The 91,241-nt window shown below is 71.3% G+C and carries 81 protein-coding genes, 3 tRNA genes and 1 pseudogene; 60 read left to right on the top strand and 25 right to left on the bottom strand.

Going from position 1 to position 91,241, the window contains the following annotated elements; all coding sequences use genetic code 11:
- Positions 1–270: 270 nt before the first annotated feature.
- Positions 271–2,142: an alkaline phosphatase family protein gene (locus tag RH864_RS16485; protein ID WP_310518663.1), complete on the top strand. Its 1,872-nt coding sequence runs from the start codon at positions 271–273 to the stop codon at positions 2,140–2,142.
- A 73-nt stretch (positions 2,143–2,215) separates the two neighbouring features.
- On the opposite strand, the gene RH864_RS16480 is transcribed toward RH864_RS16485, so the two are convergent.
- Positions 2,216–2,731: a gluconokinase gene (locus RH864_RS16480; RefSeq protein WP_310518662.1), complete on the bottom strand. Its 516-nt coding sequence runs from the start codon at positions 2,729–2,731 to the stop codon at positions 2,216–2,218.
- Between the two features lie 66 nt (positions 2,732–2,797).
- Between RH864_RS16480 and RH864_RS16475 the strand changes: the two genes are divergently transcribed.
- Positions 2,798–3,199 carry a hypothetical protein gene (locus RH864_RS16475; protein ID WP_310518661.1) on the top strand — a complete coding sequence of 134 codons (402 nt, stop codon included), beginning with the start codon at positions 2,798–2,800 and terminating at the stop codon, positions 3,197–3,199.
- A gap of 19 nt (positions 3,200–3,218) precedes the next feature.
- Here the strand turns inward: RH864_RS16475 and RH864_RS16470 are convergent, their stop codons facing one another.
- The 4 genes from RH864_RS16470 to RH864_RS16455 form a co-directional block, all read right to left on the bottom strand.
- Positions 3,219–4,841: an ABC transporter permease gene (locus RH864_RS16470; RefSeq protein WP_310518660.1), complete on the bottom strand. Its 1,623-nt coding sequence runs from the start codon at positions 4,839–4,841 to the stop codon at positions 3,219–3,221.
- A complete protein-coding gene (locus RH864_RS16465; RefSeq protein ID WP_310518659.1) occupies positions 4,838–5,866 on the bottom strand; it encodes an ABC transporter ATP-binding protein in 1,029 nt (342 codons plus the stop codon). The genes RH864_RS16470 and RH864_RS16465 overlap by 4 nt, the downstream gene beginning before the upstream one ends.
- Positions 5,867–5,987: 121 nt before the next feature.
- Entirely contained in the window at positions 5,988–6,656 is a 669-nt protein-coding gene (locus RH864_RS16460) for a potassium channel family protein (protein ID WP_310518658.1), read from the bottom strand.
- Complete coding sequence (locus RH864_RS16455; RefSeq protein ID WP_310518657.1) at positions 6,649–8,094, bottom strand: TrkH family potassium uptake protein; 1,446 nt, start codon at positions 8,092–8,094, stop codon at positions 6,649–6,651. Before RH864_RS16455 ends, RH864_RS16460 begins: the two co-directional genes overlap by 8 nt.
- Positions 8,095–8,164: 70 nt before the next feature.
- Here RH864_RS16455 and RH864_RS16450 point away from each other — a divergent pair, with 70 nt between their 5' ends.
- The gene (locus RH864_RS16450) at positions 8,165–8,602 is read left to right on the top strand and encodes an ArsR/SmtB family transcription factor (protein ID WP_310518656.1); all 438 of its coding nucleotides are present in this window, start codon (positions 8,165–8,167) and stop codon (positions 8,600–8,602) included.
- Here RH864_RS16450 and RH864_RS16445 read toward each other — a convergent pair.
- On the bottom strand, positions 8,565–9,104 hold the full coding sequence (locus RH864_RS16445) for a GNAT family N-acetyltransferase (RefSeq protein WP_310518655.1): 540 nt from the start codon (positions 9,102–9,104) through the stop codon (positions 8,565–8,567). The genes RH864_RS16450 and RH864_RS16445 overlap by 38 nt on opposite strands.
- 126 nt (positions 9,105–9,230) lie before the next feature.
- Between RH864_RS16445 and RH864_RS16440 the strand changes: the two genes are divergently transcribed.
- The 4 genes from RH864_RS16440 to RH864_RS16425 all read left to right on the top strand — a co-directional run bounded on the left by RH864_RS16440 (position 9,231) and on the right by RH864_RS16425 (position 11,734).
- Positions 9,231–9,329 carry a 30S ribosomal protein bS22 gene (locus RH864_RS16440; RefSeq protein ID WP_003792170.1) on the top strand — a complete coding sequence of 33 codons (99 nt, stop codon included), beginning with the start codon at positions 9,231–9,233 and terminating at the stop codon, positions 9,327–9,329.
- Between the two features lie 162 nt (positions 9,330–9,491).
- A complete protein-coding gene (locus RH864_RS16435) occupies positions 9,492–9,755 on the top strand; it encodes a glutaredoxin family protein (RefSeq protein ID WP_310518654.1) in 264 nt (87 codons plus the stop codon).
- 118 nt (positions 9,756–9,873) lie between these two features.
- Positions 9,874–11,415, top strand: coding sequence for an FAD-dependent oxidoreductase (locus tag RH864_RS16430; protein ID WP_310518653.1), 1,542 nt, complete (start codon positions 9,874–9,876; stop codon positions 11,413–11,415).
- A 100-nt stretch (positions 11,416–11,515) separates the two neighbouring features.
- Positions 11,516–11,734 carry a hypothetical protein gene (locus RH864_RS16425; protein WP_310518652.1) on the top strand — a complete coding sequence of 73 codons (219 nt, stop codon included), beginning with the start codon at positions 11,516–11,518 and terminating at the stop codon, positions 11,732–11,734.
- A gap of 25 nt (positions 11,735–11,759) precedes the next feature.
- On the opposite strand, the gene aspS is transcribed toward RH864_RS16425, so the two are convergent.
- Positions 11,760–13,103, bottom strand: coding sequence for an aspartate--tRNA(Asn) ligase (aspS, locus tag RH864_RS16420; protein ID WP_310518651.1), 1,344 nt, complete (start codon positions 13,101–13,103; stop codon positions 11,760–11,762).
- 73 nt (positions 13,104–13,176) lie between these two features.
- On the opposite strand from aspS, the gene RH864_RS16415 reads away from it, so the two are divergent.
- Genes RH864_RS16415 through ccsB form a run of 5 tightly spaced genes read left to right on the top strand, consistent with a single transcriptional unit; the run spans position 13,177 to position 18,268 of the window.
- Entirely contained in the window at positions 13,177–13,821 is a 645-nt protein-coding gene (locus RH864_RS16415; protein ID WP_310518650.1) for a histidine phosphatase family protein, read from the top strand.
- A complete protein-coding gene (locus RH864_RS16410; RefSeq protein ID WP_310518649.1) occupies positions 13,821–14,513 on the top strand; it encodes a TlpA family protein disulfide reductase in 693 nt (230 codons plus the stop codon). Before RH864_RS16415 ends, RH864_RS16410 begins: the two co-directional genes overlap by 1 nt.
- A gap of 1 nt (position 14,514) precedes the next feature.
- Positions 14,515–15,267 (top strand): cytochrome c biogenesis CcdA family protein, encoded by a 753-nt coding sequence (locus RH864_RS16405; protein ID WP_310518648.1) that lies wholly within the window; start codon positions 14,515–14,517, stop codon positions 15,265–15,267.
- Entirely contained in the window at positions 15,245–17,167 is a 1,923-nt protein-coding gene (gene resB, locus RH864_RS16400; protein ID WP_396129997.1) for a cytochrome c biogenesis protein ResB, read from the top strand. Before RH864_RS16405 ends, resB begins: the two co-directional genes overlap by 23 nt.
- 9 nt (positions 17,168–17,176) lie before the next feature.
- A complete protein-coding gene (gene ccsB / locus RH864_RS16395) occupies positions 17,177–18,268 on the top strand; it encodes a c-type cytochrome biogenesis protein CcsB (protein WP_396129996.1) in 1,092 nt (363 codons plus the stop codon).
- A 410-nt stretch (positions 18,269–18,678) separates the two neighbouring features.
- Here ccsB and RH864_RS16390 read toward each other — a convergent pair whose 3' ends face one another.
- Positions 18,679–19,668 carry an o-succinylbenzoate synthase gene (locus RH864_RS16390; RefSeq protein ID WP_310518664.1) on the bottom strand — a complete coding sequence of 330 codons (990 nt, stop codon included), beginning with the start codon at positions 19,666–19,668 and terminating at the stop codon, positions 18,679–18,681.
- A gap of 363 nt (positions 19,669–20,031) precedes the next feature.
- Here RH864_RS16390 and RH864_RS16385 point away from each other — a divergent pair, with 363 nt between their 5' ends.
- The 3 genes from RH864_RS16385 to RH864_RS16375 all read left to right on the top strand — a co-directional run bounded on the left by RH864_RS16385 (position 20,032) and on the right by RH864_RS16375 (position 23,331).
- Positions 20,032–20,961 carry a 1,4-dihydroxy-2-naphthoyl-CoA synthase gene (locus RH864_RS16385; RefSeq protein WP_310518647.1) on the top strand — a complete coding sequence of 310 codons (930 nt, stop codon included), beginning with the start codon at positions 20,032–20,034 and terminating at the stop codon, positions 20,959–20,961.
- Between the two features lie 12 nt (positions 20,962–20,973).
- Positions 20,974–22,200, top strand: coding sequence for an AMP-binding protein (locus tag RH864_RS16380; RefSeq protein WP_310518646.1), 1,227 nt, complete (start codon positions 20,974–20,976; stop codon positions 22,198–22,200).
- Positions 22,201–22,329: 129 nt separating this feature from the next.
- A complete protein-coding gene (locus tag RH864_RS16375; protein ID WP_310518645.1) occupies positions 22,330–23,331 on the top strand; it encodes a 1,4-dihydroxy-2-naphthoate polyprenyltransferase in 1,002 nt (333 codons plus the stop codon).
- Between the two features lie 39 nt (positions 23,332–23,370).
- Here the strand turns inward: RH864_RS16375 and RH864_RS16370 are convergent, their stop codons facing one another.
- Entirely contained in the window at positions 23,371–23,649 is a 279-nt protein-coding gene (locus RH864_RS16370) for a DUF4229 domain-containing protein (protein WP_310518644.1), read from the bottom strand.
- Between the two features lie 146 nt (positions 23,650–23,795).
- On the opposite strand from RH864_RS16370, the gene RH864_RS16365 reads away from it, so the two are divergent.
- From RH864_RS16365 to RH864_RS16355, 3 genes are all read left to right on the top strand, one after another.
- Positions 23,796–24,293: a PLDc N-terminal domain-containing protein gene (locus RH864_RS16365; RefSeq protein WP_310518643.1), complete on the top strand. Its 498-nt coding sequence runs from the start codon at positions 23,796–23,798 to the stop codon at positions 24,291–24,293.
- A gap of 52 nt (positions 24,294–24,345) precedes the next feature.
- Positions 24,346–26,448, top strand: a complete 2,103-nt coding sequence (locus RH864_RS16360; RefSeq protein WP_310518642.1) for a thiamine pyrophosphate-binding protein — start codon at positions 24,346–24,348, stop codon at positions 26,446–26,448.
- Between the two features lie 432 nt (positions 26,449–26,880).
- Positions 26,881–27,738, top strand: coding sequence for a polyphosphate kinase 2 family protein (locus RH864_RS16355; RefSeq protein ID WP_310518641.1), 858 nt, complete (start codon positions 26,881–26,883; stop codon positions 27,736–27,738).
- 127 nt (positions 27,739–27,865) lie between these two features.
- On the opposite strand, the gene RH864_RS16350 is transcribed toward RH864_RS16355, so the two are convergent.
- A complete protein-coding gene (locus tag RH864_RS16350) occupies positions 27,866–29,215 on the bottom strand; it encodes an isochorismate synthase (RefSeq protein WP_310518640.1) in 1,350 nt (449 codons plus the stop codon).
- Between the two features lie 51 nt (positions 29,216–29,266).
- On the bottom strand, positions 29,267–29,548 hold the full coding sequence (locus RH864_RS16345; protein ID WP_310518639.1) for a DUF427 domain-containing protein: 282 nt from the start codon (positions 29,546–29,548) through the stop codon (positions 29,267–29,269).
- 106 nt (positions 29,549–29,654) lie between these two features.
- On the opposite strand from RH864_RS16345, the gene RH864_RS16340 reads away from it, so the two are divergent.
- From RH864_RS16340 to RH864_RS16325, 4 genes are all read left to right on the top strand, one after another.
- Positions 29,655–30,356, top strand: a complete 702-nt coding sequence (locus RH864_RS16340) for a demethylmenaquinone methyltransferase (protein WP_310518638.1) — start codon at positions 29,655–29,657, stop codon at positions 30,354–30,356.
- Between the two features lie 81 nt (positions 30,357–30,437).
- Positions 30,438–31,559: a polyprenyl synthetase family protein gene (locus RH864_RS16335; RefSeq protein ID WP_310518637.1), complete on the top strand. Its 1,122-nt coding sequence runs from the start codon at positions 30,438–30,440 to the stop codon at positions 31,557–31,559.
- Positions 31,559–32,938 carry an FAD-dependent oxidoreductase gene (locus RH864_RS16330; protein ID WP_310518636.1) on the top strand — a complete coding sequence of 460 codons (1,380 nt, stop codon included), beginning with the start codon at positions 31,559–31,561 and terminating at the stop codon, positions 32,936–32,938. Before RH864_RS16335 ends, RH864_RS16330 begins: the two co-directional genes overlap by 1 nt.
- A gap of 90 nt (positions 32,939–33,028) precedes the next feature.
- Complete coding sequence (locus RH864_RS16325; RefSeq protein WP_310518635.1) at positions 33,029–33,739, top strand: A24 family peptidase; 711 nt, start codon at positions 33,029–33,031, stop codon at positions 33,737–33,739.
- A gap of 7 nt (positions 33,740–33,746) precedes the next feature.
- On the opposite strand, the gene RH864_RS16320 is transcribed toward RH864_RS16325, so the two are convergent.
- Together RH864_RS16320 and RH864_RS16315 are read right to left on the bottom strand one after the other, a co-directional pair.
- Positions 33,747–34,073, bottom strand: a complete 327-nt coding sequence (locus RH864_RS16320; RefSeq protein WP_310518634.1) for a type II toxin-antitoxin system PemK/MazF family toxin — start codon at positions 34,071–34,073, stop codon at positions 33,747–33,749.
- Positions 34,070–34,312, bottom strand: coding sequence for an antitoxin MazE-like protein (locus RH864_RS16315; RefSeq protein ID WP_310518633.1), 243 nt, complete (start codon positions 34,310–34,312; stop codon positions 34,070–34,072). The genes RH864_RS16320 and RH864_RS16315 overlap by 4 nt, the downstream gene beginning before the upstream one ends.
- A gap of 96 nt (positions 34,313–34,408) precedes the next feature.
- Between RH864_RS16315 and RH864_RS16310 the strand changes: the two genes are divergently transcribed.
- Positions 34,409–35,413, top strand: a complete 1,005-nt coding sequence (locus RH864_RS16310) for an alpha/beta hydrolase (protein WP_310518632.1) — start codon at positions 34,409–34,411, stop codon at positions 35,411–35,413.
- Between the two features lie 393 nt (positions 35,414–35,806).
- Positions 35,807–36,769, top strand: a complete 963-nt coding sequence (locus tag RH864_RS16305; RefSeq protein WP_310518631.1) for a type IV toxin-antitoxin system AbiEi family antitoxin domain-containing protein — start codon at positions 35,807–35,809, stop codon at positions 36,767–36,769.
- Positions 36,770–37,018: 249 nt separating this feature from the next.
- Here RH864_RS16305 and RH864_RS16300 read toward each other — a convergent pair whose 3' ends face one another.
- The 3 genes from RH864_RS16300 to RH864_RS16290 all read right to left on the bottom strand — a co-directional run bounded on the left by RH864_RS16300 (position 37,019) and on the right by RH864_RS16290 (position 40,170).
- A complete protein-coding gene (locus RH864_RS16300; RefSeq protein ID WP_310518630.1) occupies positions 37,019–37,690 on the bottom strand; it encodes an NUDIX domain-containing protein in 672 nt (223 codons plus the stop codon).
- A 16-nt stretch (positions 37,691–37,706) separates the two neighbouring features.
- Positions 37,707–38,195, bottom strand: coding sequence for a YajQ family cyclic di-GMP-binding protein (locus RH864_RS16295; RefSeq protein WP_310518629.1), 489 nt, complete (start codon positions 38,193–38,195; stop codon positions 37,707–37,709).
- Positions 38,196–38,475: 280 nt separating this feature from the next.
- Entirely contained in the window at positions 38,476–40,170 is a 1,695-nt protein-coding gene (locus RH864_RS16290) for a glycoside hydrolase family 13 protein (RefSeq protein WP_310518628.1), read from the bottom strand.
- 124 nt (positions 40,171–40,294) lie between these two features.
- On the opposite strand from RH864_RS16290, the gene RH864_RS16285 reads away from it, so the two are divergent.
- Positions 40,295–40,379, top strand: a tRNA-Tyr gene (locus RH864_RS16285).
- Positions 40,380–40,438: 59 nt separating this feature from the next.
- Here the strand turns inward: RH864_RS16285 and RH864_RS16280 are convergent.
- Positions 40,439–41,683, bottom strand: coding sequence for a PucR family transcriptional regulator (locus RH864_RS16280; protein WP_310518627.1), 1,245 nt, complete (start codon positions 41,681–41,683; stop codon positions 40,439–40,441).
- A 264-nt stretch (positions 41,684–41,947) separates the two neighbouring features.
- Between RH864_RS16280 and RH864_RS16275 the strand changes: the two genes are divergently transcribed.
- The 8 genes from RH864_RS16275 to RH864_RS16240 all read left to right on the top strand — a co-directional run bounded on the left by RH864_RS16275 (position 41,948) and on the right by RH864_RS16240 (position 52,021).
- Entirely contained in the window at positions 41,948–43,147 is a 1,200-nt protein-coding gene (locus RH864_RS16275; RefSeq protein WP_310518626.1) for a four-carbon acid sugar kinase family protein, read from the top strand.
- 32 nt (positions 43,148–43,179) lie between these two features.
- Positions 43,180–43,770 (top strand): isochorismatase family protein, encoded by a 591-nt coding sequence (locus RH864_RS16270; RefSeq protein ID WP_310518625.1) that lies wholly within the window; start codon positions 43,180–43,182, stop codon positions 43,768–43,770.
- Positions 43,771–43,788: 18 nt separating this feature from the next.
- Positions 43,789–44,901, top strand: a complete 1,113-nt coding sequence (locus RH864_RS16265) for an alpha-hydroxy acid oxidase (RefSeq protein ID WP_310518624.1) — start codon at positions 43,789–43,791, stop codon at positions 44,899–44,901.
- A gap of 118 nt (positions 44,902–45,019) precedes the next feature.
- On the top strand, positions 45,020–46,747 hold the full coding sequence (locus tag RH864_RS16260; protein ID WP_310518623.1) for an ABC transporter family substrate-binding protein: 1,728 nt from the start codon (positions 45,020–45,022) through the stop codon (positions 46,745–46,747).
- Positions 46,748–46,809: 62 nt separating this feature from the next.
- The gene (locus tag RH864_RS16255; protein ID WP_310518622.1) at positions 46,810–47,772 is read left to right on the top strand and encodes an ABC transporter permease; all 963 of its coding nucleotides are present in this window, start codon (positions 46,810–46,812) and stop codon (positions 47,770–47,772) included.
- A 27-nt stretch (positions 47,773–47,799) separates the two neighbouring features.
- The gene (locus tag RH864_RS16250) at positions 47,800–48,744 is read left to right on the top strand and encodes an ABC transporter permease (RefSeq protein WP_310518621.1); all 945 of its coding nucleotides are present in this window, start codon (positions 47,800–47,802) and stop codon (positions 48,742–48,744) included.
- Positions 48,741–50,870: an ABC transporter ATP-binding protein gene (locus RH864_RS16245; protein WP_310518620.1), complete on the top strand. Its 2,130-nt coding sequence runs from the start codon at positions 48,741–48,743 to the stop codon at positions 50,868–50,870. Before RH864_RS16250 ends, RH864_RS16245 begins: the two co-directional genes overlap by 4 nt.
- On the top strand, positions 50,867–52,021 hold the full coding sequence (locus RH864_RS16240; protein WP_310518619.1) for an NAD(P)/FAD-dependent oxidoreductase: 1,155 nt from the start codon (positions 50,867–50,869) through the stop codon (positions 52,019–52,021). Before RH864_RS16245 ends, RH864_RS16240 begins: the two co-directional genes overlap by 4 nt.
- 89 nt (positions 52,022–52,110) lie before the next feature.
- Here the strand turns inward: RH864_RS16240 and RH864_RS16235 are convergent, their stop codons facing one another.
- The 3 genes from RH864_RS16235 to RH864_RS16225 form a co-directional block, all read right to left on the bottom strand.
- Positions 52,111–53,064 (bottom strand): NAD(P)-dependent oxidoreductase, encoded by a 954-nt coding sequence (locus RH864_RS16235; RefSeq protein ID WP_310518618.1) that lies wholly within the window; start codon positions 53,062–53,064, stop codon positions 52,111–52,113.
- 166 nt (positions 53,065–53,230) lie between these two features.
- A complete protein-coding gene (locus RH864_RS16230; protein ID WP_310518617.1) occupies positions 53,231–53,998 on the bottom strand; it encodes an SDR family NAD(P)-dependent oxidoreductase in 768 nt (255 codons plus the stop codon).
- Positions 53,995–55,026, bottom strand: coding sequence for a sugar phosphate isomerase/epimerase family protein (locus RH864_RS16225; protein WP_310518616.1), 1,032 nt, complete (start codon positions 55,024–55,026; stop codon positions 53,995–53,997). The genes RH864_RS16230 and RH864_RS16225 overlap by 4 nt, the downstream gene beginning before the upstream one ends.
- Positions 55,027–55,090: 64 nt before the next feature.
- On the opposite strand from RH864_RS16225, the gene RH864_RS16220 reads away from it, so the two are divergent.
- From RH864_RS16220 to RH864_RS16205, 4 genes are all read left to right on the top strand, one after another.
- Entirely contained in the window at positions 55,091–56,038 is a 948-nt protein-coding gene (locus RH864_RS16220) for an NAD(P)-dependent oxidoreductase (protein WP_310518615.1), read from the top strand.
- Positions 56,039–56,101: 63 nt separating this feature from the next.
- Entirely contained in the window at positions 56,102–56,815 is a 714-nt protein-coding gene (locus RH864_RS16215) for a GntR family transcriptional regulator (RefSeq protein WP_310518614.1), read from the top strand.
- A gap of 297 nt (positions 56,816–57,112) precedes the next feature.
- Positions 57,113–57,943 carry an inositol monophosphatase family protein gene (locus tag RH864_RS16210; RefSeq protein WP_310518613.1) on the top strand — a complete coding sequence of 277 codons (831 nt, stop codon included), beginning with the start codon at positions 57,113–57,115 and terminating at the stop codon, positions 57,941–57,943.
- 200 nt (positions 57,944–58,143) lie between these two features.
- Complete coding sequence (locus RH864_RS16205; protein WP_310518612.1) at positions 58,144–59,352, top strand: M23 family metallopeptidase; 1,209 nt, start codon at positions 58,144–58,146, stop codon at positions 59,350–59,352.
- Between the two features lie 6 nt (positions 59,353–59,358).
- Here the strand turns inward: RH864_RS16205 and RH864_RS16200 are convergent, their stop codons facing one another.
- The gene (locus RH864_RS16200; RefSeq protein WP_310518611.1) at positions 59,359–61,068 is read right to left on the bottom strand and encodes a glycoside hydrolase family 13 protein; all 1,710 of its coding nucleotides are present in this window, start codon (positions 61,066–61,068) and stop codon (positions 59,359–59,361) included.
- A gap of 135 nt (positions 61,069–61,203) precedes the next feature.
- Between RH864_RS16200 and RH864_RS16195 the strand changes: the two genes are divergently transcribed.
- From RH864_RS16195 to RH864_RS16185, 3 genes are all read left to right on the top strand, one after another.
- Positions 61,204–61,275 (top strand) — tRNA-Thr (locus RH864_RS16195).
- A 32-nt stretch (positions 61,276–61,307) separates the two neighbouring features.
- Positions 61,308–61,381: transfer RNA gene (locus tag RH864_RS16190), tRNA-Met, on the top strand.
- A 175-nt stretch (positions 61,382–61,556) separates the two neighbouring features.
- Positions 61,557–64,058, top strand: a complete 2,502-nt coding sequence (locus RH864_RS16185; RefSeq protein ID WP_310518610.1) for an RHS repeat-associated core domain-containing protein — start codon at positions 61,557–61,559, stop codon at positions 64,056–64,058.
- A 49-nt stretch (positions 64,059–64,107) separates the two neighbouring features.
- Here RH864_RS16185 and RH864_RS16180 read toward each other — a convergent pair whose 3' ends face one another.
- Complete coding sequence (locus RH864_RS16180) at positions 64,108–64,731, bottom strand: flavodoxin family protein (protein WP_310518609.1); 624 nt, start codon at positions 64,729–64,731, stop codon at positions 64,108–64,110.
- 190 nt (positions 64,732–64,921) lie between these two features.
- On the opposite strand from RH864_RS16180, the gene RH864_RS16175 reads away from it, so the two are divergent.
- On the top strand, positions 64,922–66,676 hold the full coding sequence (locus RH864_RS16175; RefSeq protein WP_310518608.1) for an RHS repeat-associated core domain-containing protein: 1,755 nt from the start codon (positions 64,922–64,924) through the stop codon (positions 66,674–66,676).
- Between the two features lie 21 nt (positions 66,677–66,697).
- Here RH864_RS16175 and ligD read toward each other — a convergent pair whose 3' ends face one another.
- Positions 66,698–67,897 carry a non-homologous end-joining DNA ligase gene (ligD, locus tag RH864_RS16170; RefSeq protein WP_310518607.1) on the bottom strand — a complete coding sequence of 400 codons (1,200 nt, stop codon included), beginning with the start codon at positions 67,895–67,897 and terminating at the stop codon, positions 66,698–66,700.
- Positions 67,898–67,906: 9 nt separating this feature from the next.
- Positions 67,907–68,407: a GIY-YIG nuclease family protein gene (locus RH864_RS16165; RefSeq protein WP_310518606.1), complete on the bottom strand. Its 501-nt coding sequence runs from the start codon at positions 68,405–68,407 to the stop codon at positions 67,907–67,909.
- Positions 68,408–68,606: 199 nt separating this feature from the next.
- On the opposite strand from RH864_RS16165, the gene RH864_RS16160 reads away from it, so the two are divergent.
- Complete coding sequence (locus tag RH864_RS16160; protein WP_310518605.1) at positions 68,607–71,420, top strand: RHS repeat-associated core domain-containing protein; 2,814 nt, start codon at positions 68,607–68,609, stop codon at positions 71,418–71,420.
- A gap of 140 nt (positions 71,421–71,560) precedes the next feature.
- Positions 71,561–72,952: an NtaA/DmoA family FMN-dependent monooxygenase gene (locus RH864_RS16155; protein ID WP_310518604.1), complete on the top strand. Its 1,392-nt coding sequence runs from the start codon at positions 71,561–71,563 to the stop codon at positions 72,950–72,952.
- Between the two features lie 60 nt (positions 72,953–73,012).
- Here RH864_RS16155 and RH864_RS16150 read toward each other — a convergent pair whose 3' ends face one another.
- Positions 73,013–73,777, bottom strand: coding sequence for a DeoR/GlpR family DNA-binding transcription regulator (locus tag RH864_RS16150; protein ID WP_310518603.1), 765 nt, complete (start codon positions 73,775–73,777; stop codon positions 73,013–73,015).
- A gap of 189 nt (positions 73,778–73,966) precedes the next feature.
- On the opposite strand from RH864_RS16150, the gene RH864_RS16145 reads away from it, so the two are divergent.
- From RH864_RS16145 to RH864_RS16070, 17 genes and pseudogenes are all read left to right on the top strand, one after another.
- The gene (locus RH864_RS16145) at positions 73,967–74,803 is read left to right on the top strand and encodes a BtpA/SgcQ family protein (RefSeq protein ID WP_310518602.1); all 837 of its coding nucleotides are present in this window, start codon (positions 73,967–73,969) and stop codon (positions 74,801–74,803) included.
- A 54-nt stretch (positions 74,804–74,857) separates the two neighbouring features.
- Entirely contained in the window at positions 74,858–76,147 is a 1,290-nt protein-coding gene (locus RH864_RS16140) for an extracellular solute-binding protein (protein WP_310518601.1), read from the top strand.
- Between the two features lie 92 nt (positions 76,148–76,239).
- The gene (locus RH864_RS16135; protein WP_310518600.1) at positions 76,240–77,085 is read left to right on the top strand and encodes a carbohydrate ABC transporter permease; all 846 of its coding nucleotides are present in this window, start codon (positions 76,240–76,242) and stop codon (positions 77,083–77,085) included.
- Positions 77,082–77,921: a carbohydrate ABC transporter permease gene (locus RH864_RS16130; RefSeq protein ID WP_310518599.1), complete on the top strand. Its 840-nt coding sequence runs from the start codon at positions 77,082–77,084 to the stop codon at positions 77,919–77,921. The genes RH864_RS16135 and RH864_RS16130 overlap by 4 nt, the downstream gene beginning before the upstream one ends.
- Positions 77,918–78,898: an acetylxylan esterase gene (locus tag RH864_RS16125; protein ID WP_310518598.1), complete on the top strand. Its 981-nt coding sequence runs from the start codon at positions 77,918–77,920 to the stop codon at positions 78,896–78,898. The genes RH864_RS16130 and RH864_RS16125 overlap by 4 nt, the downstream gene beginning before the upstream one ends.
- Positions 78,899–78,932: 34 nt before the next feature.
- A pseudogene (locus tag RH864_RS19230) lies at positions 78,933–79,094 on the top strand (helix-turn-helix domain-containing protein); the annotation flags it as partial.
- 36 nt (positions 79,095–79,130) lie between these two features.
- Entirely contained in the window at positions 79,131–79,640 is a 510-nt protein-coding gene (locus RH864_RS16120) for an IclR family transcriptional regulator domain-containing protein (RefSeq protein ID WP_310518597.1), read from the top strand.
- Complete coding sequence (locus RH864_RS16115; RefSeq protein WP_310518596.1) at positions 79,637–81,331, top strand: hypothetical protein; 1,695 nt, start codon at positions 79,637–79,639, stop codon at positions 81,329–81,331. The genes RH864_RS16120 and RH864_RS16115 overlap by 4 nt, the downstream gene beginning before the upstream one ends.
- Entirely contained in the window at positions 81,328–82,098 is a 771-nt protein-coding gene (locus tag RH864_RS16110) for a hypothetical protein (RefSeq protein WP_310518595.1), read from the top strand. Before RH864_RS16115 ends, RH864_RS16110 begins: the two co-directional genes overlap by 4 nt.
- Complete coding sequence (locus tag RH864_RS16105; protein WP_310518594.1) at positions 82,095–83,108, top strand: dipeptidase; 1,014 nt, start codon at positions 82,095–82,097, stop codon at positions 83,106–83,108. The genes RH864_RS16110 and RH864_RS16105 overlap by 4 nt, the downstream gene beginning before the upstream one ends.
- Positions 83,109–83,148: 40 nt before the next feature.
- Positions 83,149–84,312: a Gfo/Idh/MocA family protein gene (locus RH864_RS16100; protein ID WP_310518593.1), complete on the top strand. Its 1,164-nt coding sequence runs from the start codon at positions 83,149–83,151 to the stop codon at positions 84,310–84,312.
- Positions 84,309–85,373 carry a Gfo/Idh/MocA family protein gene (locus RH864_RS16095; protein ID WP_310518592.1) on the top strand — a complete coding sequence of 355 codons (1,065 nt, stop codon included), beginning with the start codon at positions 84,309–84,311 and terminating at the stop codon, positions 85,371–85,373. Before RH864_RS16100 ends, RH864_RS16095 begins: the two co-directional genes overlap by 4 nt.
- A 7-nt stretch (positions 85,374–85,380) precedes the next feature.
- The gene (locus RH864_RS16090) at positions 85,381–86,850 is read left to right on the top strand and encodes an FGGY-family carbohydrate kinase (RefSeq protein ID WP_310518591.1); all 1,470 of its coding nucleotides are present in this window, start codon (positions 85,381–85,383) and stop codon (positions 86,848–86,850) included.
- Entirely contained in the window at positions 86,847–87,758 is a 912-nt protein-coding gene (locus RH864_RS16085; protein ID WP_310518590.1) for a dihydrodipicolinate synthase family protein, read from the top strand. Before RH864_RS16090 ends, RH864_RS16085 begins: the two co-directional genes overlap by 4 nt.
- An 81-nt stretch (positions 87,759–87,839) precedes the next feature.
- Positions 87,840–89,375 (top strand): fibronectin type III domain-containing protein, encoded by a 1,536-nt coding sequence (locus RH864_RS16080; RefSeq protein WP_310518589.1) that lies wholly within the window; start codon positions 87,840–87,842, stop codon positions 89,373–89,375.
- A gap of 101 nt (positions 89,376–89,476) precedes the next feature.
- Entirely contained in the window at positions 89,477–90,547 is a 1,071-nt protein-coding gene (pstS, locus tag RH864_RS16075) for a phosphate ABC transporter substrate-binding protein PstS (RefSeq protein ID WP_310518588.1), read from the top strand.
- Between the two features lie 84 nt (positions 90,548–90,631).
- On the top strand, positions 90,632–91,123 hold the full coding sequence (locus RH864_RS16070) for an FBP domain-containing protein (RefSeq protein ID WP_310518587.1): 492 nt from the start codon (positions 90,632–90,634) through the stop codon (positions 91,121–91,123).
- The last annotated feature ends 118 nt before the right edge of the window (positions 91,124–91,241 follow it).

Here is a 91,241-nt window from a genome sequence, read left to right as displayed (position 1 = left end):
GCGACGGGGGCCCCCGCCCCCGGCCCCCGGGGCCGGCCCGCCAGGCCGGACGCGCCACCCACCCCCGACCCGCTGCCGCCGAAAGTGGGTCGGAGACCGGATTATGTATTGGAAGGAGGTTCTGCACGACCTCCAACACACAATCTGGCTTCCATCACGCAATCCGGTCTCGAACGCACATTCCGGTCTCGAACACACATTCCGGCCTCCATCACACTTTCGGTGGCGCGCGCGAGAGACTGAGCGAGGGCACGGCGAAAGGCGATTGATGTGGCGGATGGGTCGGACGGGGCCGAGGGGGTCCGTGGCGAGCGGGGCGAGCGTCCGGAGCACGGGCAGCCAGCTACCGAGCGCGCCGACCGCGCCGACCGCGCCGACCGCCCCGAGCCCGCCGACCGCGCGGAGCGCGCGCACTCGCGGCGGGACTTTCTGAAGTTCGGCGGGGTCGCCGCGGGCGGCGCGGTCGTCGGCGGGGCGGCCGGGTTCGCGGCGGGCCGCGCGGCCGGATCAGGGGGCGGCGCCGGCCCCGGGGAATCCGCCCGGCCTGGCCACACCGTGGCGGCGACGCCGCCCGGGACGATCCCGCCGCGGGCCGGCGGACCCGGCTGGGACCACCTCGTGGTCGTCATGTTCGAGAACCGCTCGTTCGACAACCTGCTCGGCCACCTGTACGCCGCCGACGAGCTCCCGGCGGGCCAGACCTTCGCGGGCCTGCAGGGCGACCCGATCCGGATGGACGGACCGCACGGGCGCAGCTACGAGACCCACGCCTACACGGGCACGACCGACGAGATCATGTCGAGTCCGCGCCCCGACCCGGGCGAGGACTACCCGCACGTGAACACTCAGCTGTTCGGCACGGTCGATCCGAAGCGGAACGCCGAGCGGCAGGTCGCGCAGATGGAGAAGCCGTACAACGCGCCGGCACCCGGCAGCGAGCCGACCATGCGCGGCTTCGTGCACGACTACCACAACGCGTTCCACATGGAGCTCGGCCGCGTGCCCACGGCCGACGAGCTCGAGATGGCGCTCGGCGGCTTCACGCCCGACATGATGCCCGTGCTGTCGACGCTCGCGAAGGGCTTCGCGGTGTTCGACGGATGGCACTGCGCGGTGCCCGGGCCGACGTTCTGCAACCGGTCGTTCTTCCACGCGTCGACCTCGCACGGCTACGTCACGAACCACGACAACGGCGGTACCGAGAAGTGGTACCGCACGAGCGCCGCATCGCCCACCGTCTTCAACCGGCTCGACGAGGCCGGCATCTCCTGGGCCGTGTACTACGACGACTCGCAGCACGTGTCGATGACGGGGCTCATCCACAAGCCCGTGCTCGAACGCTTCTGGCACACGAACTTCTTCCCGATGAGCGACTTCTACCGCGCGGTCGCCGACGGCGCGCTGCCGGCCTACGCGTTCGTCGAGCCGCGGATGCTGTACGACCACAACGACATGCATCCGCCCGTGGGCACAGTGGACGCGACGGTCGTCGACGGTGCGAACGTCACCGGCGGCGCGATCTCGGACGTGCGCGCGGGCGAGGCGCTGCTGCACGAGATCTACACGTCGGTGCGGACGAGTGCGAGCGCGACGGGGTCGAACGCGTCCAACACCATGCTGCTCGTCGTCTTCGACGAGCACGGCGGCACGTTCGACCACGTCCCGCCCCCGGCGGCGACCCCGCCGGGCGACGGTGCGCCCGGCGAGATGGACTTCACGTTCGACCGGCTGGGGCTGCGCGTGCCCGCGATCGCGGTCTCGGCCTACACCGCCGCGGGCACGATCGTGCACGATGCCGTGCACCACGGGTCGCTCATCAGCACGCTGACCGGCAAGTACGATCTGGAACCGCTCACGAAGCGCGACGACGGCGCGCCGACCATCGCGGGGGCCGTGACGCTCGACACGCCGCGCCCGGCCACCGACTGGCCGCACACGCACCCGCAGTACACGCCACGGAACCCCGAGGCCGCCGACCCGGTGCCCGAGGGGCACGACGACCAGCCGCTGACGCCGCCCGGCCGCAACCTCATGGGACTCCTCAAAGCCCACGCGGGCACCGACGATGCACTGCCGAAGACCTGGCGTGAGGCGCACGCGTTCGTCGAGCGGCACGGCATCGGGCTGTTCGGCCCGCAGTGAGCTGAGCTGAGCTGAGCTGGGCCGCGCTGAGCTGGGCTGAGCTGAGCTGAGCTGGGCAGCGCGGCGCCGCGCCCTACGGCGTGAGCGCCCCGAGCGCGGCGACGACGTCCGCGACGACGGCATCGACCGGCTGCACCGCGTCGACGGTGACGCCGCGCTCGCCGGAGTCGAGCGGCTGCAGCGTCGCGAGCTGGGACGCGAGCAACGACGGCGGCATGAAGTGCCCGGTGCGCTGCGCGGCGCGCTCCTGGATGTGCACGGGATCGGCGTCGAGGTGCACGAACACGGCATCGGATGCCTCGTCGCGAAGCTCATCCCGATACGCCCGCGTGAGGGCGGAGCAGGCGATGACCGCGCCGCCCTCGGCGGCGGTGAGCGCGCGTCCGCACTCGCGGAGCCACGGCAGCCGGTCGGCGTCGGTGAGCGGGACCCCCGACGACATCTTCTCGATCGCGGCGGGCACGTGCAGATCGTCGGCGTCGATGAAGGGCAGGTCCAGGGCCTCGGCGAGGCGGCGGCCGATGGTCGACTTGCCGACGGCCGACACGCCCATGACGACGATGCGGGGCGGCGGCTGGCGGGTGTCCATGGGCAGGTCGAGCCTATCCGATCGACGGTGCGTCGCCGGAGGGCGACCAGCGAGTACGCTCTGCTCGTGAGCTTCCTCGACGTCCTGGCGATCATCGTCGAGGTGCTGTCGTGGGTCGGCCTGGGTGTGGGCATCCCGCTGTTGATCGCCGCGCTGATCGTGCGCGCCGCCGACGTGCGCTGGCACGAGGTCGATCTCGGGATCGTGGAACCGACGCCGCCGGGCTCGATCGCGATCGCACGCTGGTTCGCCTCCGACGAGCTGCACGAGCGCGAGCTCACCGACGAGGAGCTCGCCGGTCTCGGCGATCCCGACTCGGCGACCGCGTACGCCGATCACAGCGGGCGTCTGCGGTTCGAGCGCCACAGCGCGCCGTCGCGCGTGCTCTGGGTGCTCTCGCTCGCGCTGCTCGCGGTGGGCGTCGTCGCGCTCGCCGGCGCGATCGTGCTCATGTTCGTCATGGGCTGACCCCGCCGCGAGGCATCCGTCACCCGCCGGGCGCGAGCTCGCGGGCGCGCATCGACCACACGGCGGCACCGCCGAGGACGACGCCGACGGCGACCATCACGATGCCGCCCGTCCAGTCGGCGTCATCGCTGCCCGGCACGGGCGAGTGCGTGAACGGCGAGAGGTCGGTCACCCAGTCGGGCAGCTGCAGGATGGGGCCGAAGATGCCGACGATCGCCGCGAGCCCGACGAGCGTCCAGCCGAGCGGGATGGTCCCCTGCGGGAGCAGGACGAAGACGAGGAGCGTCACGCCCAGGAAGACCAGGCAGGCGGGCAGCTGCGCCGCGGCCGCCTCGAGCACGTTCGGGACGAGCGACGCGGGATCGTCAGTGCGCAGGGCGCCGAGGACGCCCGTCGCACCCGCTGCCGCGAGCACCACGACGATGACGATCGTGCCGACGATCCAGTATTCGGCGAGCCAGCGCACGCGCGGCACTGGCGTGCCGAGCACCAGCTCGGCGGTGCCGTGCGCCTCCTCCTGACGGGCGCGCATCCCCACTTGCACCGCGCAGCACGCCGCGAGCACCCCGACGAGCCCGTAGAACGTCGCGATGAACGCCTGCTCGATCGTCGCGTCGTCGCCGATCGCCTCGCGCAACCGGTCGATCAACTGCGGTGCGGCCCCGCCGACCTGGCCGACGATCGACGAGAGAGTCGTCGCGAGCAGGCCTGCGGCTGCGCCGCCGACCGCCCAGGCGACGAGCGTCGGCACCGTGAGTCGCCACACGAGGCCGAACGAGCTCGACAGCGTCCACCGCGCCGCGGCGCGGCCCTGGCGTTCGGGCAGGAGGCTCGCACCCTGGTCTCGGATGGCCTGGAGCACGAAGACGCCGGCGATCACGAGGGCGGCGAACCCGAGCGGGACGATCAGCGGTCGCAGGTCGTCGTCGACGAACGCACCGGTGAACTGGCCGTACCCGATCGGGGAGACCCAGCTGGGCCAGGCCGGCGTGACGTGTATGAGATCGGACGACGGCGTGCCCGCGGCGTCCCCGATCCCGCGCAACAGGTATGCGGCGAGCACGATCGCGACGCCGGCGCCGTTCGCCCCGCGCGAGGTGCGGAACAGCTGCGCGACCACCAAGCCGAGCGCGAGGAACACGATCCCTGACGCGGCGATCGCCGCGCCGGCCACGAACGCACCGCGGGCGTCGAGTCCGGCGAGGATCCATCCCACCGCGACGAACAGGCCGAGGACGACGTTCGCGAGCGCGCCGTGCACGACGGTCGCGACCGTCGGGAGCGCGCGGCCGGCCGGGGTCGAGGCGACGAACTCCGCCCGCCCCTGCTCCTCCTCCATGCGGGTGTGGCGCACCGCGAGGAACGTGCTCATCAGCCCGCCCATGAGCGCGAGCCAGGCGAACAGCAGGAAGAACACGAACGCGCCCTCATCGACCCCGTTCGGGAGCCCTCGGAAGACCAGGATCGTGCGGCTCGCGATCGCGACTCCGAGGATCTGCCGCCGCTCCTCCACGTCGCCGAACGCATCGAGCGCGGCGTTGGCCGCGGCGAACGCGAGCACGCCGACCCCCACGCACCACAGGGTGAGCTGCAGGCGATCGCGGCGGAGACGCTGTGCGAGCAGCACGAGGAGCCGGCTCACGTCCGCGCCTCCTCCGAGGCATCCGAATCGTCTCGGGCCGGCGCGACGTGCCGGCCGTGGCGCTCGGCGACCTCGGCGACCTCGCCTGGCTCGGCGACCTCGCCTGGCTCGCCCGCCTCGGTGACCTCGTCGCCGTAGTGCCGCAGGAACAGCTCTTCGAGCGACGGCGGCGCGACCGTCAGACCCTGGACGCCGAGCGCGGCGAGCGCGGGCAGCACGCCCGCCACACGATCGCTGTCTACCGTGAAGCTCACCTGCCCGTGCTCGATGACGAGGTCGTGGGCCCCGTCGATCGCCTCGACCGAGGTCTCCTGGCCCGGCACGTGCGCGAACGTCACCTGGGTGCGCGTGAGGTGTCTGAGCTCGGCGAGCGTGCCGGATTCCACGGTGCGACCGGCGCGGATGATGCTGACCCGGTCGCACAGCACCTCGACCTCGGAGAGGATGTGGCTTGACAGCAGCACGGTCGCGCCCTGGCCGGAGATGCGCGCGATCTCGCGGTTGAACACCTGTTCCATGAGCGGATCGAGGCCGCTCGTCGGCTCGTCGAGCAGGTACAGCTCGCACGGGGTCGCGAACGCCGCGACGAGCGCGACCTTCTGCCGGTTGCCCTTGGAGTAGGCGCGGCCCTTCTTGCGCGGGTCGAGCTGGAAGGCCTCGATGAGCCGCTCCTTCTGCGCCCGGTAGGCCTCGCGATCCGCGGTCCCGCCGCGTAACCGGCTGAGCAGGTCGATCGCCTCACCACCCGAGAGGTTCGGCCAGAGGCTCACATCGCCGGGGACGTAGGCGAGTCGGTGGTGCAGGCTCGCGGCCTCACGCCACGGGTCGCGGCCGAACAGCTCGGCCTCGCCGCCCGAGGCGCGCGCGAGCCCGAGCAGGACGCGGAGCGTGGTCGACTTACCCGCCCCGTTCGGGCCGAGGAACCCGTGCACCTCGCCCGCGGCGACCGTGAGGTCGAGACCGTCCAATGCGGTGGTGCGCCCGAAGCGTTTGAGGAGCCCCCGGGTGCGGATCACATCCGTCATGATCGGACGCTACGCCGGTTCGCGGCGATTGTGAAGATTCCTCGCCGGTCGAGTGGGCTACGCGTATCGAGACCGTCGCACCGGGTCTCGATACGCTGCGCTGCTCGACCGGCGGCCCCGCCTACTCGAGCGCTGCGAACCGCTCGATGTCGCCCTCGGTGCCCGACACGATGATCAGGTCGTGGTTCGACACCACGGTCTGCTCGGTCGCGTACGTGAACGGCTTGCCCGGGCTCTTGACGCCGACGACGGTCACCCGATACTTCGACCGCACGCCCGACTCGACCAGGTTCTTGCCGCGGATCGGCTTCGGCGGGTACATCTTCACGAGCGCGAAGTCGTCGTCGAACTCGATGAAGTCGAGCATGCGGCCGCTCACGAGGTGCGCGGTGCGCTCGCCGGCCTCCGCCTCGGGGTAGATGACATGGTTCGCGCCGATGCGCTGCAGGATCTTGCCGTGCGAGGACGAGATGGCCTTCGCCCAGATCTGCGGGATGTGCAGGTCGACGAGGTTGGCGGTGATCAAGACGGATGCCTCGACGGAGGAGCCGACCGCGCACACCGCGATCGAGAAGTCCTGCGCACCGATCTGCCTGAGCGCGTCGATCGACTTGGCGTCGGCGACGACCGCGTGCGTGACGCGCTCCGACCACTTCTGCACGAGCCCGTCGTCGGTGTCGACGGCGAGCACCTCGCGGCCGAGACGGTCGAGCTGGCCCGCGGTGGCGGCGCCGAAGCGGCCGAGGCCGATGACAAGCACTGGGGCATCGTGTTTGATCCGGTCAACCAACGATGGGCCTCTCTTCCGGTCGTTTGTACAGCTGGCGTCGCTGGCTCGCGGCGAGCGCCGCGGCGAGGGTCACGGTGCCGACGCGCCCCATGAACATGGTCGCGGCCATGACGTAGACGCCCTCGGGTGGCAGGTCGGCGGTGAGCCCGGTCGACAGGCCGCACGTGGCGAACGCCGAGATCACGTCGAACAGGACGTAGTCGAACGGCTCCTTGGTGATCTGGAGGATCGCGATCGAGGCCACCGCGACGATGGTCGCACCCCAGAGGACGACGCTCACCGCGAGCCGCAGGATGTCCACCGGGATGCGGCGACCGAACGCCTCCATGCCGGGAGCGCCGCGCGCCTCGGCGAACGCGGCGAGGAAGAGCACGGCGAGCGTCGTGACCTTGATGCCGCCCGCGGTCGAGGCCGAGCCGCCGCCGATGAACATGAGCATGTCCGAGACGAGCAGGCTCGACCCGTTGAGGTCGTGCATGTTGATCGTCGAGAACCCGCCCGACCTGGTCATCATCGACATGAAGAACGACTGATAGATCGTCGGCCCCGCATCGAGCGAGCCGTATGTCTTCGGGTTGTCGTACTCGAGCAGCAGGAACATGATCGCGCCCGCGACGAACAGGATGAGCGTGGTCGCGAGCGTGAGCTTGACGTGCACGCTCCACTTGCGGGGCCGCCGCCAGAGCCGCGCGAGCGCGAAGATCACCGGGAAGCCGAGGCTGCCGAGGAAGACGCCGACCATGAGCAGCGACTGGAACCAGTAGTCGTCCTCGAACGGCGCGAGCCCGCCCGGATTCGGGCTGAACCCCGTGTTCGTGAAGGCCATCGCCGAGTAGTAGAAGCTGTACCAGAGCGAGTGGAACGCGTCATATCCCGCGGCGAGCATGCTCGGGATCATCCCGATCGCGACGGTCACCTCGATCACGAGGGCGCTGACCGCGACCGTCGCGAGCAGGCTGCCGACCTCGCCAAGGCGTACCGCCTGCCGCTCCGACACCGGTCCGGCGTGCACGCGCGACGGGTTCGTGTCGCTCGCGGCGATGAGCTTGGCGCGCAGGCCGAGCCGGCGCGAGATCACGAGCCCGAGCGTCGTCGCGAGCGTCAGCACGCCGACGCCGCCGATGTTGACACCGACGAACACGAGCGCGTTCCCGAACGGCGACCAGTGCGTCGCCATGTCGACGGTCGAGAGCCCGGTCACGCAGATCACAGACACGGCCGTGAACAGGGCGTCGTGGAGTGGGGTGCCCGATCCTTCGCCCGCCCGGGCGATCGGCAGCGAGAAGAGCAGCGTGAAGATCAGGATCAGCCCGCTGAAGATGATGATCGCGAACCGCGACGGCGACTTCTTCGTGAGATCGTCGACGAGGTTGCGAGCGCGGCCGAACCAGGAGCGGGGGTCGGCGGGGCCGGGGAGCCGCGACGCCTGTGTGACCATGCGTCCCCCTCCGCGTATCGCCGACGCGAGTGTCATGGTACTCCCCGGCGGGAATGACTAGCCTGGTGCCATGGCGGACATCTTCGACGTGGTTGCGGACTCGACCCGGCGCGACATCCTCGGAGTGTTGCTCGAACGCGAGCACTCCGCTCCCCAGTCCGGCGGTGAGATCAGCGTCTCCGAGATCGTGACCGCGCTCGGCACGAGTCAGCCCACGGTGTCGAAGCACCTCAAGGTGCTCCGCGAAGCGGGCCTCGTCGCCGTCCGCGAAGAGGGCCAGCACCGGTATTACCGGCTGGATCGCGAGCCGCTCGAGCAGCTCGAGGACTGGCTGATCCCGTTCCTCTCCGACGGCGTCGCCGCTGACGCGGCCGCGCTCGCCTCGATCGAGAGCGACGGGACCCTCAGCGACGACCAGCGCGCGTTCGCGTCGGCCATCGGGAAGGCGTTCGCCGAGACGGCGCAGAAGGTCAGCGCCGTCGTCGGGCAGAAGCCACGCTCGCGCTGAGCGGCTTGATCATCTCGAGCTCGAGCCCGCCGGGTTCGAGCGGGTACGTGGTCGTGCGCCCGGTGAGCACGAATCCGAGCTTCTCGTAGAAGGCGCGTGCCCGCGGATTGTCCTCATGCACCTCGAGCCGCAGCGTCGACCCGTGCGCCGACGCCCATCGCTCGACCTCGTCGAGCAGCGCACGTGTGACGCCCGCGGCATCTCCCCGGCGGTCGGGTGCGACGTAGACGCCGACGAGCATGGGACCGGTTGCGGCATCCGGAATATACCCGCCCATGTGCCCGACCCAGCGCCCGTCCTCGATGGCGACCACCGAGGTCTGGCCCGCGGTCTCGCCGCGGCGGGCCCGGGCGCGCCACACCGGCTCGTCGACCGAGAGCGCGTGGTCGAGCGTCTCGAGATACGCGAGCGGGGTGTCGCGCAGCATCTCGAGCCGAAGCGCCCGCACCTCGCGCCAGTCCGCCTCGCGCGTGGTGCGGATCACGAGCTTCGGAGCGACCATCTCCCGACGGTAGCGCAGGGCGGCGGCCCCGAGCGGAGGGTACGGCCTGATCGGCTAGACTGTCCCGAGGCTTTTCCGCCCCCGGCAGCGGCACGCGCCGCCGGTTCGACGTTCAGTGAGGTTCTGATGGGTTCCGTCATCAAGAAGCGCCGCAAGCGCATGGCGAAGAAGAAGCACCGCAAGCTGCTTCGCAAGACTCGCCACCAGCGTCGCAACAAGAAGTAGTCGTCTCGCACGACTTCGGCTGAGCGTCGGGCCTTCGCGGCTCGGCGCTTTTCGCTGTGCCCGGCCACCTCGCTGGTCGAGGAGCGAAGCGTATCGAGACCCGGCCACCTCGCTGGTCGAGGAGCGAAGCGTATCGAGACCCGGAAACGTAGGCTGGTTCGCGTGACGACCCGAGACCTCACCCTGATCGGCAAGCCCGGATGCCACCTCTGCGACGATGCCCGTGACGTGGTCACGGCCGTGCGCGACGAGGTCGGCGCGACCCCGGGCGCTCCCGAGATCCGCTTCGAGGAGCGGTCGATCCTCGAAGACGCGGCGCTCGCCGAGCGCTACGCCGAGGAGATCCCCGTCGTGCTCATCGACGGCGAGGTGCACAACTACTGGCGCATCGACCCCGTGAAGCTCAAGGCCGCGCTCCTCGCCTGAGCGGGCTGTGCCGTGGGCCGGCGCCGCGCGCCGCTGGCGCGCTCGTCGGCCTCGTACGCCGGGGCCGGGTAGCCGTCAAGGGGTGGCCCGGTGCACTCGGCGGGCGTTGACTTGCCGCATGGACGCCCAGCACCTCGACCCAGCCGACCGCGACGCCCGGCACGCCGAGGTCGTGATCATCGGCGCGGGGCTCACCGGCCTCTGCACCGCGATCATGCTCCGTGAGGCCGGCGTGAGCGTGACGCTGCTCGAGCAGGGCGAGCCCGGCGCGCTCGCGAGCGGGCACAACACCGGAAAGGCGACGCTGCTGCAGGGCAGCCGGCTTTCCACCATCCGGAAGCACCACTCGGCGCGGCTGGTCCGCGCCTACGTCGACGCCAACCGGGCCGGCCTGCGTTTCCTCGGCACGGTCGCGGACCGCGTCGGCATTCCCGTGCGGGAGGCGACCGCGTACAGCTATGCGCAATCGCCCGAGGGGCTCGAGACCGTCGACGCCGAGATCGCCGCCGGGCGCGAGGCCGGCCTCATGCTCGAACGGGTCGACCGGTTGGACGTGCCGTTCCCGGTGCTCGGCGCCGCGGGGCTGCCGGGGCAGCTCGCCTTCGACCCGATGCTGCTCGTGACCGGGCTCGCGGCCGAGGCGCGGTCGCTGGGCGCGCAGATCGTCACCGGCGTCCGCGCGCTCGGGGTTCGCGCGAGCGATCCGGCGATCATCCGCACGAGCGCTGGCCAGTTCACGGCGGACCGGGTCGTCATCGCGACGGGCGCGCCGATCCTCGACCGCGGGCTGTACTTCGCCAAGGTCAAGCCCATGCGCTCGCAGATCGCCTCGTTCCGGCTGCCGGAGGCGTTCCTGCCCGAGGGGCTGCTGATCTCGGTCGACGCACCCACGCGCAGCATCCGCCGCGCCACGGTGGGCGGCGAGCCGCAGCTCTGGGTCGGCGGCGGGTCGGCCATGGTCGGCGACGGCGAGAAGCTCGCGGTCGAGCGACAGCGACTCATCGACTGGACGGCGGCCTGGTATCCGGATGCCTCTGACCCGGTCGTGTGGGCCGCGCAGGACTACCTGTCGCTCAACGAGGTGCCGTTCGTCGGCCGCATGCCGCGCGGTCGAGGCCGGGTGTTCATGGCGACGGGGTACGCCAAGTGGGGGCTCACGAACGCGGCGGGAGCCGCGGTGCGGCTCAGCACCGAGCTGCTCGCCGAGCGCGGTGCACGGCGGCCCGGCTGGGCGACCGTCATCGGCACGCGCATCACGGTACCGGCCGACCTCGCACAGGGGGCGAGGGCCGGGCTGCAGGTCGGCGTCCGCGCGGTCACCGGATGGGCGCGCGCGCTGACGAACCCGTCGGCGGGGGAGGTGCCGGCGGAGGGCCACGGCATCGTCGAGCGTCGAGGCATCCGCCCGACCGCCGTCTCGACCGTCGAGGGGACGACGTGTGCGGTGAGCGCGGTCTGCCCCCACCTCGGCGGCATCGTGAACTGGAACCCCGCCGAGCGGACCTGGGACTGCCCGCTGCACGCCTCACGCTTCGACGCACAGGGCCGCCGCATCGAGGGCCCGGCCGTGCACGACCTCGCGCCCGCCGACGACGCGACGCGCATCGCGGCCGCCGCGCCGCACACGACCGCAACCTCCGAGCCCTCGCTCGTCGAGTAGCGAGCGAGGAACGAGCACACGTATCGAGACCCTCGTGAGCCGGTCTCGCCTGCTACGCGTGATATATCAGGATCCAGAGTTGGGGCCGAGCGTGGCCGCCATGGCACTGGGCCCGACACCGGTCCCCGGTGCATCCGCGGCTTCGATCCAGTCGACGCCCGAGCCGGTCGACGACTGCGTCGCGAAGGTGTCCGTCCTCCAGGTGGGACCGCAGCGCTACGACGTGCAGGTGTCGGCGATGTGCTCGTCGCTGGCCCCCGCCACCCCGGTCGACGTCAGAGATTGCGGGTGCCGAGCCGCCGGCACCCGCGAATTGTGACGGTGACCGCCCGCGGCCAGCGAGGTCAGGGCAGCAGGCGCGTGGGCCCGCGGAAGAGGTAGGTCGTCTCGCGGATCGAGCTCTCGCCGAGCATGAGCATGAGCACGCGCGCGAGGCCCATGCCGAAGCCGCCGTGCGGCGGCACGCCGTACTTGAAGAACTCGAGGTAGGTGCCGAGCTCCTCGGGGTCGAGGCCCATCGCCTTCGCCTGCTCGACGAGCACGTCGACGCGGTGCTCGCGCTGCGCGCCCGTCGAGATCTCGGTGCCGTTGTAGATGACGTCGTACGACTTCGTGAGCGACGGGTCGTCCTCGTGGCGCATGTGGTAGAACGGCCGGATGCTCGACGCGTAGTCCGTCAGGAACACGAAGTCGTGCCCGTACGTCTCCTTGACGTACTGCGAGATGCGGCGCTCGCCCTCGGGGTCCATGTCGGCGTCGGCGCGCGGCACGACGTAGCCGTGCTCGGCGACGATCTGCTTGGCCTCGGCGAGCGGGATGCGTGGGAACGGCGTGGTCGGCACGGTCAGCTCGATGCCGAACTGCTCGGCGACCTCGGCGCCGTGCTTCTCGACCACGGCGGTGAGGCCAGCGACGAGCAGCTCTTCATGCAGCTGCATGACGTCCTCGTGCGAGTCGATCCAGCTGATCTCGATGTCGACCGACGTGAACTCGGTCGCGTGCCGCGACGTGAACGACGGGTCGGCGCGGAACGCGGGCCCGACCTCGAAGATCTTGCCGAACCCGGCGGACTGCGCCATCTGCTTGAAGTGCTGCGGGCTCTGCGCGAGGTACGCGGTCGTCTCGAAGTAGTCGAGCTGGAACAGCTCGGCACGCGACTCCGACGGCGAGGCCATGAGCTTCGGGGTGTGCACCTCGATGAACTCGTGCTCGACCCAGTAGGTGCGCAGCGCGTGCAGGAACGTCGTCTGGATGCGGAAGATGAGGTTCTGCTTGGGGTGACGGAGGTCGAGGAAGCGCCAGTCCATGCGCTTGTCGAGCGACGAGTCGGCCGCGATCGGCGTCTCGAGCGCCTCGGTGATCACCTCGAGCGAGCCGATCTTCACCTCGAGGCCGCCGAGCTTCACCCGCTCGTCGTGCTTGAGCTCACCCGTGACCCGGATGAATGACCCGTGCGACAGCGCCGAGATGGCCTCGGTGGTCGCGAGCGCCTCGGCCGCGCCGACCGACACGCCCTCGGGGTCGAGCTCGCGCACGGCCGGATTCACGAGCTGCGCGGAACCCGACTCGTCGCGCAGGATGATGAACTGCACCTTCTTCTGATCTCGGACGGTCTCGACCCATCCGGCGACGGTGACGGGGCCGTCGGGCAGCGCGGCAAGGTCCTTGATCAGGGTGCGTGAAGTCACGGAGACTCATCCTACCGGCGCCCTCGCCGACGCTCGGCGGATTCAAAGGATGCCGCTCCGTAGACTGGAACCCGTGCCGGCCGATCAGATCCATCTCGTGCGCCACGGCGAGGTGTTCAACCCGCAGCGTGTGCTGTACGGGCGGCTCGACGGCTTCGGTCTCTCCGACCTCGGCCGCGACATGGCGCAGGCGGCGGCCGACGAGCTCGTCTCGGCGGGCCGGCCGGTGAGTGCGCTGGTCGCCTCCCCACTGCAACGCACGCGGCAGTCGGCCGAGCCGATCGCGGCCGCCTTCGGCGTCGAGCCGACCATCGACGGCCGCGTCATCGAGCCCGAGAACCGGTTCGAGGGCATGAAGATGCACGGCCGCGAGTCTGCGCTCCGCGACGTGCGCAACTGGCCCTTCCTCGTGAACCCGTGGGAACCGAGCTGGGGCGAGCCGTTCCGCGACATCGCGACCCGCATGCTGCACGCGATGGACGACGCCTGGGAGTCCGCCGGCGGCGGCGACGTGGTCGTCGTGAGCCACCAGCTGCCGATCTGGATGGCGCACCGCCGGGTCACGGGCCGCCAGCTCGCACACGACCCGCGCCGGCGCCGCTGCGCGCTCTCGAGCATCACGAGCTTCGAGCGCCGCGGCGACCGATTCGTCGAGGTCGGCTACCGCGACCCCGCCGCCGGGCTCTCCGAGCAGGCCACCGACGTGGGGGCGGTCTGATGTTCCGTTGGTCGAGTAGGCGCGCCAGCGCCGTATCGAGACCCGGCGACCAGTCTCGAGATCGGGTCGCGGGGTCTCGATACGCTCGCTGGCGCTCGCTGATCGACCAGCGGAGAGCCGGGATCGCGATCGTCGCGGCCGGCGCCCTGCTGCTCGCCGGCTGCAGCTCGGACCCGCTCGCCGAGCAGTACCGCGAGGGCAGCGGCAAGAACTACATCGCGGGTGACGGCACGGTCGCCGAGTTCGCACCCGACCAGCGCGGCGAGCCGGTCGAGTTCGCCGGCGAGACCGTCGACGGCGGCGAGTTCGACTCGGCCGACGCGCTCGGCAAGGTCGCGGTCGTGAACTTCTGGTACGCAGGCTGCGCGCCGTGCCGTGTCGAGGCGCCGATCCTGCAGGCCGTGCATGAGGCCTACCCCGACGACGCCGTGTTCGTGGGCGTCAACGTGCGCGACCAGGCGGGCACCGCCCGCCCGTTCGAGGAGGACTACGGCATCACCTACCCCTCGATCCTCGACGTCGACGAGGGGCGCGTGCAGTTCGCGTTCGCGGGCAAGGTGCCGGCCGCGGCCGTGCCGACGACGCTCGTGCTCGACCGGGACGGCCGCGTCGCGGCGCGCATCCTCGGGCAGATCGAGAGCGAGTCGATCCTCGACACGATCGTGCGCGACGTCGCCGCCGAGGGCACCTGACGTGGGACCCGGCGAACTGGTCTTCAGCGGGCAGCTCCTCGTCGCGATCCCGATCGCGCTCGCCGCAGGCCTCATCTCCTTCCTGTCGCCGTGCGTCCTGCCGCTCGTGCCCGGCTACCTGGGCTATATCGGCGGGTTCGCGGATGCCTCGGCCGAGGCATCCGTCGAGCGCCGCAACCGACGCCGGCTGTTGCTGGGCGTTGCGCTGTTCGTGGCGGGCTTCACCGCCGTGTTCCTCGTGTACACCTCGCTGGCCGGCGCAGCCGGCGCGTGGCTCAGACTCTGGCAGGACCCGATCACGCGCGTGCTCGGCGTCGTGCTCATCGTGATGGGCCTGGTGTTCATCGGGCAGTTCACGTTCCTCCAGCGGCAGCTGAAGCCCGCGTGGCGGCCCGCGACCGGGCTCGCGGGAGCCCCGCTGCTCGGGGTCGTGTTCGGACTGGGCTGGACGCCGTGCATCGGGCCGGCGCTCGCCGCGGTGCTGAGCCTCAGCCTCAACGCCGAGTCGGTCTGGCGTGGTGCCCTGCTCGGGCTCGCGTACTGCGTCGGGCTCGGCATCCCGTTCCTGCTCGTCGCGCTCGGCTTCGGCTGGGTGACGGGCTCGCTGGCGTTCCTGCGCCGGCACATCCGAACGATCAACCTCATCGGCGGGGGACTGCTGATCATCACGGGCATCGTGATGGTCAGCGGGCTCTGGACCGCGTGGATGAGCGAACTCCAGGTGGTGATGAGTGGCATCGACCTCGTCCTCTGACCCGCTGCGGCCGGCCGACTACGACGACGGCTCAGCGCCCGAGCCCGACACGGGCGGGCCGGGCGGCGCGGCAGGCGCGCCGGGCGGAACCCCGGGCGGTCCGGGCGGTGGCGTGAACCAGCCCAAGCTCGGCTTCGTCGGCTGGCTGCGCTTCGCGTGGCGCCAGCTCACGAGCATGCGCACGGCACTGCTGCTCCTGCTGCTGCTCGCGATCGCGGCGGTGCCCGGCTCGCTCGTACCGCAGCGCTCGAGCGACCCGAACGGCGTCACCCAGTACTTCCAGGACAATCCCGACCTGGCGCCGGTGCTCGACTCGTTCCAGATGTTCGACGTGTACACGTCGGCCTGGTTCTCGGCGGTCTACCTGCTGCTGTTCGTCTCGCTCATCGGCTGCATCATCCCGCGCACGAAGCACCACTTCGAGGCGCTGCGTGCACGCCCCCCGCGCACGCCCGTGCGGCTGTCGCGGCTGGCCGCGTACACCGAGCGCGAGCTGCCCGCAGGCTTCGACGACGCCGATGCCAGGGCGGCGATCGCCGACGCCGCGAAGCGGCTGAAACAGTCCGGGTACCGGGTCGAGCGGTACGAGCTGCGGGGCGAGGCATCCGTCTCGGCGGAGCGCGGCTACCTGCGCGAGACCGGCAACCTGGTGTTCCATACGGCGCTGCTCGGCGTGCTGGTCACGGTGGGCATCGGCGGCGGGTTCGGGTTCGCCGGTCAGCGCGTGATCGTCGAGGGGCAGTCGTTCGTGAACACGCTCGCGGCGTTCGACTCCTTCAACCCGGGGCGGTTCTTCGTCGACTCGGAGCTCACGCCGTACCGGCTGTCGCTCGAGGGCCTCGACGTGGTCTACGAGACGCAGAACAGCGACGCGATCGGGCAGCCGACCGACTTCACCGCGCACGTCACCGTCGAGGGCGAGGACGGCGAGCCGATCGACGGCACCGTCAAGGTCAACGAACCGCTGCGCGTGTTCGGCACCGACGTGTTCCTGCTCGGCAATGGCTACGCCCCGACGATCACGGTGCGGAACGCCGACGGCGACGTCGTGTTCACCGACTCGGTGCCGTTCTTGCCCGAAGACGCGAACCTCACCTCGATCGGCGTCGTCAAGGTCACCGACGGGCTCGACGAGCAGCTCGGCATGATCGGGTTCCTGTACCCGACGCAGGACGTGATGTCGACGGGCGCCTACACCTCGACCTACCCCGACCTCATCTACCCCGTGCTCACGCTCAACGTCTACGAGGGCGACCTCGGCATCGACGACGGCACCCCGACGTCGGTCTACACGCTCGACCCGACCGACATGGAGCAGCTCACCGGCGGCGAGACCGGCGTCGACTCGCTCGAGCTCATGCCCGGCGAGACGGCCGACCTGCCCGGCGGACGCGGCACGGTCACGTTCGAGGACGCGTCCCCCGACGCGGCCGCGGGCGACTACTCGACGAGCGTGAAGCGCTTCGCATCGTTCGACGTGCACCACGACCCGACGCAGGGCTGGGTGCTGGTGTTCGCGATCCTCATCCTCGCGGGGCTCATGACCTCGCTGTTCGTGCCGCGCCGCCGCATCTGGGTGAAGGCGGTGACCCGGCGCGACGGCCGGATCGTGCTCGAGTACGCCGGGCTCGCGCGCGGCGAGGACCCGAACCTCGACGACGCCGTGCGGTCGTTCGCGGACGCGCACGGCGCCGCGATCGCCGCGACGGCGGATGACGGGCCGGCGGGCGGGTCGGCGGGCGGGCCGGCCGACGGGGCGGCCGACGGCTCGGCCGACGGCGAGGGTGGGCCCCGCGCCGCTGCTGTCGACGAGACGGTGCCCGGCGCCGCTGCTGCCGGTGAGGCATCCGCCGGCGCCCGCTCTGATGATTCCTCCGATTCCTCGAAACCCGCGACGTAAGGTTGATACGTGACGTTCACGCTCGATGAGATCTCGATCCTCTGCGTGTACTCGGCGATGGCCGTGTACGCGATCGCGTTCATCGCGTACGCGATCGACCTCGCCAAGCGCGGTGGTGCTGCGGCACGGGCGGCGGATGCCTCGGCCGAGGCCGCGCTCGCGGCCGACGCCGAACCCGAGCGCGTTGGTGCGCTGCAGGCCGCGACGGCGGCGCGCAGCGCGCGTGACGCCGCAGGTGTCGCCCGGTCGGGCGCGGTCGACGGCGTGGACGCCGGCTCGTCGCGGCCCTCGCGCTGGCAGCGGGCGACCGACCACGGCGCGACCGTCGACTACGGGCGCTCGCCGGTGCTGCGGGTCGCGGTCGCCATGACGGTCGTGGCATGGCTGCTGCACCTCGCCGGCGCGATCCTGCGCGGCATCGCCGCCGAGCGCGTGCCGTGGGCGAACATGTACGAGTTCGCGCTCACGGGCACACTGCTTGTGACCACGGTGTTCCTCGTCGTGCTGATCCTCTCGAAGCAGGACCTGCGCTTCCTCGGCACGTTCGTGTCGGGGCTCGTGCTCGTGCTGCTCGGCGTCGCCACCGTGAACTTCTATGTAAGCGTCATCCCGCTGCCACCGGCCCTGCAGTCGGCCTGGCTGATCATCCACGTGTTCGTGGCGACCGCGTCGGTCGGGTTCTTCGCGCTCGGGTTCGCGCTGTCGGTCGTGCAGCTCATGCAGGCCCGGCGCGAGTCGCTCGCCGCGTCGGCTGAAGCGGTGAAGCGCTCGTTCCTCGCGACGCTGCCGAGCGCGAAGTCGCTCGAGAACCTCGCCTACCGGCTGAACATCATCGGCTTCATCATGTGGACATTCACGCTCATCGCCGGCGCCATCTGGGCCGAGAAGGCCTGGGGCCGCTATTGGGGCTGGGACACCAAAGAGGTGTGGACGTTCATCATCTGGGTCGTCTACGCCGGGTACATCCACGCGCGTGCGACGCGCGGCTGGCGCGGGTCGCGTTCGGCGTGGCTCGCCATCATCGGCTTCTCGACGGTGCTGTTCAACTTCACCGTGGTCAACCTGTTCTTCAAGGGCCTGCACGCCTACTCGGGCCTGTAGGCTGTCAGGCCGCGTGGCTGCGCGTTCCGCGGGTTCACCGCTGGCGTGCGCGCGCAGCGCCAGGTTCGGTCGGCCGCGCCACCGGCGACGGATAGCGCCCGGCGCGACGGTTGGCGCTGGCGCAGTACGTCGGGGCTGGCGTGGTGGGGTCGGGCTGGCGCAGTCCTTCGCGGCTGGCCCGCACTGCTGGCTCGCGCGCTGAGCGCGCCACGTTCGGTTCGCCGCGCCACCGGCGACGGATAGCGCCCGGCGCGACCGTCGGGGCTGGCGCAGTACGTCGGGGTTGGTGCGGTTGGTCGGGGTGGCGCGGTTGGGTGGGGTTGGCGCAGTACGTCCGGGCTGGCGCAGTACGTCGGGGCTGGCGCGGTGCGCCGGGCCGGCGCGGTGCGCCCGGGGCCGCGCGGCGGTCGTCAGGGGCGCGCGGCGAGGAGGGCGTAGCAGCGTTCGAGACGGGCGAGCCACCAGGCCGTGCGGTCGGCGTCGGCCGCGGCGCGGTCGAGCAGGGCCGGGTCGGGCAGCACGCGGCGGACGGGGACCGAACCGTCTTCGGGAACGAGCGGATCGCGCGAGACATCCGCCGCCAGCAATGACGCGGTGCCGAGCCCGCAGTCGTACTCGAGTGACGGCACGGCCGCCGCGAGCGCGGCGCCCATCGCGAGGCCGACGCTCGTGTCGAGCGCGCTCGAGACGTTCACGGGCAGCCCGGCCTGCTCGACGATCGAGAGCGCCCGGCGGATGCCGCCGAGCGGCTGCGCCTTGATCACGAGCAGGTCGGCCGCGCCGGCCTCGGCGACCGCGAGCGGGTCGGACGCCCGGCGCACGCTCTCATCCGCCGCGATCGGGATGCCCATGTACGCGGTGCGGATCCCGATCTCGGCGAGCTCGGCGAGGCTCGCGCACGGCTGTTCGACGTACTCGAGGTCGAACTCCGCAAGCGCGTGGATCGCGTGCTCGGCCTCGTCGACGTTCCAGCCGCCGTTCGCGTCGAGCCGCACGCGCCCCTCGGGCCCGAGCACCTCGCGCACCGCGCGCACGCGCGCGATGTCCTGCGCGAGCGTCTGGTCGCCCATGGCGACCTTCACCTTCGCCGTGCGGCAGCCCGGGAACCGGTCGAGCACCGCGGCCACACTGTCGGCATCGACCGCGGGCACGGTCGCGTTCACGCGGATGCGGTCTCGCAGCGCGGGCGGCGTCGGCCGCCACGCGTAGTCGATGGCGGCTTCGAGCCAGGCGGATGCCTCGTCGTCGTCGTATTCGGCGAACGGCGAGAACTCGGTCCAGCCTTCGGGCCCCTCGAACAGCAGCGCCTCGCGCACGTCGATGCCGCGGAAGCGGGTCACGAGCGGCAGCGCCACCACCCGCGCGGTCTCGGTCAGGTCGCGGAGTGCCGGCAGCGCCATCTCGTGCATCCCCCCATCGTGGCATCCGCCCGCGCCACCCGCCGGCCGTTCGTCGGGTAGTGAGCGCCAGCGAGCGAATCGAGACCTCGCGACCGGCGCTGCCGAGTCTCGTCACCGGGTCTCGATACGCGTGCTCCTTCGTCGCTCGCTACGCGACCAACGATGCCGGCCCGCCCACGCCCGGCGGCCCCCGCCCGCCGTGGCGCCCCTTCGCGATGCTGCCGAAAGTGGGCATGCGGCCGGGCGGTGGGTTGGAAGGCCGTCCTGCACGTGCGCCGACCCACTTTTCGACTTCCATGGCGCTGCGCGCGCCAGCGCCGGTGCGGGCCGGGCTGGGCGAGCGGGGCGGAATAGGGTGGGGGGATGGCTGACGAGGTGTCCGAACTGTTCGACGCGAGCGAGTGGGAGCAGGCTCCGGCCGGGGCATCCTTCACCGATGTCACCTATCACCACTCGCGCGACGGGCGCATCGCGCGCGTCGCGTTCGACCGGCCCGAGGTGCGCAACGCGTTCCGGCCGCACACCGTCGACGAGCTGTTCCGCGCGCTCGAGGACGCGCGCACGAACCCGCGCATCGGGGTCGTGCTGCTGACGGGCAACGGTCCGAGCGCGAAGGACGGCGGCTGGGCGTTCTGCTCGGGTGGCGACCAGCGGATCCGCGGGCGCGACGGCTACCGGTACTCCGACGCCGAGACGGGGCTGGTCGACGACGGCGCCGACGGCGCTTCGCACGCCGCGCTCGGGCGCCTCCACATCCTCGAGGTGCAGCGGCTCATCCGCTTCATGCCGAAGGTCGTCATCGCGGTCGTGCCCGGGTGGGCGGCGGGCGGCGGGCACTCGCTGCACGTGGTCGCCGACCTGACGATCGCGAGCCGTGAGCACGGCCGGTTCAAGCAGACCGACGCCGACGTGGGCAGCTTCGACGCCGGGTACGGCTCGGCGTACTTCGCGCGCCAGATCGGGCAGAAGCTCGCGCGTGAGGTGTTCTTCCTCGCCGAGGAGTACAGCGCCGAGCGCGCGTACGAGATGGGTGCGGTCAACCGCGTGGTGCCGCACGCCGACCTCGAGCGTGAGGCGATCGCGATGGCACGCACGATCCTGACCAAGTCGCCGACGGCGATCCGCATGCTGAAGTTCGCGTTCAACGCCGTGGACGACGGGCTGGTCGGCCAGCAGGTGTTCGCGGGCGAGGCCACGCGGCTCGCGTACGGCACCGACGAGGCGGTCGAGGGGCGGGACGCGTTCCTCGAGAAGCGCGCGCCCGACTGGGGGCCGCACCCGTGGCACTTCTGATCGGATGATCCGATGAAACGCGTGCTGCGGGTCCCGGCGGCCGACGTCGCCGCGGTGACCGCGGGGATTCGCGCGGCGCTCGCAGGCGGACCCGCGGTCTGGCCGACGGCCGCGGGCGCGGGCGCGGGCGGGGACGCGGGCGCGGGTGGGGACGCGGGCGTGGGTGGGGACGCGGGCGCGGCCGCCGCGGCGGCCGACATCCCGGTCGACGACGGGGTCGCGCTCGTCGTCGAGACGAGCGGGTCGACGGATGCCCCGAAGCGAGTGCTGCTCTCGGCCGACGCCCTCACGGCGAGCGCCGACGCGACCGCCGAGCGTCTCGGCGGGCACGGCCGCTGGCTGCTCGCGCTGCCCGCGCACTACATCGCCGGCGCGCAGGTGCTCGTGCGCTCGATCGTCGCCGGCACTGCGCCGGTCGTGCTCGGCGCCGGCGGCCACGCGCACTTCGGGGCCGAGTCGTTCCTCGCCGCGACCGACCGGCTGAGGCATGCCGGCGACGACCTGCCGCGGTACACCTCGCTCGTGCCGGTGCAGCTCGCGCGGCTCGTCGAGGCCGCGGGCGGCGACGCCGGTCACCCCGTGGCGCAGGCGCTCCGCGCCTACGCGGCGGTCCTCGTGGGCGGGCAGGCGCTCGCCGAGCCGCTGCGGGTGGCGGCGGCCGAGCTGGGGGTTCGGCTCGTGCGGACGTACGGCTCGAGCGAGACGGCGGGCGGATGCGTCTACGAGGCAGACGCCCTTCCGGGCGTGCGGGTCCGTATCGCCGAAGACGGCATCGTGGAGCTCGCCGGCCGGACGCTCGCCGACGGGTATCTCGGTGACGCCGCGCGTACGGCCAGCGCGTTCGTGGTCGATCCCGACGGCGTGCGGTGGTATCGCACGGGGGACCTCGGCGAGCTGGACGGGCAGGGGGCGCTCCGCATCCGGGGCCGCGCCGACGACCAGATCATCTCGGGCGGGGTGAAGGTCGCGCTGCACGAGGTCGAGCGCGCGGTGCGCGCGCTGCCGGGGCTCGAGCAGGCCGTGGTCGTCGCGGTCGAGGACCCCGAGTGGGGGCAGCGGGTCGCGGTCGCGGCGGCCGGGACATCCGTCTCGCTCGAGACACTGGCCGAGGTGACCGACGCCGCGGGGCTGCCGCCGGCCGGCCGGCCGGTGCGGTTCGCCTCGCTCGACGCGATGCCGATGCTCGCGTCGGGCAAACCCGATCGCCGCGCGATCGCGAATCGGATCCGCGAGTGCTAATATATTCTGGTGGGTTCTCAGCTGCACCGTACGGGGTCGATGCACGACCTGCGTTGGGGTGTGCACCTCTCGCGTGACCCGGCCGGCACGCGTGACCCGGCCGGCACGCCGGGTCGTTACCATGGCCAGGTGGCACCCCCGAAGACGACGAAGAGCTCCGACCGCGACCGCGAGCCGAATCGCGGCGCGCGTACGCGCGGGCGCTCAGGCAATCCGGCCAAAGCCGGGGTCACGCCGAAGGTCGCGCGCGGCCCGGTGACCGCGGCCGACTGGATCTCGGGGGCGCGTCTGCGCACCCTGCCGCTCGCGATCGCGCCCGTCGCGCTCGGCACGGGCGCCGGGGCCGTCGCGATCCCCGACGCCAACTGGTACCCCGTGCGCGCCCTGCTCGCGCTCATCGTCGCGCTCGCGCTGCAGATCGGCGTGAACTACGCCAACGACTACTCCGACGGTGTGCGCGGCACCGACGAGTACCGGGTCGGTCCGGCCCGCCTCACGGGCTCGGGAGTGGTGAACCCCAGGCACGTGCTCGCGGTCGCGCTCGCGTTCTTCGCGCTCGCCGCGCTCGCCGGGCTCGTGCTCACGATCATGATGCAGGAGTGGTGGTTCCTCGCGGTCGGGGCGGCCGCGATCGTGGCGGCCTGGTTCTACACGGGCGGCAAGCGACCCTACGGCTACTTCGGCTTCGGCGAGCTGTTCGTCTTCGTCTTCTTCGGCATCGTCGCGACCGCCGGGTCCGCGTTCGTGCAGTCGCGCTGGGTGAACCTCGAGGCCTGGCTGGGCGGAGTCGGCGTCGGCCTGCTCGCGTGCGCCGTGCTGATGGCGAACAACCTGCGCGACGTCGCTCAAGACAAGGTGGCGGGCAAGCGCACGCTCGCGGTGCTCGTCGGCCCGCTCGCGGGGCGCATCCTGTTCGCCGTCTTCATGCTCGTGCCGTTCGGGCTCGTCGGGTTCTGGACCCTGCTCTACCCGACGGCGGCGCTGCTGTTCTTCGCGCTACTGGCCGCGGTGCCCGCCTGCATCATCGTGATCTGGGGCCGCACGCCGCGCGAGCTGATCACCGCGCTGCAGCTCGCGAGCCTGACCGCACTCGTCTACGGCGTCGGGCTCGGGCTGGTTTTCGCGCTCTGAACCCGGGTTCGGGTCTCACGACGCGTGCGCCGTCGGCGCTCAGTCGGCCGGGCGCTCGCGCGCGTCGACCGCGGCGTCCTCGGCGTCGGCGTCGAGCGTCGGCGCGGGCTCCTCACGGTGCCGGGCGGCGTACAGGTTCCGTGACATCTCGTCTCGTGATCCGCGCAGGAACACCGCCGATGCGGCGAGGCCGAAGAGCGCAGCCACGAGCGCGGAGATCCACCAGGTCACGCCGGCGATCATGAGCACCGCGAACGGCACCGCGAACAGGAGCACGCGAAGCACCGTGTACTTCAGCCAGACCGGGACGGATTTCACTCTGCCAGTGTAGGCAGGCCGCCTGAACGTGCCCTCAACCGGCCGGCACCGCCCGGCCATCCGAAACCACCGGACGGCAATCCGCCCCACGTCAAGCCCGGGCCGCTCCCAGCCGACCGTGATCCGGACATGCCTATACTCGGGGCATGGTCAGGCTCGCCATCCCCCTGGTGGTCGCGGCCGTGGTCTTCATGATCTACGCCGTGGTGGACTGCGCACTGTTCGACAGGCTGCGTATCCGCGGTCTCTCGCGCGCCTGGTGGATCGTGGTGATCCTCGTGGTGCCGGTCATCGGCGCCGTGCTCTGGTTCGTCATCGGCCGGGGTCGTGCGACGCGCTCGGTCCGTTCGGGCGGCGGCCGCGGCGCTCCCGTGGCCCCCGACGACGACAGCGACTTCCTCCGCAGACTCGACCGCGACGCCGAGCAGGAGGAGCGCATCCGCCGGCTCGAGCAGGAGCTCGCCGACCTCGACGTCGAGCTCGACGAGACGATCGACCATCCAGACGCACCCGACGAGCAGCCGCCCGGTGGGTCGATGCCCGGCCCGGGGCATCCGGAATCGGGACCGTCCGGCGGAACGCCGCACCGTCCGGACCGGCCCGACCCCGGAGACAACGGCACGACCGGCCGGCCGAATGGCTGAGCCGGACCACCGGCCCCCCGAATCGGCAGCGAGCCCGCATTCCCCGGCGAGCATGTCTTCGCGGGCCAGCACCTTCTCGCTCGCGCTGCTCGCCGAGTTCGTCGCGCTCGGCGTGACCGATGTCGTCGTGTCGCCCGGTTCGCGCTCGCAGGCCCTCGCGCTCGCGGCCGCCGAGCTGGAGCGCGCGGGCCTCGTCCGCCTGCACGTGCGGATCGATGAGCGGGGCGCGGGCTTCCTGGCGCTCGGACTCGGCGTCGAGTCCGGGCGGCCGGCACTCGTGATCACGACCTCGGGCACCGCGGTCGCGAACCTGCACCCGGCCATTCTCGAGGCCCATCACACGGGCGTGCCGCTGATCGCGCTCACGGCCGATCGTCCCGCCGAGTTGCGCGGCATCCGCTCCAACCAGACGACCATGCAGCCGGGCATCTTCGCGGGCGCGGTGCGGTACGAGTGCGACGCCGCCGCCCCGTCCGACGACGCGGCCGATGCCGCCGTGCGGCTCGCGCACCGAGCCGCCGACGCGGCCATGGGCGTCGACGACCGCGGCGAGCCGATCGCGCACCCCGGGCCCGGGCCCGTGCACCTGAACCTGCAACTCCGCGAGCCGCTCTCCGCGCCGGTGACGGTCGACCGGGCTGCGGTCGAGGCGCGGCGCGCCGAGCTGGCCGAGTGGGCCGGGTCGCCGGAGCGGGGCGGCCTGCTGGGGGCAGATGCCGCGGGGGCAGGCACGATGGCGGATGCCTCGGGCGAAAGCGGGGCGACGGATGCCTCGGGCGAAGGCGCGGCGGATGCCTCGGGCGGGGGCTCGACCGCGGATGCCGGCGCGGGCTCGCCGAGCATCGGGTCAGTCCCGGACGAGACCCGCGTCATGCCAGCCGCGACGACGACCTGGCCGCCGGCGCCGACCGGGCCCTCCGAGCCTGGATCTGCCGGCGTGCCCGCTCGGCCGAGCGTGACCGATCGGCTCGCTGCCCTCGCATCAGCCGGGCGGACGGCTGAGCCCGCCGTGACGCCGACGGGCCGCCCGATCGGCGTCACCGCGCCGGACGATGCGCCAGCCTCGGGCGCGCTGATCGCCCCGGGTCCGCGCACACTCGTCGTGGCCGGAGCCGGCGCGGGCGAGGGCGCGGAGGCCTTCGCACGCGCGGGCGGCTGGCCGCTCGCGGCCGAGGTCTCGAGCGGAGCCCGCTTCGGCCCGAACCTCGTCGTCGCGTATCGCGAGCTCCTGCGCGAGCCCGGGTTCGGCGACGAGGTGCAGCGCGTCGTCGTGTTCGGGCACCCCACGCTCTCGCGCGAGGTGCCCGCGCTGGTGCAGCGCGACGACGTCGAGACGATCGTCGTCGCCCCCTCGGGCATCGAGTGGTTCAACCCTGGCCGCCGGGTACGCCGCTTCGAGCGCGCGGTGCGCGCCGAGCCGCACGAGCCCACGGCCGAGGAGCGTGCGTGGACCGGCCGGTGGGTGCGCGCGAGCCGGATGCTCCTCGACGACGCGTCGCCGTCGGCCGACGCCGTGCGTGACGGCATCGACGAGACCGGGCACGTCTCCGACTTCGCCGCACAGCGCGCATACCTGAAGGCGCAGCTCGCGCGGGTCCGCGAGCCCGTCTCACGCCGCATGCTGGTCGAGGCGCTGTGGGCGGCGACCTGGCCGCACGACCGGCTCGTGTTCGCGTCGTCGCGGCTCATCCGCGACGCCGACAAGGTCGTGCCGGGACGACGCATCCGGGTGCACGCGAACCGCGGACTCGCGGGCATCGACGGCACCGTGGCCACGACCCTCGGCGTCGCGATCGCGAGCCAGCAGGCGCCCGACGCGAAGCCGGGCGTCACGCGGGCACTCGTGGGTGACCTCGCGCTGCTGCACGACGCGGGTTCGCTGCTGCTCGGTGAAGGCGAGGCACGGCCGCGTGTGCAGCTCATCGTCGGCAACGACGGCGGCGGCAGCATCTTCGACGCGCTCGAGGTCGCGGGCACCGCACCCGCTGACGCGTTCGACCGTGTGCAGTTCACGCCGCAGCGGGTCGACCTCGAGGCGCTCGCGCGGGCGTACGGCTGGAGCTATTCGCGTGCCGCGACGCGCGGCGAGCTCGACGAGGCGCTCGGCACGGCCGTGACCGAACCGGCGCTGCTCGAGGTGCCGCTGCCGCGCTGAGCGCGGCCTCGAGCCGAGGCATCCGCTCGCCCCTGCCGCGCTGTCCGCGCTGGGTCGCTGCTGACGCGCTGCCCGCGTTGCCGCGCTGCCCGCGTGGCGTTCCCGCCCGTTCCTTGTTCCCCCTTCCTTGCTCAGGAAGATCGGGGTGAAGTGCGGCGTGTCGGGCACCGACACGCCACCGGCTCGCTCGAGCTTCCTGAACAAGGAGATGTGGGAGGTCGTGCTCCCCGCGCGAGCCGTGGCACGCTGCGGCCGCGCCGGTGAGGTCGTGGCCAGCCGCGCGGTGAGGTGCCGCCGCCTCGCCGATCCCTTGCTCAGGAAGGTGGGTGCCACCCGCGGCGTGTCGGGCACCGACACGCCGTGCGCCCACCCAGCGTTCCTGAGCAAGGACAGGTGGGACGGGTCGCGGTATGCAGCGAGTAGCCTGTCGGCATGAGCGACGGCGCGTACTGGACCGAGGATCCCGTCGAGCTCCTGCGGGCGTATCCCGGGTTTCGGCTCGCCGCAGCCCGAGCCGACGCGCACCCAGGCTTCGACGGCGGCAAGGCCGAGGGCGAGGCGGCGCTCGCCGAGACCGCCGAGTCGCTCGCCGAGCTGCAGGAGCTGTTGTTCGCGAACAGCCGCGCGGCCGGCGATCGCCGGCGCGTGCTGCTCGTGCTGCAGGGCATGGACACCGCGGGCAAGGGCGGGGTCGTCAAGCACGTCGTCGGGTCGGTCGACCCGCAGGGTGTGCAGCTCGCGGCGTTCAAGAAGCCCACCGACGAGGAGCTCGCGCACGACTTCCTCTGGCGCATCCGGAAGCAGGTGCCCGAGGCCGGCATGATCGGCGTCTTCGACCGCTCCCACTACGAAGACGTGCTGATCGGCCGGGTGCGGCAGCTCGCCTCGCCCGACGAGCTCGAGCGGCGATACGACGCGATCGCCGAGTTCGAAGACGAGCTCGTCGCAGACGGCGTGTCGATCGTGAAGGTCATGCTGCACGTGTCATACGACGAGCAGAAGGCCCGGCTCCTGAAGCGCCTCGACCGGGCCGACAAGCACTGGAAGTTCAACCCGGGCGACATCGACGAGCGCGAGCAATGGCCGGCCTACCAGGAGGCGTACCAGGTGGCGATCGAGCGCACATCGACCGACCGGGCGCCGTGGTACGTGGTGCCCGCCGACCGGAAGTGGTACGCCCGGCTCGCGGTCGCGCGGCTGCTGATCGCGGTGCTCGAGGGCATGCGGCTCGACTGGCCTCCCGCCGACTTCGACGTCGCGGCCGAGCGCGCGCGACTCCTCGAGAACTGAGCCGCCCGCTGGTCGAGTAGCGCGCGAGAAACGAGCACGCGTATCGAGACCTGGTGACCGGGTCTCGATACGCGTCGCCACTTCGTGTCGTCGCTGCTCGACCAGCGGTGGGGCGGGTGGAACGGCGTCAGCCGCCGAACGCCTCGATGATCGGGCGGAACTTCATCTCGGTCTCCGCGAGCTCGTCGGCCGGCACCGAGTCATGCACGATGCCGCATCCGGCATATGCCGTGACGGTGCCGTCGCCGTCGACCTGCGCGCAGCGCAGGGCGATCGCCCACTCACCGTCGCCGTCGCCGTCGACCCAGCCGACGGGTCCGGCGTAGCGGCGCCGATCGAAGCCCTCGAGCTCGGCGAGCGTCGACATCGCGGTGCGCCGAGGGGTTCCGGCGACCGCGGCGGTCGGGTGCACGGCGCGCACGAGGTCGAGCGAGCTCGACCCGTCGCCGAGCACGCCCTTCAGGTCGGTCGCGAGATGCCAGAGGTTCGGCAGCTGCAGCGTGAACGGCTCGGGGCTCGTGTCGAGGCGCGCGGTGTGCGGCGCGAGCCGCTTCACGGCGCTCGCGACCGCGAGCGCGTGCTCGGCGAGATCCTTCGGTGACTGCTGCAGGGCCGCGGCGCGGTCGCGGTCGGATGCCTCGCCGGCACCCCGTGCGGCCGTGCCCGCCAGCACGCGGGCCGAGACCTGCCCGTGGTCGACGCGCACGAGCGTCTCGGGACTCGCCCCGATGAGGCCGTCGACCGCGAACACCCACGTGTCGGGGTAGTCGTCGGCGAGCTGGCGGATCGTGGCGCGCAGGCCGGCCTCGTCGTCCAGCCGGCCCACGAGCTGGCGCGCGAGGACCACCTTCTGCAGGGGGCTGGCCTTCTGCTGGGCGCTGGCCTTCTGCTGCGCGCCGGCCGTCTCGGGCTCGCCGCCGTCGATGCGGCGGACCGCCTCGGCGACGGCCGCCTCGTAGGCGCCGGGCGGCAGGCTGCCGGGCGCGAACGCGACCCGCGGCACCTTGCGTTTCGGCGCGGGCTCGGGAATGGTCGGGTCGGCGGTGCCGTCTGAGACATCCGTCGTCGGATCGCCCGTGGTGAGCGTGATCCGGGTGACCCAGGCGCGGCCGTCGCGCCGCCCGAGCACCAGCTCGGGCACGATGAGCACGCTCGTCGCGGTCGAGGCCGCGGCGAACGCGAACGTGCCGAACGCCACGAGGCCGGTGCCCGGCAGGCCCACGCGATCGTCGACATCGGCGCGCGCCGCGAGCTCGGTCCACGCGGCTGCGGCGTCGTCGATGCGCGACGCGCCCCTCGACTCGATGCGCAGCACCTCGCCGAGCCCGACGATGCCCTCGCCGCGGCGCATCCACACGAGGGGGTTGCGCGGGTCGGTGCGGGGGATGAGCGGCTCGTTCTCGTCGATGGCGACGGTACGCACCACGAGCCGTGGAGCGGCCGCCGGGGGTGTGCGGCTCGCGGACTTGGGGATCACCGGATCAGCCTATGTCCGCGAGCCGGGAACCCCGGCCGTCGGGCGAGGCCGTCAGTCGACGACCTCGACGCCGTGCCAGAAGGCGACGTGGTCGGTGATCTCGGTCGCCGCGGCCAACGGGGTCGGGTAGAACCACGCGGCGTTCGGGTTGCTCTGACCGTCGACCTCGACGTGTAGGTAGTCGGCGGTGCCCTTCCACGAGCACACCGTGTGGTTCTCGCTCGGGGAGAAGAACTGCGGGTCGAGCGCCTCGCGCGGGAAGTAGTGGTTGCCCTCGACGACGACCGTGTCGTCGGACTCGGCGAGCACGGCACCGTTCCAGATGGCCTTCATGTGCGTCCTTTCCGTAGGGAACGCCCCGGGCCGGATGGCGCGAAGCGCTTCACGAGGGTTAACCGTGCCCGCCGGCGGCGCATTCCCCGAGCCGTAGACTCGGAGGATGACCCGCGCTGACCTCGGCAAGGACCCCTCGCAGGTGTCCGCGATGTTCGATCGCGTCGCGGCCGGCTACGACCGCACGAACACGGTGCTGTCGGTCGGCAATGCGCCGCTCTGGCGGCTCGCGACGACGAAGGCGGTCGATCCGAAGCCCGGCGAGCGCATCCTCGACGTCGCCGCGGGCACCGGCACCTCGAGCGCGAGCCTCGCGAAGTCGGGGGCATCGGTCGTCGCCGCGGACTTCTCGCCCGGCATGATCGAGGTCGGGCGCGCGCGCCAGGCGCACGTGCCGAACCTCGTGTTCGTCGAGGCCGACGCGACCGCGCTGCCGTTCGAGGACGAGTCGTTCGACGCGGTCACGATCTCGTTCGGGCTGCGCAACGTCAACGAGCCCAAGCAGGCGCTCGCCGAGTTCCTGCGCGTGACCAAGCCCGGCGGGCGTCTCGTCATCTGCGAGTTCTCGCACCCGCCCGCCGCGCTCGTGCGTGCCGGGTACGACTTCTACCAGCGGGTCGTCATGCCGCCGCTCGTCAAGCTGTCGAGCTCGAACGACACGGCCTACGAGTACCTCAACGAGTCGATCAACGCCTGGCCCGACCAGCGCACGCTCGCCGCGTGGATCCGCGAGGCCGGCTGGAACGATGTGCAGTGGCGCAACCTCACGCTCGGGGTCGTCGCGCTGCACCGCGCGCGTAGGGCCTGATCGCTACTCGACCTGCCCGGGTACTTCAACCCTGAGCCATCGCGGCGACCGGTCATCGGCGGCCCCGGTAGGCTGGTGGGCGTGAATCCGAGCCTTCCGGTCGCGCGTCGCGGCTCCTCGCTCGCTGCCAATCTCGGGCTCAGCGAGCGGGTCTTCGCCTCCGCCGCCGACCGCGCGATGGCGAAGGCGATCGACGCCGGGCTCGAGCAGGTCGAGGCGGGGCTCGAGCGCGAGGTCAGTTTCGCCGATCCGATCGCCGGGTCATCCGCTCGTTACCTGCTCGACGCCGGCGGCAAGCGCGTGCGCCCGATGCTCACGCTGCTCACCGCGCAACTCGGCGACGGCGTGACCGACGAGGTCGTGACCGCTGCCGCCGCGATCGAGATCACGCACCTCGCGAGCCTGTACCACGACGACGTCATGGACGAGTCGGAGCGTCGCCGCGGCGTACCGAGCGCGCAGACCGTGTGGGGCAACTCGGTCGCGATCCTCACCGGCGACCTGCTGTTCGCGCGCGCCAGCCAGCTCATGGCTCGGCTCGGCGAACGCGCGATCCGCCTGCAGGCCGACACGTTCGAACGACTCGTGCTCGGCCAGTTGCACGAGACCGTCGGCCCGCAGGGCGGCGAGGATCCGATCGCGCACTACATCCAGGTGCTCGCCGACAAGACCGGATCGCTGATCGCCGCGGCCGCCCAGTCGGGCATCGTCTTCTCGAACGCCGACCCGGCGTACCAGACGCCCATCGTCACGTTCGGCGAGCGCATCGGCGTCGCCTTCCAGCTCATCGACGACGTCATCGACCTGTCGCCGGACGCCGCGAAGACCGGCAAGGTGCCCGGCACCGACCTGCGGGCCGGCGTCGTCACGCTGCCGCTGCTGCGGCTGCGTGAGCTGGCCAAGACGGATGCCTCGTCGGCGAAGCTGCTCGAACGCATCGAGCGCGACGTCATGCCCGCCGACCCCGACTCGCTCGGCGACCCGTACGACACCAACACCCAGGCCTCCCGCATCGTGCCGTCACCGGCGATGGTCGATGCGCTCGTCGCCGAGCTGCGCGAGCACGACGCCACCCGCGCGACGCTCGCCGAGGCGCACCGCTGGGCGCGCGACGCCGTCGACGCGCTCGCACCGTTGCCCGACGGCCCCGTGAAGAAGGCGCTCACGCGCTTCGCCGACACCATCGTGGAGAGATCAAGCTAGTGACGAGGAACAAACTGCGGCTCGCCATCGTCGGTGCCGGACCGGCGGGCATCTACGCCGCCGACATCCTGCTGAAGGCCGAGCGGAACTTCGACGTCTCGATCGACCTGTTCGATCACCTGCCCGCGCCCTACGGGCTCGTGCGGTACGGCGTCGCGCCCGACCATCCGCGCATCAAGGGCATCATCACGGCGCTCCGCGAGGTGCTCGACCGCGGCGACATCCGCATCTTCGGCAACGTGCGCTTCGGCGAGGACCTCACGCTCGACGACCTGAAGCGGCACTACAACGCCGTCATCTTCGCGACCGGTGCCGTTCAGGACGCCGACCTGAAGGTGCCCGGCATCGAGCTCGAGGGCTCGTACGGCGCGGCCGACTTCGTCAGCTGGTACGACGGGCACCCCGACTACCCGCGCGAGTGGCCGCTCGACGCGCAGTCGGTCGCGGTCATCGGCAACGGCAACGTCGCGCTCGACGTGGCGCGCGTGCTCGCCAAGCACCCGGAAGACCTGTTGCCGACCGAGATCCCGGCGAACGTGTATGAGGGGCTCAAGCAGTCGCCCGTGACCGACGTGCACGTGTTCGGGCGCCGCGGGCCGACGTCGGTGAAGTTCACGCCGCTCGAGCTGCGCGAGCTCGGCGAGCTGCGCGACGTCGACATGATCCTGCACGACGAGGACTTCGACTACGACGAGCAGGCCAAGGCCGCCGTGGCCGGCAACAAGCAGGTGTTCGTCATCGACAAGGTGCTGAACCAGTGGCGCCAGCGCGAGACCGGCCAGGCGTCGCGCCGGCTGCACCTGCACTTCTTCGCCAAGCCGCTCGAGCTCGTCGACGACGGCACGGGCCGGGTCGGCGCGATCCGGTACGAGCGCACGGCGCCCGACGGCGAGGGCGGCGTGACCGGCACCGGTGAGATCCGCGAGATCCCGGTGCAGGCCGTGTACCGGGCCGTCGGCTACTTCGGGTCGCCGCTTCCGGGCGTGCCGTTCGACAAGAAGTTCGGCGTGATTCCCAACCACGAGGGCCAGGTCATGGTGCGCGACAAGGAGTCGGGCGACACCCGCCAGATGTACGGCGTGTACGCGACCGGCTGGATCAAGCGCGGCCCGGTCGGGCTGATCGGGCACACCAAGTCCGACGCGATGGAGACCATCCGGCACCTCATCAACGACCTCGGCAACTGGTGGACGCCCGAGTCCCCGTCGGAGGAGAGCGTGATCGAGCTGCTCGAGTCGCGTGGCATCCGCTGGACGGATCTCGACGGCTGGCACCGGCTCGACGAGCACGAGATGGCGCTCGGCGAGGGCGAGGGGCGCGTGCGCATCAAGGTCGTGCCCCGCGACGACATGGTGGAGATCTCGCGCGGCGAGGTGTGAGGGCGCGTCGTAAGCGCGCTGAGCGCGCGCGTTCTCCACAGCTTTCGGTGAGACGGATGTCTCGCCTGGGGTGAGCGCTACGCTCCGTGGATGCCGTTCGAGCCCGGGGTGTCGCAGCTGATTGTGGTGCTGCTCGCTGCCGCGCTCGGCGGCGGGATGGGCTGGCCGCTCGCGGCGTGGGCGCGGCGGAACATGGTGCGCGCGGTCGCCGTCTTGCCCGGGGCGGCCTCGGCAGCGCCGAGAATCTCGGAGCTTGCTGCGCCACCGGTTCGCGGGTTGCCGTCCGCGTGCGGCGCGCTGACGGCCGTCGGGTGGGGACTCGCGGCGTGGCGGCTCGGACTTCAGCCGGTCCTCCCGGCGCTGCTCGCGTTCGTCGCGGCCGGGTCGGTGCTCGTGATCGTGGATGCGGCCGAGCATCGGTTGCCGAACCGGGTGCTCGGGCCCGCCTCGGCCGCCGTCGCGGCGCTCCTGACGCTCGCCACTGCGGCGTCGAACGAGTGGCCCGCTCTGCTGTGGGCCGTCGCCGGGAGCGTCGGCATGTTCGCGGTGTACCTGCTCGTCGCGCTCGCGTCGCCCTCGGCGATGGGCATGGGCGACGTGAAGCTCGCCGGCCTCATCGGGCTGCTCCTCGGCTGGTTCGGGCTCGAGACCTGGCTGACCGGCCTCGTGGCCGCGTTCGTGCTCGGCGGTCTGGTCGCGCTAGCCGCGCTCGCGGTGCGACGAATCACGCTGCGGGGTTCGATCCCATTCGGGCCCGCGATGCTCGGCGGCGCCATGGTCGCCATGCTGGTCGCCGGGTGAGCGTCGATCAGTCGGCGAGACCGAGGAAGACGAGCATTCCCCGCTCGACGTCGACCAGTTGACCGGCGGTCAATCGGCCGAGTCGGTCTCGCACGTTGACTCGGCGAACGGCACTGATCTTGTCCACCATGAGATGGCTATCGCGTTGGATGCCAGATGTGGCGGTCGCCGCGACCGGGATTCTGAACAGCGGCGCGTCGACCAGTGTGGAGGTGAACGGTATGACCACGACGGAGTCGTTTCCATCGAACCGGTCGTCCTGGACGATCACTGCTGGGCGGGGTTTCGAAGCGTAGACCCCACCGGCGACCGTCCAGATCTCGCCGCGGTTCATTCGTCCCAGGGGGCGGCCACGGATTCGATGAACTCCTGCTCGTCAGTTGACGAGTCGTGGTTCACCGCGGTCGACTGGCGATGAGCCTCGGCAGCGAACTCTGCCGTTCTCACATCCGGGACCCAAATCTGCACTTGGCGGTAGCCGCGGGCGCGCATACGCCGACGGTGGTCGGCGACCCGGTGTGTAACGCTCACCTTCCTCATGTTACATGTAACGCGCACGGGGAGCTCGATCATCCACACACGCTCTGATCCGGGCTCGGCGGCTGTGCAGGTGGGGCGACGCTGACGGTGGCTAGGCTGGGCGGCACCGACCGGGGGAGGGCGAGGGCCGTGGCCGAGCAGCACGAGTGGCGCCCCGATGTGCTGGGGCCCCGGTTCGAGCAGCTCACGCTTCCGCTCGGGGACGACGACGAGGGCGAGGTCGTCGCGACGCTCGTGCGGTACCGGCCGCCGTGGCGGCTTTCGCGATGGTTCGAGGAGGCGCCGCTCGAGGGCACCGACGTGCTGTACGTGCACGGGTGGAGCGACTACTTCTTCAATCCCGAGCTCGCTGAGTACTGGGCGGGTCTCGGTGCCCGGTTCCACGCGCTCGATCTGCGCAAGTACGGTCGGAGCATCCGGCCCTGGCAGACGCCGGGTTACGTGACCGATCTCGCGACGTACGACGAAGACCTCGACGCGGCGCTGCGCGCCATGGGGCACGGCGGCGACCCCGAGGCATCCGCTCGACGACTCGTGCTCATGGGGCACTCGACCGGAGGGCTCACGCTCTCGCTGTGGGCGGCGCGGCATCCAGGCCGGGCGGCCGCGCTCGTGCTCAACAGCCCGTGGCTGGAGTTCCAGTTGAGCCGGGTCGGCCGGCAGGCGCTCGCGCCCGTGGTCGGCTGGGGTGCGCGCGTGAACCCGCAGGGTCCGCTGCCGAACGTCGACCTGGGGTTCTATGCCAGGACGATCGACCGGGCGCAGGGCGGCGAATGGGAGTACAACCACGAGTGGCGGCCCGATCGCGCGTTCACGGCGCATCCGGCATGGCTGCACGCGGTGCTCGTCGGGCACGCCACGGTCGCCGCCGGCATCGACGTCGGCGCGCCCGTGCTGACGCTGCTGTCTGCGCGGTCGACGATCGCCACGCAGTGGAGCGAGGAGATGCGCTCGAGCGACGTCGTGCTCGTCGTCGACGAGATCGCGCAGCGCGCCCTGAAGCTCGGCCCCGACGTCACCGTCGCACGCATCGACGGCGCCATCCACGACGTGGTGCTCTCACGCGAACCCGCCCGCGCGGAGGCCTACGCCGCGATCACGAGGTGGTTCCGGGGCTACGCCCCGCCGCGCTGACCCGCGTTCCGCCTCTCTGTCCCGATCCTCCGCCCGATTCTCCGCCCGTCCGCCCTGCGCCGCCGCCTGTCCGCCCTGCGCCGCCGCCGACCTGGCCCCCGTCGACCCGTTCCCCGCCGGCCTCCGCCTGTCCGCGCCCCGCCCCGCCCCGCGCCCCGCCCCGCGCCGCCGCCGCAATGAGTGGGACGACGATTGAAGGGTGGGTCGGCACACCGCCGGTGGGTTGGAGGGCGTGTGGGGAAGACATCCAACCCACTTTCTGGCTTCCAACGGGGCCCGGGGCTGGTCGTGCGAGGCGTCGACACTTGCTCACAGGACGGCGAGAACCGGGATTCGTCCACAGATCCCGGCGAGGCGATGCCGGGCGGGTCGGTCGAAGGCCAGCCTGGGGTGGTGGATGCGCAACTTCGGCCCGGACAGAGCGGGTTCGTGCTCTGGCGTGATGCCGCCAGCGTCGGCCGGGTCGAAGCGCTGCGTGCCGCCGTTCGAAACGGGGACCTCATCCGAGTTCGCCGCGGGGTGTACCGCCCGCGCAAACCCGGCGAAGGCCGTCTCTACGGCTCCCAGGTCCACGCCGAGCTGGTCCGGGCTGCGGCGGTCTCTCTGAGACAACCCGTGTTCACCGCGTACTCCGCGGCGGCCGTGCACGGGCTCCCGCTCATCACGCGTTGGCCGGGCTCCGTGTTCGTCGGCTCGGCGACGGGCCATGGAGGACGTCGTTCAGGTGTGGTACATGTGGGCCGTTTGGGCGACGACGAGCCGGTGATGGTCGACGGCGTCCTGGTGACTCCCATCGAGGTCACCCTGATCCAGCTCGCACGCCTTGCACCGCTGCGAGACGCGCTCGCGGCCACCGACGCCGCACTCCGATCGCCGCGACATCGCCACGAGCCGCCCGCGCTGACCACCATGGACCGGTTGCGGTCCGTGCATGAGGAGCGCCGACCGTACCGCGGCTGTCGGCGGGTCGATGCCGTGCTTGCTCGCGCGACCGATCAATCCGACAGCCCGCTCGAGACCGACAGTCGATTGCTCTTCGAACACCACGGGTACGCACGACCCGAGCTCCAGCATGTCCTCTCCCTCCCGGAGGTGGGAATCGTCGCCCGGCTTGATTTCTACTGGCCTGACGTCGACGCCGCGGCCGAAGCCGACGGTCGGGGAAAGTATCGCCGCGCGACCGTGAGCGAGTCTGCTGACGTCGTCATCGCCGAGAAGGATCGGGAGAACGCGATCCGTCGCCGTGTCCGAGCATTCGACCGCTGGGATTGGGCAGACCGCCGCGCGGTCACGCCGGTCCTGAACCGTCTCGATGCCATGTGTATCCCTCGAATTCGCCCCATCGCCGTGCTCTGAGCGCACCCAGGACTGGGCGGTCGGCGTCGACAACGCGTTGGAAGTCGAAAAGTGGGTAGGAAGTCGTTCCTGCAGGCCTTCCCACACATGGGCTCAGGGTCAACACACTTTCAGCGGCGTAGCGGAGGGTGAGGGCTGGGGTGGCGGGTGGCGAAGGGCGCGGGCGGCGGGGGCTGCGGGCGGGCAGAGGTGGAAGGGCGGGGCTGAAGGCGGGCAGAAGTGGAAGGGCGGGGCGGCGGCGCGGCGGGGTCAGGGGGCGAACGGGCCGCGGAGCGCGGCCCACTGCAGAAGCATGATCGTCTTGGCGTCGACGATGTCGGTGCCGATGCGGGCCAGGGCGTCGTCGAACCCGAGCTCGACCACCTCGATGTCCTCGCCCTCGTCGGCGAGGCCCGCTCGGGCGCCGTCCGCGATGTCGCCGTGCCGGTACGGCGCCGCGAAGAAGTGCAGCCGCTCGGTGATCGACCCCGGGCTCATGTACACGTCGAACACGCGCTCGACCTCGCCCACGGGCGCGCCGATCTCCTCTTCGGCCTCGCGCCGGATCGCCGTCTCGGCGTCGTCGGCGTCGAGCAGGCCGGCGGCGGCCTCGACCAGCATCCCGTCGGCATGCTCGTTCACGTACGCCGGGTATCGGAACTGCCGCGTGAGCAGCACAGTCCGCGCGTCGGCGTCGTACAGCAGGATCGTGGCACCGTCGCCGCGGTCGTAGGTCTCTCGCTCCTCCGTGGTCCAGCTGCCGTCGGCGTGCTGGAAATCGAACGTCGTCGCGCGCGTGACGAACCAGTTCGAGGTCAGCACCCGCACGTCGCGCACGATGACCCGCGGGTTCCGGTCGAGGTCGCGCCCGACCCGGTCGAGGCCGGTTCGACCGCGGCGGTCGGGCACGTCGACACCCGCCTGTGCGTCCTGCGAGACCATCAGACGGCCCCCGGCATCAGCGGAAGTTCACGAATTGCAGGTCGACGTCGAGGTCGGCGCCCTTGAGGAGCGCGATCGTCGCCTGCAGGTCGTCGCGGCTCTTCGACGACACGCGCAGCTCGTCGCCCTGGATCTGCGACTTCACGGTCTTCGGCGCCTCGTCGCGGATGAGCTTGCCGATCTTCTTCGCGTGCTCCTGGTCGATGCCGTTCTTCAGGCCGACCTCGATGCGGAACTCCTTGCCCGAGGCGTACGGCTCGCCCGAGTCGAGGCTCTTCAGCGAGATGCCGCGCTTGATGAACTTCGACTGCACCACGTCGAGCACCGCGGTGACGCGCTCTTCGGTGCTCGCCTTGAGCAGGATCTTCTCTCCGCTCCACTCGACCGACGCGCCGACGCCCTTGAAGTCGTAGCGCTGCTCGATCTCCTTGCGGGCCTGGTTGACGGCGTTGTCGGCCTCCATCTTGTCGACCTTGGAAACGATGTCGAACGTCGAATCTGCCATGCGGGCCAGTCTAGCGAGACGGCGAGTGGATGCCTCGGGCGGGCGGTGTGCGCGGGCGCGACGGCCCGGCGCACGACACACCCGGCGATGTGTTGGAACCCGAAAAGTGGGTTGGACAGCTTCCCCACGGGCCTTCCGACCCACCCACGCGGCGGCAACCCACTTTCGGTGGCGTCGGGGCGGGGCGGGGCGGGGCGGGTCGGGTCGGCCGGTCGGCGGGGCGGGGCTGCTCGGGACGGCGGGTCGGGCGGGTCGGCGGGTCGGCGGCCGAGACAGGCCGTCAGGCGCGCAGCCACACCGTGGTCTCGCCGGGCAGGTCGGCCACGGCGCCCGGGCCGGAGGCCACGAGCGGCGCGCTGGCGATGAGCACCTCGCCCGCGGGCATGGGCACGGGCTCGGCGCGGAAGTTCGTCACCACGCGCCATCCGCCCGGCCGGTCGAAGGCGAGCACCTCGGGATCGTCGCCGTGCTCGGCCCAGTCGAGGGTCTCGGCGCCCTGCAGCTCGCGGCGCAGCGCGAGCGCGCGCCGGTACAGCGACAGCGTCGAGTCGGGGTCGGATGCCTCGGCGTCGACCGCGTGCGCACGGAACCAGTCGGGCTGGGGGAGGTGCGAGGCATCCGTCGGCCCGAAGCCGAACGAGGGCGCATCGGCGACCCACGGCAGCGGCACGCGGCATCCGTCCCGCCCGCGATCGACGCCGGGGCTGCGGAAGAACGTCGGATCCTGCCGCGCGTCGTCGGGGATCTCGGCGACCTCGTGCAGCCCGAGCTCCTCACCCTGGTACAGGTATGCGCCGCCCGGCAGGGCGAGCACGAGCAGCGTCGCGGCGCGCGCTCGCCGCAGCCCCCGCTCCCGGTCGAGCGTCGGCGTCTCGCCGCCGGAGAGCACCCAGGCGCGGCCGACCGCGCCGTCCTGCCCCCGATCGGCCGGCAGCCCGTACCGGGTCGCATGCCGCACGACGTCGTGGTTCGAGAACACCCACGTGTTCGACGATCCGCTCTCGACCGCGAAGCGCATGTTGTCGGCGATCGTCCGCCGGAAGTCGCCGGCGTCGAAGTCGTCGCGCAGCAGGTCGAAGTTGAACGCCTGGCCGAGGCTCGTCTCGGCGGCGTACCGGTGCCGGCGGCTGGGCGCCACCCACGCCTCCGCGACCGCGATGCGCGGCGGGTCGTACTCGTCCATCACGGCTCGCCATTCGGCGTAGATCTCGTCGAGCTCCTCGCGGTCCCAGAGCGGGTGCGAGCCGTCGGTCACGAGGCGGGTCGCCTCGAGCTCGGCGTGCGAGGGCAGCGGATGACTCAGGTCCTTCGCGAGCGCGTGCGCCACGTCGACCCGGAAGCCGTCGACGCCGCGATCGCTCCAGAATCGCAGCGTCTTCAGGAAGTCGGCGCGCACCTCGGGATGGTGCCAGTTGAAATCGGGCTGCTCGGGCGCGAACAGGTGCAGGTAGAACTGCCCGTCGTCGGTCGCCTCCCACGCCGAGCCACCGAACATGGACTCCCAGTCGCTCGGCGGCTGGTCGAGGTGCGGCCCGTGCCCGTCGCGGAAGATGTAGCGATCGCGCTCCGCACTGCCGGGCCCGGCGGCGAGCGCCTCGCGGAACCACTCGTGCCGGTTCGACGAGTGGTTCGGCACGATGTCGACGATGATCCGGATGCCGGCCGCGTGCAGCGCCGCCACCATCTCGTCGAAGTCCTCGAGGGTGCCGAGCCGGGGGTCGACGTCGCGGTAGTCGTCGACGTCGTAGCCGCCGTCGGCGAGCGCCGACGGGTAGAACGGCGACAGCCACACGGCGTCGATGCCGAGTTCGCGCAGGTACGGCACCCGGCTCGTGATGCCGCGCAGGTCGCCGATGCCGTCGCCATCGCTGTCGGCGAAGCTGCGCGGGTAGATCTGATAGACGGCGGCCTGGCGCCACCAGTCGGGATCGTTCGAGATGACGGATGCGTCGACGGATGCCTCGTGCTCGGTCATGCCCCCCATTGTTCGCGCGTCCGGGCTGCCGCGGGAGGGTGCGGCGGTGGATTTCGTCGTTCGCGAACGGGCCGGTATCCTTATGTGGCTCCCGGTTGTGTGAAGAACGTGGTCGGGCGCACACGGCGAGTTACCCAAGCGGCCAAAGGGATCTGACTGTAAATCAGACTGCATTGCATTCGGGGGTTCGAATCCCTCACTCGCCACCATCGTCTTGAGTCGCCTCCGGCCTTCGGTCGGGGGCGTTCGTGCTGTGCGGCACGCGCCTTCAGGCGCGCGGTGCGGCACCGTGCACGATCTCCCAGGAGAGCAGACCCATGTGCGCGGTGAGGCGGTCGTTGCCGTCGGCGAGGTCGAGGCCGAGGAGGGTCTCGATGCGCTTCAGGCGGTGGTAGACCGTGCCGCGGTGCAGGAACTTCTCGCTCGCGACGGCCTGCACATTGCCCGCGTGCTCGAGGAAGCTGCGGAGCGTCTCGGCGAGCTCGCGGTGCTCCTCGTCGCCGAGGAAGCGCGCCAGCTCGGGCGACACGAACGAGTCGCGCAGCAGCTGCGGGGGCAGTTCGGCCATGCCCTGGTAGGGCGCTGCGTCGGCCCAGCTGATGCGCGCGTTCTGCCAGCCGACCCGCTGACCCACTGCGGCGGCCCCTCGGGCCTGGCGAACGGCCGCCGCGGCCATGTGCCAGGGCAGGTCGAGCGAGCTCACCCCGATGGTCCACGTGTGGGTGACGTCCTCACCGCGCAGCCGGAAGAGCTCGTCCTGCAGTACCGCGATGACCCGCTCGGCATCGTCGTGTCCGGCGACATCCTCGGGTGAGGCGATGAGCAGGACCGCCTCGGCCTCGACGGCGGCCGCGATCGCCCGCCGGCGCAGGCTGCGTTCGCGCACCCTGCTGACGAGCTGCCGCAGCGCGTCTTGGAGTCGTTCGATCGTCGCGTAGTGCTCGTCACGGACCTGGGCCAGGATCGACACGGCGTAGGCCCGGTCGACGTGACGCAGCCCCTTCGCCCGCGCGATCGCCTCGAGCCGCGCGCGGAGCTCGGTCGGCGAGCTCTCGAACAGCGCGGCACGCTCCTCGACGTGCCCCTCGAGGTCGGCGTCGTCCGGGCGCGGCACCGCGCGGAGCGCGCGGAAGGTGCGGTCGGCGATCGTGCGCGCGTGCTCGACGTACGCGGGATCGATCGCGCCGTTGACCTCGATGAGCCAGAGGTAGGCCTCGGGCGGCTCGTGGCCGTCGACGGCCGGCAGGGGGATCACGGTGAAACCGGGGATGCCGAGCGAGCTCACGCCATCGGCGCGCACGATGTCGCGCGGCGCCTCGGCCGGGTTCGAGGCGCGGGCCATGGCGGCAGGGGTCGAGATGGCCCGCCAGAGCGGCGCGCCCGAGTGATCCTGGTCGCTCAGGAGCACGCGCTGGAAACTGCGATCGGTGATCTCGACCGGCACCGCGAGCAGCCCGCTGAGCGAGTCTGCCAGGTCATAGAGGTAGCGCAGCCGGATGGATTTCCCGGACACGCGCACCACCTCCGGTCGGGCCTGACCTCGCTTCGGCGACGCATCACAGCCGGGTTCACCGTAAAGCCCGAGTGTAACCATCGCGCGACGGCGATGTTTCGTCGCCATTGCCCGCCCCGGCGTGTCGCCCCGCCCGGGGGACATTGCACATCTGTCGAATGACCCGGCCGGGGCGGCGTCCATACGTTGGTCGCCAACCGGCAGACGACCGGGCGGAGACCGGCCGGCGAACGGCCTGAGACCACGAGGTGAACGGGGGCGGGCATGAGCGATGCGATCGGGCCCACGCGTCCCGCGGGTGCCGTGCCGGCCGCCATCGGCGTGCTCGCCGAGGACCTCCAGGGGGCGCTGGCCGCGGCCAGCCGTCTGCAGCAGCGCGGTCTCCGCGTCGCGCTCGTCCAGTCCCGGGGCGACCTCGTGCCCGAGGTGGACGCGATCATCGTCGACCTGGGGCTGCGTCATCGGCTCGAGGAGCCCGGTCAGGTGACGGCCGAGTGGACCCGCTGGCTGCGCGCCCACGGCGCCGACCGGATCGAAGCCCGTCTCGATCCCGCGCTGCACGGGAACCCGGGCGCCATCCTCCGGGGTGCGCGCGACGCGGTGCCCACCGACGCCCTCGCCTGGATCGTGCCGGCCTACCCGACGGCAGGCCGCGCCTGTCTCGACGGCAAGCTGCTGCTCACCGCGCCCGACGGCACCGCGACCGAGCTGGATCTCCGCGAGCAGCTCGGCCTCGGCGAGGACGCGGTCGGGATCGACCTGCACACCGTCACGGCCGGCGCCGAAGCGGTGCACGAGGCGGTGGCGACCGCCCGAGAGGCGGGTGCTCGCACGTTCGTCTTCGACTCGACGACGGAGTCGCACCTCGAGGTGCTGGCTGAGGCGTCGGCGCGGGTGCGAGCGGACGGTGCGGAGCTCATCACCGCGACGAGCGGCGCCTGGCTGCGCTACCACCCCGACACGGGCCGTGACGGCTATCTGATCGTGGCGGCGTCAGGGTCGAACCTCGTCGATCGCGCGCAGCTGCTCCGCGTCTCGAACACTTACGGGCCGAAGGCGCTCGTCATGTCGGCCGAGGAGGTGATCGGCGCCTCGCACGAGCATGTGCAGCGGGTCGTCGACCAGCACCGTGTCGTCGTCGTGCAGGCGCACGACGTGACCCGGGCCGACCCGGCCGTGGTCGCCGGCGAGATCGGCCGCGCCGTGCGGCGCGTGCTCGACCTCGGATCGACCGGTCTGCGGCCGTGCCTCGGCATCGTGACGAGCGGCGGCCTGACCACGAGCGAGGTGATCCGCGGTCTCGAGCCCGTCTCGCTCAGGCCGGGGAACGAGCTCGAACCGCTGTGTCCGGTCGTGCGTGTCGCGGGCGGACCATTCGACCATCTTCCGGTCATCAGCAAGAGCGGTGGTGTCGGCACCCCCGAGACCCTCGTTCGGCTCATCAGACGCATTCTCGGCACCTGAAGGCCGATGCGAACCCTCCACGAAAGGCGAACATGCAACTCTTCGATCCCGCGACCAGCGCTCTCGTCCTCATCGACCTGCAGGGCGCCGTCCGTACGCACGCGGCCGAGCCGCACTCGGCGGACGACGTGATCACGCGCTCGCTCCGACTCATCGACGCCATGCGCGCCGCGGGCGGACTCGTGATCTACGTGCGCACGAGCTTCCTGCCCGACGAGTCGGACTCGCTGCAGCCGCTGCGCATCGAGAAGATGCGTCCCGCGAAACCGCACCGGCCCGCCGGCTGGGACCAGCTCGTGGACGAGCTGGCGCCGCTGCCGACCGAGCCGATCATCATCAAGCGCAGCTGGAACGCGTTCCACGGCTCCGACCTCGACGTGCAGCTGCGTCGTCACGGCGTGAAGACCGTCGTCATGGCGGGCATCTCGACGAACTTCGGCGTCGAGGGCACCGCCCGCGCCGCCTACGAGCTCAGCTACGAACTGGTCTTCGTCGAGGACGTCATGGCGACGAACACCGCGGACAACCACGAGTTCGCGCTCCGCGAGGTCTTCCCGCAGCTCGGGCGCGTCCGTTCGCTCGACGACGTGCTGGAAACCCTCGCAGGCGAGGCCGCGGCCTAAGGAAGGAATGAGTCACCGATGACCATCGCAGCCCCCACCCAGACCTCGTCGATCCTCGACGACCGCTTCCACAGCGATCGCAAGTACACCACGTTGCGCGGCATCACCGCGCGAGCCCGGCATCACATGAGCGAGTCCACGTGGGACTACCTCTGGGTCGGCACCGGTGACGAGCGGACCGCGGAGCGCAACACGGCGAAGTTCGACGAGCTGCTCTTCGAGACGCCGCTGTTCGCCGGGGTCAGCAACCCCGACACCACCACGTCGCTCTTCGACCTCGATCTGAGCTTCCCGCTCGTGACCGCGCCGTTCGGGCAGGAGGCGACGTTCCATCCCGACGGGCATCTGGCGATCGGCCGTGCGGCAGAGGCGATGGGCGTCCGGCAGATGGTGCCGGTGGCCGCGTCGTACACGCTCGAGGAGATCGCGGCGGCCTCTTCGGCTCCCGTGATGTACCAGATGACCCTCGTCGGCGACGAGCAGCTCGCACTCGACATGGCGAACCGCGCGAAGGCCGCGGGGTACCGCTACCTGGTCGCGACGTACTCGCCGATCCGGCAGTGGCGCGAGCGGCTCATCGAGAACCGGTTCAGCTCGCGGCTCACGCGCGAGAACGTCAACTTCGGGCCGGATGCCTCGGACCCCGCGGGTCTGCAGGAGCTCATCGCGTTCACGGAGCCGCGCTGGACGTGGGCTCAGGCGAAGTCGTTCATCTCGAAGTCGCCGCTGCCCGTGATCGTCAAGGGCGTGCAGTCGGCACACGACGCCGAGGCGGCGCTCGACGCCGGCGCCGTCGGGCTCTACGTCTCGAACTACGGCGGCCGCACCATCGACCGCACGCTCTCCACGATCGAGGTGCTTCCCGAGGTGCGTGCCGTGGCCGGTCCCGACGTGCCGATCGTGTTCGACTCGGGCATCCGCCGGGGCAGTGACATCGCCGCGGCCGTCGCGCTCGGCGCGAACGCGGTCGCGATCGGCCGGATCACCGCACTCGGGCTCGCGGCCGACGGTCAGGCCGGCGTCGAGGCCGCGCTCCAGATCCTCCGCGAGGAGTTCTGGATGACGATGGGCCACCTCGGCTGCTCCAGCGTCGCCGAGCTCGGCCCGCACGTGTTCCGCCGCACCTTCTGAACCCCTCCCGAGCGACCGGCCGGCGCGCGTCCAGCGGCGTGCGCCGGCCGGCACCCGTACCACCCCTTCCGCACCACCCCTTCCGCACCATCCAACCGACACCACGAGGCAGGTAATGATGCACTCACGTTCCCTCATCGCCGCGGTCGCGGCGGCCGCGAGCGTCGCGCTGCTGGCCGGCTGTACCGGCGGCGGCTCGACCTCCGAGTCGTCCGACGTCACCGTCGGCCGCGTCACGGGCGACCTCAACACCGTGAACACGGTCGAGGACGTCGAAGACGGCGAGCTCGTCTTCGCCATCGAGAAGACCATCAACAACTGGAACACGCTGTCGGCGACGGGCGACATCTCGGAGACCGTCTGGGTCACGAGCGCGCTCTACCCTTCGGCCTTCGTCATCCAGCCCGACGGCTCGACCATCGACCTCAACGAGGACCTGCTGGAGAGCGCCGAGGTCGTGCAGGAGTCGCCGACCGTCGTCGAGTACAAGATCCGCGACGAGGCGGTGTGGTCGGACGGGGTGCCGATCTCGGTCGACGACTTCATCTACCAGTGGCAGGCGCTGAACACGAGGGACTGTCCCGAGTGCATCACGCATGACACCGACGGGCTCGACAAGGTCGTGGCGGTCGAGGGCAGCGACGACGGCAAGACCGTCACGGTGACCTTCGAGGACAGCTTCTCGGAGTGGAAGCGCGCCTTCAACCGGCTGCTCCCCGCCCACCTGGGGGAGGAATACGGCAGCATCCTCGACTCGTTCAACACGTTCTTCACCGAGACCCCGCCGGCGTTCTCGGGTGGACCGTACATCATCACGGACTTCCAGAAGGACGTGTCGGTCACCCTCGAGCAGAACCCCGAGTGGTGGGGTGACCCCGTGCACCTCACGAAGGTCACGTTCCGCATGATCACGGACACGCAGCAGACGCCCGTGGCCCTGCAGAACAAGGAGATCCAGGCGACCTACCCGCAGCCGCAGGTCGACCTGCTGCAGCAGGTCGAGAGCATGTCGCAGGTCGGCGTGAACTACCAGATGAACCAGTCGCTGGTCATGGAGGCGTTCCGCACGAACCCGTCGAACTCGTTCCTCGCCGATCCGGTGCTCCGTCAGGCGATCGCGATGGCGATGGACTCGCAGGAGATCATCGACAAGACCGTCGGCCAGTTCGACGACTCGGTCACGCCGCTCGGCAACCTCATGATCATGCAGCAGCAGGAGGGCTACGAGGACCACTCGAAGGAGCTCGGCTACGGCCAGGGCGACACCGAGGGTGCGATCGCGCTGCTCGAGGGCGCGGGCTACACGATCGAGGGCGGCCAGCTCATGACGCCCGACGGCCAGGCGGTGCCCGGCCTGCGCACGGTCTACTCGGTCGGCAACGCGGTTCGTGAGTCGAGCGCACAGATCCTCGCTTCGGCCGTCAAGCCGCTCGGCATCACGCTCAACCTCGAGACGACCGACGCGCTCGGCAACACGACGTCCGAGATCGCCCCGTACGGCTACGACATCGTGCTGCTCGGGTACACGGGCTCGCCCTTCGTCGCGTCGAACGCATTCAAGCGGTACACCACGGGAACCGGGTACAACCCGCACTACTCCAATCCCGAGGTGGACGCGCTCGTCGATGAGGCGCTTCGCGCGACCTCGCAGGACGAGGTGCTCGAGCTCATCAACGAGGCAGACCGGATGGTCGTCGGCGACGCGTTCCTGATCCCGATCTACCAGAAGCCGTCGCTGTTCGCGTACTACCGCGAGTACGGGAACCTCAGGGACAACCCGACCGTCAGCGGCCCGACCTACAACATGCAGGACTGGGGAATCATCCCCGGCGTCCTGCCGGAGTGATCCACCGCCGGTGGGGCGGTCAGCCCGCCCCACCGGCCCCGTCTCGAACCCTGAGGACTCCGATGTTCCGATTCGCGCTCCGCCGGCTGGCGATCGCCGTGCCGATGATCGTGCTCGCCTCGTTCGTCATGTTCCTGATGGTGTCGCTCTCGGGCGATCCGCTCGCCCGGTTCCGTGACACCGATCCGCCGCCTCCGCCGGAGTCCATCGCACTGCTCGAGAAGCAGTTCGGTCTCGACCAGCCGCTGCTCCTGCGCTACGTCGACTGGATCGGCGGACTGTTCGTCGGCGACTTCGGCATCTCGACCCAGAACATCGACATCGGCGCCGAGCTCGGCAACCGGATGGCGGTGAGCTTCCGGCTCATCCTGCTCGCCATCGTCATCGCGGCGGTCATCGCGATCGTCGTCGGCGTCGTGAGCGCCCTCCGCCAGTACGGCGCGATCGACACGACGCTCAGCGTCGTGGCCTACGTCGCACTCGCGATCCCCGTGTTCTGGTTCGCGATCCTCCTGAAGCAGGCCGCGGTGCAGTTCAACCAGTCGGTCGGATCCACGGTGCTGTACACGATCGGCGACGGCGCGAGCACCGGGGTCACGGGGTTCGCCCTCTTCGGGTTCATCCTGTTGCCGACGATCGCGCTCGTCATCAACGTGTTCGCCTCGTGGAGCCGGTATGTGCGCGCCTCGATGATCGAGGTGATGAGCGCGGACTACATGAAGCTCGCGCGCGCCAAGGGTCTCTCGAAGCGTCAGGCGGTGATCCGCCACGGTCTGCGCAATGCGCTCATGCCGTTCGTGACGATCGTGGCGCTCGACTTCTCGGCGCTGGTCGGCGGCGCGGTCGTGACCGAGAGCGTCTTCCAGTGGCGGGGCATGGGCGACATGCTGCTCACCGGAATCCGGAACGTCGACGTCAACGTCGTGATGGCGTGGCTGCTCGTCTTCGCGGCCGCGACCATCCTGCTGAACCTCGTGGCGGACCTGGTGTACGGGCTGCTCGACCCGCGCATCCGCCAGGCCTGAACCTGTGGACCCTGTGAGGAGACCCGCATGACCACCTCTCTGCTTCCGCCCGAGACGCTCCCCGACGCACCCGAACCCGCGATCGACGCGCGTGAGGGCCTCGCGGCGTCCCGCCGCTCGATCCTGCCGTCGTTCGTCCGGCGCTACCTCGCGAACCCGGTGTCGGTCGGCGCGCTGATCGTGTTCGTGCTGATCCTGCTGTTCGCCTTCGTCGGGCCGCTGCTCTGGAAGTACCAGTTCGACGTCTACACGTCCGACAACTCGGCCCCACCGTCGTGGGAGCATCCGTTCGGCACCGACAGCACGGGCTTCGACGGGCTCGCCCAGGTGATGCGCGGAACCCAGCGCTCGATCCAGATCGCGCTGTTCGTCGCCCTCACTGCGACGCTCGTCGGTGCGCTCGTCGGCGCGATCGCGGGATACTACGGCCGGTTCGTCGACGGCGTCATCATGCGCACCGTCGACCTCGTGCTCGTCTTCCCGTCGATCGCCGTGGCCGCCGTGCTGGCGTACATGAGCATGGGGACGCAGACGAGCTGGTTCACGATCGGCATCGTCCTGGCGTTCCTCGCGTGGCCGGTTGTCGCGCGCGTCGTCCGCTCCGACGTGATGACGCTCGCGAAGTCCGACTACGTCGCCGCGGCGAAGGGCCTCGGCGCCTCGGACTTCTCGGTGATCGTGCGGCACCTGATCCCGAACGCGATGGGCACGATCTCGGTCGCGGTGACGGTGCTCACGGCGACCGCCATCCTCTCGGAGACCTCGCTGTCCTACCTCGGGTTCGGGGTGCAGTCGCCGGACACGTCGCTCGGGCTGCTCATCTCCGAGGCGCAGAGCGCGGTGACCACGCGCCCCTGGCTGTTCTACTTCCCCGGCCTCTTCATCGTGCTCATCGCGCTCACCGTGAGCTTCATCGGCGACGGCCTCCGTCGCGCCCTCGATCCGCGCCAGTCGACGAAGGGACGCGCATGACCCTCCTCGAGTACGAGACGACCGATCGAACCGCCGACGGTGAGCTCCTGCTCTCCGTCCGCGACCTGGCGGTGGAGTTCGGGCCGGTGCAGCGGCCCGTTCGGGCGGTGCGCGGGGTGAGCTTCGACCTGCGCCGCGGCGAGGTGCTCGCGATCGTCGGCGAGTCCGGTTCGGGCAAGTCGGTCACCGCCAACGCGATCATGGGGCTGCTCGCCACCGGCCGGATCACGGGCTCGGTGCGGCTCGAGGGACGCGAGCTGCTCGGGAGCTCGGAGCGCGAGCTCGACCGCTTGCGCGGCTCGCGCATCTCGATGGTCTTCCAGGACCCGATGACGTCGTTGAACCCCGTGCTGACGGTCGGCGCCCAGCTCGTCGAAGCCGTGACCATCCATCAGAAGATCTCCAAGCGGGAGGCGCGCGAGCGCGCGCTCGAGCTCATGGAGGTCGTCGGCATCCCGAACGCCGGCGAACGGCTCGACTCGTACCCGCACGAGTTCTCGGGCGGCATGCGGCAGCGCGTCGTCATCGCGATCGCGCTGGCGAACAATCCGGACGTCATCATCGCGGACGAGCCGACGACCGCGCTCGACGTCACCATTCAGGCGCAGGTGCTGGACGCGCTCGAGCGAGCGCGGGCGCACGTCGACGCGGCCCTCATCCTCGTCACGCACGACCTCGGGGTCGTCGCGGGCACCGCCGACCGGGTCGCGGTCATGTACGGCGGACGGATCGTCGAGACCGGTGCCGTCGACGACGTGTTCTTCCACTCGCGCATGCCGTACACGCGCGGGCTGCTGGCCGCGATCCCCAGGATCGACCGGCGCGACCTCCGTCTCGTCCCGATCCCCGGCTCGCCGCCCGCCCCGGCGACCCTGACCGGGCGCGCGTGCCCGTTCGCGGCGAGGTGCGATTTCGCCACGGACCTGTGCCGCGAATCCGAGCCCGGGCTCGTCGACCTCCCGCAGCCGGCCCACCGCGCGGCCTGCCATTATGCGCTCGACCTCGAACACCTGCCCGCCGAGAACCCCGACCTCGTCGTCGACGGGGAGCGGTCGCCCGACCACGTCGACCTCACGGGCGAACCGATCCTGCTGGTCGAGGACCTCGTGAAGCAGTACACTGTGCGCAGCAAGGGCAAGCGGCGGCAGGTGCACGCCGTGAACGGCATCGGCTTCGCGATCCAGCCGGGTGAGACCCTCGGCCTGGTCGGCGAGTCGGGCAGCGGGAAGTCCTCGGTCAGCAAGTCGATCACGGGCATGCACGGCATCGACGGCGGCCGCGTCAGCGTCGACGGCGTCGACCTGTCGTCGCTGCGAGGCGGGGCACGCAACCGGATGAAGCGCCGCGTGCAGATGGTCTTCCAGGACCCGTACTCGTCGCTCGACCCGCGGATGTCGGTGGAGCAGATCCTGACCGAGCCGCTGCGCCTCTCCGGGGTGCCCAGGGCCGAGCGGGCGCGCCGGGTCGGCGAGCTCCTCGAACTGGTCGGACTCTCGGCCGGCATGGCGCACCGGTACCCGCACGAGTTCTCGGGCGGGCAGCGTCAGCGGATCGGCATCGCGCGCGCGCTCGCCTCCGAGCCCGACGTGCTCGTGCTCGACGAACCGGTCTCGGCCCTGGACGTGTCGGTGCAGGCGGGCATCATCAATCTCCTCGAGGAGCTCATCCGGCGACGCCGGATGGCCTACCTCTTCATCGCGCACGACCTCGCGGTCGTCTCGCACATCTCCGACCGGATCGCCGTCATGTACCTCGGCGAGATCGTCGAGATCGGCCGCAGCGAGCAGATCTTCACCGACCCGAGGCATCCGTACACCGCGGCGCTCCGATCCGCGGTCCCCGTGCCCGACCCGCTCGCCGAGCGGTCCCGTGAGCGGGTCCGCCTGCGCGGCGACCTGCCGTCGCCGCTGTCGCGGCCGACCGGGTGCGCGTTCCGCTCGCGCTGCCCGGTCTACGCCGATCTGCTCACGCCCGACCAGCGCTCGCGCTGCGAGGGGGATCAGCCGGCGCTCGCCGGCGTCGCCGACGAGCACGCGAGCGCGTGCTTCTACCCCGAGCTCGTCGGGGCCGTGGCCGGACGAGAGTCCGACGACGGCGCCGCGACCACAGAGAGGACCAACCCATGAGAATCGCCGTGATCGGCGCGGGGTCGATCGGCGCCCACGTCGCCTTCCGGCTGCGCGAGCAGGGCGCCGACGTCATCCTGCTCGACGCCGGGACGCCCGGCGCCGGCACCTCCGCCTCGTCCATCGCCTGGCTCTCGGCCTTCCCGCAGCGCGCGTGGGACGAGGAGCCCGGCAAGGCGGCGCTGCGGCCCCAGGTGCACGCGCTCTTCCATGAGCTGCAGCGCGAGGTGCCCGGCGACTACGTGCACTGGACCGGGACGCTGCTCTGGGGCACGCCGGACGAGCGCGAGGAGTTCACGAGGCTCGCCCGCGTCGCCAGCGAGCGCGGCGTCGGCGTCGAGATCATCGACGGCGCGACCGCGCGCGAGCTCGACCCGTCGATCCGCATCGACGACGACGAGATGGTGTTCTGGGAGGAAGGGTCCGGCTGGGTCGACGGGCCCGGGATCGTGCGTGCGCTCGTCGCAGGGCTCGGTGAGCGGGGCGGCGAGGTGCGTGCCGACACGAGGGTGGTCGGCTTCGATGTCGCCGGCGAACGCGTCACCGCCGTGCGCACGGGCGGCGGCGAGCGGATCGAGGTCGACGCCGTGGTGAACGCCGCGGGCAGCTGGGCGTCGCACATCGCCGCCATGGCCGACCTGGCGATCCCGCTCGAGCTCATCCCCGGGCGACTGCTGTACACGCAGCCCCTCCCGCCCGGTGACGGCCCCGTGCGCATCATCAACACGCCCGAGTGGTGCGGACGGCCCGATCCCTCGGGCGGGTACGCGGTGCACTGGCGCGGGCACTCGCAGACCGCGCACCACGGCGGCAACATCGCGTCGGGAGCGGCGCTCATCGACGAGGTCGCGCGGACGATCCCCGCGCTCGCCGGAACACTCCCGGTCCGCTCGAGCATCGGCATCCGCCCCATTCCGCCGGGCGGCCCGGTCATCGGTGCGGTGCCCTGGCTGCCGAACCTGTACTTCACGGTGTCGCACGGCGGCATCGGCTGGGCGCCGCTCTGGGGCTGGATGGCCGCGCGCGAGCTCCTGCACGGTGAGCGGGTGAGCGAGCTCTCGGCCATGCGGCCCGACCGGTTCTACCTCGAGCCCGCGGCCGTGGGCCGGCACGCCGACGACGCCGAGCAGGCCGTCGCAGCCGGGCGGTAGCCCCACGATCGAGGCCGGAGCCGACGAGATCACGTCGGCTCCGGCAAGATCGCGTGAGCCCGGCCTCGGCCGCGGCCTACGGGCGCGGCCTACGGCCGCGGCTGCTGAGCCGCGTCGCTCAGGCGTGCGGCGGCCTCACGCAGCGTGTTCGTGAAGAACGACCGTCCCCATGCCGCGTCGTGCGCGGTCGCGGTGAGCCCGTCGATGGCGGGCAGCTCCCGCGCCTCGAACGGCTCCACCGTGAACACCTCGAGGTGGAGCGAGCCCAGGCGACCGGCGGCGAGCGCCGCGATCGCGGCGTCCTGATCGGCCACGCCGCCCCGGCCCATCACGACGAGGTGGGCTCCTCGGCGGAGGCGTTCGATGCGGGCGGCGTCGATGAGGTTCCGGGTGTCGTCCCTGAGCGGGCTCAGGACGACGAGCACGTCGACGGCCTCGCACAGGGCGTCGAGGTCCATCTGCATCCCGAACGGGTCGGCTGCGGCGCGCGGATCCTGCGACGTGAAGCGCACGTCGGCGCCGACCGCCTGCAGCGCGGCGGCCGTGGTCCTCGCGATCCGTCCGGCGCCGACCAGTCCGACGATGCTGCCCGCGACGCCTTCGGCGTGGATGCCGAAGCGGGCTCCCCAGCCCTCCTCGCGGAAGCGTCGCTCCTTCTCTCGGAGACGGAGGAGGCGGGAGATGACGAGGCTGACGGTCGCCGCGGCCATCTCACGTCCGATCGGGTCCGGCGTGTTGCGCACCGTGATGCCCCTGCGCTCGCACTCCGGCACGTCGATGTTGTCGATTCCGGACCCGAAGCGCACGACGCTCGTCAGGTCCGGGAGCACGTCGAGCTGTGGCGTCCCGATCGTCATGGCGTTGACGAGCAGGCCCCGCACGCCGGGCCGGGGCGTGGGATCCGCCGGGTCCCAGAACTCCGCGGTCAGGCCCGCGTCCGCGAGCGTCTGGACCACCAGGCTCTGCCAGCCCGGGAGGTCGACCCGCTCGAGATCCTGGGAGACGAGGACGACCGCTCGCTCGCTCGATACCTCGGTTGTCACCAATGTCCGCCCTTCGTTCGGTGGGTTCGACGGCGCGGTCCGGATGGACCCGGCGCAGAGGACGCACCGGCCGCCGTCGCTTCCCATCCACGCTAGGGCGGTGGGGTGGCCGACCTCCTTGGACAGCTGTCGCACGTTCGCGCGGCCGCGCTGCGGCGTCGACCCGTCAGTGCATGTAGAGCCCGCCGTCGACGTTGAGCGTCTGGCCCGTGACGAACGACGCATCCTCGCTCACGAGGTAGGCGATGGCCGCGGCGACGTCGCGCGGGGTGCCGATGCGGGGGAGCACCCCCTCGGCGGCGAGTGCCGTCTTGCGCTCATCGCTCAGGGTGCCACCCATGATGTCGGTGTCGATCGGCCCGGGCGAGATGGTGTTCACCGTCACGCCGTGCGGCCCCAGCTCGCGCGCCAGGGATCTGGAGAGCCCGATCACCCCGGCCTTCGCCGTGGAGTACGCCGTCTTCGAGAAGGTGCCGCCGCCGCGTTGCGCCGAGACCGAGGTCAGACTCACGACCCGCCCGACCCCGTTCGGCACCATCGACTCGACGGCCCGCCTGGTCACGAAGTGCACGCCGTCCAGGTTGATGCTGAGCACGCGCCGCCATTCGTCGGCGGTGACGTCGAGGTACGGGACCGCCGAGCTCACGCCCGCGACGTTCACGACGGCGACGAGTTGCGGCAGTCGCGCTTCGAGCGCGTCGATCGCTGCGCGAACGGATGCCTCGTCGGCGACGTCCGCTGACTCGGCCGAGGCCTGCACGCCCCATCGGTCGGCGACCTCGGCGGAGAGGCCGGTCGCTGCGTCGCCGTCGACGTCGAGGATGCCGATGTGCCAGCCGTGCTCGGCGAGGACGTGGACGACCGTGCGGCCGATGCCGCGCGGCGAGGCGGCTCCCGTCACCAGTGCGGTGCGCTCGGCGGGGAAGGCGGTCATGGTCGCTCCTGTTCGGTGGGGGTGATCGATGTGGTGCGTGCTCGCCGGCGGTCGGCTCGACGATCGTGGTCTTCGAGGAGCCGCCGCACGTACGCGGCGTTCGTGGCGCAGACCCCGAGGCTGTCGCCGCCGTACTGCTCCATGACGAAGATGCCGTCGTATCCGCCTTCGAGCGCATCGCGAACGACCCGGCGATAGTCGATGAGGCCGTCTTCGAGCGTCGCCGGACTCGCCGAGTACCAGCCTCGGCCGGGGTCCTCGTCGCGGTGGTAGTTCTTCAGATGCCAGTAGTTGGCGTGCGGGAGGGTCATGGCGTAGGCCTCGCGCCAGTCTTCGACCGGCCGCTTGAGGCGGATGAGGTTGCCGATGTCCGGGTTGAGGCCGACGTGGTCGAGGCCGATGTCCTCGATGAGCCTGACCGCCGAGGCCGCCGTTCCGAGGAGCGTGTCCTCGTACATCTCGAGCGCGAGGCGCAGCCCGACCTCGCCGGCGTGACGGCCGAGCTCACGGAACCCGGCGACGGCCGCCGCCCAGGTCTCCTGGTCGGTCGAGTCGACCGGCCCCTGGGCGGTCCAGAACCACAGTGCGCTGCGCTGCTCGGGGGTGAACGGCCGGTGCAGCCCCGTCGAGAAGACCTGCATGCCCCACTCGGCTGCCGCATCGATGGAGCGGTGCGCGTACCTGAGGTGCTCCCGCTCGTGGCCGGGGGCGAGGATGCTGGCCCGCTGCACGTGCAGACTGGGGATGGCCAGCCCGTGTTCGGCGGCGAGGGCACGCAGCGCGCCGCCGCGTGCGGGAGGGGTGTCCGCCGGCCGCAGATGGCTGTCGGCGAGCTCGATGGCGGTGAACCCCAGGGCCGCGAGATCGGCGAACGTCTCGTCCCATTCGTCGAGCGGGGCGTCGTGCAGGGCGGTCCCGTCGCGGAGAACCGAGGGAACGCCGTGCAGGCAGGTCGCGATCGTGGTCGTCCCGGCGTCGTTGGTCATGCCGTGAGTCGCGGTCGCGGGCGCCCGTCCCTGGTGCTGCATTCCCATATCCTATAGGATTTGACCCATTCAGTGAGGCGCATCCGAACTCGATGGGGAGTCGAACATGACCCGAGCCCGCACCACCCACCCCGCGACCGCGTCCACCGTGGCCGTGCTCGGGCTCGGAGCCATGGGCCTGCCCATGGCCACCCGGCTCGCGACCCTCTTCGAGGTGCGCGGGTTCGACCTCGACGAGGCGCGGCTGGCCGAGGCATCCCGAGCCGGAGTGACGCCGTCGCCGTCCGCGCGCGCCGCGGCCGACGACGCCGACGTCGTCCTGCTCGCGGTCCGCGACGGGCAGCAGCTCGAGCAAGCGCTCTTCGGCGAGGAGGGCGTCGCCGAGGTGGTCGGACGGGGTGCGACCGTGGTCGTGACCAGCACCATCGGAACGGCGGCGATCGAGCGGGTGGCCGACCGGCTGCAGGGGCTCGGGGTCGACCTCGTCGATGCCCCCGTGTCGGGTGGACCGACGCGAGCCGGTGCGGGTGACCTGCTCATCGTCGTCGGGGCGGCTCAGGCCGCATACGCCAAGGTCGAACCCGTCCTCGACGCCCTCGCGTCGACGCTCGTCGTCGTCGGTGCGACGCCCGGCCAGGGGCAGGCGCTGAAGACCGTGAACCAGCTGCTCTGCGGGGTGCACATCGCCGCGGCCGCCGAAGCGCTCGCGCTCGCCAGGGCGCTCGGTCTCGACCCGTCCCGGTCGCTCGAGGCGCTGACGAGCGGGGCCGCGGCCTCGTTCATGCTCGCCGACCGCGGACCACGCATGCTCGAGGCGCTCGACGACGAGACGCCCGAGACCCGCAGCCGCGTCGACATCTTCGTCAAGGACCTCGGCATCGTGCGGGATGCCGCGCGCGCGGTGGGCCTGGCCACCCCCGTCGCGGCGGCGGCCGAACAGCTGTACGTGCTGCGAGCCGCGCAGGGTGCCGCTGCGGCCGACGACTCCACGTTGGTGCGCACGATCCTCCCGCGGGTCCGTGGCGCCGGTGGCGCAGGTGCGTCACCGGCCTAGACTGGGAGCCCGCCGCTCGGCCCGGGGTCGCGGCTCGCTTCGCTCGATCGCCTGGAGGACGTGATGGTCGCTGGAGCGGACGTCGACCGGCGCGTCTTGCGCGACCAGGTCTACGACCGTCTGCTCGAGATGCTGCTGCAGGGCGGGCTCCGGCCGGGTGACCGGCTCTCCATCGACCTGCTCGCGCGCCAGCTCGACGTCTCGCCGACCCCGGTCCGCGAGGCCATGGTGCACCTCGAGCGGACCGGCCTCGTGGCCCGGGAAGCGCTCAAGGGATATCGGGTCGCGCCACCGCTCGACCATGACCAGCTGGCCGAGCTCTTCGACGCCCGCGTGCTGCTCGAGGTCGGGGCGGCCCGGTCGGCGGCCGTCGACGCCGAGCGGACCGCCGCCGACCTCTGGGTCGCACACGAGCGGCATCGCGTGGTGGTCGAGCGGATCGTTGCGGTGCGCGGCGAGATCCCGCTCGAGCTGACCCGGGAGTTCTTCCGGGCTGATGAGGCCTTCCATGCCGTGGTGTTCGCGCACGCGCGCAATCGGTACCTGGTCGAGCTCTACGACCAGCTCGGGGCGCTCACGCACCGGATGCGCCAGGTGGTCGTCCGGGGTCCGGTCGATGTGGCCGACGCGTTCGCCGAACACGCGGCGATCGTGGAGGCCTTCGCGACCGGGGACGGTGAGGCGGCCGCGGTCGCGATGCGCGAGCACCTCGGACGCGCGCGAGCGCGTGCGCTGGCGGACTCGGACGCGGCGCTCGGCGAGCGCGCTGAATCGTGATCCGGAGCTCGCGAGCGGGTCGGCGTCCGCGGCTCACAGGATGACGCCCCGCCTCCCGTCGGGGAACCGGGGCGGGGCGTCGGCGCACGAGGTGGGGTGAACCGCGCGTGCCCTGGGAGTCGATGATGCTCGCAACGCCAACGGTCGGGAGGACCGGCTCCGGCGGCCCGATTCGGGTTCGGGCCGTGTACCAACTTTGCCCCGAATACGGCGGAATGACTCGCCCCCAGTTCAGGTGACGTCTGCTCATGTTTCGCTGGGGCCGGCTGTTCAGGCATACCCCGTAGCGTTGAGGGCATGACGATCGCCGACGCCTCCGTGCCCTCGCCCGCCGACCTCCTCGTGCTCGCTCGTGACATCGCGGTGAGCGCGGGGTCCTTCGCGCTCGAGGCGCGGCGCGCGGGCGTCGAGGTCGCGGCGACGAAGTCGACGCCGACCGACATCGTGACCGCGGTCGACCGCGACACCGAGTCCTTCATCCGGCGGCTGATCCTCGAGGCGCGACCCGACGACGGGATCCTCGGCGAGGAGGAGGCGACGCACATCGGCACGAGCGGACTCGACTGGATCGTGGATCCGATCGACGGCACCGTGAACTTCCTCTACGGCATCCCGTCGTGGGCGGTCAGCATCGCGGTCGTCTCCGAGTCGTCCGAGCCCGGCTCGTGGACCGCGCTCGCGGGCGTGGTCGTGAACCCGGTCACGGGCGAGCTCTTCGAGGCGAGCGCCGGTGGCGGGGCGAGGCTCGGCGGGCGCGAGCTGCGCACGGTCGACGAGGTCGCCCTCGGACAGGCGCTCGTGGGCACTGGGTTCTCGTACGCGGCCGAGCGGCGGGGCGAGCAGGCAGAGGTGCTCACGCGCCTGCTGCCTCGTGTGCGCGATCTCCGCCGGATGGGTGCGGCCTCGCTCGACCTGTGCAGCGTCGCCGCCGGGCGGCTCGACGCGTTCTACGAGGTCGGCTTGAACCCGTGGGATCACGCCGCCGGTGCGCTCATCGCGCGCGAGGCGGGCGCCGTGATCACGGGCCCGGGCGGCGGTCGCGAGAGCCACGAGTTCCTCGTCGCCGCCGTGCCTGGGCTGCATGAGGACCTGGTCGCAGCCCTCCGGGAGGCGGGCGCGCCCGCCTAGGACGGGTCGGACCCGCCCCGGTCGAGCCGATCTCACGGCACATCACCTGGTGGCGGAGGAGTTCCCCAGCTTCGATGGCGACAATCGAGGTCGCACGCTACGCTTTACCAATCCGTTATCTCGGCGTTACGTCTCTCGGGGCGTGCTGACGTGATGATCATCTCCCGTCCGATCCACCCTGAACGCGAAGGCTCCCCTACGTGCCCGAGTCCCCCCTCGTGCCCGACGGTTCAACGCCAGGCACGCCCGCCCCTCTGCCATCCGAGCAACCCCTGACGCGGCGTGAGCGCCGTGAGCGCGAAGCGGCCGCCGCGGCGCTGGCCGCGACGAACCAGGCGACGGAGGCTCCGGCCGAGGCACGACCCGAGCCGCTCGCCCCCACGACGGCGGTCATGGCGGTCGTCGAGTCGGCCCAGGTGTCGGCGGAGCCGGCATCGGCGGCACCCGCCCCCGAGCCCGCCGCCATCCCCGAGCAGGTCGTCATGCTCGAGCCCACGGCCGCGGTGTCGCGCCGCGAGCGGCGGGCGGGCGAGGTCTCCGGGCGGCGCGCCCGCGCGACCGGCGACGAGGCATCCGGCCGCCGCGCTCGCGAAGCCGACACCGACCGTGCTCGCGGGGCCGTCGCCGACCGCGGCGCGTCCGCATCGAGCAGCGGCGCGCTCGCGGCCCCGGCCGTGACCACGCGCGGCGGCGGTCGCCGCGCCATGCGCGCGGTGGTGGCGATGGGCTTCGCCGCGACCCTCGCGCTCGCGACCTCGGTTCCGGCGCTCTCGCTGTTGACGCCGTCCGAGGTGCAGGCGATCGCGCTCGCCGCCGAAGACACTGCGACGGCGAAGCTGAACGCCCCGACCCAGCGCGTCGAGGTCGACGGTGATGTCATCGCCTCGCCCACCGTCGAGCGTGAGGGCTACCAGCACCAGAGCATCGAGGAGTATGCGCGCGCGGCCGGTATCCGGGCCGAGGCGACGTTCACGAACAACCCGTCGGGCACCGTCCAGTGGCCGTTCGCGGTCGGCGTGCACATCGGCGACCAGTTCGGCCCCCGCAGCTGTGCGGGCTGCTCGAGCGACCACGGCGGCCAGGACTTCAACCCGGGCCTCGGCGCCGAGATCCAGGCGATCGCCGACGGCGTGGTCTCGAACTCGACCGACGCGGGCGGCTCGCTCGGCGTGGTCATGATGATCGACCACGTCATCGACGGCGAGACCATCACGAGCGTGTACGCGCACATGCAGTACGACTCGCGCCGGTTCGAGAAGGGCGACACGGTCAGCGTCGGCGACGTCGTGGGCACGACGGGTTCGACGGGCATGTCGACCGGGCCGCACCTGCACTTCGAGATCCGGCTGGGCGGCATCGACGGCAAGAAGGTCGACCCGCTCGAGTGGCTCTACGCCAACACCAACTGATCCGGCCTACCGGCGCGAGGTCCCGCCTCGCATCCAGACCGTGGTGTCCCCGGGCAGCTCGCCGGTCACCGGACCGGACGCGAGCACGAGGTCGCCCGCCGGAAGCGGCACCGCGGTGTCGCCGAGGTTCGCGACGACCGTCACGTCACGGTTGCTGAATGCCACGACCGTGGGCGGGAGCCCGGGCAGCCACTCGAGCTCGCCCTCGGCGACGCCGAGCTCGCGCCGGAGGCGCAGGGCGGTCTGGTACAGCGTGAGCGTCGACCCGGGCACGCCGTGCTGTCGATCGCGTGCGAGCTCAGCCCACGCCGCGGGCTGCGGCAGCCACGAGTCATCCGACGGCCCGAAGCCGTACGATGGCGCCTCCGCCTCCCACGGGATCGGCACGCGGCAGCCATCGCGGCCGTACCGTTCGCCGCCCGTGCGGAACCACGTGGGGTCTTCGCGTGCGTCGTCGGGCAGGTCGATGACCTCGGGCAGGCCGAGCTCCTCGCCCTGGTACAGATATGCCGACCCCGGAAGCGCGAGCATGAGCGCGGTCGCCGCGCGCGCCCGCCGCAGGCCGACCGCGGGATCGCCGATGCCGGGCGTCGACGGGCCCACGCCGTGGCCCTGCGGGTTCTCCTCGGTCAGGGCGAGCCGGGTGGCGTGCCGGACGACGTCGTGGTTGGAGAGCACCCAGGTCGACGGCGCGCCGACCGCGGCGAACGCCTCGAGCGAGTCGTCGATGACGCGCCTGAGCGCGTCGGCCTGCCAGGGGGTCTCGAGGTAGGCGAAGTTGAACGCCTGGTGCATCTCGTCGGGGCGCACCCACGCGGCGACCTTCGCGAGCGGGTCGACCCACGCCTCGGCCGCCAGGATGCGCTCACCGGGGTACTCGTCGAGCAGGCGCCGCCACTCGCGGTAGATCTCGTGCACGCCCTCCTGCGCCCAGTAGGGGGCGTCGTCGCCCTCTTCCTCGCTGATGCCGGGCTCGAGCGGCACGCCCGTCGCCGCCTCGCCGACGGTCGTGTGCGCGGCGCCGCCCATGCTGCCGCCGGCCGCAGGCGGGGTCCAGTCGGGTAGGCCCTCGGCCTTCACGAGACCGTGCGCGACATCGACCCGGAACCCGTCGACGCCGCGATCGAGCCAGAAGCGCAGGATGCGGCGGAACTCCGCGCGCACCTCGTCGTTCGCCCAGTCGAAGTCGGGCTGCGAGCTGTCGAACAGGTGCAGGTACCACTGGCCCGGCTCGCCGCCGGCTTCGAGCACGCGAGTCCAGGCGGGGCCGCCGAACACGGACTGCCAGTCGTTCGGCGGCAGCTCGCCGTTCAGCCCGCGGCCGTCGCGGAACAGATACCGCGCGCGCTCCGCGCTGCCGCGGCCCGCGGCGAGCGCCGCCTGGAACCAGACGTGCCGGTCGGACGAATGGTTCGGCACGAGGTCGATGATGACGCGGATGCCTCGCGCGTGCGCCGCCTCGAGCATGGCGTCGAAGTCGGCGAGGGTGCCGAAGCGCGGGTCGACGTCGCAGTAGTCGGCGACGTCGTAGCCCGCGTCGCGCTGCGGCGAGGTGTAGAACGGCGAGAGCCAGATCGCATCGATGCCGAGCTCCTCGAGCTCGGGCAGCCGCGCGGTGACCCCGGTGAGGTCGCCCATGCCGTCGCCGTCGGCGTCGGCGAAGGAGCGGGGGTAGATCTGGTAGATCGCGGCCGTGCGCCACCATTCGGTTGCCATGCGGAACACCCTAGGACACCCCTCCGAATCGGGATGAGGGTTGCACCGCGGGTGGCGACCGCCGGTTCGGAGCACCCCTCGCGAGGTGATATCCTCGTACGGTTGCTGATTCAGCGGGTGCTGAGTCGACAGCGTGCCCCGATAGCTCAGTGGTAGAGCACTTCCATGGTAAGGAAGGGGTCGTCAGTTCAATCCTGACTCGGGGCTCTGGTTCTCCCGGCTGTGCCGGGTGGCCTCGCGGCGGGGTAGCTCAGGTGGTTAGAGCACACGGCTCATAATCGTGGTGTCGCGGGTTCGAGTCCCGCCCTCGCTACAACAGCGGACCGGTCGTGACCGGTCGGGCATTTCCGACGATCGGTCTCGATCAGTCTCGACCGCCCGTGACGGCCGGCCTTTCGGTGGCATCGTTCGGCGTGTCGAGGCCGCATTGCGGCTGCGCAGTGAATATTCTTTGTGTCCGATCTTAAGACGCTGATATATTCCACACCATGCTGAGGAATCGTCAGGCGCGCTCCGCTTCGTCGTCTGTGGCCTGGGCGGTCGGGATCCTGGTCTGCGCGGGCGTCGTCGGCGGCGAGATCTCGCCGGTCTGGGCGGCCGCGCCGAGCCGTGCGGTGGGCGCGACGCCCGCGGCGGGCGGCTTCGCGGTGGGTGACGGCGTCGAAGGGTTCGTCGACGAGCGGTCGGGCGCGTTGTCGTTCGAGTTGGCCGCCGGCGGCATCGCGCTCGCGTGGGACTCCCGCCTGGCCGGGGTGGATCGGTTCGGGTTCGGCGAGGGGTGGTCGATCGGCGGCGTGGGCTCGGTGGACATCCGCGGCGGGCTGCGCGTGCTGCCCGCGAGCGGCGAGCTGGTCGAGGCGGATGCCTCGGTGCCGAGCGGCCTGTCCGGCTACGAGCTCGGGGATGTCCGGTTCGAGCAGGTGCCCGGCGCGCTGCCCGCGCGTGGCGACGGGGTCGCCGGCGAGCGGGCCTACGCCTACCGCCTGACCGAGCTCGGCGGCACGGTGTCGTACTTCTCGGCCGCGGGCGACCCGGTCGCGCGAGTCGACGCGTTCGGGAACCGGGTGGACTGGGAGTGGGATGAGCGGGCCGGGCACCGCCTGGTCGGGGTCGTGACCGACTCCGGCGTCGCGACCACGCTGGACTGGTCGGATCCGGGGCGCGTGGTGGTGTCGACGTCGGTCGGCGCGCGGGCGCCGGTGCGGTCGGTCGTCGCGATCGAACACGGGCGACTGGGCGGGGTGCTCGATGCGGTCGGCCGGCGCTCGGCCGTCGGGTATTCGGAAGCGGGGCTCGTCTCGCGGCTGGCCGGCGCGTCGGGTGCCGCGATGGAGGTGGGGTGGCGGGCGATGGCGGATGGCTCGTCCGCGGTCGACCGGATCCGGGTGATCGATGCGCTCACGGGCGAGGCGATCACGGAACGGTCCTGGCAGCCGGGCGAGGGCGTCGCCTCGGGCTGGCCGCTCGTGCCGGACGCGAGCGCCGGTGCGGCGGTCGACGACCTGCGGTACTCGACGGCCGTGTCCGACGGGGCCACGCGCGTCGTGTCGGAGTACAGCGGCCGGCACCTGCTGGTCGAGCGGCAGGTGCTGGTTCGCGACGCATCCGGCGAGCGTGTCGCCCACGAGCAGTCGTACACCTACCCCGAAGCGGACGGCGAGCTGCCGGTGACCCGCCCGACGCACGCGGCGGTCACGTACCTGGACGCGCTCGGGGCCGCGCGCACCGTGGAGGAGCGCTTCGAGTTCGACGACCTCGGGCGGGTGACCGACCTCACCGACCGCACCGGCGCGGTGACCGAACGCTCCGGGTACGACGACTACGGCGTCAGACTGGGCGGGCAGGCGGATGGCGAGACACCCGCCTCGATGCTCGTCGGCGACGTGTCCCGTCAGCCGTTCGGGTACGCCGGCGAGTACACCGACCCGACCGGCGGCCAGCACCTCGAGGTCCGCACCTACGACCCCGAGACGCGGCGCTTCCAGCAGCTCGATCCGGCCGACCAGCACAACGCCTACTGGTACGGCAACGCGAACCCGATCACGCACGTCGACCCCACGGGCCGCACCGGCGAGCCCGACTGGCTCGCCATCGCGCTCGCCGGCGCGGGTCTCATGCTCTCGTTCATCGGGCTCGGCGTGGCGGCGGGCACGGCCGGCGCGGCGATCGCGGGCGCCGGCAGCTGGGCGGCCGTGCTCACCGGCACGAAGGTGGCGCTGGGGGTCACGATCGGCGCGGCCGCCCTCGATGTCGGCATCGGCGCGGCCCTCGCGTTCGATCAGGCCGTCTTCGACGTCATCGACGACGACGTCGAGCTCGGGCTCAGCGTCGCGACGCTCGCGCTCGGTGCCATGAGCGGGGCCACGGGCCTCTTCGCGCGGTTCAGGCCGCCGAAGAACCTCCGCGAGGCCGTGCAGAAGTTCTGGTCGAACTGGGAGCTCACCGCGTGGCGGCTGCGGCACACCAAGGACGGGCGCCTCAAGGCCTACCAGCACACGACCGAGGAAGGTCAGCTGGTTCGGCGGATCCACGAGTTCATGTCGGGACCGGTGCTCGATCGGGCGAAGAACATCAAGGGCATCGGGGGAGGGCTGGACGCGAGCACCCTGCACAGCGGTGACCAGGTGGTCGGGAAGCGCGTCCGCGCGATCAAGGTCGTCATGGTCAAGAGAGGTGCGGGGCACTCAGACTCCGAATATCTGATCCGGAACTCGATGTACTCGAACCTCCGACCCCAGGAGCAGCCGTACATCGGGGACCCGATCACCGGAGCGCGGCTGGACGAGTTCATGCGGGAGCGGGGCATCACCCTGCTCTATATCAAGCCCGATCCGTACAACACCGCGATGCGGGCCGACTGGCCGTCGCATCCCGTCGTCGGCCAGCTGTGGAATCGCAAGTTCTTCCAGAAAGTCGAAGGCGCACTCCGCGACGCGCGGACGCACTCGCGGCCGAAGCTCAACTACCGGAAAGATCCTGAGCTGTACTGACCTCTCGCCCTGCTCGGCTCGGCCGCGCCGCCAAGCTCCGCGACCCCGCTCAGCTCGGCGGAACCGGGTACGGCTCGCCCTTGAGCAGCGCCGCGACGTGCGCCGCATTGCGGGCGGCCGTCGCCGTCGCCGCCGCGGTCGTCTCGGGCGTCGACGGCAGGTCGTTGTAGTCCGTCGTCTCCATGGCGGCACCGTTCCAGTACGTGCCGCCCTGCGCGGGAATCGTGACCCCCACATCGTTCAGGCCCTGAGCGACGTCGGCGATGATCGCATGTGCGCCGTCCTCATTGCCGACGACCGCGATCACGGCCACCTTGCCGAACATCGTCGGCCTGCCGGAGGCATCCGTCTCGGCGAGCTCGGCGTCCAGCCGCTCCAGCACGCGCTGCGCGACGCTCGACATGTGGCCCATCCAGGTGGGCGTCGAGAACACGATGACGTCGGCCGCGAGCACCCGGTCGCGGATCGCCGGCCAGTCGTCGCCCTGGCCCATGTCCTTCTCGACGCCGGGAGCGATCGCGTGGTCGACGACGCGCACGACGTCGCCCTCGGCGACGCCGTTCCGCGCGAGCTCGGCGAGCACCTCGCGCGCGAGCTTCTCGCTGCTCGACGGGGCGGGGCTCGGCTTGAGCGAGCAGACGAGCGCGACCGCGGTGAGACCTTGCGTATCCATGACTCGAGCCTCGCGCGACGCCCGACCTTCGTCGAGGGGTTGACGACCGCGGCCGGATGCGGTGGCACGGTCCGCCCGCGCGCGAGGTGCTCCGGTCGTCCACACGCCACGAGCACTTCCTCTGCATAGTGATATATTGTGCGGATGGGTCTCTGGAAGACGCGATGGCGCGGTGTGGTCCCTATCGCGCGTGGGCCGGTCGGAGTTCGAGGTCGCCGATGACGGGTTCGTCACCGACGAGCGGATGTTCCCGCAGGGTGGTGCCGGCGAGCCGGTCGTGACCGCACGGGGCAAGTCCGTCGATCTCGGCTCGGGCGAGCTGACCGTGACGGAGACGGTCGCGGCGGGCACCGGGCTCGCGGCGACCACGACGACCGTGACCGACCTGGTCCACGGCCAGCCGCTCGCGGCGACCGATGTGATGGGCAACACCGTCACGACGGCGTACGACGGGCGGGGGCGGCCGGTGCTCGAGACGACCTCGGGCGGTGAGGTGATCCGCACCGGGTACTGGGTCACCGGGCAGCGCCGCGACCTGACCGCCACCGACCCGGTCACGGGTGCCGACCGGCAGACCCGGTTCTACTGGGACGGCGCGAGCCTGCTCACCGACACGCACACCGTCGACGCCCAGGCCGAGGTCGCGACCGAACGGGCCGCGGGCTCGTACCTGTCCGGGGTCATGCGGCACGCCCGCACCACCACCGCGGGCGGGGACCAGCGCGCGGGCGTGGTGGCCGCCTACTACGGGCACGACCGGCACGGGAACGTGACCGGCCTGACCGACGACACCGGTGCCGTGACCGCCCGCTACGAGTACGACGACTACGGCGCGAGCCCGCGGCCCGAGCGTGCCCCCGAGGCATCCGCCATCGCCCTCGTCGGCGACGTGAGCCATCAACCCTTCGGGTACGCGGGCGAGTACACCGATCCGACCGGCACGCAGCACCTGCAGGTGCGCACCTACGACGCCGAGACGCGCCGGTTCCACCAGCTCGACCTCGCCGACGAGCACAACCCGTACTGGTTCGGCAACGCGAACCCGATCAGCTACGTCGACCCGAGCGGGCGGAAGGGCGAGCTCGACTGGCTCGGTCTCGCGATCGCGGGCGTCGGTCTGGCGCTGTCCGTCATCGGGTTCTGGGGTGCGCTCACGTCCGCGACGGTCGCGATGACCGGGGTCGGGAGCTTCGGGGCGATCATGACCGCGACGAAGGTCACCTTGGGCATCACGATCGGAGCCGCGGTCGCGGACGTCGGGCTCGGTGCGGCGCTCGCGGTCGATGAGTTCAGCACCGACCTCTTCGACGACGACGTCGCGCTCGCGCTCGGCGTCACGGCCGGCGCGCTCGGCCTCGTCGCCGGAGGCGCCACCGCGCTCCGGAAACTCGCTCCCGTGCGGAACTGGAACGAGGCGCTCCAGCAGAACTGGAGTCCCGCACGGCTCACGGGGTGGAAAGTGACCCACACGAAACACGGCGAGCTCGTGCACTGGGAACACCTCGCTGACACCCAGCTCTTCGACGAGCCCGCGACGGTCTTCCAGCAATATCGGAAGCAGCCCGTGGATTCCGCCTTCCCAGCCATCGACGCCATGCCTCCGAACGCGAAGGCGCTCGACGTCGTGCTCCACGACGACGGCCATTCGGATATGACGAAATGGTTCTTCGCCGTGCTGAACCCCCGGTACGTCGTCGGTGGCGAGGAAGCAGCGTTCCTGACGATCGCAGGAAAGAGCGCGACGATCACGAGCGATGGTCTGAGGCAGCTCGTGCAGAAGCACCGGATCCAGGTGATCCGCGTCTATCTCCCGTACAACGGAGGTCCCAAGGAGCCGGCGCGGGTATGGTATCTCAACGCTCCAGGTCCCGTGAGGCAGAAGGTCGCCCTGCGAAGCGACGGCGAGTCGGGTCCCGATGATCCGAACTCGAGGTACGAGGACTGACCGATTCGTGCCCGGCGAACCTCACGCGCCAGGCGCGCGCCCCTTCCACGGGTCGTAGTCGACCTCGAGCGGCGCCTGCTCGGGCCGCTCGCCCTCGGGCACGTGCTCGAGGTTGACGCGCACCCGGTACCAGAGCGAGCTCGAGCCGCGCATGCCGTCGACGAGCACGTCGGCCGGGCGCAGATGCTCGACGACCTTCGCGTGCCGCGCCTTCCACCGCTCGAACCCGTCGAGCGCCTCGTCCTTCGTCTCGGCGCGCGCGATCTCGATCACGGGCAGCTCGCGCTCGTCGCGCTCGACCGGGCCGAGGTCGGAGGCCAGCGCGAGCAGCGAGTCGAGGCGGCCGGCCGCATCGTCGATGCCCGCCATCGGGTCGCCGAGCTCGGCGAAGCGGTCGAGCACCGTCGCGACCGTGAACTCCTCGGGGCGGCGGAGCCGCAGCTCGTCCCAGCCGAGCGGGGTCGACACGCGCGCGTCGGGCCGCGGGCGCACCGAGTAGGCCGACGCCACGGTGCGGTCCTTCGCGTTCTGGTTGAAGTCGACGAACACGCGTTCGCCGCGCTGCTCCTTCCACCACCGGGCGGTCGCGAGGTCGGGCACACGGGTCGCGACCTCACGCGCGATCGTCTCGGCCGCGAGGCGCACGTCGGGGAACTCCCAGCGCGGCTCGAGCCTGACGAGCAGATGGATGCCCCGTGAGCCCGACGTCTTCGGCCAGCCCGTGAGCCCGTGGTCGGCGAGGACCTCGCGCACGACGAACGCGACGTCGACGAGCTGCGCCCACTCGACGCCCGGCATCGGGTCGAGGTCGACGCGGAGCTCGTCGGGATGATCGAGGTCTTCCGCGCGCACCGGGTGCGGGTTCAGGTCGATGCATCCGAGGTTCACGACCCACGCGAGCGCCGCCGCGTCGCGCACCACGACCTCCTCGGCCGACGTGCCGCGCGCGTAGTGCAGGGTCGCGGTGTCGATCCAGTCGGGCCGTTTCTCGGGTGCGCGCTTCTGGAAGAACGCCTCCTGGTCGATGCCCTTCACGAAGCGCTTCAGCACCATGGGCCGGCCGCCCGCGCCGCGCAGCGCGCCGTCGGAGACGGCGAGGTAGTAGCGGATGAGGTCGAGCTTCGTCAGGCCCGGCTCGGGGAACACCATCTTGCCGGGGTGGCTCACGCGCACCTCGCGCCCGTCGATCTCGAGGGTCTCGGACTCCGTCGTCGCGCTCACGCGCCCACCCTACGCCCGGGCCGCGAGCCGGCGCGAGGTCCAGCGGTCGACGAGCACCCACGGGTCGTCGACGCCCGCGCTCAGCTCGTCGGTGAGCGCGAGCAGCTCGTCGTGCAGCCGGAACCACTCGGTGCGCGGGAAGCGGTGCGCCGCGAACTGCTCGTGCCGGCGCCGTTCGACGAGCCGGTCGCCGCGCTCGAACGCGAGCACCTCCTCGACCGGAAGCGCGGCGAGCCGGCGCTTCGGATTCGCGGTCGTGCCGATCTTCACCTGATCGCGCCAGCGCACGTAGTACACGACGTCGACGCGAAGCTCGCCGAGCGCGATGAGCTCGGCGTCGGGCACGTCGCCGAACCGCCACTCGCAGCGCGCGCAGATCCAGCCGGACGGGTAGCGCGCACCGACGGCGTGCCCGCACGCGGTGCACGGCGCGGGCAGCAGGTCGGCGACGCCCACCTCACGCTCGACCCACTCGTGCGCCGCGGCGAGGTGCGCCGCGCACAGTGCCACCGGTGCGCCCGGCACCACCGGGCGGTCGCACCGCACGCCGGCCGCGCCCGTACTGACACACCCCTCACCCATAGGCGGCACGCTACGGCGGGCCACCGACACGAGGCATCCGGATCGAGGCGGCCCCCATATGTGTCACAGGTCCCAAGAACTTTCTCACAGGCCCCACACGGAGGACATATTGTAATATACTCCCCGCATGGTGGTACAGGTGATGCGGCATGGTGCGCGGTCGGTCGCGCTGGGCGCGGTGGTCTGCGCGGCGGTGGTGGGCGGAGTGGTCTCGCCTTCGTGGGCCGCGGACCCGGCCGAGGGCGGCGAGGCGCTGCCAGCCGGCGGGTTCGCGGTGGGAGACGGGGTCGAAGCCGCGGTAGGCGAGGCCTCGGGGGCGGTGTCGTTCGTCCTGCCGGCGGGTGGGATCGGGCTGGCGTGGAGCTCGCAGCTGGCCGGTGTCGACCGGTTCGGGCTCGGCGAAGCATGGTCGATCGCCGGCGTCGGCTTCGTGGACGTGCGCGGCGGGGTCCGGGTGTTCCCGTCCAGGGGCGAGGTCTTCGCGGCCGATGCCACCGCGCCGTCCGGGCTTTCGGGGTACCCGATGACCGATCTCCGTTTCGAGCAGGTGCCGGGCGAGCTGCCCGGCCGGGCCGATGGCTTGGTCGGGGCGCGTCAGTTCGCGTTCCGGCTGCTGGAGCTCGGCGGCACGGTGTCGTACTTCGACGCCGACGGCGACCCGATCGCCAGGGAGGATCGGTTCGGGAACCGGGTCGACTGGACGTGGGCCGCGGGCGACGCGCACCGGTTGACGTCGGTCGTCACCGAGGTGGGTGTGGTGACCGAGCTGGACTGGTCGGATCCGGGCCGCGTCGAGGTCGCGACCCGAGCCGGCGCCGGCCGGCACGCCTCGTCGGTCGAGCTCGCCGGCGGGCGTGTGGGCGGCGTGGTCGACGCGGTCGGCGGGCGCACGTCGGTCGGGTACGCGCCCGACGGGATGGTGTCGCGACTGAGCGGCGTGTCGGGTGCGGTCACCGAGTTCGCGTGGCAGAGCCTGGCCGACGGGCGGAGCGCGGTGGACCGGGTCCGGGTCGTCGACGCGGTGTCGGCCGAGGTGCTGAGCGAGCGGACCTGGCAGCCGGTCGAGGGGTTCGCGTCGGGCTGGCCCGACATGCCGGAGCCTGCCGCCGCGGTGGGTGCCGCCTCGGGCCAGGTCGCGTACTCGAGCGCGCTGTCCGACGGCGCGACGCGCGTGGTGTCCGAGTACTCGGACCGCGGCGCGCTCACTGGGCGCACGGTGCTCGTCGGCGACGCGTCCGGTGAGCGCGTCGTCCAGGAGCAGACGTACACGTTTCCCGACGACGGCGCCGAGGAGCCCGCGGACCGGCCGACCGGCGCGACGATCAGGCACGCGAACGCCGCGGGCGAGTCGCGCGTCGCCGACGAGGGCTTCCGATACGACGAGCTCGGCCGTCAGGTGTCTGGTCACGACGGCACGAGGTACGCTTACGACGCGCAGAACCGCGCCATCGAGGAGCTCAGCCCGGCGGGCGAGGCGATCCGCACGTCCTACTGGGCGACCGGGCAGCGCCGGCAGCTCGCGGCCACGGACCCCGGCACGGGCGCCGAACGGGCGACCCGGTTCTACTGGGACGGCACGGCGCTGCTCGCCGACACGCACACGCCTGACACCGGTGCGGCCGACCCCGGGGACTGGGCGGCCGGGTCGTACCTGATCGGCGCGATGCGGCACGCCCGCACGATCGCCGGCGGAACCGCCTACTCCGGGCACGACCGGCACGGCAACGTCAGCGACCTGACCGACGGCGGGGGTGCCGTGACCGAGAGGTACGCGTACGACGACTACGGGCTGGGTGTGCGCCCGCAGGGCGACCCCGAGGCATCCGCCGCCCTGCTCGTCGGCGACGTGACCTACCAGCCGTTCCGATACGCGGGCGAGTACACGAACCCGACCGGGACCCAGCATCTGCAGATCCGCAGCTACGACCCCGAGACCCGCCGGTTCCAGCAGCGCGACCCCGCCGATCAGCACAACCGGTACTGGTTCGGCGATGCGAACCCGATCACGCACGTCGACCCGAGCGGCCGGACCGCGAAGGTCGACTGGCTCACGATCTCGCTCGCCGGCGTCGGGCTCGCGCTCTCGCTGATCGGGCTCGGCGCGGCCGCCTACGCGACCACGCTCGCAATGTCAGTCCTCCCCGGAATGGCCGGAGGCGCGATCATGACGGCCACCGACGTGGCGCTGGGGCTGGCCACGATTGCGGCCGTCGCGGACACCGCGGTGGCGACCGCGCTCACCGTGGACGCGGTCAAACCGGAGTTCATGGACGATGACCTCGCCCTGGGGCTGGGTGCGGGGAGCGCCGTGCTCGGCGGGGTCGGGCTTGCGGCGGGCGCTGTCGCGGGCGCGCTCGCGAGAGGTGTGGAGCGCGCCGAGCGCGCCATCGCCGGTCGAATCGCCGGGCTCGAGAATCCTCTTCCACAAACCAAGGTCAATTCCGGCATGACCCTGGCGCAGGCCCGAACGAAGTACACCAGGATTCACGAGCTGACCGGCTGGATGGTGATGCACAACGCCGACGGCAGCCCGAAGTACTGGAATGCGGTGCGCAAGAATACCTGGGGAGAGGTCGGGACCTTGACGTTCTCCTCCTCGGATGCACCCACACAAAAGTCTGTGATGGCCGCCGAGCTCATGCCAGAGAACGGCCGGGCTATGAACATCGTGCTCTACGAGGTGAACCCGGACACCGTGTACGTTCGGAACCCGTGGTATGTCGGAGCTGCTGACCCGACAGAGCCGGAGTTCCTCACGCAGAGGACCGAGGTGTTCGAGCGGTATCTCCAAGAGCGGGGCATCAAGGTGCTGCAAGTCCAGGCCATCGGTGGGGACGGCATCGCAGACGGGTCATACATCCACATCGTGTACCTCGATCCGCCGCAGAAGGTGGTCGACGTCTTCGAGGCGCAGGCGCGCGGGACGCCCGGGCCTTTTTAATAGCTCCTGCCCAGAACGCGGCACGTGACGTCAGATGACCCAGAATCTCGCCGTATGACGGTCGATCAACCCATGTGACGACGGCGGTCGCGCCGGGCGCGAGCGATTCGTAACGTCGGCAGCGGGGAGGTCTTCCGCGCATGTCTCGACTCATCATCGGCGCCATGGTGCGCACCCTCGGCGCGTACCCGTCGGGGTGGCGGGTGCCCGGCGCGCACCGCGACCCGCGCGGCGACGCCGCCGCGCTCAGGCGCACCGCCGAGATCGCCGAGGCCGCGCGACTCGACTACCTGTTCTTCGGCGACTGGCTCGCGACCGGGCCCGAGCTCGAGCACCGCGACCCGCACCTCGTGGCACGCATCGACCCGCTCTCAGCCGTCAGCTATCTCGCCGCGGTGACCAGCCGCATCGGCCTCATCGCGACCGCCAACACGACGTACGCCGACCCGTATGCGCTCGCGCGTGCCACGGCGTCGATCGACCTCCTCTCGGGCGGACGCGCCGGGCTCAACCTCGTGGCCGCGGCCGACCCCGACGCCGACGCCAACCACGGGCGCGACGTGCGCGAGCCCGCCGACCGCAGGTACGACCGGGCCGGCGAGTTCGAGACCGTGCTCAGGCGGCTGTGGGACTCGTTCGAGGACGACGCGATCGTCGCCGACGCCGAGACCGGGCGCTACCTCGACCCGGCCGGCCTGCACCCCACCAGGTTCCAGGGTGCGCACGTGCGCGTCGCCGGACCGCTGAACGTCATCCGGCCCGTGCAGGGCCACCTGCCGATCGTGCACTCCGGCACATCGCCGCGCGCGCGGCTGTTCGCGGCGCGGAGCGCCGATGTCGCGCTGGTCGCGGTGCCCGGCATCGGCCGCGCGATCGAGCTCCGCGAGGAGCTGCGCGCGCTCGCGTTCGAGGCGGGCCGCGACGACCGCACCCTGAAGGTCATCGTCCCGGTGCTCCCGGTCGTCGGCCAGACGCGCGCGCACGCCCAGGCGATCGCAGACCGGCTCACCGAGCTGGTCGCGGTCGGCGAGGACTGGGCGGATGCTCCACCGCGGGCGTTCCCCGCCGAGCGCTCGCTCGGCCACCTCGCCGGACTCGTCGGCGTCGGCCTCGACGGGTTCCGGCCGGACGACCCGGTGCCGCCCGGGCTCGCCGCGGCGTTCTCGACGCTCGGCCTCGAGCTCGCCGCGCTCGTCGCGGAGCGGACCGGGCGGGTCCTCGGCGGCGACCGTCCGCCCACGTTCCGCCACCTGGTCGTGACCGCGACGGTGCACGCGTCCATGATCGTCGGAACTCCCGCCGACATCGCGGCCGAGTTCGCGGCGTGGGGCGACGCCGGTGCCGTCGACGGGTTCAACGTGCTGTCGGCCACCCAACCGGCCCAGTTCGAGGCGTTCGCGACCGGCGTCATCCCCGAGCTGCAACGCCTCGGCGTGTTCCCGACCGAGTACGAGGGGGCCACGCTGCGCGACCATCTCGGCCTCGAGCGCCCCGCGAACGTGCACGCCGCGTCACGCGCGCTGGTGGACTAGGAGCGGGGCTGGGCACTTCGTGCGCTCACGGCACGGTGTTCTCATCCCGCATCGACGTTCTCATCGCGCATCGACGATGATGAGGCCGGGACCGTACGCGGCTCGGCTGTCGACATCGAGACCCCCATCGGTGATCAGATGCTTCACATCGGCGATCTGAGCGACCGGACTCACCGACCTCCGATTGAGCTTGGACGAGTCCGCGAGGATCACGGTCTCGTTCGATGCGGCGATCATCGCCCGCTTGACCTGCGCCTCCTGGGGGTTGGAGTTCGTCACTCCGAGCCGGGGATCGACCGCGTCGGCACCCAGGAACGTCCAGTCCGCGCGAACGTCTTCGAAGAACCTGACCGCCGCCTCGCCGGAAAGCGTGTAGACGTGCTCCATCAGGGCGCCACCGGTGACCAGCAGCCGCCAGCCCTCGATGTCGGCGACCGTCCGGGCGATCTGCAGATCGTTGGTCACCACCGTCAGATCGGAGACGTCGCGCAGGGCGAGGACCATCTCGAACGTGGTCGACCCGCTGTCCACGATGACGATCTCGCCCGGCGCGACCATCGCCGCCGCCCTGGCAGCGATCGCCGTCTTCTCAGCGGTGCGCAGGGTCGCCTTGTAGCTGTAGGGGATGTCGGCGTCGGTGCGCGAGTCCACGAGCATCGCGCCACCGTGTCGGCGCACGAGGATTCCCTCCCGCTCCAGCGCGATCAGGTCACGGCGCACCGTGGACACGTCGACGTCCAGGCGCGAGCTGAGGTCGCTCGTGGTCACGTAGGTCGCTGACTCGAGTTCTTGTTGAATCAGCGAGCGGCGCGCGGCTGTGAGCATGCATCCTCCTTCGGCGCCATCATAGGCCGTATGCGCCCGCTTCTGCATGTAATCGGGGCGTTACGCGTCGTTACATACACATTACGTCCCGATTTTCTGCACGAATGTGCACGAATTTGCTTGACGGCGAGGCTTTAGTGGCCATAAGTTGCCGATGTTTCCACAAGATCGGGTAGCGAGGAGTGCTCCATGACCATCATTCAGGATCTGTTCGGCAAGTCGAAGGCCATCATCGCGATGGCTCATTTGCCGGCGCTCCCGGGATATCCGCTGTATGACGAGAAGGGCGGGATTGACGCGATCCGCGATCGCGTCGCCCGGGACGTGTCCGTCCTCGCGGCCAGCGGCGTGGACGCCGTGCTCTTCTGCAACGAGAACGATCGCCCCTACTCCGCCATCGCCGGGCCGGAGGTCGTCGCCGCGATGACCGCAGTCGTCACGTCGGTGGCAGCGGATCTGGACATCCCCTTCGGAGTCGACGTGCTGTGGGATCCGCAGGCCGCGATCTCCATCGCCCACGCGACCGGCGCCCGATTCGTCCGCGAGGTGTTCACCGGGGTGTACGCCAGCGAGATGGGGCTGTGGAACACCGATCCGAACGCCGCGCTCAAGCTCCGCCGCAACATCGGCGCCGATGTGAAGTGCTTCTTCAACATCACTGCGGAGTTCGCCGCACCCCTCGCAGCACGCCCGATCGGCAAAGTGGCCCACAGTGCCGTGTTCAGCTCGCTGGCCGACGGCATCCTCGTCAGCGGCTCCGCGACGGGCGTCGCGGTGGACCTCGCGGAGGTGCGCGAGGCCAAGCTGGCCGTGCCCGACACGGCGGTGCTCGTGAACACCGGAGTCCGCGCGGAGACGATCGCCGACATCCTCCAGGTCGCGGACGGGGTCCTCGTCGGTTCCTCGCTCAAGCGCGACGGCAACACCTGGAACGAGGTCGACCCCGCTCGTGTCGCACGCTTCGTCGAGGCGGCCGCCGGCGACCTGTGGCAGCCCCGTACCGCCGTCCCCCTCCTGACTCGATAGACGCAACACGGATACACCGAAGTACCCCGATAACCCAGCGCGAGGAGAGAACCAATGAGAACACGATCACGTGCGGTCGCCCTGGCGGCCATCGCCGGCGGCGCCCTCGCTGCCCTTGCCGGCTGCGCCGCAGGTGGCGGCGGCGAGCAGACAGGCGGCGCCGAGAGCGGCACGATGGAGGTCTGGCTCAGCGACTGGGGTGCCGAGTACGAGCAGTACTGGAAGGACCTCGTGGACGAGTTCGGCAACGAAGACGTCGACATCGAACTGCGCTTCGTCGGCGGATCCGATGCCCACCAGCAATACATCACCGCGATCTCCAGCGGGACGGCCCCGTGCGTCGGACTCGTCGGCAACACCTGGGTACCGGAGTTCGCCTCGCTCGGTGCACTGCAGCCCACGGGCCGCGACCCCGAAGAGGTCCGCGAGACCTACGTGCCCGCCGCCGCCGAGAGCGTCATCCTCGACGACGAGGTCTACGGGTACCCGTGGAACGCCGCAGTCCGCGCGCTCGTCTACCGTGCCGACCTGTTTGAGGAGGCAGGTCTGGAGCCGCCGACGACCTGGGACGAGGTCGTGACGACCGGTCTCGCATTCCAGGAGGCGTACCCCGATATGTACGGCTTCGGCGTCGCCGGCGGCGGACAGTGGTATTACCTGCCCAACGTGTGGGCGTGGGGCGGCGAGATCGCCACCGAGGAGGACGGCACGTGGGTCTCCGGCATGGACTCGCCCGAAGCCGTGGATGCGTACTCGTTCTACGCGTCGCTGCTCACCGAGCACCGCCTCTCGCCCGAGGGCGCCCTCACCTGGAGCGGAGGCGACATGGTGAACGCCTTCAGTCAGGGTGACCTGGGCATGTTCGTCGCCGGAAACTGGGATCTCCAGAGCCTGCTCCTGCAGAACCCCGAGATGGAGGGTCTGGTGGGCACGGCGCTCATGCCCGAGGGCCCCGGCGGCAACAACTCGACGTTCATGGGCGGCAGCGACTTCGCGATCTTCGAGGGATGCGAGCAGGCGCGGACCGCCGGCGAGTTCATCGAGTTCGTGCTGGATCCCGAGCGTCTGGTCGAGTTCACCAGCCAGCTCGGATTCATGCCGGCCAACGTCGAGGCCCTCGAGGCCGAGTCGACGACGGGCTCCTACTCGTCCGAGCTGTGGAGCGTCTATCCGCAGCAGCTGGAGACGGCCCGGTTCGTGCCGACCACACCCTCGTGGGGCGCGGTCGAGGCGACCGGCGAGCTCGTGAACTCGATGCACGCCATCATGGGCGGCGCACCGGCCCAGGAGACGATGGACAAGCTGGGCGCCACGATGAACAAGGTCATGGAGAGCGACGGGTGACGTCCCGCGCATCCACCCTGCGGCGGGGAGCGATCGCTCCCCGCCGCGGGGGATCCTGGCTCGCCCGTGAGCACCGGCGCTACGCGTTGTGGATGCTCCTTCCTGCGTTCGCCGTCATCGCCCTGGTCGTCGGCCTGCCGCTCGCGGATGTCCTGTGGCTGTCCGTTCACGAAGGCCGCGGCATCCAGACCGGCGATTTCGTCGGGCTCGAGCACTATGCCGAGATCCTGACCGACCCGCTCTATCTCGGCGCGCTCGTCCGCACCCTCGTCTGGGTCGTCGTGACAGTGGCGATCTGCATGGCCCTGGGCGTCGCCGTCGCTCTGCTCCTGCTTCGGCTGCCGCGCTGGGCCGGCATCCTCAGCGTCCTGGTCCTGCTGCCGTGGGCGATGCCCAGGGTGGCCAGCGGCATCATCTGGAAGTGGATCTTCAACGACCAGTACGGCGTCGCCAACTGGCTCCTCACCACGATCGGCTTCTCGCAGTTCGAAGGGTTCAACTGGTTCGCACAGGGGGAGACCGCGTTCGTCGCCATCGGGGCCGCGAGCATCTGGCAGCGCGTGCCGTTCCTGGCGATCGCCCTCTACGGCGCGCTCAGCACACTGGACCCCGAGATCCTCGAAGCGGCTCGCCTCGATGGCGCGAGCGCATGGCGGACGCTGGTCTCGATCCGTCTGCCGCTCATCGCCCCGGTGCTGCTGATCCTCATCGTCCTGTCGAGCATCTCGTCGTTCAACTCGTTCGACTACATCTTCGTCATGACCACGCCCCCGGGCGGGCCCAATCACGGCACGGAAGTGATCTCGATCCTGACCTACATCACCGGGTTCGGGCTTCTGGAGCAGGGCCGGGCCGCGGCCATCGCGGTCACGTCGCTGCTGATCCTCACAGCGCTCACCGCGGTCTACTACCGCCTCACCAGGGAGGAGCGCGCATGAGCCGGGCCGCCGTGACGCCGCGCCGCATCCTGTCAGGGCTGGGACTCACGATCGCGCTCGCCGCGCTGGTGGTGATCTGTATCTTCCCGTATTACTGGATGTTCATCACGTCGGTGAAGCCTGAGGACGAGATCTTCACCCGCACCCCACAGCTCTGGACGACGAACCCCACCTGGGACCGATATGCCGATCTCTTCCAGGGGGAGTTCCTGCGCCAGCTCGGCAACTCGCTGATCGTGTCCCTGGGCACGGTGGTGCTCACACTCGTGTTCGCAATCGGCGCCGCCTACGCGCTGGCCCGGCTCCGGGTGCGCTGGCGGACCGTCATCCTGATCGTGCTGCTCTCGCTGCAGATGCTGCCCGAGATCGTGCTCATCATCCCGCTGTTCAACTTCGCGGTGCAGGCCGGCTTCATCAACACCCTGATCGGTGTGATCGTGGCCAACCTCACCACGAGCGTGGCCTTCACGGTCTGGCTGCTGCGGGGGTACCTGCTCAGCATCCCGAACGAGCTCGAAGAGGCCGCATGGGTCGACGGCGCGAGTCGGTTCGGTGCGCTCTGGAGGATCGTGCTCCCGCTCGCGTGGCCCGGCATCGCGGCGGCAGCGATCTACGGGTTCATCAGCGCCTGGAACGAGCTGTTGATCGCAGTGACCTTCCTGCGCAGCGACGACCTGCGCACGCTCCCGGTGGCGCTCCAGTCGTACTTCAATGAATACTTCACCGATTGGGGTGGCGTCATGGCCGCGTCCACGCTGTTCTCGCTGCCGATCCTGATCTTCTTCGGGTTCATCCAGCGGCATCTGGCGCAGGGTTTCGGCGGTGCGCTGAAGTGACGGCGGAGGAGTCCGCGGTCACGTCGGCGGAGGTCGGGGCGTTCTGGGCCGAGCAGGTCGATGCCGCGCCGGAGGGCGGGCTGCACCGCCGCGACCGGGTCGCCACCAGGCTGCGGGGCGTCGAAGTCTGGGACGTCGAGTTCTCCGGCGCGGACGGGCATCCCGTGCGCGGCTGGCTCTCGGTGCCGGCATCGCCCGCCGGCGCAGTCGTGGAGTTCCTGCCGTACGGCTACGGCAGGGGCAGGCCGCTGGACTCGCCCGTGTGGGCGGCGTGCGGGTTCGTCCACCTCGTCATGGACGTGCGCGGACAGGGCAGCCAATGGCGCAGCGGCGACACCCCCGACCCCGTCGGATCCGGGCCGTCCGCGCCGGGGTTTCTCACGCGCGGCTTGCACGATCCGCGGGAGCACTATCTGCGCCGGCTGACGATCGACGCGGTCCGCGCCGTGGACGCGCTCTCCGCGGATCCGTCGGCGGCCCAGACGCCGGTGTTCGTCACGGGGCGGAGCCAGGGCGGCGCGCTCGCGCTCGCGGCGGCGGGCCTGGCGCCCCGGCGTGCCCGCACGGTGGCAGGGGCCGGCGTGCAGGCGCCGTTCCTCGCCGCGTTCCGGCAATCGGCGCGCACGGCTGCGACGGGACCTTACACCGAGATCGCGGAGTGGGGCCGGATGCATCCCGACCGGGTGGCGTCCGCCTTCCGCACGCTGGACCACTTCGATGCGATCGGCTTCGCCGAGCGGGCTTCAGCCGTCCCCGTGTTCTTCTCGATCGGAATGCGCGATGCCGTCTGTCCGCCCGAGTCGATGGAGGCCGTCATCGCCGCCCATCACGGTCGGAAGAGTGTGCGGCGCTGGCCCTTCGCCGGGCACGAGGCGGGCGCGACTCGCGACCTGGAGGCCCTGGTGGCAGTGGCCGCCGCGCTCGCGCACCGGGACGTCGATCGCGCGCTCATGGAGTGGGCCCATTGTGTTAAATAGTGGAACGTCGTATGTTTATCTCGAACAAGGAGTGATGATGGTTGCGACGTACTCGACATCCCTGACCACCCTCGCCGTGCTCGAGAGCGTGGCGAGCAGGCCACGCCCCATGCGAGCCTCCGAGATCCGCGACGAACTCGGGCTGCCACGCGCCGCCCTGTTCGCACACCTCTCGACCTTGAGCGAGGCGGGGTGGATCGACCGGCTGCCGGACGCGAACTTCCGGCTGTCGATGAAGCCCCGCCGCATCGCTCAGATGGTCCTGGTCCAGGCCGGGCTGGGCGAGCGGGTCCGTCCGATCCTGGCCGGCCTCACCGAACAGATCATGGAGACCATCTCGCTCTGCGTGCTGGACGACGACGTCGCACAGATGGTCGAGCGCATCGATCCGGACCGCGGTGTCATTGCCGACGCGCTGCTGGAATCCCGGATGGAGATCGCCCACTCCGCGACCGGCCGGGTACTGCTCGCCTTCGGGCCCGTCGAGCACGTCGAATCCCTTCGCCGTCGTGGCGTGGAGACGCCGTCCGATGCGGAGCTGGGTCTCACTCGCGAGCGGGGCTTCGCGCTGTCTGACGCCGCCTTCGCGAGCGAGACCGTGGCGATCGCCGTCCCCGTCCGCGTTCCCGGCGGCGGAATGCTCGCGGCGTTGTCCGCGATCGGCCCGCTGGGCCGGTTCGAGCCGGAGGCGTCGCTCGCGAGGCTCCAGGAGGCCGCCCGCACGATGGGAGCGGTGTCGTGAGCATCCCCGAGCATCTGCTGCGGCCTCGCCCGGCCGCACAGATCATGCGGCCTGAGTACTTCGCTGCGATGCAGCCCAGCCGGCTGTCGGCCAGCCGCGCGCTGATCAACACCCTCATCCGCAGCGGCTGGACCATCGAGCGCATTGTCTGGGACATCGACGACATCGGCCGCGGCACCGCGGTGTACCGGGTCTACGCGGGCGACCGCGTGTTCGACCTCGTCGCCCTGTCGTTCGAGCCGCAGACCGAGGGTCGCACGGCTCGGATCATCGGGCGCAACTGGGACATGATGGGCGCGCTCCTGGAGGGGCCGATCAGCGATGCCGCCCTGGAGCAGACGCGGCAGGAGCTGCCCAAGCTCTACGAGGGTCGCGCACCCGAGGGAACGCTGATCTGGGCCAGGGCGAACCGCAGCATGCGCCTGTTCGAGCACGTCGTGGACTCGCTCGCCGAGCATCGCCAGCCCGACATCCACCGCCTCGCCGAGGCTGGCTACATCCTGCGCAACACCGGGCTGGACGGGAACGGCACGTTCGGGACGAAGTCCTTCCTCGCCTACGAGGACGATCACCCGCTGCGCCTGCCCTACTACGCGCAGATGCTCGCCTCCTATCTGCTGCGCGAGTTCGGCTTCGACCTTGCCGAGCACCTGGCCGTCGTCCGGGCCCCGGGCGCGGTCGCCCTCGACCCGCGGATCAAGCGATATCTCGGCCTCGGGAACGGATCGGGGCTGGGACTCATCCTCTGGGTGCACAACCACCCGCGCCTCGTCTCGAAGTGGATCGAGATCCGCGAGCGGGCGATCGTGACGGCGAGCCTGCTTTCGACCGGGACGGTGGCCGAGGCATCCGACGAGCTCGATTGGCTGTTGCGCCGCGCCGCGCAGCACCGGCGCGAAGACCAGACCACGTACGACGCGTTCGAGTCCAGCGAGTCCGTGGCGGCCGACTTGGAACGCATCGCCGACGCGCTGGGCGACGCATTGCGCGATGCGGGCGCGAACGGACTGCCACTGGCCCTGCTGCGGGAGCGGATGGAGGGAGTCGTCTCTGCGGCGGCGCTCGAGACCCTCCATTCGCTGATGATCGAGCTGGTGCCCGACGCCGACGCCCTCCTGGAGGAGATGGTCGTCAGTGAGGTGCTCGTGCGCGATCCCGCACAGCCGGTGGGTGAGCTCCGCCGGCTCATCGAGGATCAGTACGGCTGGGCGCTGGACCTGGCGTCGGCCGCGCAGCCGGAGGACCCGCAGGTGCTGTACAAGTCCCGTGCCGCCGAGGAGCCGCGTCGAGGCCCGCGGTCCGAGGCGCCCCACGCGATCGACCTCGCCCTTCACCTGCCCACCGCCATCGCCGGCATCCACGCCGAGCTCACCCCGTTCGACGACGGGAGACCGGTCGCGGACTACCTGATCGCCCACCCCGCCCGGCGCCAGGTCGTCGAGCGGATTCAGTCGCTCTCGGGCGATCCGTACGCGACGCCGCTACTGGAACTGCTCGGCACCTCGACCAATCCGGTACACATCATCGGCCTCGTGAACGTGCCCTTCTTCGGGCTGGATCGCACCAAGGACCACCTGCGGCGGACTCTGCGTGGGGTCCTGTTCCACGGTGCTCCGACGTGGAGCGACCTGGGCGGCACCGACGACGAGCACTGGTTCTGGCCGGCCGAACCGGCGGAGGGAGCGGCATGAGCACGATCGGACTGCAGGAGAAGACCCACAGCGGCCGGTGGACCGGGGACGAGGACGGGATCATCGGACTCACCGTGCGGGAGACCCGGCTCGTGGTTGAGCGCAACCTGCTCGTGCTCGGCCTTCCCCAGAGCGAGAACGCCCCCGTGCGCGACCTCATGCTCGAGGCCCAGGCGATCGGGCTGCCGGTCGTGGACATCCTCGCGGACGAGTTCGACGAGCTGCTCGCCCGGAACTCCCCCGTGTTGACGGTGACCGAACGGATCGGAGCGCGGGCCTGGGTCGACGGCGGCGGATCGTTCTCGCTGTTCGTCGCACCCGGCATCGTCGACCTCGCCGTCGAGATCGCCGCCCACCACGGCTGGGCGGTGATCTCGGTGCGCGGCGTCTCGCACCCCGAGCTGCTTGCGGCGCTCACCGCGTCGGCGTGGCGCTACGGGCTGGGACTGGTCGCCACTGTGGGTGGGGCGACCACCGTATCCCGCCATGACGGCGCCGTCGTCGACGCGACCGGCGAGGCGGTGATCGTCGTCGGGCGCAACGCGCACGACGTCGGTCCCGAGGGCCGCGCGCTGCTGGCGGGTGGCGCGAGCCTGCTACACGCGACCGTCGACCGGATGCCGGTGCCCGCTGCTTCGTACTGGCGCATCTACGACCGGGCCCTGCTCGCCCTGGCCGAGGACAACGAGGTGTCAGCGCGGCACGCGGGCCCGACGATGGTCGATGCCCAGGGACGCGTGCATGGAGAGACCTTGGAGGAACTGTGACCGACGAGAGCAAGACGAAGACAGGAGGACGGATGCGTTACGTCGACGGGCTCGAGAACAGCATCTACGACCGGAGGGTGTTCGAGGAGCTGCACGCGGGACGGCTCACCTGCGTCGTGGTCACGATGGCGTTCTGGGAGGACACCCTCGAGACGATGGACGCCATCGGGCGATGGCACGACTTCGCTGAGCAGAACTCCGATCTCATCCTGCTCGCCCGCACCACTGCCGACATCGAGCACGCCTACCAGACCGGGCGCACCGCGATCCTGCTCGGCACGCAGAACTCCAGCCCGATCGCCGACCGGGTGCGGTTCGTCGAGCTCTTCCGCGACATGGGCCTTCGGGTCATGCAGCTCACCTACAACAACCAGAACGCGATCGGCGGGAGCTGCTACGAGCCGGAGGACTCCGGGCTCACACGGTTCGGCCGCCAGGTCATCGCCGAGATGAACCGCGTGGGCATGCTCATCGACATCTCGCACGTCGGTGAGCGCACGGGGCTGGAGGCCGCGGAGGCATCCACCGCCCCCATCGCGATCACCCACGCCAACGCCAGCTCCCTCGTCCCGCATCTGCGCAACAAGAACGACGCGCTCATCCGGGCCGTGTCCGAGCGTGGCGGCATGATCGGCATCCCGACCTACCCGAAGATCTGCGGCGAGTACTTCTCGGCGAGCCTGGAGCGATGGTGCGAGCTCATTCGCCGCACCATCGACATCGCGGGGATCGACCACGTCGGCATCGGCACCGACATCGGCCGCAACGAGGACCAGCGCTACCTCGACTGGATGCGTGTGGGCCGGTGGACCAAGGGTGCGTTCTTCGGCGCGGGCTCCGCCGCGAGCCCCGGCGTCACCCCACCGCCCGACTACATGCGCACGACGGAGGGCTTCCCCGCCGTCGAGCAGGAGCTGCGCCGGCACCTGACCGAGGACGAAACGGCCAAGGTCATGGGCGAGAACTGGATGCGCGTGTATCGCGCCGTCATCGACGACCCGGCCGGCTGAGCCAGGCACGGACACACCGAACAACGAGAGAGGAACACTCATGTCGGACGACAAGCTGCGCGTAGGCGTTCTCGGCATCGGCGAGATCGCGCTCGGCGATCACGGCGTGCTACCCAACCTGCACCACATCTCGGACAAGGTCGAATTGGTCGCGCTCGCGGACATGGCGCCGGATCGCCTTCAGAGCACGGCGGAGAAGTACGGCGTCCCACACGTGTTCTCCAGCCTCGACGAGATGCTCCGGCTCGACGGCCTGGACGCCGTGGTCAACCTCACCCCGATCGCCGCCCACGGCAGCACGTCGCGCCAGATCCTCGAGGCGGGCAAGCACCTGGCCGTCGAGAAGCCGGTGGCTACCACCATGGCCGACGCCGACGCGATCGTGCAGACCGCGCAGGAGCAGGGACTTACCGTGGTGGTCTCGCCGCCCAACATGCTCTACCCGTCCCGGAGCGAGGCGCGCAAGCTGCTGCGTGAGGGAGCGGTCGGCCGCGTGGCGTTCGCGCGTGCACGTCCTTCCGGCGCCGGCCCTGCCGCCGGCGCGCCCTGGCGCGACCCGTCCTGGTACTACCAGAAGGGCTCGGGCCCGACCTTCGACGTTGGGGTCTACGGCATCCACGAGCTGCTCGGGCTGCTCGGTCCGGTCCAGCGCGTGAGCGCCTTCTCGGGGATCACCGACCCGGTGCGCTCGGTGCGCCGTGGTCCGTATGCGGGGCTCGAGATCGAAGTCACGATGGACGACAACACCCTGATGCTGCTCGACTTCGGCGACTCGGTCTTCGCCGTCGTCGACTCGAGCTTCAACATCTATGCGTCCAAGGGGCCCCGCATCGAGGTCTACGGGCGCGAGGGCGCGCTGAACATCAACTACAACATCAACCAGTCCGGTCCCGCCCCCGCGATCGAGATCTACAAGACCGACATCGGCGGCGCCGAGGTCGACGGCTGGATCGCCCCCAACCTCGGCCACCTCGCCGGGGCCGAGGCGTGGGCCCTCAAGCTCAAGCGCGCGCTGCTCGTCGATCACCTGGCCGATTCGGTGCGTGACGGCATCCCGTCTGCGCTGGGCGCCGACGTCGCCCGCCATGCACTCGAGATCATGCTCGGCGCGTACGAGTCTGCCCGCACGGGTCAGGTCGTCGAGATCACGAGCACGTTCGTCGACGTGCCGCCGCCGGCCACGTCCCTGCGGAACCAGTGGTGACCCGCGCGATCGTGGTCGGCCTGGCCAGCGACCACGCGTGGACCATGGCCGAGGGCCTGCATCTGGCGGGTGCGCCCGTCTCCGCTGTGGTCGATGCGGATGCCGCGCTGCGCGCCAAGGCCGGGGAGACCTTCGGCGAGATCGCCGCCTACGCCTCCCTGGACGAGGTTCCCGACGGCGAGATGTTCGACATCGCGCTCGTGACGACCGACAACGCCGCCAAGGCGGAGGCGATCGGGTGGGCGGTGCGGCGCGGATCAGCCGTGTACGCCGACAAGCCGCTCAGCACCTCCGGGGCGGGGGCCGACGCGGCCCTCGCCGCGATCGGGTCAGCGACCGTTCCGGTGATGATCGCGTTCCACACGGTCTTCGACGGCGTCCACGACGAGGCGAAGCAGATCCTGCAGGCGGGTGGTATCGGCCAGGTGCACTTCGTCCGCGGGATCGCCGGCCATGGCGGACTCAAGGAGGCGGGGGTCTCCAGCGAGTTCACCGAATGGCTCGTCGACCCGGAGCGCGGAGGCGGGGGGACGTTCATCGATCAGGGCGTGTACCTGCTCAACACGATGATGGATCAGCTGGGCACGCCGGTCGTCGAGGTCACCGGGGTCGCGGTGAACCTCGGCCTGCGGGAGTACATCCCAGCCGGTGTCGAGGACGTGTCCGCGGCGATCCTCCGGTTCGAGGGCGGAGCGGTCGGTGTGATCGACACGAAGTGGATGCAGATCGGGCGCTCCCCGCTGCGGCTGGCCTACCACGGCACCGAGGGGACGCTGACGGACTTCGGCGGACACTGGATCCTGCAGACCCGCGTCGACGGGTTCGCGCCGCCCGGGGCCTGGCGGCCGGAGGGCGAGGAGGCGGGGCTGCGCACGTACCGGCGGGACACGCCGCGCAGCGCGGGCTACGCCGCGGAGGCGGCCCACCTCGTGCGTGCCGCGCAGGAGGGTGCCGCACTGCATCCAGCGGTCTCGGCGGCCGCCGCGGCGCGCGTCCAGCACATCGTCGACGCGTTCTATGCCTCGGTGCGGGCGGGCGCACCGATCGCGGTTGCGGGATGACCGGACGATGAGCGTGGTGGTCGGTATCGACATCGGGACGACCACGACGAAGGTCGCGGTGCTGGACCCGGAGTCGGGCGTGCGCTGGCAGGGCTCGCGGCCCGCGGCGATCTCGTCGCCGAAGGCGGGATGGGCCGAGTCGGATACGCAGCTGTGGTGGGAGAACACGGCGGGTATCCTGCGCGAGTACACCGCGCAGGCCGAGGGCGACGTGCTCGCCGTCGCGGTGACCGGGATGGTGCCGACCGTGATCGCGCTGTCCGCCGAGGGCGAGGTCCTGCGTCCCTCGATCCAGCAGAACGACACCCGGGCAACGACCGAGGTCGCGGAGATGGCCGCCGAGCTCTCGGGCATCGACCTGCTCGGGCGCACCGGGAGCGCGCTCACCCAGCAGTCGATCGGACCGAAGCTCCGATGGATGCAGCGGCACGAGCCGGACCTTGCCGCACGCACCGCGAGCGTGCTCGGGTCGTACGACGACATCGCCCGCCGGCTCACCGGGGTCGTGGCGGTGGAGGAGAACTGGGCGCTCGAGAGCGGCCTGTGGGATCTGCCGACCCGGTCCTGGTCAGGGCCGATTTTGGCGGCGACCGGTCTGGACCCAGCGCTGCTACCGGACGTGGTCGCGTCGGGCTCGGTGCTGGGCGGGGTCTCCCGTTCGGCAGCGGCGGAGACGGGCCTGCCCGAGGGGACGCCGGTCGTCGTAGGCGGCGCCGACCACGTCCTGTCCGCGCTCGCCTCGGGAGCGGTGGTACCCGGCGACGCCGTGGTGAAGATCGGCGGCGCGGGCGACATCCTGATCGCGACCGCCGAACCGGTCGTGGACGCGAGGCTGTACCTCGACCTGCACGCGGTGCCGGGTTCGCATCTCGTCAACGGGTGCATGGCGACCTCCGGTGCCGCGATCCGCTGGTTCCAGCAGCAGTTCGGCGCAGGGCGCCCTCTGGAGGTGCTCGATGGAGAAGCCACCGAGTCGGGGCCCGGGGCCGGGGGAGTCGTCTTCCTGCCCTACCTGCTCGGTGAGAAGACCCCCTTGCACGATCCCGACGCGCGCGGCGCGTTCGTCGGAATGCATCTGGGCACGACGCCGGGCGACCTGTTCCGCGCGGTGCTCGAAGGCATCGCCTACGGCGTGCGACAGCACCTGAACATCCTGGGGGAGCATGGTCTGACAGCGAATGTCCTCCGGCTCTCCGATGGCGGGGCGCGATCCCCGCTGTTCGGCCAGATCCTCGCCGACGTCACCGGACGCGAGGTGCATCGACTGGGCGGCGCGCAGAGCTCCGCGCTGGGTGCGGCCGCGGTCGCCGCGGTCGCCGTGGGGGCATGGCGGAGTCTGGACGACATCGCATCGCACGTCGAGACGGTCGCGGTCCACCGGCCGACCCCGGACGCCTCGTATGAGGCCGCCTTCGCGATCTACGAGAGCCTCTACCCCGCGCTTCGCGCGATCCGTCCCGACGGAAGAGCGCTGTGAACGCCGGCGCGCCCAGGGGCGTGCTCATGATGGCCGTCACGCCGTTTCGGCCCGATGGCGAGATCGATCCCGCACGGATGGCCGGGCTCGCGCGAGACGCGAAGGAGCAGGCGTTCGGGGGACTCGTGGTGGCCGGCGGCGCGGGAGAGCTTCCCGACCTGGCCGGTGCCGAGGTCGTCGGGCTCGTCCGGGCCGCGTCGTCCGCCGTCGGCGACGGCACCGTCGTCACCGCCGGGGTGTTCGCGCGCCGCGGAGAGCGAGCACAGGTGGACGCGCTCGCCGGCGCCGGCGCACAGGCGCTGTTGTGTTTCGCCGATCCCGATCCGCGGGCCGATGCCGATGCCGGGCTCGACGCCCTCCTCGCCCACAACGCGAGCGGCCCTCGCCTGGCCGTCGTCGTCGACCACGACGGCGCCCGGTTCACGATCCCGGGACTGCGCCGCGCCTCGCAGACGCCCCCTGGAATCGCCGTGAAGTTCGGCTCGCCCGATCTGCGCGCGTGGGAGGCCCTGCGCACCGCCCTCCCGGAGGTGCAGCACTGGATCAGCGGCGCGGGCGACGAGCTGGCGCCCGGATTCGCGGCGCACGGCGCTGCTGGGTTCACCTCGACCACCGCGAACGTCGCCCCCGAGCTCATTGCGCGGATCGCCCGCCACCTCGCGCGGGACGAGCTGGGCCGGGCGGGTGCGCTGCTGCGGGAGCGCGTCGGCCTTCTGGCAGCGCTGCGCTCGTCCCGGTCCGGCTACGTGCCCGCGGTCACGAAGGCCGCGATGGCGCTCGCTCTCCGATCGGCCGGCGACGTGCGACGGGCATCGGCACGGCTGGACTTCGCCGATGCGGATGCCGTTGCCGCCGCGCTGATCGAAGTGCGCGGCGAAGACTGTCCAACCCTGCCTCCGAACGGATAGGGTGCGAGGCGGACGGCACGGCTCCACTTCTTCGCGGTCCACGATCGGGAAAGGCGGGCCATGCGCGCACGGGTTCGGCGGATGACGGCATCGGCGGTTGCGGCGACCGCCGCGGCGCTGCTCTGGGGCGGCACGTCGGCGGTCGCCGACGAGACCGATGCGCCCGAGGCATCCGTGCCCGTCGCAACCGTGCCCGTCGCATCCGTGCCCGTCGCAACCGTGCCGGTCTACGCGGGCGCCGTCCGGCATGACGACGACTCGGCCGGCTTCCTGCCGCTCGTCGACGTCGAAGTCGCCGGCACGACGCTGCGCATGATGCTCGACACCGGCTCGCAGGGCCTCGTCGTCCACCCCGGTGCGCTCGACGGCGCACCCGGCGCACTGACGATCACGGACGCCGTCGCCGACCTGCACTACGACGGCGCGAACATCGACGGCCACGTCGCGCTCGCCGAGGTATCGGTCGGCGGCGTGACCGCGGCCGAGCCCGTGCCGTTCGCGCTCGCCGACGCCTGCGACCCGGCGCGCTGCCTCGGCGGCGAGGGCGTGCACGGCATCATCGGCGTGAGCCAGGGGTTCAACGAGTACACGGCATCCGACGGCACCGTGTACGTGTGGTACTCGGCGCTCGCGCAGCTTCCCGAGCCGGCGTCCCTCGGGTACACGCTGCGATTCGACGAGCCCGGCACCTCCGACGGCGAGCAGATCGGCACGCTCGAGCTCGGCGCACCGTCGATCGCCGCCGAGGGCGTCACGACGCTGCAGGCCGAGGCCACCGGTGCGCGGTATCCGGACGGGCAGGCCGTGTACGACAAGCCCGTGCGCATGTGCTGGACGATCGCGGGCGTCTCGAGCTGCCACCAGACCGTCCTCGACTCGGGCGAGTACTCCTCGGTGCTCTTCGGCAGCCAGTTCCAGCCCTTCGCGCTCCACGAACCGAACCCCGCGCCGTGGCCGGGCGTGCCGAGCGTCAGCTACTACGGCCCCCTGCAGACCGGCACAGCCGTCGCCTTCGGTGCCCCTGACGCGGGCGAGCCGTTCTGGTCGCGGACCGTCGGCCCGGCCTACCGCGCCATGGGCCTCTTCGAGGACACCACGGGCGCGCAGGGGTTCAACACGGGCAACCTCTTCTTCATCGGCCGCTCGGTCGGGTTCGACCGCACCGACGGACGCGTGCTCGTCGGCCCGGTCACCGGCCTGCCCGCGCAGCCGGAGCACGTCGAGGCATCCGCCGTCGACCGCCGTCTCGCGGTCGCCTGGCAGCAGGCGACCGGCGACCACGCGATCGAGTCGTACGTCGTGCGCCTGCGCACCGCCGAGGGCAAGACCATCGCCGAACACACCCTGCCCGCCGACGCCCGCACCACGACGTTCGACGAGCTGCACGACGGCACCGCCTACCGCGCCGAGGTGGCGGCGGCGAACGCCCGAGGCCTCGGAGCCTGGACGAGCTCCGCCGAGGTCCGGGTGGGTCCGCAGCACGACCACGCCCTGCCCGCGCGACTGCCCGAGACCGGGCCGGGCGATGTGCTCAGGCCGATGCTGGTCACGGCGCTGCTCCTCGGTGGCGGGCTCGTGCTCGTGGGGGTCGCGGCGCGTCGCCGTACGAAGCGGTAGCGGGGCCGGGCCGGCGGTGGCCGGACGATCGGGCCGGCACGCGACCCGTGAACGACGCGTGAACACGAGATGTCCAGCCGTCCTCGATACGATGTCGAACCATGCGCTCTCGCTCGTTCGCGTCCGCCGCCGCCCTCACGATCGCCGCCCTCACGCTCACCGGCTGCGCCGTGAACGAGCAGGGCGACGCCGCGAGCGACCTCGCGGGCACGCTCGACGGTGCGGGCTCCTCGGCGCAGGGCGCCGCGCAGGATGCGTGGATCGCGGGCTTCCAGCGCGCGAACGCGAGCGTGACCGTGAACTACGACCCCGCGGGGTCGGGTGCGGGCCGTGAGCAGTTCCTGGTCGGTGCGGTCGGCTTCGCCGGCAGCGACGCCGCGCTGAGCCTCGACGAGCTCGACGGTGAGCTCGCGCGCTGCGCGCCCGAAGCGGGCGCGGTCGACCTGCCGGTGTACCTCTCGCCCATCGTGCTGGCGTTCAGCGTCGACGGGGTCGACGACCTCGTGCTCGATGCATCCGTTACCGCCCGGATCTTCAGCGGCGAGCTGACCCGCTGGAACGACCCCGCGATCGCCGCACTCAACCCGGGCGCCGAGCTGCCCGACGCGGCGATCACGGCCGTGCACCGCTCCGACGACTCGGGCACGACCGAGAACTTCACCGACTACCTCGCCGACGCGGCCGGCGACGACTGGCCGTGGCCGGCCGACGATGCGTTCCCGGTGTCGGGCGAGGCCGCGCAGGGCAACTCGGGCATCGCCGCGGTGATCCGCGACGGCCGCAACGTGATCGGCTACCTCGACGCGTCGCGCGCCGCCGAGTTCGACGTCGCCGAGCTCGTCGTCGGCGACGAGCCGGTCGCACCGACCGCGGAGGCGGCGGCCGCAGCGGTCGACGCGTCGCCCATCGAGGCGGGCCGCGCCGACGACGACCTCGTCGTCGACCTCGCGCGCGACAGCACCGAGCCGGGCGTCTACCCGCTCGTGCTCGTGAGCTACCTCATCGCGTGCCGCGAGTACGCGGACGCCGCCGAGGGCGAGCTCGTGCGCGCCTACCTCGAGTGGGTCGCGAGCGAGGCGGGGCAGGACGCCGCGGCACGCGACGCCGGGTCGGCACCCATCTCGACCGATCTCCGCGAACGCGTGCAGCAGGTCGTCGCGGGCATCTCCTGAGCGGGGCGCGCGCCTCGCTTCCGCCGTCGCGTGGCCGGCGTCGGGGCCGGTGCCTACACTGGACGGGTCGAAGGAGGAGGAGTCATGCGTCCGCTCAGTGAAGACGAGATCCGGGCGTCGTTCGTGAACAGCACGGACGCCGAGCTCGACCAGCTCGAGCTGCCGCTCGAGCACCTGCTGGTCGAGTGGGACGAGATCGATGCGCTCGCCTGGCGCGATCGCACGTTCCGGCAGCGCGGATACCTCGTCACCATGATCGACGACGAACCCGTCGGGCTCGTGCTGCGCGCCAGCGAGCCGCCCGCATCGCGGCACCGTGCCGCGATGTGCAACCTCTGCCACACGCAGCAGCCCGCGAACCAGGTCAGCATGTTCTCCGCGCGCCGTGCCGGCCTCGCGGGGGAGAAGGGCGACTCGGTCGGCACGTATCTCTGCACCGACCTGTCCTGCCAGGAAAATGTGCGTCTGCACGCCCCGCTCGCGCCCGCCGAGGTGCGCGCGAACGCGGCGATGCGCGTCGACGGCCTGCGCCGCCGCACGCGCGCCTTCGTCGAGGGCGTGCTGCAGCTCACCTGACCCGCCCCGACCCCGACCCCGGCCCCCGCCCCCCGACCGGACCCCCGCCGAGTGTTACCGGAACGCGCCCGCTGAGGTCGTTTTGGGGCCCCTTTCGAGCCGTTTCGGTAACACTCGG

The organism is Agromyces aerolatus (genome assembly GCF_031432255.1).
Taxonomy (GTDB): domain Bacteria; phylum Actinomycetota; class Actinomycetes; order Actinomycetales; family Microbacteriaceae; genus Agromyces.
The sequence above is the reverse complement of the archived record's forward strand: the minus strand, read 5'-3'. Positions and strand labels throughout refer to the sequence as shown.

Bases quoted from the DNA above. Each gene is read 5' to 3' on its own strand.
- RH864_RS16480 (WP_310518662.1), bottom strand. From the start codon at position 2,731: ATGGACACCCGCCAGCCGCCGCCCCGCATCGTCGTCATGGGCGTGTCG.
- RH864_RS16465 (WP_310518659.1), bottom strand. From the start codon at position 5,866: ATGACGGATGTGATCCGCACCCGGGGGCTCCTCAAACGCTTCGGGCGC.
- RH864_RS16455 (WP_310518657.1), bottom strand. From the start codon at position 8,094: ATGGTCACACAGGCGTCGCGGCTCCCCGGCCCCGCCGACCCCCGCTCC.
- RH864_RS16450 (WP_310518656.1), top strand. From the start codon at position 8,165: ATGGCGGACATCTTCGACGTGGTTGCGGACTCGACCCGGCGCGACATC.
- RH864_RS16445 (WP_310518655.1), bottom strand. From the start codon at position 9,104: ATGGTCGCTCCGAAGCTCGTGATCCGCACCACGCGCGAGGCGGACTGG.
- RH864_RS16440 (WP_003792170.1), top strand. From the start codon at position 9,231: ATGGGTTCCGTCATCAAGAAGCGCCGCAAGCGCATGGCGAAGAAGAAG.
- RH864_RS16430 (WP_310518653.1), top strand. From the start codon at position 9,874: ATGGACGCCCAGCACCTCGACCCAGCCGACCGCGACGCCCGGCACGCC.
- RH864_RS16425 (WP_310518652.1), top strand. From the start codon at position 11,516: ATGGCACTGGGCCCGACACCGGTCCCCGGTGCATCCGCGGCTTCGATC.
- RH864_RS16410 (WP_310518649.1), top strand. From the start codon at position 13,821: ATGTTCCGTTGGTCGAGTAGGCGCGCCAGCGCCGTATCGAGACCCGGC.
- RH864_RS16390 (WP_310518664.1), bottom strand. From the start codon at position 19,668: ATGGCGCTGCCGGCACTCCGCGACCTGACCGAGACCGCGCGGGTGGTG.
- RH864_RS16385 (WP_310518647.1), top strand. From the start codon at position 20,032: ATGGCTGACGAGGTGTCCGAACTGTTCGACGCGAGCGAGTGGGAGCAG.
- RH864_RS16380 (WP_310518646.1), top strand. From the start codon at position 20,974: ATGAAACGCGTGCTGCGGGTCCCGGCGGCCGACGTCGCCGCGGTGACC.
- RH864_RS16365 (WP_310518643.1), top strand. From the start codon at position 23,796: ATGGTCAGGCTCGCCATCCCCCTGGTGGTCGCGGCCGTGGTCTTCATG.
- RH864_RS16360 (WP_310518642.1), top strand. From the start codon at position 24,346: ATGTCTTCGCGGGCCAGCACCTTCTCGCTCGCGCTGCTCGCCGAGTTC.
- RH864_RS16355 (WP_310518641.1), top strand. From the start codon at position 26,881: ATGAGCGACGGCGCGTACTGGACCGAGGATCCCGTCGAGCTCCTGCGG.
- RH864_RS16345 (WP_310518639.1), bottom strand. From the start codon at position 29,548: ATGAAGGCCATCTGGAACGGTGCCGTGCTCGCCGAGTCCGACGACACG.
- RH864_RS16340 (WP_310518638.1), top strand. From the start codon at position 29,655: ATGACCCGCGCTGACCTCGGCAAGGACCCCTCGCAGGTGTCCGCGATG.
- RH864_RS16325 (WP_310518635.1), top strand. From the start codon at position 33,029: ATGCCGTTCGAGCCCGGGGTGTCGCAGCTGATTGTGGTGCTGCTCGCT.
- RH864_RS16320 (WP_310518634.1), bottom strand. From the start codon at position 34,073: ATGAACCGCGGCGAGATCTGGACGGTCGCCGGTGGGGTCTACGCTTCG.
- RH864_RS16315 (WP_310518633.1), bottom strand. From the start codon at position 34,312: ATGATCGAGCTCCCCGTGCGCGTTACATGTAACATGAGGAAGGTGAGC.
- RH864_RS16300 (WP_310518630.1), bottom strand. From the start codon at position 37,690: ATGGTCTCGCAGGACGCACAGGCGGGTGTCGACGTGCCCGACCGCCGC.
- RH864_RS16295 (WP_310518629.1), bottom strand. From the start codon at position 38,195: ATGGCAGATTCGACGTTCGACATCGTTTCCAAGGTCGACAAGATGGAG.
- RH864_RS16290 (WP_310518628.1), bottom strand. From the start codon at position 40,170: ATGACCGAGCACGAGGCATCCGTCGACGCATCCGTCATCTCGAACGAT.
- RH864_RS16275 (WP_310518626.1), top strand. From the start codon at position 41,948: ATGAGCGATGCGATCGGGCCCACGCGTCCCGCGGGTGCCGTGCCGGCC.
- RH864_RS16270 (WP_310518625.1), top strand. From the start codon at position 43,180: ATGCAACTCTTCGATCCCGCGACCAGCGCTCTCGTCCTCATCGACCTG.
- RH864_RS16265 (WP_310518624.1), top strand. From the start codon at position 43,789: ATGACCATCGCAGCCCCCACCCAGACCTCGTCGATCCTCGACGACCGC.
- RH864_RS16260 (WP_310518623.1), top strand. From the start codon at position 45,020: ATGCACTCACGTTCCCTCATCGCCGCGGTCGCGGCGGCCGCGAGCGTC.
- RH864_RS16255 (WP_310518622.1), top strand. From the start codon at position 46,810: ATGTTCCGATTCGCGCTCCGCCGGCTGGCGATCGCCGTGCCGATGATC.
- RH864_RS16250 (WP_310518621.1), top strand. From the start codon at position 47,800: ATGACCACCTCTCTGCTTCCGCCCGAGACGCTCCCCGACGCACCCGAA.
- RH864_RS16245 (WP_310518620.1), top strand. From the start codon at position 48,741: ATGACCCTCCTCGAGTACGAGACGACCGATCGAACCGCCGACGGTGAG.
- RH864_RS16240 (WP_310518619.1), top strand. From the start codon at position 50,867: ATGAGAATCGCCGTGATCGGCGCGGGGTCGATCGGCGCCCACGTCGCC.
- RH864_RS16230 (WP_310518617.1), bottom strand. From the start codon at position 53,998: ATGACCGCCTTCCCCGCCGAGCGCACCGCACTGGTGACGGGAGCCGCC.
- RH864_RS16225 (WP_310518616.1), bottom strand. From the start codon at position 55,026: ATGCAGCACCAGGGACGGGCGCCCGCGACCGCGACTCACGGCATGACC.
- RH864_RS16220 (WP_310518615.1), top strand. From the start codon at position 55,091: ATGACCCGAGCCCGCACCACCCACCCCGCGACCGCGTCCACCGTGGCC.
- RH864_RS16215 (WP_310518614.1), top strand. From the start codon at position 56,102: ATGGTCGCTGGAGCGGACGTCGACCGGCGCGTCTTGCGCGACCAGGTC.
- RH864_RS16210 (WP_310518613.1), top strand. From the start codon at position 57,113: ATGACGATCGCCGACGCCTCCGTGCCCTCGCCCGCCGACCTCCTCGTG.
- RH864_RS16200 (WP_310518611.1), bottom strand. From the start codon at position 61,068: ATGGCAACCGAATGGTGGCGCACGGCCGCGATCTACCAGATCTACCCC.
- RH864_RS16185 (WP_310518610.1), top strand. From the start codon at position 61,557: ATGCTGAGGAATCGTCAGGCGCGCTCCGCTTCGTCGTCTGTGGCCTGG.
- RH864_RS16180 (WP_310518609.1), bottom strand. From the start codon at position 64,731: ATGGATACGCAAGGTCTCACCGCGGTCGCGCTCGTCTGCTCGCTCAAG.
- RH864_RS16160 (WP_310518605.1), top strand. From the start codon at position 68,607: ATGGTGGTACAGGTGATGCGGCATGGTGCGCGGTCGGTCGCGCTGGGC.
- RH864_RS16155 (WP_310518604.1), top strand. From the start codon at position 71,561: ATGTCTCGACTCATCATCGGCGCCATGGTGCGCACCCTCGGCGCGTAC.
- RH864_RS16150 (WP_310518603.1), bottom strand. From the start codon at position 73,777: ATGCTCACAGCCGCGCGCCGCTCGCTGATTCAACAAGAACTCGAGTCA.
- RH864_RS16145 (WP_310518602.1), top strand. From the start codon at position 73,967: ATGACCATCATTCAGGATCTGTTCGGCAAGTCGAAGGCCATCATCGCG.
- RH864_RS16140 (WP_310518601.1), top strand. From the start codon at position 74,858: ATGAGAACACGATCACGTGCGGTCGCCCTGGCGGCCATCGCCGGCGGC.
- RH864_RS16135 (WP_310518600.1), top strand. From the start codon at position 76,240: ATGCTCCTTCCTGCGTTCGCCGTCATCGCCCTGGTCGTCGGCCTGCCG.
- RH864_RS16130 (WP_310518599.1), top strand. From the start codon at position 77,082: ATGAGCCGGGCCGCCGTGACGCCGCGCCGCATCCTGTCAGGGCTGGGA.
- RH864_RS16120 (WP_310518597.1), top strand. From the start codon at position 79,131: ATGAAGCCCCGCCGCATCGCTCAGATGGTCCTGGTCCAGGCCGGGCTG.
- RH864_RS16110 (WP_310518595.1), top strand. From the start codon at position 81,328: ATGAGCACGATCGGACTGCAGGAGAAGACCCACAGCGGCCGGTGGACC.
- RH864_RS16100 (WP_310518593.1), top strand. From the start codon at position 83,149: ATGTCGGACGACAAGCTGCGCGTAGGCGTTCTCGGCATCGGCGAGATC.
- RH864_RS16090 (WP_310518591.1), top strand. From the start codon at position 85,381: ATGAGCGTGGTGGTCGGTATCGACATCGGGACGACCACGACGAAGGTC.
- RH864_RS16080 (WP_310518589.1), top strand. From the start codon at position 87,840: ATGACGGCATCGGCGGTTGCGGCGACCGCCGCGGCGCTGCTCTGGGGC.
- pstS (WP_310518588.1), top strand. From the start codon at position 89,477: ATGCGCTCTCGCTCGTTCGCGTCCGCCGCCGCCCTCACGATCGCCGCC.
- RH864_RS16070 (WP_310518587.1), top strand. From the start codon at position 90,632: ATGCGTCCGCTCAGTGAAGACGAGATCCGGGCGTCGTTCGTGAACAGC.